This is a genomic window from Pararhizobium sp. O133 (assembly GCF_051669845.1).
Taxonomy (GTDB): Bacteria; Pseudomonadota; Alphaproteobacteria; order Rhizobiales; family Rhizobiaceae; genus Pararhizobium.
Genome location: NZ_CP196426.1, coordinates 1,490,001 through 1,602,558 on the forward strand (window position 1 = coordinate 1,490,001; position 112,558 = coordinate 1,602,558).

The following is a 112,558-nucleotide window of genomic DNA, read 5'->3' on the forward strand; positions in this document are numbered from 1 at the left end:
TAGTGACGGATTGCGTAACTTGTTCAGACTTATTGGATTGTCTGGGCGGGGAAGCGGTTCCAGGAAATAGCTCCACCGTATAGACCGTACCCGAAACCGACACAGGTGGTCAGGTAGAGTATACCAAGGCGCTTGAGAGAACTATGCTGAAGGAACTCGGCAAATTGCACGCGTAACTTCGGAAGAAGCGTGACCTCATCGTACGCAAGTATGGTGGGGTGGCACAGACCAGGGGGTAGCGACTGTTTATCAAAAACACAGGGCTCTGCGAAGTTGCAAAACGACGTATAGGGCCTGACGCCTGCCCGGTGCTGGAAGGTTAAAGGGAGAGGTGCAAGCTTTGAACTGAAGCCCCAGTAAACGGCGGCCGTAACTATAACGGTCCTAAGGTAGCGAAATTCCTTGTCGGGTAAGTTCCGACCTGCACGAATGGCGTAACGACTTCCCCGCTGTCTCCAGCATAGACTCAGTGAAATTGAATTCCCCGTGAAGATGCGGGGTTCCTGCGGTCAGACGGAAAGACCCCGTGCACCTTTACTATAGCTTTACACTGGCATTCGTGTCGGCATGTGTAGGATAGGTGGTAGGCTTTGAAGCGGGGACGCCAGTTCTCGTGGAGCCATCCTTGAAATACCACCCTTATCGTCATGGATGTCTAACCGCGGTCCGTTATCCGGATCCGGGACAGTGTATGGTGGGTAGTTTGACTGGGGCGGTCGCCTCCGAAAGAGTAACGGAGGCGCGCGATGGTGGGCTCAGACCGGTCGGAAATCGGTCGTCGAGTGCAATGGCATAAGCCCGCCTGACTGCGAGACTGACAAGTCGAGCAGAGACGAAAGTCGGTCATAGTGATCCGGTGGTCCCGTGTGGAAGGGCCATCGCTCAACGGATAAAAGGTACGCCGGGGATAACAGGCTGATGACCCCCAAGAGTCCATATCGACGGGGTTGTTTGGCACCTCGATGTCGGCTCATCGCATCCTGGGGCTGGAGCAGGTCCCAAGGGTTTGGCTGTTCGCCAATTAAAGCGGTACGTGAGCTGGGTTCAGAACGTCGTGAGACAGTTCGGTCCCTATCTGCCGTGGGTGTAGGAATATTGACAGGATCTGTCCCTAGTACGAGAGGACCGGGATGGACATATCTCTGGTGGACCTGTTGTGGCGCCAGCCGCATAGCAGGGTAGCTATATATGGAATGGATAACCGCTGAAGGCATCTAAGCGGGAAACCAACCTGAAAACGAGTATTCCCTTGAGAACCGTGGAAGACGACCACGTTGATAGGCCGGGTGTGGAAGTGCGGCAACGCATGAAGCTTACCGGTACTAATCGTTCGATTGGCTTGATTGTTCTCATTGCTCGTGCTCATCGAAGCGCCAAGGGCGCTTCAATGATCCTTTCTTCTGTCCTGACGCGCAATGCGCTCCGGACGGGCCGCGCTAACTAAGCGCGACGGCCGCTTGGCCTTGCGGAGCTCTGCTCCGATAAGTGCCTCAAGCAGCTTAGAAAAAGACGTGTTCAAATGACTAGTCACTAACGACTAATCCCTAATCACTCTCACGAGTGAACCAGCTTCTCATTTGGTTTGTCACCGTCGCCGGTGACATTCTTGCCCTTACTTGACCTGGTGGTTATTGCGGGGTGGCTGCACCCGTTCCCATTCCGAACACGGCCGTGAAACGCCCCTGCGCCAATGGTACTCCGTCTTAAGACGCGGGAGAGTAGGTCGCTGCCAGGTCTAGTAATGGCAAGAAATACCAAATCATGCGCCCGAAGCCGAAAGGCGAAGGAAAGCTGCATGATCAAACAAAATCTATCTTCTCTAAACACCTCCGGCCTAGCCGAAAACAACGGGCCGCCCTCAAGCGGCTTTTTTGCTTCGGTACAATCAAGCCGGAAAATAAACACAAATGGCTGCATTCTCGCTCGAAAGCAGCCAAATCCGCTAAAGGGCCCTGCCTGATACGGTACATCAAGGCGACAAATTCTGCGAATTTGCGCTGATGACGCGACATTTAGCGGCGCTAAATGCACGGTCGCGACAAATCCGGAGGGATTTGCACGGATGCGACAAGTCCATAGGACTTGCACAGACGCGATATTCGGCTTCGCCGAATACGCTGGTAACGCGGGGTGGAGCAGCCCGGTAGCTCGTCAGGCTCATAACCTGAAGGCCGCAGGTTCAAATCCTGCCCCCGCAACCACCGAAACTTGCAAATTTACCCATCCCAACTTCTTCTTATCAAGCTCCTCAGCATAATCGCTGAGGAGCTTTTTGCGTTTGGCCTCCGTGTCCAGTTCGCCAGCCTTCAGGCGCTGCTGGAAGTCATACTCGTGCTGAAGCTTCAAGCGTTGCTCCAGGATGGTCGCGGCTTCCATTGCGGCGAGGATCGATGCAATACGGCCGTGAACGGAAAGCTCCGCCGGCTGATGGCCGGGTGTCTTGGTGATCACGACCTTCTGAATAAACTTGCGGGTCATGTCCACGAAGGGCTGTTTCGTTGTGGTATCGACGTCGTCTCGTACGAAATATAGCAGGAGCGCCATGATCTTTTGCACGGCTTCCGGATTGATTTGCCTGCGCAGTTCGGCAAGTCGTTCCGACATATCTGGCTCGACATGTGCCGTGTTTGTGAGCTCATTTGAAACCGTTCCTCGCTGAAGCTCAAGCCGGTCGAGCAAATCATCCAATGCCGTCAGGCGAGGGCGGGCTTCCGCCGCACGATCACTGATCTGCTGGATAATGCTTGCCTGCTGCTGTTCGATCTTCGCCAACTCGGCGGTCAATTGTTGGCTCTGGGACGGACTTGACTTGAGCTTTGCCTGCTGCCTTTGCAGGACGTCGGCCGACACCTTGTCGAAAATACCCAGTTGGAGAAATGCTGCTGGAAGGCAGGCGATAACCCGGCTTTCGAGATCGGACCTGAGAATCGTCTTCTGGTTTTGGCAGCACGCGCCATCAAGGTCGTCGACTGGAATCTGCTTTTTATGATTGGTGCAGCTGTAGCGGTCTTTACCTGAAATCGCATAGGGGCCGCCGCATTCGGCACATTCGAGTATACCGCTCAGCAGATAACTGGGCCGGTGGGTCGCATTCAGGGCGTTTGTCTTAGTGTGCGTGAAAAGCTCTCCAACTTCTGCCTGGCGCGCCTTGACCCGTGCCCACAGCGCGTCATCGACAATCCGTAGTTTGGCATCTTCGTTCACGACCCACTTGTCATCCGTATTTGGTCTTGCGACGCGACGCTCGGTATCCGGGTTCTTGCGGTACTGCCTGCGGTTCCAGACAACACGGCCGATATAAGTCTCGTTGTTGAGGATACCGGTCCCGCGGGTCACGTGTCCGCGGATGGCGGTATCACGCCAACTCTTGCCCCGAGGTCCGGGAACGCCCTGATTGTTCAGCGCGATGGCGATATCGCGCGGTGACACTCCCTCGGCATACTGCTGAAAAATCCAGCGAACGGTGTCTGCGTGGTCGGGCACAATATCGCGCAGGCCAGGAATGCGGTCGCCATTGCCGTCGTATTCCAGCCTCACCTTATAGCCGTATGCTAGGCAGGTCGTGGCTTTGCCTTTGCGCACGGCGGTCTTCATGCCTTCACGCGTGCGATACCTGATCTGCTCGATGAGTTCCTGGCTGAGGGTGACGCGCAGCGACATCTCGATATCGGTGACAGCCGTACCACCATGGACGGTCCAGAGCTCAATATCCTGAAACCTCAAGCGCTTGAGGAAGCCGTTGCCATGTTCTGAGTCGCGCGAGACGCGATCGACGGTGACACAGAGAACGACGTCGATATCCCGCTTGCCGGCGCGCGCCAGCAAAGCCTGGATGCCGGGGCGCGTGGTGTAGGAGGTGCCACTCACCGCATGGTCAGTAAACACATCGACCAGCGTCCAGCCCTTATCCTCGATGAACTCGCGGCCGAGGTCGATCTGGGTCTCGATCGAGACTTCATTCTGGCGCTCGGTGGAGTAGCGGGCGTAAAAGAGAACGTTCTTGGCCATCAGGTGTCCTTCGGAAATGCGGTAAGCTCAGACGTGGGCAACATCAGCCGTTCCCAGCCGGCTGGAACTCTAGGTTCCGACCGGCATGGACATCTACGATGCCGGCCGAGTAAGCGTGCCATGCGGCAGGCCCGGAAGGCTTGGCTTCCAGAGCGTGGCCTTGAACGCCGCGCTGTTTGCGAACAGGCTTTTTTGGAGCACGACGCTGGGGAGAATTCCGAAAAGCCCCGTCTCCTTCATCGCCTGATAGACGAATGCGTCGCTGAAGGTCACGCCGAAATAGACGGCGTTCTTCGTGTCCGTCCAGGTGAGATCGATCGCGCGGCCGTTCAGATCGACGAGCCACGCGTGCTCAAAGGGAATGCCTAACTCGGAATCCAGCGCGTAGCCCTCCGCGTAATGAAACGGGACTAGATCGTCAGCCAGATATGGATAACGCGCTCGCGTACAGTTACAGTAGCACAGGCCCATCGGCCCCATGCGCAATCCCTTTGGACGCTCGTTGACGTGCGGGAAAAACCGCCCGTACTTCAACAGGGCACCGGCGCGCCCAAATTCCCCCTCATGCGCCGCGTAAAAGCGGAGCACCTCCAGAAGACCTTCACTTCGATCGGGGGCCTTGGCCACCGGGGACTTTACAAGCGATACAGCAGACATAGGTTCTCCTTTGCGATTCTGCACATCGTTTCGTTCATCAGATTTTGGAAAACGATGGCAGGACCGTGAGAGCCGGTTTGTCCGCCGCTGGCTGCTTTGACGAATTGCCAAAGGTCCGTTTGCACTCTCACATGCGCCGGGACAGCAATGTCGTAAGGCACAAATAGTCCGGATTGCTGAAAACACAAGGTGCTTTCGGCCCTCCACGGCTGTGGCATGGTTGGATTCGGTCGCTATGGTTAACGGTGTGCTAAAGCGTGTCGCATCTATTCTGCCTCATATCCTGCAGCCTTAAAGAAGTTTCTGCATTCAGTGATGGAGAAGAGATCGACAATTTTTCCCAGCGCATCAGAGATTGCATCGAAGCTGCGGGCTGCGTATTTCCGCAACAGGGCTTTGAGTTTGGAAAAGGCCATCTCGATCGGATTGAGATCGGGTGAATAGGCGGGGAGAAACAGCAGCCATGCGCCTTTGGTTCGGACCAACTGTTCTGCGCGCTCGCTCTTGTGGAAACCGACATTGTCGAGGATGACGACATCGCCTTTCGACAGGGTCGGCACGAGCTGCGTTTCGATCCAGGTCTCGAAGCTACGTTGGTTCATCGGTGCGTTGACGATCCATGGAGCAACCAGACCATGACATCTGAGCCCTGCGATGAAGGTTTGCGTCTTCCAGTGGCCAAACGGCGCGTAGGCATGGTAGCGCTGGCCTTTCGCGGACCAGCCGGTGCGTTTGGTCAGTTTGGTGTTGGTCGATGTTTCATCGATAAAGATCAGATGTGACAATGCCTTGCGCAAGAAAGGCATGCGGCGGTCGATCCAGAGATCACGTGCTTTGGCGATTTCGGGCCGTAGCCGCTCGCGGGCCATGAGGCTTTTTTTTATTGCTCAGTCCAAGCTGATGGAGAAACCGGCCGACCGTGGCGCGGTGAACCATCACCCCTCTTTCGGCCAGTTCGACACAGAGTTCATCGAGCGTGAGATCGCCGTTCTGTGCCAGGCGCTCTGCGATCCATGCGCTGTGCGCGGTTAGCTTGCTGCCGGGCGGATGGCCCTGTTTGGGTGGCATCAGCGAGCCGGACGATCGTTCCAGAATGATCATGTTGTTGACGAAACGCGGCGACACCCGGAAATGCCGAGACGCTTCGCGATGACTGTTGCCATCCTTCACAAACGCCACCACACGCACACGCAATTCAATCGGATGCGGCTTGCCCATGACACTTCTCCTTCCACCAAAGAAGTGAATCATAATTCAAGCCTCAAAGGAATCCCCGAATCCGGAAAGCCGCGACACGCTTTAGCAAGCAGCAATGCCTTGCTCACGGCAGTTTTAGCCAACGAATTTGTGTATGCCGAGGGAAACGGAATCCGCCTCTCGATCGGGTTGAATGCGGAAATAATTGCCGCATGCTCATTCTGAAATGCTCTCTATGATTGAAGTTTAAGAGTTCCCGGTGGCGAGGTTTAAGGTGCGTCAGAATGTCGCACTTTTGGATATTTAGGGGTAAATGCGAGCAACAGAAAACCCAATGAAATCAGTATAAACAAAATAATATCAATGTGTTGACAATGGAGGCCGAGTTGACAGCACGTCTTTCTCCGGTGACCATATGTGTACAGCGTTGAGCTGGACAACGAAGAAAGGTCACACATGAAGAAGGTCATTGATATGAATCAGGACAACCATAAGGACGCTCGCGGCAAGCCGGTTTCCAACGCGCCGATCGGCGCCGTGACGGAGCCGGAGGCAAAAAGCGCTCTCCAGCGCGCGGCAGACAAGATCATCGCGCTCAACAAGAGGTCGGGCGCCCACGCCTACGATCTCGGATGCACGTTCGCCGAGGCCAAGCCGCTCGTGCCGGAGAAGGCATTCGGAAAGTGGCTCGCGACATTCTCCGACTATACCGTGCGCTCGGCGTGGAACTACATCTCGATCCACGAGCGCCTGTCCGCTTATCGTGAGCAGCTTCTCGCTCACACCGTAATGCCGACGGTCATGTTCGAGCTGGCCAAAGGCGAGCCGGCGCAGATCGAAGCCGTGATCGCCAGGCTGGCGGATGGCGAGCGTATCCGGGTGAAAGACGTCCGCGAGATGCTCGGCAGGAAGCCGAAGTCTAAGGGCGACGCGACGTTCGATACAGCAGGCGTGGCTGGACTTCGCAAAGTCGCCGCGGCAAAAACCGACGCGGACGTTGCACAGCTTCAGAAAATGCTGGAGATCGTTCTCACTCAGGTAGAGCTCGCTCTCGAGCCGCTGGCAAACAAGAAGCCTGTCGTCAAGAAGCCGCTGCAGGATAAAGTCGTGCTCCCTTGTCGGCATGCCCACGACGTCCTCAACAGCATTGGGGCTCCGTTGCAGCCCGATGCCACGTCTTACATGAACTGGCGGGCCGCTAAGCTTCCCGAGGGCACCGTCTGGCGCAAAGTTCAGGACCTGCTGTACCAGATGGGCGGCGCCGATGACTGGGCAAAGGGCAGGGCGTTCGTGCCGTGGCTTCAGAACGAGGTCGTTCCGTTGCTACGCTTTGTGGTTCACGGTGAAGCGTTCGTCGAAATCGAGGCCCACCTCATCGCCGAGCCAGATGTCGATGAGACGGATACGAGCGAGATCGAGGGTCTGATCCCAGTCGGGCAGTTGCCGCCATCGGTCGAGGAGGCTTCGGAGGGCGTCAAGTCAACAAGTTGGTATGACCGCAGGAAACGGATGAACTCTGATCAGCAGACTGCCGAGCGTCACGCCGCATAGCAGGTGCCCCTGCTTAATTCCAAGAGCCCCGCCACTGAGCGGGGCTTTTTACGTTCGGCGCATTGGAATGACGCGTGCGCCGTTAACCATACCGGAGCTCTTTGTTCCGGATGCGTTCTGGCTTGCTTGCCGGATGACAATCTCCGGGCTATGTCGACAGTATGCAGAAACCCCTGGTTCTGCAGATACTTAGCAGCCCCCGCCGATGCGCTAACATCGAGCGAGGGCCTGACCCGTAACCTTCCTTGAAAGGCCACTGGCTATGTCGACCCATATCTGCTTCGCTTCCGGATCGGAAGTATCTTCTCCCCGCTCTCCTGTTGAAACCCGTCCATTCGCCGTCGTGCCGATGCTCGTCGTTCGGAAGTCCTAACCGGACGTCAGATCGCCGAGGCTGGCATCGAATGCGGAAATTGTTTCCGCATACGCGGACATTTGTCCGCGGATTTGCCGCGTCTGGCGATCCAGTTTCCAATCAACAGGAGAATTCCATGACCCCTACCAAACAGAACACAACGGCCCCTACCTATGCGACCGTCGCTGACATCGAAACCTTACGGTCCCGCCTGGATACGCTGATCGACGAGACCGTCGCACCGGCACTGTCCACTGATTTGCTTCGCCGGGCTCTCGTCGCCGGCATGACCGAAATCACCACCATCCTTCGTGCCGTGCCGGTCGCCGAAGGACGGCTGCTGGAACGTGGCATCGCCTTGATCGCCAGTCTGAATACGGACCTCGTCGTTCTCACTGGCAACCTGCGTCTTCCGGTGACAAAGGCGGCAACGGAGCTGGTTGAGATGAACGACCCTTCTCTCTACCGGTCGCTCAGCCTTGATGCCGACAGTGGTGGACGCAAGAGCTACACGCCCGATCTGCTCATCCTCAATCTCCGAACGTCCGTCGCGCATCTGGTCGACGTGAAGCGAAGCCTCGGCTCCTACGAAATCTCGCGGATCGCCGAGCTGAAAAACCGCATGCTGGCCGCAGCCCTTGTGGTTCCCGATCTGCTCTATAAAGAGTACCGCCGGCTCCAGGCGAAGGAGGTTCGGGTCGTCATCCTGAACGCCGAAAACCAGCGCAGTGATCTCGAGGGCGGTGTCTGGCCGCTGTCTCATCTCGATCATCTTCTCGAAGTCGAGGGTGCAGGATTGGTCATGGCCACATTGCGCCAGCTGTTCCAGGCCCGGATCGAGCGAAACTGGAACGAGGCCCTCCAGAGCCACGGCGGTAAGAAGGCAGCCGATGTGGCAGACGCAGAGCGTTTCCGATTGCGCGATGAGGCGTCGGAGAATGCGCAGACGCCTGAGCCGCCGGGGACGCTGAGTCCTGTCGCACTGCGGCCGCCGATCCAGATCGGCTTTGCGCAAGCGCCACGCGCCGTTCCGCATTAGCGGTCGAGCTCTGCCATCACCCCACCCTGCCTATTCAACGCCTGTCCGACGGACACGCGATCAGGAGACGTCTGCCATGACGAACCTTCCCTCCAATATTCTGCCCTTTCCGATCCACCACGCTTCGCCGACCACTGTGTCGCAGTTGCCATCTGCCCAGCCGAAGGTGCCCCGTCTGCCGATCATCGGCGGCAAGGGTCCCACCGCCAGTGAAGAGTACCGCGAACACGTCGCAACCATCGTCGGTACCGTCATCCGGTGCGGCCGCCGAAAGGGACGCAGCCTTTCCAGCCTGCAGCCACAGCTGCGCAAGTGGCTGATCGATCTCTGCGACCGCGATGACCCAACCGCGATCATGGTGCACGACTGGCTGACCGGCAATCGCCGTTATCTTGCGCATGTCATCGATCGCGGAGAGCCCGACGGGCGGCGCACATCCGCGCACAGCGTCGACAACGGGGAGGGTGCATGATGGAAACCGTCACCGATCGCATCACCCGATATCTGCTCGCCCGCATCCGCCGTCAGGCTGTTCTTGATCTCTATAACAGTGCCGCCGTTTCTGGACTGCTGGATGAACGTTTTATCGGCCACGACGAGGAGCGCGGTACCGTCTGGACTGTTTCCGACGAAGCCCGGCATCTCCTGACAGGCCACCAGATGAACGATCGCCAACTGGTCGCGCGGCGGCTGCGCAAGTCGATGATGTCTGGGTCCGGTCCCGCCCTCGAATTCTTCGACGTCGAGACTGACCGCGACACCGTGCTTCAGGTTCGACCGCATACGGGGTCAACGATTGCGAGCGGAGATGTGTCGGACGCTGACAACGGCGCCGATCACAATGCGGGTGGTCTCACGACCGCCGTGCCAGGCCGAGCAACGCCAGCAAAGGCGCGACACGTACTCGCCCTGGTACGTCAGCATATGCCGGCACCGAGTGTTGCCCCTGTCGCCGTTGCATTGCTAGTCGCGCGCGCGATCGGATCATGTCTCTCTGATATCGCCGCTCTTCGAAGGCTGATGTCTCGGCCCGACGTCTTCGCGTTGATCAAAGCGCCTGTTCCCCGTTTCGAACGACGCTTTACCCAGATGCTGGAGGATGGCCTGTTGCTCCCGTATCGGGTGAAAGTTGGCGATGTCTACCACGGTGCCTCTCTCAGGGAACAGCAGAGCAGTGATCGGAGGACAAGGCCGCGCCGCCCCGTCAAACTGGTGAGCGGCAGGGGCGCGTGCCATTTCGAACACGCGGTCCTGTCGCAGCATCTAGGCGATGCGCTGCTCGATCGGGCAATCCCGATCATCGTAGTCGACGAAACATCGATCGCACCGTCACCCTCTCTGGCACTGACGGCCGACATCGTCTTCGAATGTGGCGGATTGGACCATTCGCTACTCGCCGAACTGCTGCATATCACCCTCGGCATTGCCCCGACGCGCTCGTTGAAACGCATGGAAGCCTTGGCAATCGACCTTGAAGGCCTTTCCATTGACGATCTGACGTTGTCGATCCGGCCGTCACACGATCTGGAGACAATTCTCACCACCCTTGCCGTGCTCGGTGACCGGGCGCGAAATCGTGACGAGGATGATCGAGACGAGGACAGCGATGGTCGTCACGGTCGCAGCGGCAGGGAGAGCAAGCTGAAAAGCAGGAATGCTGCCTCCAAAGATGCGGGCAAAGCGTCCTCCTCTCTCGAGGGCGTGGACATCATTCGACCACTTGAGCCGACTGCTGAAAAGACGCGCGCCGATACAGATGTCGATGGAATGGCTCTGAGCGAACCGTCGGTCGATCGCCACATGCACCAATTGCGGATCGAAACATCGTCCGGCTACGGTGAAGCTCGGCAATGGGCGCTTGACCTGAAGGACGATCTCCAGGTCTGGCGCGAGGGCGGTATTGGCTGGAGCGAAATGAACACGAAGCTCCTGCTCTCGGGGCCGCCCGGAACCGGCAAGACCACCTATGCCCGCGCTCTTTGCAACACGCTGCAGGTGCCGCTGCTGGTCACCTCAGTTGCCTCATGGCTGGAGCCCGGCTATCTCGGCGATGTGCTGAAGCGGATGTCGCAGGCTTTTGCGGCGGCGCGCGCGCATGCGCCGTCCATTCTCTTTGTCGACGAGATCGACAATATCGGCAGTCGCAGTGGTGGCCGGCGCGAGCAACACGACGACTACTGGCGCTCCCTCATCAACCGGTTGCTCGAACTGCTCGATGGTGCCTCAAAGACCGACGGCGTGATCGTCGTGGCGGCGACAAATTTGCCGGATCGGATCGATCCCGCCCTGCTTCGGTCGGGCCGGCTGGAAAAGCATGTCGCGATCCCGATGCCCGACACCGATGCGCTGAGCGGCATCCTCGCACATCATCTTGCCGCCGATCTCGCCAGTGTTCTGTCGACAGCGCCGCTCCGAAAATCCATTCGTCACCTGCGTCCACCGACGGCGAGAGATCGTGATCCGCAGCATCTCCGGAACACAATCGGACCCCAAAATCCCGACTATGGAAAGGGCGCGCCACAATGAAAGACATCCAGCACCAACCACATGATGTTCTCCGACCCCTGGCCCTACTGGCGACAGGTCGAACAGGCGCCGACATCGAACGTCTTGTCCGCGAGGTTCGACTAAAGGCGAGGCGTGAACAACGCGTCCTGACTTGGGGTGATCTTGAACAGGCTCTGCTGGCCGGCCAGATGCGCATGTCCGATGACCTGCGTTGGCGCACAGCGGTCCATGAAGCCGGCCACGCAATCGCCTTCACGCTCACGGGCATCGCCGAAGTCGTCACGGCCACGGTCGGCATCGACGGCGTCGGTCAGGTAGCGAGCCGCCAGAACAGTCATCTGCCGCAGACCGAGGCCTGGCTCCAGCACTTCATTCTATGCATGCTTGCCGGTCGCACTGCCGAGCTCCTGGTGTTTGGGGAACCCGTCGCGGGCGCTGGCGGTGGCGACGACAGCGATCTGGCGCGGGCTACGAACCATGCCTTGGCGGCCGAGACACGCCTTGGCTTCTCGAAACATCAGCCTCTGATCTATCGGTCTGAAGGCGGCAGCGTCAGCGAGCTGAACCTCGACCGGCATCTGACCGAGCGCGTCAATGTACGGCTGGTGGCGGCCGAGCAGGCAGCGCGAGACATGCTGGACGCGCGGCGCGACGACCTGATGGCCATCGCCACCCGCCTCAACGAGGTCAGGGTTATGACCGGCGACGAGGTGCGGAAAATGCTGGATGTCCGCGACGGGTAACAGGTCAAGGGCGGCGGCAGACCGATCGGCGTGATCCAGAAAATCGATTCCTGTTGGTGCCCGTCCGATTCCGATCTCTCCGATCTCGATTCCAACTTCAGAATTACCGATTCTTAGTTCCTAAACCGCGTTGCCTGAGGCGGTCGGGCGCTGGACGGTCACAGCAACGTGCGTCGTATCAGGTCTTCTTAGATCGTCATGAACTGCCGGCACCTCATGCCGACGTAGTCTGAATTGCGAGGATGCGTATAGAGGTGCTCGCACATCATCACGCATCATCTCAATTTACCCTGCCGCGATTCCGATCTCCACATCCGCGTTGCCAAGCTCCGGATTTGCGATTCTGCGGCAAATGCCGTTTGCGGGCAACACACTACTGGACAGCAGCTTCGGGATTATTTTTGGCAACCGGTGTTTGTCGCTTGCATAGCCTACGGTCAGGCTAAGGCTCCACCAACAGGGAGTTATGTTATGCCCAGAGAAACCAAGCGACAGAGGAATGCCAAGCAAATGATCCGTCAGCAGAGAGTGCGCGAAAAAGCCAGGCTGCGCCGTCGACCAGACAGAGATGATCTGGCGAGGGTGCTGCTCTGGAGAATGATTGAGGTTGCCCGCAAAAAAGATGACTCTTACCAAGCGCTCGGTAAAGTTCGGGACGTCATCGTTGAACTGCTGGAACGCCAAGGGTTCAATGTCTTTGAAAGCGAAGACGTCTTCCATGAGTTGGCCGATAGCTATGCGGATGGCCTGTTTCCGTTCCGTCCAAAGCGCCATCTGGAAACAAACTAGCTGGCCCTCAACCAAACCCCTTCTGCAAACGCCGTACGGTACTAATGGTCGTCTTCCCCCCATTACTTCGCATCACGGCGTTTGCACAGGAATCGCGTTTTGGTGCTGAAACGTTGGTGGAAACCGAGTGCCCTCATCTTATGTGAGGCGGCGCGTAATTAGTGGTTCACCGCTCCAAAGGACAAGGTGAGATGCAGTATTGTATATACTGCAAAATTCTATTGACCGCAGCGATGCGCTGTCCTATATATCTGTATATGGAATATAGAGGATTATTTGGTGCGCGTCACTTTGGCTGATATCTGCAATGTCTCGTCTGGCTTCACGGCTCGAAGTCGCCTGGACGAAGTTGAATCCGGTGTACCTGTTCTTCAAACGCGCGACGTTGCCGATGCTCCGAGGATCGACGCGTCAAGTCTGATGCGTACTGTGATTGAAGGTGCAGTGGATCGTTACCTGGTCGGGCGCGGGGATGTAGTGTTCAGGTCAAAAGGTGAGCGCAGTGTTGCTGCATACCTTGGCGATGATTTCGTCGTGCCGGCGGTCGCGGTTTTGCCCGTCATGATCCTTCGGGTGAAGGCGGAGGTTCTGCCGGAGTTTCTGGTTTGGTCGATCAACCAGCCTGAGTCTCAGCGGCACTTTGATGGTGATGCGCGCAGTGGAACAATCAGAGCTGTGCCGAAGGCCAGCATTGAGTCGCTGCCGATTAGCCTCCCGGATTTGGATACCCAGAAGAGAATTGTCGAGGTCGATCGGTTGACGCGGAAGGAGGCTGAGCTGTCTGCCCAATTGATCTCGCTTCGTCAGCGTCTGGTGGCCGAAAAGTTGAAGGCGCTTGCTAATGGCGCGCTCGCATATGGTTTGCAGGAAAGGTTTTAAGGATGTCGGATCAGATCACACAGCAGCAGGTCAATCAGACGGCATGGGCCGCGTGCGACACATTCCGTGGCGTCGTCGATGCTGGTCAGTACAAAGACTACATCCTTGTGATGCTGTTCCTGAAGTACATTTCCGATCTCTGGAACGATCACGTTGACACCTACAAGAAGCAGTTCGGCGGTGACAACGATCGTATCCGCCGTCGGCTCGAGCGGGAACGCTTCATTCTTCCGGCAGGGGCCAGTTTTTACGACCTCCATGAAAAGCGGAATGAATCTAATATTGGTGAACTGATCAACGTCGCCCTTGAGGCGATTGAAGAGAATAACCGCACCAAGCTTGAAGGTGTCTTCCGGAACATCGATTTCAATTCGGAAGCTAACCTCGGTAAGGTCAAGGATCGAAACCGCCGCCTCAAAAATCTGCTCGAAGACTTCGCGAAACCGGCCATGGACCTACGTCCTTCGAGGGTCACCGAGGACATTATTGGTGAGTGCTACATCTATCTGATCTCCCGTTTTGCTTCGGATGCAGGAAAGAAGGCCGGTGAGTTCTACACACCGACACCTGTGTCCCGTCTGCTCGCAAAGCTGGCCGCGCCGAAACCGGGCGATACGATTTTCGATCCCGCCTGTGGCTCCGGATCGTTGCTCATCCAGGCCGCTCAGGAGGTGGGTTCGGACAACTATGCGCTCTTCGGGCAGGAATCGAACGGAGCGACCTGGGCGTTGGCGCGGATGAACATGTTCCTCCATTCCAAAGACGCCGCTCGGATCGAGTGGTGCGACACGCTAAACAGTCCGGCGCTGATCGAAGGTGATCACCTGATGCGCTTCGATGTTGTAGTCGCTAATCCGCCGTTCTCGCTCGACAAATGGGGCGCGGATCATGCCGGCTCCGACCACTACAAGCGTTTTTGGCGGGGCATCCCGCCCAAGTCCAAGGGGGACTACGCCTTCATCACGCATATGATCGAAACGGCCAAAAGGCAGAGTGGGCGTGTTGCTGTCATTGTTCCGCATGGCGTGCTTTTCCGTGGTGGGGCGGAAGGAGTGATCCGCAAGGCACTGATTGAGGAAAATCTGCTCGACGCCGTCATTGGTCTGCCGGTCAACCTGTTCACCAGCACTGGCATCCCTGTCGCCATTCTTGTTTTCGACCGGTCTCGTGAAGAAGGGGGTGCGAATGAAGCGCGGAAGGATGTCCTCTTCATTGATGCCAGCAAGGATTTCACGCCCAGCAAAACCCAGAATGTCATGGACGAAAACCATGTCGCCCGTGTGCTGGAAACCTACCGCGAGCGAACGGACGTCGCGAAATACTCCCACAAGGCGAGCTTTGATGAGATAGCCGGCAATGACTTCAATCTGAACATTCCCCGCTACGTGGATACGTTCGAGGCGGAAGAGGAAGTCGATGTTGCGGCAATCCAGAAGGATATCGAGCGACTTGAGGCTGAGCTGGTCGAGGTTCGCGGACGCATGGCCAGCTACCTGAAGGAGCTTGGCGTCGATGTCTGAAGGTGAGCTGATCCTCTACAACACCGATGATGGCCTCGCGACGATCGGATTGCGCGCTGTCGGGGGAACCGTCTGGCTGACGCAGTTAGAAATGGCAGGCCTGTTCGATACCTCGAAACAGAATGTCAGTCTGCATCTCAACAATCTCCTCTCAGAGGGGGAGTTGGTCGAAGAGTCAGTTGTCAAGGAATCCTTGACAACTGCTGCTGACGGAAAGTCGTACCTCACCAAGGTCTATAATCTGGATGCTATTCTCGCCGTTGGTTACCGGGTCCGATCACCGCGAGGCACCCAGTTCCGTCGCTGGGCGACAACTGTTCTGCGCGAGTACCTGGTGAAGGGTTTCGCCATGGATGATGCTCGGCTGAAGCAGGCCGAGCAGTGGGATTACTTCGACGAGTGGCTTGCCCGTATCCGGGATATCCGTGCGTCCGAAAAGCGGTTCTATCAGAAGGTCAAGGACCTCTACACGACGGCCGTGGACTACGACAAGAATTCGGATCAGGCGCAGGCCTTCTTCAAGAAGGTGCAGAACAAGATGCTCTGGGCGGTCACGGGCAAGACGGCGGCGGAGTTGATCAAGAGCCGCAGCGATCCAGACGCACCGAATATGGGCCTGACAAGTTGGAAAGGCTCTGTCGTGCGTAAGGGTGATGTGGGCACCGCCAAGAATTATTTGACGGCTGAAGAGGTTGAAGAGCTGAACCGCATCGTCGTGATGTATCTCGACTATGCGGAAGATCAGGCCAAACGCCGCCGCGCCGTCACTATGGCCGAATGGGCCGATAAACTCGATGCATTTCTGTCCTTCAATGAACGTGACGTACTGACCCATGCCGGTCACCTGAGGATGGATGTGGCCCAGAGGTTGGCCACTGAGCGCTTTGAGGCGTACGACGCCAACCGGCGCACAGCCGAGGCTGTGGCGGCGGATGAGGACGATATCGCGCAATTAGAGGAAATCGCCAAGGTTGTGAAGGGAAGCAGGAAGGGAGGCGAGGATGCATGAGGGATGGAAGCAGGTTTGCATGGGAGATGTAGCAAAGGTGCTTCGTGGTGCGAGTCCGCGGCCTAAAAGTGATCCTCGGTACTACGGAGGGAATGTGCCACGCTTAATGGTTGCTGATGTAACCAGGGATGGTCGATATGTTACCCCAAAGATCGATTTTTTGACGGAGGAGGGGGCGAGCTTGAGCCGACCAATGCCAGCTGGGACATTGACTATTGTTTGTTCTGGAGATGTTGGAACTCCATCGTTTCTCGCGGTCGATGCTTGCATTCATGATGGTTTTCTTGCTGTCTCTGAAATTAGCGACGGGTGCTTACCAGATTATATTTACGAGGTATTCCAGCACCTGAAGTCAAGCATCGAGAGATCGGCCACCCATGGAGGGGTATTTACAAATCTGACAACAGAAATTCTACGGAATTTTACTTTTCTACTCCCTCCGATCCAAGAACAACTCAAGATCGCCAAAATCCTCCAGATTTGGGATGATGCCGACGACAAGTTGAAGACTTTGCAGTTGGCGAAGGAGCGCAGACTTCAATCACTTCGATACAATCTTTTAATGGGCGCTATTCGGGCTAACGGACCCGGGAAGAATTGGCAATCACGCAAGCTGGCGGAGGTAACGCGTGAGCTGACAGCCAGGAATGGCGGGCTCGTGCTTGACCGTGAAAAGGTCATGGGCGTGAGTAACACCAAGGGTCTTGTACCCATGCGGGAGCAGACAGTCGCCGAGGATATCACGCGCTACAAACGCCTTCCGCCACGCGCATTCGCCTACAATCCGATGCGTATCAATGTCGGTTCAATTGCCATGAACAACCTTGGTGAGGAGGTTTTGGTAAGTCCGGACTATGTTGTCTTTGCCTGTGAGCCGAATGGTCTTGAACCGGACTATCTCGATCATCTGACAGAAACACGTTGGTGGATGCACCACATCAACAGCGGCGGTTCGGGCAGCGTTCGACAGAGGACGTATTATGCCGATCTGGCGGCGCTTCAGTTGCCGCTGCCTGATATCGATGAGCAACGGAAGATCGTGGAGTTGCTGAATTTAGCTCGCCACGATCTCGCCGAGACCAAGCGCCTGAAAGCAGCGATCGAACGACAGAAGCGCGGCCTGATGCAGAAGCTGCTGACGGGCGAGTGGAGAGTGGAAGTAGGGGGGGAGCATGCCAAAAGCCAAGTCAGTTAGAACTTTAAACATTCGCCTTCTTCGCAAGGGACGCAAGCCTGACCACGCATTTTCTCCGAGTTTTGCTCCCGGCGAGCCGCGAGCGTTGCCGCAAAGGCCTTGGGACGGGATCGAAGGGGCGTTGCTGTACATTGGCCAGGTCTACTCAAATCCGCCAGGCTGGGCGGAATTCTTGGGGCATGGCAGTGCCGATCTGCCGGCCGATATGCTGACAAGCGGCGCTGGAGCTGTGTTGTTCGTACCAGTCGGAGACCGGCTGGCCGCACTATGTTTCGGGCACGTGCATATTGCCCTGAACGATGATGCTTTCGAGCGGCAGTTCGGATTGAAAGTAACGCTGAATACCGTACCGCGGAATCAACTCCGCACTTTAGACCTTGCAACGCCTGATGCGGTTACATTCCAGAAACGTGTGCAGGCCAGCAAAGACAGCGACGTACAAGCGTTCGGCGTCGATATGGTTCGGGACTTGGCTAGGGTCGCCGGGGGCACTCCCAGAAATCCAGCGTTCGCTCGCTTCGTTGCCGGAAAGGACGCACTATCCATCACATGCGCCGTGAAGCCGGGCGATGTTCAAGCCAAGTGCGCAGAAGTGCTCAAAGCATACGGGAAGGTGGACTACCGCAAGGAGTTCGCGTGGGTAGACAACATGCGGCTCGTCCTGGAGAAAGACACCATTTCTCAATTGGACGCCAAGCTGTTCGCCGCAATCAAGGACCTTCTGGCAGGGGGAAATTCAGAACTCCATATGGCCCCGCCGGAAGTAGTAAACTACGTTGAAGGCAATCAGCTTCATTATAATGGATTTGGCAGCCACGGGGTCAATTTTCATAGCCTATCGATTCAAGACTACATCGCCGAACTCGATCGTTGCGGTTTTGCTGGGGACATTGCTGAACTCAAGGAGAAACACCGAATCAAGGCGAAGGCTGATGGCGAGGACGAATTCGTCGAGAAGTGGCGCGTCTACGATTGCTTCGTCTACGAGACTTCGCTGGGGGCCGGTGCTGATGAGCAGTACTACGTTTTGTTCGCCGGCGATTGGTATTGCGTGGAGAAGAAGTTCAAGAAAACCATTGAAGACTTCTACGACGCTATCGAGAAAGTGGTTATCATCGGCCCCACCACCTGCAAGAACGAACGGGAATTGATCGCCGATATCGAAAAGAACCGTCTGGACCTCTTGAAGCTGGATCAGCAGAAGATCAACCCTGCTGGCGTAAGATATGCGAATCTCGAGCCGTGCGATTTTTTTTCGAAGACCAAGCAATTCATACATCTGAAGGATGGCAATTCATCAGGCTCTATCAGCCATCTGTGGTCTCAAGGTGTAGTGAGCGCAGAGGCCTTCGTCAGCGACGATGATTTTCGCAAGAAGCTTCGTAAAATTGTAAAGGACCTTGGCGGGGGATTCGAGGTTGCCTTGCCTAAAGCTGGACAGAAGGTTGTTCGCGACGATTTTAAGGTCGTGTATGGGATCATGAGACAACCCTACGCGGACGGCTCACTCGGACTGCCGTTTTTCAGCAAAGTCAGCCTCCAGACGGCGGCTTCTAGAATCGGGCAGTTTGGTATCCCGGTCGCCCTCGAACTCATCCAGAAACCAGCGTCAGAGAAAGCTGCAGAGGAATGACCTTCGACGCTGCCGAGAAACACCAGTCGCAATTGCCCGCTCTCATGCTGCTCGTTGCGATGGGGTTTACGCCACTGTCCCAAACGCAGGCAATAGCCTTGCGTGGCGGCAAGCTGCGCAACGTTGTTCTGGACGATATTCTCGCCGAGCAGCTTCTCCGCATCAATCGTTATACCTACCGTGGCAAGGATTATGCCTTCGATCTTGAAGACGCGCACGAGGCCATGCGCCGGCTGAAGCCGACGCCGGATCGACTTAAAGGCCTGAAGGTCACCAATCAGGAAATTTATGACACGCTGGTTCTCGGCACCACGATTACCAAAACGATCGACGGTGATTCAAAAAGTTATTCCTTCCGCTTCATTGACTGGAAAAATCCGGAAAATAACGCCTTCAACGTGACTGCGGAATTTGCAGTCGAGCGGACCGGTTCAACGGAAACGAAGCGATGCGACATTGTTGCATTCGTCAATGGCATTCCCTTCATTGTCATTGAGAATAAGCGGCCGACGGAGAGTCTCGCCAAGGCGGACAGCCAACTGATTGGCTATCAGCAGGAAGACCGAATTCCTCAGCTTTTCCACTTTGCCCAGTTGCTGATGGTGATGAACCGCCTAGACGCGCGCTATGCGACCGTGGGCACGCCGAAGAAGTTTTGGCATGCCTGGCGCGACGAGGAGGTGGCTGAAGAGGATGTGCTCGCCGCGATCAACTCCGAGCGTCTCAAGGGCGAGATCGACCAGATCGACGATATGCTGAGCGGGTGTGACGAAAGCGTCGACGATCACGATGTCAACCGGCCGCTGGGTTTTGCGGAAGAGCAGGCAATTTTCGCAGGCGACTTCGCAAACGCCCGAGAATATTTCAATGCTCTGCGTGACGAGGGCGGGCGTGTCGTCACTGCGCAAGATCGCATGATCATGGCGCTTTGCCGACCAGACCGATTGCTGGACCTGGTGAGGCGTTTCACGGTGTTCGACGGCGGCGTGCGGAAGATCGCGCGCCACCAGCAATTTTTTGGCGTTCGCAAGGCGGTGGAGCGGATCAAGCAGTTCGACGTCACAGGCACGCGGAAAGGCGGCGTCATCTGGCATACTCAAGGTTCAGGCAAATCACTGACCATGGTGATGCTGGGACGTGCGCTCGCACTCGATCCAGGCATCGTCAATCCGAGGCTGATTATCGTCACCGACCGAGACGATCTCGACAAACAGATCAAGGACACGTTCAAGTCTTGCGACATGGAGCCGAAGCGCGCCACTAGCGGCGCTGACCTTCTGCAGCTCATTCGCGGCAAGGCCCCTCTGATCACCACCATCATCAACAAGTTCGATACAGCGCTTCGGAATGGTGATCTCGTGGATGACGACGCGAACGTTTTCGTACTTGTCGACGAGAGCCATCGAAGCCAGACCGGCAAGTTCGGCGGTCACGGCCAGTTCGCCATGAAGATGCGCCGCTTGCTGCCGAAGGCCTGCTATCTTGGCTTCACCGGCACGCCGTTGCTCAAGAAGGACAAGAATACCCTTTCCACCTTCGGCGGCCTCATCCACAAATACGCGATCGACGAAGCCGTTGCAGACGGCGCTGTGGTGCCACTGCTTTATGAAGGCCGGATGGTCGAGCAGCAGGTGAGTGGCGAGGTTATTGACAAATGGTTCGAGAAGATCAGCGGAGGTCTTACCGATCAGCAGAAGGCCGATCTGAAAAGGAAATTCTCTAGGCTTGATGCGTTGAACAAGACTACGCAGGCGATACGCGCTAAGGCCTTCGATATCTCCGAGCACTACCGGCAACACTGGCAGGAAACAGGTTTCAAAGCCCAACTCGTCGCTCCATCAAAGTCCGCCGCGATCCGCTTCAAGGAAGTGCTGGACGAAATCGGACATGTATCGAGCGCGGTAATCATTTCGCCGCCCGACGACAATGAGGACAATGAAGAGACAGACCACGAATCAAAAGACGTCGTCCGTCTTTTCTGGGACAAGATGATGGCCCACTACAAGACAGAAGACGAATACAATCGTCAGCTGATAGATGACTTCAAGGGGACAGGCGATCCCGAAATTCTGATCGTCGTGTCGAAGTTGCTAACGGGATTCGATGCGCCACGAAACACCGTGCTCTACATATGCAAGCCGCTGAAGGAGCATAACCTTCTGCAGGCGATTGCGCGCGTAAACCGCCTGTTCGAAACAGAGGACGGTGGGGAGAAGGAATTCGGTGTCATCATCGACTATGAAGGGCTGCTTGGAGAGCTCGATAAGGCGCTGACGACATACAGTGCCTTCGAGGGCTACGAAAATGCCGATCTGGCTGAAACCGTCCATGACGTCCGAGAGAAAATCAGGCGGCTGCCGCAACTGCATGATCAGCTCTGGGACCTTTTCAAACCGGTCAGAAACAAGAAGGATATGGAGCAGTTCGAGCAGCTGCTTGGCGATGAGGCCATCCGCCATGATTTCTATGAGCGGCTCAAGGCTTTCAGCCGCTGCCTGCATATATCGATGTCATCTGACAAGCTTCTCGACGTGTTTGATGAAAATAAGATCGATCAGTTCAAGCGCGACTGGAAGCAGTTCGCGGAGCTGAAGCGCGCGGTCCAGATTCGGTATCAGGAGATCGTCGATGTTAAAGAATTCGAACCGAAAATCCGAAAACTCCTCGACGACCATGTTGTCGCGATGCCGGCAGAAACGGTCATAGAGCTCATCAACATCAATGATCCTGATGCGCTGAATGCGGCGATCGAAGATTTGGGGGTTAGCGCCGCGTCGAAGGCGGACCGCATTGCAAGTGCCACCCGGCGCGCCATTACCGAAAAGATGGATCAGGACCCCACTCTTTACCTGGCCTTTTCCGAACTCCTGACGCAGACTATAAGCGACTACCGCGCCAAGAGACTTTCAGAGCGCGAGTATCTCCGGTCTGTTGTCGATCTGGCTTCGAAAGTTGCCTCTAAAGATCGTGGGGCGAACGTACCGGATGCGATCAAGTCCAATGAGGATGGCCAGGCCTTCTTTGGTATCCTCAACGGGAAGTTGGCGACGACAAGCGGTCAATTGAGCGCGGACGAGGTTGCGGATATCGGCCTGAGGATCATAACCGTCGTCAAAGCCCACCTGATCGTTGGAGTCTGGGCCAATGAAGTCGCTCAAAACAATATGCGGAATGCGATCGATGACTACTTCTTCGATGAAGTCCGCGATGTGAAGGGAATAAAGCTGCCGGTTGAGGTGCTGGATGATCTCGAGCAACAGATCATGGACCTTGCGCGTGCGAGATTTCCGGCATGATCTCCTCAAGTCATTCCGTAAGCTTCGGTAGTCATCTGATCGAATTTACCATCCGTCGTCGTGAGCGGAAAACGCTCGAAATTGCTGTCGAGCCCGATGCATCGATCGTGGTGACCGCGCCGATTAACGCGTCGATCGATGCTATTGAAGGAAAGGTTAAAAAGCGGGCTGGTTGGATTCTTCGGCAGCAGCGCTATTTCGGGAGATATCTGCCGAGGACGCCAGAAAAGCGCTTCGTCGCGGGTGAAACGCATCTTTATCTTGGTAGACAATACCGGCTAAAGATCAGTGGCGATCTTAAAGACAGCGTGAAGCTCGCCCGAGGCTATATCAATATCACGAGCGTTCGGCCGAACAACGTTGAAGCCATTCGCGAACTGGTGGAAAACTGGTTCCTCGACCGCGCGCGCCAAAAGTTTCGTGAGCGTCTCGAGGCCTCGATGTTGCGTTTCCCCGAACCGGAGGCCTTCCGGCCGGCTGGGCTTGTTGTCCGCCATCTGGAAATGCGGTGGGGGTCCATGTCGCCAGCGCATCGGCTAATGCTGAATAGGCGGCTGATCCATGCTCCGACAGATGCGATTGACTACGTGATCACGCACGAGCTTTGCCACATCGAGGAGCCCAATCACAGTGCGTCCTTCTTCTCCCTGCTAAGCCGCGTGATGCCAGATTGGGAAAGGCGGAAGTATCGTTTAGAGACCGCGATGGCCTGAACGCGGAAATAATTTCCGCTTCCGGCCCTAAGCGGACGAATTTCACCATCACTCGTGGAGCGTGTCCGCGACAAGGGCATTGGCGTGACCGTGGCCCAAGCCGTGCTCTTGCTTGAGCCATGCGACCAGCTCCATGTGCTTCTTGCCACTCTGACCACGGATGAGGTCTTTCCACTCCGCTATCGGGCGGCCATATTTGGCTTCAATAGAGGGAAAGTAGGACGCGGGACCCTTCACGGAATTTGTCGTCATAGTGCCCCTCTTGTTGCAACCAGTTCGCGCCCAAGGTGTAGCATAAGATTACGCGAGGCGACAATCAAAGTCCCCTATTGACGCATAGCTGCACCTCGTCATCGGCTACTGATGACCGCTTCGGGCCGGTAGGAGACAAGCCGCCTCGGCTGGAATGCGCCAACAGCGGTCATTGGTATTTGCGGTCGCATAATACCCGAGCATGCAGAACTTCAGCCGACGAGCCTTGAGTACCTACTGCGCGACCGAAACCGTCTCACGAACCTGCCTGACAGCATTGAAGACCTCTCCAGGCATGCCGAACCCTGGAGCGCCATAGATTAAACGGAGCTCTTCCCTATGACGGTCGGGGTCGAGCAGGACCTCCGCCAAATGATCGAAGCGTCGCAGTTCCTCGGTGCTGATCTCCGCGTCTGGGGATGGCATCGCCCCCCAGTCGTCCCACGGCAGCATCTCGACCTTGTTCAGGCTGGCGAGGTCACGGATCATATTTGAGGCGATGAACCAGAAGCCGCCTTCATCGAAGATACCAAAGCGATTGGGGTCGTCCTCGCCACGCCGGCAGAGTTGCCAGGCCTGGGCGGCCAGCAGGAACTCACCCGATGGCAAGTCGAGAGTGTCGAAGACCAGCCCCAGTTCTGCACGCTGAAAGTCATCGATCTGAAAATCGACCATCCGCCAGCGATCACCATTCCAGACCTCCACCACCCAGTGGTCGATCGCCTTGTCGGTAGCGAAGTAAGTGCCGAAACCGCACCGCGACCTGGCCGCACGGCCATTCGCTCGCAAGGCCGACACCGCGAGCAGCGAGAAATGGCTGCAGACACCAACCGCGCGACCCGCAGCAGGACGTGGTGAATTGCCCCCCGCAAGGAGGCCGTCCAGCACGGCGTCCACCGATCTCCTTTGCGAGAGTTCACGGCGCTCCGGGGTCAGCTCTTCGCCATATCTCGACGCCCAGTGTTCGTGAAGCATTCTTCCCTGAATCCAGGTGGCTAGGTCGGCGATGTCCGTTGGAGCGCCTGCCAGCCCGACTTTATTCTTCTTTGCCGTGGAATGCGGGCCAGGCTCTCGGAAGTAGTCCAGCGTAACCATGTCCATGAGTATCCTCCAAGGCCGGATGATCCAGCGAGGGCGCATTGGTGTCAAGCGCACGGCGAACGCCCGCTTTGGGCCGCTGCGCGCCAAAAGCAGTCATCGCAGTGACGTGAAGTGATGCTCGGAACGGTTTCGAGAGACGAAAGAAAGTTCGTAAGGCTATCCAGCCGTCGCTAGATCGGGCAGACGTAACTGGTAGGTATGTGAGGATTAAAGATGGCCGAAGATGCCGGCGTAATAGCTGTGGACCACACGGGATTCTCGGTCGCCTCGTTGGAGGAGGCGATCCAGTTCTGGACTGAGGCGATGGGTTTCGACCTTGCTCGCCGAGGAGAGATGGGTGGGGAGTTTCTACGGGAGGCTACGGGGGTTGACGACCTCCGTTGCCGAATGGCGCTGGTGACGGCTCCAAATGGCTACCCTATCGAGCTTCTCGAGTATTCGACAGGCCGTATGCTGGGCCAGACACCTCGTAGCGCGGGTGCGATCGGCGCCGCTCATATCGCCTTCACGGTTAAGGATATCCGCATGGCGATCGCGCGGGTTGAGACGGCGGGGTGGGCAGTGAACGGTTCGCCGCAGCCGATACCAGCCGGCCCCCGATGCGGAACAATGGTCGCGTACATCTCAGGCCCGGACGGTATTACCATAGAGCTGATGCAGCCGCCTGCTTAGTGAAGGATTGCTGATACTTTACTCCAGCGGCTGGGGCTCAAGGCTATTCGCATCAGCACCACCTATGCAAACCTGCCGCCTGCAAGCGTATATCGCATCATGAGGACGACAGTCGCCGCATGAACCGGACAGCTTGCACACCCTGGCTTGTCCGCTTTGGGCCGAAACGAGCTAAGAAATGAGGTCTCCGATGCACCAATTACGGTCATTGCGGCTGCCGCAAAACTCCCTATTCTGCCACGTCGCAGAAGTCAGGAAAATAAGTGTCGTTATAACTAGGATATTTGCGAGGCTGTGTTCCACGTTCGTGGCGGCAGCCAACCTTATGAAGGACTAGGGCATGAAGGACTAGGGCGGAGAGACCTATGACGCAAGGCTTCCGTAAAAGCATATTATTTCCGATCACTCTCATGTTTGCTGGTGTCGCCGCGTTTTTTCTTTTCCTTTTTGTGACAGGGCATGATCCTGACGAAAAGCCGCTGACAATGATCCATTGGATTATCGGCGGAGCGCTGATCGGTCCAGGTTTTGGCTACCTCATCCAATGGAGGCGGGACAGGGACCGATCCAAGTTATGAGCAACTCTTAGCTTTGGCGGCCGTCACAAATTTCCTGTCAACCTCCTGACATCCTTGATCGGGTTTAGGTACGCTGCTCTTCTCGGCGGTCTCTGCGTAGGGCCGACAGGCGGCATGACGCAGAAGCGCCAACAGCGGACGTCCTCGGCCATCGGCAACACCAACGACGCGGATATCCCTGCCAAATTTTATGAACGTTCCAACGCAGGAGAGAAAGGTGAAATGCCCTCGGAAGGTTGTTAATACGAAAGGCAGGAACACCGGAGGCAAGAGCAATGACCAGAGAAGAAATTCTTAGCTATTCCCAAGCGGTTTGCGATGGTCTTCGTGAGGACGACGATGGGGTGAGACGCGAGGTTCTCACCCACGCGGGAAGCAGGTGGTCGCTCGGCGTCATACACACCCTCGGTGTCTATGGTAGGCTTCGGCACGCAGATATCGGAAAACGTATGCACGGCGTAACGCAGCGGATGCTCACTCGCACGCTACGCCAACTCGAAAGAGATGGTCTCGTCACGCGTCACGATCTCGTTGAGATGCCGCCTCGGGTGGAATACGAACTGACAGAACGGGGAATGGGTCTTCTCATTCGTATGATCCCGTTGTGGACGTGGGTCGTGGAGAATTCCGAGCAGTTTCGAAAGTCGCGCGAGGATTTTGATTCGCGTCCCCCAGAAAAGCCCTCCTGGCAGACGTTTTAACAATCGAGACATGTCGCCGCTCCACTGATGTCGGCACTGTGTTCGACCGCGTAATGAATTGCTGCGGATCAACTCTTATCGTGAGCGCGGGTATACCGCGCTCACCGTTTATTATCGTCTATCGATTTGGCATCTCAGAGGCCATGTTACTTCCCGCTCAGGTTCGCGTTGATCCAATCGGACACATCCGTCACCTTGATGCCTTCGCGCGTGTTGAACGTGCCTGCCTTGTCCCATGCCATTCCTCGCCCAATACCAAAGGCTGCGCGGTACTTGCGCATCATGTTTTGGGGGTCATCTCTCAGTTCCTCCATAAGGACGGGAACAGTCCATTCGGACCGGTTGAAGGGCCGGTTCAAACCCGCCTCCAGCTTGTCGGCAAGCTCGCCATAGGTGACGGTGTCGCCCGCCAGGAAGACGATCTCGTTGCTGATGGTCGGCTCGTAGAAAACGATTTCAGCGGTGAGCACGCCGATGTCGTCGGGCGTCGTCAGCGTGACAGCGGTATCGGAGCTCCCAAGAGCGTGAACTGCGTTCTTTTCCAGATCAACGACGCCGAATTCTGGTTCGAAAAGATAACTCATGAACATCCCGGTGGAGATGATGACCCATTCCGTCTTGCTCTGGGAGCGAAGGAGTTCACGCACATCGAGTTGAGCGTCGAAGATGTCCTGCGGACCGCCTCGGCCAATCGCCTCGAAATCGACACCAAACTGCCAGGGGAAATAGCGCGGAATACCGGACTGCAACGCCGCCTTGGCCAACTTCATCGGTGTATTAATCCCCGCCGCGTAGCCAGCGCAGCCAATCACGGTATCGTACTGTGAAAACAGAGATGCGAGTTCATCGATTGAGCTATTGACCAGATCACCTGTGACGATCTCGATATCCAAGTCGCGTATTTCGGTGGCGTCGCGCTGTTTGGCTATCGAGTCTGATTTCATCGCACTGGCGCGAAGCAGAACGCTTATCTTTGCGTCTTCAATGCCCTTGGCGCGACGGGCCAGATTGCGAAGGACGGGCATGCCGAGTTCCCCGGCCCCGAGCACGAGAATGTTTCGTGACTTCACATTGGAAACTGTCTGGTTCATCGATTTCAATCCTTCAAAACGCTACGTCACCGCTACTTGGCAAGGCGGGACGACGAAGGAAAGAAGGTACACGGATGATACTGCAGCAAAAAATAGAAGGACGATAATCCCGTTGTATTACCCTTGCGCACATACCGTCTGTCCGCTTAGGGCCGAGTAGCGACGAACTATGATATCTTGGACGGCGTGCCTATCGCGGGCGACGAGGAGGGAGGTGTGGCGGAGACTTGGTCATGGACACCGCCGTACAGCGCACCCGCTACCCGTGGAATAAAGGCATTCTGGTCGGTCAAAAGCGTCCGCTTCAGCCGAAGAACGTCTGGTCGATCCGCGTCAGACTTGAAATGAGTGGGGCGGTTCGAGAGTTGGCGCTTTTCAACCTCGCCATCGATAGCAAGCTCCGTGCTTGCGATCTAGTCAGGCTGAGGGTCGAGGATTTGTGGTCTGGTAGTTCGATCCGGGACCGAGCAACTATCATTCAGAAGAAGACGAAGCGGCCTGTGCAATTTGAGGTTACCGAACAAACGAAGAGCGCAATCGCGGCGTGGTTTCCATTCGTGCGAAGGAAGGGCAGCAGCTATCTGTTCCCGAGCCGCCGGAAAACCTCACAGCATTTGTCGACAAGGCAGTACGCCCGAATAGTTCATCGATGGGTCGCTTCTATCGGCTTGGAAACCAATGCCTATGGAACGCACTCCATGAGAAGAACCAAAGCGGCGCAGATTTACAAGAAAACAGGCAATCTCCGTGCGGTGCAAATCTTGCTCGGTCACACCAAGCTCGAAAGCACCGTGCGATACCTCGGCGTCGAGGTGGATGACGCGCTAAGGATTGCAGAGCAGATCGAATTGTAGAATCCAGACCACCTGCGAGAGCCGGTGGTCGCCACTGCGCCAAAACCGCACGTAGTCCCCCGCGTTGATGAAGGAACTGTTTCGACCCCTTCTCGGTCATTCGATGATGGAATCGCGTCGCTTGAAAGCCGTCGCTGCTTTAAGCGGAAATGGAGGCCTCATATGCCGCCTGCATCTTCGCTAGAGCGGAGACAACAGGTGCAGGCGAACCCAGATGGATGTGCCGCAACTCGTCCATGAACTCGTCCCAAAGCTGCGGCCCACCATCCTCGAGAACCTGTGCCCGCTCTGAGAGCTCGAATGAAGGCAGGGCGTGCCTGATCCCCCAGCTTCCCATGAAGGCCATCAGGGGCACCAGTTCGATGGCGCTTTCCGTCAGGCTGTAAAAAATTCTCTGCTTGTGGCCGGGATCGGCAGCGCGTGTGAGCAGTCCGCTGGCAGTAAGCCGCTGCAGACGGTCGGACAGGATGTTGGATGCTATGCCTTCCGTGCTCTCGCTCAGGAATGATCGGAAGCTACGGCGGCGACCGCCGAACATTGCGTCACGCAGGATGATCAGGCTCCAGCGATCTCCAAAGGTCTCGAGGGTAAGATTGATCGGACATCCTGAGCGTCGAGATTTCATTGTGTGGCCCGAACTGCTTGCAAAATAGAGGTGGTTGTCGCACAGCACCCACTGCTACCACAGTTTTGGAGAAATTAAACTTGGTGAGACGTCGTGTCTGCCAACATCGAGGAGGCGCATGTTGGCCAAGCTTTTCTTTGGCATGAACCAGTCGCTGGACGGCTATGTCGACCATGATCGGATGACACCGCCCAGCCCCAAGCTGTTTCGCCATTTTGTCGAACAGACCGACCGCCTTGCCGGTAGCCTTTATGGCCGCAATCTCTACGGCCTGATGAGCTATTGGGACCAAGATCAACCCGGCTGGGACGCGGACCACCATGCCTTTGCCGTGGCATGGCGCAAGGCGCCCAAGTGGGTGGTGTCCAGCACACTGAAGGACGTCGGGCCCAATACCACGATCCTCGGCCCCGACCTAGAGGCAGAAGTGCGCCGGCTCAAGGCAGAGGTGCATGGCGAGATCGAAGTCGGTGGGCCCAAGCTTGCGCAACGCCTCACCGAACTGGGGCTAGTCGATGAGTATCGCATCTACCTGCACCCAGAGGTCCTCGGCCACGGCACCCCCTTCTTCGCCGCCGCACGACCGCCCTTGCGTCTGGCCAGCAGTGAGCAGATTGATGATCAGGTGATCCGGCTTAGCTACATCCCCTGATGTCCGGTTTCGTGCCTAAATCGCCATAAGCCGCCGGTCCTCTTCTACCTCATTTCAGACATGAGCAGATCGACCCGTTAATGACCGCTTCGGGCCGCTACGCGCCGATTTCGTTGAAAAACTCGCCGGACTGTCTGCTCATCCGCCCTTTTCTGCCTTTGGGAGAGTGGGTTTGCAGGCCCGCCACGCGCCGAAGCGCGAGATATCGATTTTTGCCGCTCTCAAGCGGCAATGACGCCGTGTCGTGGCCTGAGTTTGGCCAGCCTCCTGAGGTTTTGTGCGGTTGCTGCAAGGAGGAATTCGTCTCGGGCACCGCGCGGTCCTCGAAGTCTCAAACGTGCCATCCGTAGGATGCGCTTGAGGTGTGCAAAGAGCATCTCGACCTTCTTTCGGCGATGGCGCGATTGTACGTATCCAGGTGTCGTAGCAATTGCTCGTGCAACGTCTCGGGCATCTTCGTTGAGATCGCGCGGCACCTTACGCATCGGCGTGTTCGGGCAGCAGCGAGGCTTCAGTTCACAGCGATCACAGTCCTTTTTGCTGGCACGGTAAAGCCGCGTCCCTTCGGCAGTGATGCCCGACCTGGGTGTTGCATAGGTTCGGTGGAATTGCTTCAGCTCCTTACCCGCCGGGCAGATGTAGCGATCATTCTCGGCCTCCCATGAGAAGTCTGAACGAGAGAGAGTGCCATCCGTCCTGTTGGACTTGTCGAAGACAGGAATGTGCGGCGCGATCTTCTTCTCCTTGACTAGCCACGCAAGGTTGTCTGCAGAACCATAGGCACTGTCAGCGGCGAGATAACCAGGACGCAAGCCGAAGCGGCTCTCCGTTCGGTCGAGCATCATGCGGGATGCTCCGACCTCCGCCTGGCGAATTGCCCGTGTCGCCTCCACATCCAGGATAACGCCGTGATCTGTGTCGATCAGATAGTTCGTGGAATAGGCGAAGAAGGCATGGCCTTTGTGAGCGCCCGTCCATTGAGCGGCCGGGTCTGACGTGGAGATAAACTTCGGCGTCACTGGCGACGCCGCACCGAAAGCCGCATCATCGAGAACCGCCAGATATTCCTGCACCGAGCGGCCAGCGTCTTCTTTGGCTTCCCACTCCGCGCCCGGTACCGAGCGCTGCTTGTTGGCATCCGCTGCGATCAGGCTGGCATCGACGGCAAACCCTTCCGCACCGACCAGCCCTTGCGAAAGGCAGCGCTCCACCACCGTCTCAAACATAAGTCGCAGTATGTCGCTCTGCCGGAACCGGCCATGTCGGTTCTTTGAGAAGCTGGAGTGATCGGGCACCTTGCCATCCAGGCCGAGGCGGCAGAACCAGCGATAGGCAAGATTAAGGTGGACTTCTTCGCAGAGCCGCCGCTCTGACCGGATACCCATGGAATAGCCGATGATCAGCATCCGCATCATCAGTTCGGGATCAATCGAGGGGCGACCAGTGGTACTGTAGAAAGGCCTCAACTGTGCCCGTACGCCGTCGAGCTCGAGATGGCGGTCGATCCCCCGCAGCAGGTGATCTGAGGGGACGTGATCATCAAGGCAGAAGTCGTAGAAGAGCTGCGCCGGAGCCGTCTGACATCCCATCATCGCTCAATCCTCCGCAAATCAATACGACGATTGAATCACGACAACCCAGTGCCGACAACGCCTAGTTTTTCAACAGTATCCGCCAACACCGGACATTGCGGCTGCCGCAAAACCCCCTATTCTGCAAGGTCGCACAAGTCAGGAAAACAAGTCTCGCTTTAATCGGGAGTTTCGCGACAAAGGTGAAAGTCACCTTTCGGCCCTAAGCGGACATGATCAAAGAGCACCTTTCGGCTTCCGCTTTATTGACCTGCCAAGCCGACAGCCGGTTCGCGAATCTTCGTGTCGCCGAAATTCTCAAAACGGGAATCTCCGATGAAGTGTTGCGTGAGATCGAGAAAGCCAAAATTGGTGTGCCGACCTCAAGGACACCGTGAAGCTCGCACGCGGCTATATCAATGTCGCGAGCGTTCGGCCGAATAACGCGGAAGCCACGCGAGAACTGGTGGAACGCTGGTTCCTCGACTGCGCACGCCAAAAACTTCGGGAGCGGCTTGAGGAGTCTATGATGCGTTTCCCTGAACCGGAAGCCTTTCGCCCAACCGGATTGACAATCCGTCAACTTGAAATGCGTTGGGGTTCGATGTCGCCAGCAGGTCGACTTCTTCTTAACCGGCGGCTTATCCACGCTCCGATTGATGCCATCGACTATGTGATCACCCACGAACTGTGCCACATTGAGGTGCCCAATCACGGGAACGCGTTCTTCTCGCTTCTGGGACGCGTAATGCCTGATTGGGAGAAACGGAAACGGCGGCTGGAAACAATGATGGTGTAAAGTGGAAATCATTTCCGCTTTTGGCCCCAGCATAGGGTACGTACCGCGAAAGCAGGTACCGCAGTAAAAGCTGCGTACTGCAGATCGATTGTTTCTCGTGGGAGGTTTTCCAGTTCGCATAATGCGTGCACAATCAACTGACCTCTCGCAATCTAACCGCCAAAAGCCTATGCATTGGTGGTCGAACATTCGGGGGCAACCGTTGGCAAGAAAGGCGGATTTAGATACCGACCTCAAAGGGCGGGTAGGGGTCTCACTGGTAGAGACCTTTTTCCTTGAGCATGGGTTGATTTTCCGTCGTCAGCCAGAGTCGGACAAGGGCGTTGATGCCACCGTTGAAATCCACGAAAAGGGTGAAATCAAGCTTATCGCGCTCCAGATAAAGACTGGAAAATCCTATTTTGAGAAACACGGTAGCGATTACATCTATCGTGGTTCGCACAAGCATTATTCATACTGGACCGGCTACCCGATTCCGGTGTTCCTAGTTCTCGTTGACCCCGAAACTCGACTTATGATTTTTCAGAGGGTTGAAGAGCATCTATGCACATGGACCAAGGCCGGCTTCACCTTAATCATCCCTTCCGCAAACAAGCTTGATGACCACAGTGTGAGTATATTTTCGAATGTCCGACCGACCGATGAGGAGTCACGGTTGCGCCAGGCCTTTGCAGCCGACGAATATCTGATGTGCGATATCGCTGAAAACACCGTGTTCTTCAAATGGGAGGAATGGATCAATAAGCACGTCAATTTTCGGAGGCTGGACATATACTTCGATGATCATCACGGCGAGCCTTACGATACCGCCGAGTTTCGATATCGGTCGCCGGACATCTACGAGGCCATGAATGACATTTTCCCATGGGCAATGTTCACGATGATCTCTCAGGAAGACAAATGCGGCGAGATCATCGAGCATCTGATGGAGGTATCGTTGCGGCCGGAAGCGAAAGCTTATTTGGAAAGCGAGCAGTTCTTCAAATCAGCAAGTGCGTTCTCTTGGCGGGTTCCTATGCCGGCTTACTCGGGAGAAACCGGTAACGACGATGATGACGGCGACGAAGAAGAAGAAGAAGATATGGCGTGGGAAAGAACAGTGCGTGGGGATGACTGAGGGGGCAGAATGAATGCAGAGACTTTGAAAGCCTGGTGCCTTGCTGGCTGGAAGTGGACGAAAGCTGCGTTGACACCAATCTATTGGTGGCTGCGGAAGCGCTTTGAGGTCTTCCTTGAACCCGCAAATGAGAATTCGAAGGCCAACCTTTATCACCTTTTTCTGATCGCCGGTGCGTTCTGCGTAATTATACTGCTCGCCGCCATCATCGTCGCCTTGGTGGGCGTCGGTCAGGGTGGTGGTACGTTCGGGGATTTCATCGGCGGCACACTGAATCCTATCCTGACCTTCCTCACCTTCATGGCGCTGCTTATCACAATCGTGCTGCAACAGAAGGAGTTGGCCGAAACGCGGAAAGAGCTGGCGGCTTCAGCGAGAGCATTGGAAGACCAGCATAGGTCGCTGGATCGACAGAATTTCGAGACTACGTTTTTTCAGATGCTCACTCTACACAATACCATTGTGAACTCGATTGACCTTTTCTACAGCGGCCGCGAGAGCAACTTAGGCATCATTTCGGAGAAGGCGCAGCCAAGAGAAACAAAAGGGCGCGACTGTTTCAAACAGTTCTACACCAACTACACTGATGCCTATAATTCCGCGACTGGTCAGAATGAGAGAAAGCGCCTTCAGGCGGCCTATGATGAGTTTTGGGAGAAGAGGCAACAAGACCTCGCTCATTACTATCGGTACCTCTACAACGTCTTGCGCTTTGTCTACGATTATCAGGGAATTGACGACAAGCTCCGATACGTAAAGCTCCTTCGTGCTCAGCTTTCTGATTATGAGTTGGTGATGCTGTTCTACACGGCGCTCAATAAGAATGGTATGAATTACTGGATTTACATCCACGAATACGAACTTTTCGACAATCTTCCGCCCGAAATGCTACTCGAACCCGTGGGTCACAAAGCGCTGTACTCCCGGCATTCATTCGGTGAACCAAAGAAGCCGAAAACGCTCGATTGGCCTCCATATGTCGTTGCTGAAAAGTACGAGACGGAAAAGGCTGCCAAAGCGGCTGAGGAAGCTGCTAAGGCTGCCGCTCAAGCAGAAGCAGACAACCGAATGGGCGAGGCTTCGTGACGCAGTAACGGCGATTTTGCCGGACTCGGCCTCGCTCATTGAGCCGCCGGAATTGGCGTTCCCTACTATGGTTTCGCCATCTGGAAAGACCGGTCAGGCCTCACACCGGATATCCGGGGAAACCAGCTGGAGCAGGTCCCAGGCGAGTTTGAGCGGCTAGTTCTAGCTTGGTGATTGTCGATTTTGAGGATTGAAGTCGTGATGGAAGAGAGTTTGGCTCCGACTTTCAAGTCGCACCGTGATTACCATCATTTCCGACGTGAGGTGGTGAAGTCACGTCGTTTCATTCGGTCGCCGGAGACGGATGCATTTCTGCAAGCCGTCGCTGCGACGTGTTATACCCGAGAGAGTATTGTCAACGTGGGCAGGCAGCTGAGGCGCGCCCAAGTGGCACATGGCCTGAGGCCGATTTATCAAACCGGCGAGGACGATCAAGAAATCTACATCGACGATATCGAGTGTGCGGCCGACAATGCCCGCATGATGCCTTTACGTGATCGGGCCGGCGACGGGCGCGTAAACCCCCGCGGGATACCTTGTCTCTATATGGCGACAAACGACGCCACGGCAGTATCGGAAGTCAGGCCTGCGATCGGCGCTTACGTGACAGTTGCCGCTCTGAAATGCTTGCGCGAATTGAAACTGATCGATTGCAGCGTTCTCGTCAAAAACCACTTCATATACTTCAAAGAGCCAGATCGCGCGGAGATGGAGAGGGCCGTCTGGTCGGATATCGACAGGGCATTTTCAGCGCCGGCAGATCGGTCCGACGACGCAGCGGAGTACGCTCCCACACAGATTCTCGCGGAATTGTTCCGCTCCCTCGGTTACGACGGCGTGGCGTACAAAAGCGCGTTCGGCGAAGACGGCTACAATGTCGCGATTTTCAACATCGATGATTTCGAAGTAGAGTGGTGCCGGCTGTTTCAAGTGGAAGACATCACGCACAAGATCAAGCTGCAACCCGACTGATCTGCGCGACGGGGCGCAGCTTGCACCTCTACGGGACAATGAATGGCAGCTTTCAGGGATACACACATCAGCTTTGGAGCACCTAATTTGTGTCGAGACACTTCCTTCGTCAACGCGTGGAGGCCAGTGTCGTAACAGCGCGAAGCGGGCTTCGATGTTAAAAAGCGGAAATGATTTCTGGCAATCTGGCTGTAAACTGGCTGAATTTACAAGTCTCTGTGCGTTCAGGCCCCCGCAACCAATCCTTCCAAAAAGCCCCACTGTGGGGCTTTTTGCGTTTCCGCGCCGTCAAACGCGTCACTCGCGGCCCGCCATGAGATCGTGTTGGGCTGCGGCGAACCGCCCGTTCCAGAAGATCAAGCACCCCATCGATGAGAGACTGCGCATAACCAACAACCCTTATGAGACCTGTGCGCGGTAGCTCCATTGCCTTGGTTCTCCTTGATCTATTCGGCTTCACGGGAGAAGATGTGAAGATATCGGCGCGGCGTTATCGGCTTTGGCCCTGGCGGCTCTCGTGTGAGCGCCGGTGGTGTTTTTTGAGTGCTATGCGGCCATAGCGATGATCTTCAAACTCCGTTTCATATTATAGGCGATGGCGGTGAGGCGATTTGAACGCCTGCCTTGGCAAGCCCTCGCCCTCGCATCCGGCGAAGGCCGTAGCTTCGTTTCCAAGTCCCAAAGATCTTTTCGATCCGCCCACGAATGCGGTGGATCGGTTGATTGTAGACTTCAAGACGTGCCTGTGTTTCTGCTTCGTCCCGTCCCCACATGCCGGTGGCAACGATGCGTGGGGTTCCACCTTTGGCGCGCACCGCGTCACCGAAATGATTGCCGCGATAGGCGCTGTCGGCAAACACCTCGCCAGGATTGTCGGGCAGGGCATCGGGGCCAGCCTTGCCATCGTTTACGTTGGCTGGAGTTACGGCGATCTCCTCGACAAGGGCTGTATCCGCATCAGCACCGACATGGGCCTTGAAGCCATCAACTGCCGGGCGCCCCTTATGCTTGACCCAATGTCCCTCTTCGTCATCCTTATTGAACGAAGCGATGATGGTCGCATCGACAAGCGTGCCGGTTTTCACCTGGATTGCCTTGGCCTTGAGCTGGTGGGTGATCTCATCGAACAGGGACTTGTCCAAGCCATCAGCCACAAGGGCTTTGCGAAACCGCACGAAAGCCGTTCGCTCTGGCGTTGCCTCGGAGATCGAGAACCCGCAGAACCGCCGGAACGACCCTCGGTCATCCAGCGCATCGGCAAGCTTGACGTCGGACAAATCGTACCAGATCGACAGCAGCATCGCCTTGAACAAGGCCAGAGGCGGCCAGGCCGGCTCGCCCTTGGCAGAGCAGGAAACCACGCCAAGCGCACGATCGACAGATCCCCAATCAATCAGCTTGCTAAGCTCATCCAACGAAGACTGCCGCCGCGATCAACGGCAAAACCGAACTTTTCCTGACCAATGCCCCGACCTGACATCCAAGACCTCAATCCATTGTTAAATTGAGGGAATCATAAATCATCGCGCCAGTAAAGGCACCCGCGCACAGGTCTCATAATTTCCGTTTATCTGAGCATTCCCTCCACCAAGATTGAACGTTCATTCGCGACTGACTTTCGATACGGCCGGCATGCCGTCCGGTCTGATCTGTCGCTTTTGGGCCGCGATGCGAAAGATCGCGTTGGCGGCGCCATAGCCACGGTAGCCGCGCCGTTCGACGATCTCGAAGAAAAAACCCTCTCCATAAACGGCGCTGTAGAGCTGGAAATATTCTCCATGCTCGTCCCGGTCATACAGGATGTCGGCTGCTTGAAGACTGTCGGTGAATTCGGCGTCGAGACCGAAGCGGGCCTCGATATCGTCATAATAGTTGCGGCTGATTTTCAGGGTTCTAAAGCCGTTCCTGGCCAGCGCAGCGGCCGTTGCGAAGATGTCCTCCGTCTGGAAGGCGATATGCTGGATGGCGGGGCCGAAATTCTCGGCAATGAAGTGACCGGCGAGCGTGCGGCGGTTCTCCGCGCCGTTCAACGTCATGCGCAAGCCGCCTGCGGGGGCGGCTACGACCTGGCTGCGCACCATCCCGGCCGGGTCGATCACGTCGAAGACCGGGGTTTTCTCGATGGCGAGGAGGGACGTGTAGAACAGCACGGCCGTCGGCAATTCTCCATATTCGACGGTCTGGGCGATGTGGTCGATGCTGTGGAGCCCGGCCGGGGTGACAGGATGGACGGGATCGACGGGTTCGAACTCGGTCTCCCAAATCCGCGATAGCGAAGGACTGGCATCGAGAAAATAAAGGAGGCTGCCGCCGGGACCATAAATTGCCGGCATCGCCGTTTCGCCCGGACCGGGAGGCTGGGTAAAGGCGCCTGCGCCGAGACCGAGTGCACGCGAAACCGCGCCACACGCATCCGATACCTGAAGCCCGACGGCATAGGCTGTCGTGCCATGGAAATTATAGGACGCGCCGGCATAGCCAGCCGTCTCGGTATTGACGACGATGCGGATCTCGCCTTGCTGGTACACCGTCACGGACTTGCTGCGATGACGGCCGGCGGGAATGAAGCCCATGGTTTCGAGAAGCCCGGTGATCTCGTTTGTCTCCGGGCCATCCGTGGCAAACTCGATGAAAGCGACCTTGTCCACGGCGATGCGATCCGGCATGTCGGGGAGCGCGATACGGGCATCCGGCTCACGGCGGCGAACCTGGTCGCCGAGATGGATCAGTGAACGATAGCCATCCTGCGCGATCTGGCGTGGCGAGCCCGCGCGGAACTGGTCGTTGAAGATCTCCAACGAGAAATATCCGTCATAGCCGGTCGCGGCCACCGCGCGGGTGAAGTCCGTGACGGGAAGGTCGCCTTCGCCCGGCATGTTGCGATAATGCCGGCTCCAATAGAGCAGGTCCATGTCGATCAGCGGCGCGTCGGCAAGCTGGACGAAGAAAATCTTGTCGCTGGGGATAGCACGGATCGACCCGACATCGATCTTGCGGGCCAAGGTGTGGAAACTGTCGAGGATCAGGCCGACATTGGCGTGGTCGGCGCGGCGAACCACCTCCCAGGCATCTCGATGGTCATTGACGCATCGCCCCCAGGCCAGCGCTTCATAACCGATGCGCAGCCCGCGTTTGGCAGCCCGTTCCCCAAGCTCGTGGAAATCCGCCGCCGCACGATCAATGCCGCCCAGGGATGCCGGGGAAACGTTCGAACAGACAAGAACTAGCTCGGCGCCGAGTTCCTGCATGACATCGAATTTTCGTTCGGCTCGTTCGAAAGCACGGCTGCGTTGTGCCTCGGGCATGCCCTCGAAATCACGGAATGGCTGGAAGAGGGTGACTTCCAACCCCTGGTCACGCACCATCTGACCAACCTCGCGCGGACTTGCGTCATAGACCAGCAAATCGTTTTCGAAAATCTCGACGCCATCGAAACCCGCCGCGGCGATGGCCGCGAGCTTTTCGTCCAGTTCGCCGCTGATCGACACGGTTGCAATCGACGTCTTCATCGGGACCTCCTTCGAAGATTCTATGGCACCTTTGCCCCGAGCGTCGCGCGGAGCGTGGCAAGCATGCGCTCGGCGTCCGGCTCGCGACCGGTGAACAGCCGGAAAGCCCCGGCCGCCTGGAACACCGCCATGCCGCCGCCGTCGAGCACGCGGCAACCGCGCGATCGCGCCAGCGAGAGCAGGGCGGTTTCGATCGGGAAATAGACGATGTCCGCGACCCAGTGGTGCTGAGCCAACAGCGTGGGATCGAGCGGAAGACCGGGATGCGCGTCCATGCCGATCGGCGTCGCGTTGATCAGGCCGTGTGCCGCGCCCATTGCCTTGGCAAGATCCGTCGTCGCCATGGCGAAATCCCGGCCCGCGCGGCGATTGAGGGATTGCATCAGCGCTTCGGCCTGGGGGACGTTGACGTCACTGATCAGCAGCCGGTCGACACCCATGCGGAGTGCGGCATGCGCCACGGCAGCGCCCGCGCCACCTGCGCCGAGTTGCAACACGGTGTCGATGGCTGCGTCGGGCAGGCCCCGACGAAAGCTCTCCATGAAGCCGGACCAATCGGTGTTGTGGCCGATCCGTCGCCCCCCAGTGAAGACAACTGTATTGACCGCGCCGAGTTGGCGGGCGTCCTCGGAAAGATCGTCAAGCAGGGGAACGACCTGCCGCTTGCAGGGATGGGTGATGTTGACCCCATTGAAACCCGCGGCTTCCGCCTCTGCAAGAAGCGCTGGAAGTGCGGATGGCTCCAGCCCACGTGCATCGAGGTCAATCAGGTCGTAGGAGAGTTCAAACCCCTGTGCCGTGGCTTCCGTTTCGTGCAGCATCGGCGATTTCGACTGCCCGATCCCGGCGCCGATCAACCCGACCCTTATCTTGCGCGGCTGCGACATTGGCCGGTCACCCCTCATTCACCATGTCGAGCATGGCTCGCACGGCGACGGGATAGCCACGGGCGCCGAGGCCGGCAATGACGGCGGTCGCTGCCCGCGACATCAGGGATTTCTGATAGATATCCTCGCGACGGTGAATATTGGAGATGTGAAGCTCTATGATCGGGCGCGGAAACATTTTCAGTGCGTCAAGGATCGGGATCGAGATAAAGCTGAGACCGGCCGGATTGATGATGATGCCCGCAGCCGGGGCATCGATCGCCTCGTGGATCCAGTCGACAAGCTGATACTCGGCATTGGACTGGCGGAATTCGACCGGATGGCCGCTGGCGGCCTGCCGGCTCCAGGTCTCGATCTCGGCGAGCGTTGTCGCGCCATAGATCTCCGGCTCGCGCTTGCCGAGGCGGTTCAGGTTCGGGCCGTTGAGGATGTAGATGGTCATGAGTACGTCCGTTTCCGTCAGCCGCCATAGCCGGCCAGGCGCGGCAGCCACAGCACGAGTTCGGGGAAGAAGGTGATCAGTGCGAGACACAGCACCATCCATGCGAGGAAGGGCATGCAATCCCGGATGATGCTGCGCATCGGCGAGCCGGAAATGTTGGTCATGATGAAGAGCAGCAGGCCATAGGGCGGCGTCACCAGCCCGAGCATGATGTTGACCACGACCACCACGCCGAAATGGACGAGGTCGATGCCGAGTGCCTGCGCCGTCGGGATGAAGACCGGCACGATGATCAGGAGCACCGCCGTCCCTTCCAGCACGCAGCCGAGCAGCAGCAGGATGGCATTGACCAGCAGCAGGAATTGCCACCAGTTGAGATCCCAACCGGTCAGGATCGCGCGTAGTGATTCCGGCAGGTTCTCGATCGTGACGACATAGTTGAACACAAGCGCACCACCGATCATCATGCCGATCGAGGCCGAGGTCTTGGCGCTGATGAGCAGCGCGCCGTAGCCCTCGCGCCAGCCGAGGCTGCGGTAGAAGACGGTCGAGACGATCACGGCATAGGCGGCGGCAAGGGCCGCGGCTTCGGTCGGTGTGGTCACGCCGGTATAGATACAGCCGAGCAGGATGACCGGCATCAAAAGCGTCGGAATGGCCCGCCAGGTGATGAGCGGGATATCCTTGAGCGGCACCGGCTCCTCGACGGGGAAATTCTTGCGGCGCGCATCCCAGCCGACCTGGAGCATCTGCATGGCCGTCATGATCAGGCCCGGCACGACGCCGCCGAGGAAGAGATAGCCGATCGAGGCATCCGAGACGAGCGCGTAGATCACCATTGGGATCGATGGCGGCAGGATCGGACCGATGACCGACGTCACGGCCGTCAGTGCCGCGGCGTAACTCGGTGTGTATCGGTTCTCATGCGTCATCATGGTCTGCATCATGCGGCCGGAGCCCGCCGCATCGGCGATTGCAGAACCGGACATGCCGGCAAAGATCAGGCTTTGCAGCACGTTGACCTGTGCCAAGCCGCCGCGAAAGCGGCCGACCAGCACATTGCAGAAGCGTAGCAAGCGCTCGGTCATGGAACCGGAATTCATGATCTCGGCGGCGAAGATGAAGAGCGGTACCGCCAGGATGATGTAGTTGGAATACATGCCGTTGAGAAACTGCTCGGCGACCGTCCCCATGTCCATGCCGGCCATCCAGAGGTAGAGGATGGAGCCACAGATCATCGAAAGACCGATCGGCATTCCCAGCAGCGCAAGCGCGGTGATCACCACGATGGCGATCGAAAATGGACTGGTGAGATTCATACGCCCGAACTCGCCTTGGTGGGATCATAGGCCTCCGGCGCACGCCCGAAGATCGCGGTCCAGCCGATCCAGAGATGGCGGGCGATCATGGCGATGGCGAAGACGATGTAGATGGCATAGAGCCAGTCGAAACGGATGCCGAGATAGGCCGTCTTTTCGACCTTCATGAAGGTGACATAATCATAGGCCGCCGGCAGGCCGAGCGCGAAGAGAATGACGAGGACCGCCGCAGTCATCAACGCCATCACCCTTCGCGCCCGGTCTCCGACCGAGGCATAGATCAGGTCGAACCGCATTTCCTCGGAATCGCGGACGATGAAAGATGCACCGAACAACACGAGCCAGATCCACAGCACGACGCTGATCTCATGCGTCCAGCCGATCGGAAGGTTGAAAACGTAACGCGACACGATCTGGATCATGAAGACGATGAACATGGCCAGCAGCAACAGCACCGACACGTCTTCCGCGCGCCGCCTCAGCCAACCGAGAAGTCTGAAATTCGTCATGGGCTTTCCCGAGGCAGCCGGACAGGAATGCGGCCCGCGGAATGCGCGGGCCGCAGGATGGATCAGAGAGCCGCGATACGCTCGGCCATGCCGGCCGGCCAATCCTTGGCCAGCGCGGATTCGGCATAGGCTTTCTGAACATGGGCGCGGAAGGCTTCGAGGTCGGGTGCATAGACGTCGAGGCCCTTTTCCTTGAAGCCGGCAGCCAGGGTCTCTTCCTGCTTGACGTGCTCGGCGGTACTCCACTCGATCGCGGCGTCGGCGGCGGCCTGCACCGTCTTCTGCTGCTCGGGCGAGAGGCCGTCCCAGACCTTCTTCGACAGGGTGAGCAGGTCGAACGCGACGAGATGCGACGTGAGCACGATCTGCTTCATCACCTCGAAGAACTTCATGTTCTGGACGTTGGGCAGCGGGTTATCCTGACCGTCGATCGCGCCAGTCTGCAGGCCGGTATAGACTTCGGCATAGGCCATCGGAGTCGGGTTGGCACCGAGCGCCGTGCCGAGGAACTGCCAGGCTTCGCCGCCCGGCATGCGCAGCTTGACGCCGGCCAGATCGGCGGGAACGCTAACCTTCTTCGTCGTATTGAGGCCGACCTGGCGAGTGCCATAGAAGGTCGGCCCAAGGATCTTGATGCTGAGCTGGTCCTCGGCCAATTTCTTCATCTGGGCACCCGCGTCGCTCGCGAAGAACTTGGTCATGTGGGCCGAGTCACGGAACAGATAGCCCGAGGTCAGGATCGACCAGGCCGGAACCTGCTTGGAAACATCCTGCGGGGCGATATTGCTCATCTCGAGATTGCCGCGCTGAAGCGCGACGAGTTCGGTGCCCTGCTTGAACAGAACGCCACCGTAGAAGCCTTCATATCGGAAGCCTGCACCGATGCCCTCGACGAATTTCTTCATCATCTCGGCGCGTATGTCCTGTTCCGAAAAGACGGCCGAGAACCGGATATGCAAAGGCTCCTGAGCCTGCGCGGTGCGCAGCAGGAATGGTGCGGCCAATGCGGCGGAACCGAGGGCGACGACACTGCGCCGGGTAAGTCTGGCAGCCATAATTTCTCCTCCCGTTGATGATGACGACATTCCTCCTTGCCGCCTCTCCAACAGCGAGACTGACATCTGGCAAACTCAAAATCAACATCGGATTACATATTCATATGATATTTTTTGTTTTAACATATGATTTGCGTTTGACCAGACGGCTTGCGCGTGACCGGCGGTTCGGTTCAAATGCGTTCCAGGAGAGGCTTTTATGACTGTCGCATTGCAACTGCCCGACACGATCGGGGACCAGATCTATCACCGGCTTCGGAGCGACATCATCTTCGGCCGGCTGGAACCTGGGCGTAAACTGCGCCTGGAACAATTGCGCGGCCTCTATGCCGTGAGCGTCGCCACCCTGCGAGAAGTGCTGTTGCGGCTCGTCTCAGAGGGACTGATCCGTTTCGAAACGCAGAAGGGTTTCGAGGTCGCACCGATCTCGGCCCGCGATCTTCGTGAAATCTCGGACATGCGCATCCTGCTCGAATGCCATGCCGTCGAAGCCTCCTTCACATCCGGAGACATCGAATGGGAGGCAGGCGTCGTTGCTGCGCATCACAAGCTGTCCCGGATGGAAGAGAAGATGCTGGCCGGCGACCGTTCGGTCTCGGAAATCTGGAAGCGTTACGATCGCGAGTTCCATGTCGCGCTGATCGCTGCCTGCGGTTCGCAGGAACTGCTGGCCACGCATGACCGGATTTTCGATCGCTTCCTCAGATACCAGGTGCTGCTGGTCATGTTCCGGGGGTCGGTCGCGGCCGGAGAGCATCACGAACTGCTTGACTGTGCCCTCCGGCGCGACATTCCACGCGCCCAGACGCTGCTCGCGCGCCATATCGGCGCGTGCATTGATTATACCGTCGAACACGGGCTGTTGGCGGAGGGAAGTCGATGAACGAGATGACGGACGTTGGACAGCCCTTCGGCGAGACTGTGTACCAAAGCCTCCGGGCCGATATCATCATGGGGCGGCTGAAGCCGGGGCAAAAGCTGAAGCTTGAGGGCTTGCGCGATGGCTACAGCGCGGGCACGAGCACGTTGCGCGAGGCGCTGAGCCGGCTCGCCGCCGATGGTTTCGTGCGTGCCGAAGGACAGCGTGGTTTCGAAGTTGCTCCCATCTCGGAAGCTGGCCTGCGCGAGATCGCCGCATTAAGATTGCTGCTCGAGGAACACGCCCTTGCCCGCTCTTTTGAAGCGGGAACGCTCGACTGGGAGGCGGCGGTCATCGCCGCGCATCACAAGCTCGACAGCCATGAGGAACGGCTGGAGGCGGGGGACACTTCTGATATCAACGCATGGCGCCGCAGCGACTGGTCTTTCCACCAGATGCTGATCTCGGCCTGCGGGTCACGCGTGCTGATGCAGACCCACGCCGACGTTTTCGACAAGTATCTGCGTTATCAGATGATCGCGCTGGCCTTCCGCCCCTCGGCCTCGCGCCCTGAGCATCGGGCGTTGAAAGAGGCTGCGCTGGGCCGTGATATCGCAACCGCGATACTGCTGCTGCGCCACCATATCCATGCCGGGGTCGAGCATGCGCTGTCAGTCGGCACGTTGCGCAACTCGATATGAAATCGGATTTCGGGCTGTAGCTGCAAGTCCTCCCGTCAGTGCAGGCCGCCAACGCCGAGCAGGGTTTCCACTGCATCCCGATCCGCTGACAGCGCGGCGGGCGTGCCGCTCCAGGCGATACGTCCACGCTCGAGGATGATGACCTCTTCGGCGAAATCGAGCGCGCTCTGGATGCGCTGCTCGACGAGCAGGATTGTCATCGCGCCGGAAGCTGCAAGCGTGCCGAAGGCCGCCATCAGTTCCTCGCAGATGACGGGTGCAAGCCCTTCCAGCGGCTCGTCGAGCAGCAGCACGGAAGGCCGGCCGAGAATGGTGCGCGCCGTCGTCAGCATCTGCTGCTCGCCACCGGACAGTTGCGAGCCGAGATTTTTTCGCCGCTCCTTGAGACGGGGAAACATCGCATAGGCCTCCTCGATGGCCGCGCGCGGCCGTGCCTTCAGGCCGACAAAGAGGTTTTCCTCCACCGTCAGGGTCGGGAAGACATCGCGTGACTGCGGCACATAGCCGAGCCCCTTCAGCGCGCGCGACGAACTGTCGATGCTTTCGATCGGCTGACCGCCGAGACGGATCTCGCCGCCATAGCGCTTCGTCTGGCCGGCGAGCGTTGCAAACAGCGTCGACTTGCCCATGCCGTTGCGGCCGAGCACCGCAAGGCGCCGGCCGGCGAGAGCCGAGAACGATATGTCCTCCAGGACGCGTGTGGGGCCATAGCCTGCGGACAGGCCTGAAATTTCAAGCGACGCTGCGGGCATCGGCATAGCTCCCGAGATAGGCCTGGCGGACGCGGGCGTCCCTGGTGACGGCATCCGGCGATCCGTCAAAGATGATTTCGCCCGCAGCGAGCACGACGACACGCCTTGCAAAGCGGAAGACGAGGTCCATGTCGTGCTCGATCATCAGCACCGCGAGATCGGCCGGCAGGTCGGCGATCGCCTGTTCGATGCGCGCCGTGTCGCTCTGCGGCACGCCGGCGGCGGGCTCGTCGAGCAACAACACCTTCGGTTTCAGGGCGAGCGCCATGGCCAGTTCGAGCAGGCGCTGCTGGCCGTAAGCGATCTCGCTGATCAAGTGGCCGGCAAGATGCGCGATACCGAGCTTGGCCAGCAAGGCGTGCACTTCGTCCGTGACATCCGGCATCGCGCGATGGCTCGCGAACATGCGTCCCGACCGGCCTTCGCGCTGCAGGATGGCGAGCGCCACATGCTCCTCTGGCGTCATCTCGGAAAACAGCCGCGTAACCTGGAAGGAGCGCACGAGGCCGCGACGCACGCGCTCGGTCGGGCCAAGTCGTGTCACGTCCTGGCCGCCGAGTATAACACTTCCGGAATCCGGCAGGATATTGCCGGTGACGAGGTTGACGAAGGTGGTCTTGCCGGCGCCGTTCGGGCCGATAAGCGCGACACGGTCGCCCGGTGCCATGGACAGCGAAACATCGCTGGTGACGACAAGGCCGCCGAACGTTTTCCTCAGATTCCGGACGTCGAAGATTGCGGTCATGGGGCCTTCCTTCCGCGACGTTCAAAATAGGCCGCCAGTGAGCCGTACAGTCCCTTCGGCGCGAAGAGCACGACGGCGACCAGCAGCGCGCCGACGATGGTGAGCCAGTGGAACGGGTTGGCCGCCGAGACGACATCCTCGAACCACATGAACGAGATCGTGCCGATCAGCGCGCCGTAGAGCGAACCGGTGCCGCCGAGGACCAGCATGACGAGCGCTTCGGCCGACATCGTGAAGGACAGGCTGTCGAGGCCGACAACCTGGGTCGAGATGGCATTGAGCGCGCCACCCGCGCCGGCGACGGCGCCCGATATCACATACATCCGGATCAGCGTGCCGTGCACCGAACCGCCCATGGCGCGCACGCGCACCGCATCCTGCTTGATGCCGCGGCACAGCATGCCGAAGGGCGAGCGCACGATCTGGCGCAGGATGACGAAGGCGACGGCGAGCAGCACGATGCCGAAAACATAGGCCGTGCGGCCCCACAGATCGAATTGCCAGAGGCCAAAGACCGCATCGGGCGTGATGCCGGAGAGGCCGTCGCTGCCGCCGGTCCAGCCGGACGCCTTGTTGGCGGCTTCGTGCGCGAGGTGCACGATGGCGATGGACAGCACGAGCTGCGGCAGGCCGTGGGCGCGAAGCACGACGGCACCGGTCACGAGGCCGGCAAGCGCGCCCGCGACGATGCCGACAGAGAGCATGGCGATCGGATCGGTAATACCGAAATGCGCAGCCGCGATGCCCGCGCCATAGGCGCCGGCACCGAACAGTGCCGCATGGCCAAGGGTCGCGACGCCGCAATAGCCGGTGACGAGATCGAGCGAGAGCACCAGCAGCGCGATCGCGATGATGCGGGTGAGAAGTGCTAGATTGTTCGGAAAGAGGAAGTAGCCAATGACGGCCAAGGCGAGGATGACCAGCACGCCGATGGCGTCGCGTGTCAGCCGGGCGCGACGGTCGCCGGTGGTGGAAAGGGACGTCGTCAGCAGCGCCATCAATTCGCCCTCCCTGCAAGGCCGCGCGGGAAAATCCAGACGATGGCGATGACTGCGAGATAGAAGAAGAACTCGCCGAATTCCGGCATGAGATAACGTCCAGTCGTGTCGATGGCGCCGAGCAGCAGGCAGGCGGCAAGCGCGCCGGGAATGGATCCCGCGCCGCCGACCGAAACGACGACGAGGAATGTCACCATATAGCGAAGCGCATAATAGGGCTCGATCGGCAGCAGTTCGGCACCGACCACGCCGCCGAACGCGGCAAGGCCGACAGCGACGGCGAAGCTCACGGCATAGACCACCTCGGTCTTCACGCCAAGCGCGGCGGCCATCGCGGCATTGTCGACGCTGGCGCGCAGCTTCACACCGAAGGCGGTGCGCTCGATGAAATACCACAGGCCGAGGGCCACGGTCGCCCCGCAGCCGATGACGAAGAGCCGGTGCGCCGAGACGGTGCGGAAGCCGAGGCTGACGGGTTCGCGCAATGCCTCCGGTGTCGGGATGGTTTTCAGCGTCGGGCCGAAGACATAGTTGGCGATGCCGATGATGCAGAAGGTGATGCCGATGGTCATCAGAACCTGCGTCAGCTCCGGCTGGCCGTAGATGCGGCGATAGAGCAGGCGCTCGATGGGAATGGCGATGAGGATCGTGCCGGCGACCGCGAGCATGACGGCGACGGCATAGGCAAGCCCAAGGTCACGGGCCGCATAGGAGGCGATATAACCTCCGATCATCGCGAAGGCGCCGTGGGCAAGGTTGACGACCCGCATCAGCCCCATTGTAACCGAAAGACCGATGGAGATGACGAACAGCACCATGCCGTAAGCAAGCGCATCGACACCGATGCTGAAGACCGTTTGCATGTCGTTATCCCGATGTTGCCGCTATTGCCACGCCGCGTCGCATTTGCCCCTCATCCGGCCTGCCGGCCACCTTCTCCCCGCAAGCGGGGCGAAGGAGATGCTTGGCACGCGTCTTGCCAAACCCTGTATCCATTTGTGCGGGGCACGTCCCCTCTCCCCGCTTGCGGGGAGAGGGCCAGGGTGAGGGGCAACGCTCCGAATGCAAGCGACCTTACTTCCCAGCTGCCAACCCCGGGTCGCCCTGCTTTTCAAACGTCTGGATTTCCTTGTTGTAGTAGGTCCCGTCCTCCGCTTTTGCGACTTCGCGCAGATAGATGTTCTGCGTGATATGGCGGCTTTCGGGATCGATGGTCACCGGCCCGCGCGGGCTTTCCCAGGACAGGCCCTTCACGGCCTCGACGGCCTTGGCGGCATCCTGCTCGCCGCCCGTCGCCTCGATCATCTTGTAGATGACATGCATGCCGTCATAGGCGCCGACCGCAGGGAAGGAGAGTTCGGCCGGATTGCCGATCGCCTTGGCGGCAGCCTCGACAAATTTCTTGTTCTCGGCGCTGTCGTGCGAGACGGCATAGTGGAAGGTGGTGGTCAGGCCAAGTGCTGCGCCGCCCAGCGCCGGCAAGTCGGATTCCTGGGTGAGGTCGCCGGGAGCGAAAAATTTGATGCCGCCGTCCTTAAGGCCGTTCTCGTTGAAGGCCTTGACGAAACCGAGCGTCGTCGGGCCGGACGGCAGAAAGGCAAAGACGCCTTCGGCGCCGGAATCCTTGATGCGCTGCATGATCGGCGAGAAGTCGTTGGTCTGCAGCGGAATGCGGATCGCCTCGACCACTGCACCGCCCGCCTTCTCGAAGCCGGTCTTGAAGGCGGCTTCGGCATCGACGCCGGGACCGTAGTCGCTGACCACGGAAATGACCTTCTTGGTGCCGCCGTCGAAGGCAACCTTGGCAATTGGCGTCGACGTCTGCCATGTCGTGAACGATGTGCGCACCACATAGGGGCTCTTGGTGACGATGGCCGAGGTGGCGGCGTTCATCACCACCATGGGCACATTCGCTTGTTCGAGCAGAGGCGTGGCGGCCATTGCATCCGGGGTGAAGTAGAAGCCGGCGAGATATTGCACGCCTTCCTTGACGACCAGTTCCTGCGACAGCGCCTTCGACTGCGCTGGATCGGCTGTCGGGATGTCGCGGTAGATGATCTCGATCGTGTCGTCGCCGACCGTATTGCCGTTCAGCGCCATATAGGCGTCGATACCGGCCTTGAAATTCTTGCCCTGCAGCGCGAAGGGACCGGAGAACGGCCCGACGACGCCGACCTTGATGGTATCGGCATGGGCAACGCCGCCCAGAAGCGCAGCCGCGAATGCGGCGATCGCAAGTTTCTTCATGATTTCCTCCCTGAAGACCGGTCGCGCGACCAGCCAGACACTTTGCGAATGGCAAATAGACCTTTGTCAGATTGGCAGATAGAAAAGTGATGTAAAATGAAAATGTAAGCTCATATCATAACCACGAGGTTATTGGATTTCGTCGGTGGTCAAGCCAAGCTGACGGATCGACGCCAGGAGATCGCCGGCAAGGCGCAAAGAGGCACCCGTCGCGACCACCATCTGCGGCAGGATGAGCCATTCGAGTGTCCAGGCCGCGCCGGAACGCTCCTGTTCATGCACAGCGGCCTGGGCGATCCCGCCAAGCTGCGCGGCATTGAAGCGGGCAAGCGAGACCAGCACTTCTGCGGCGACGGGGTTCTGCTTGTGCGGCATCGCGGACGAGGCGCCGCCGCCGGCAAGGACGATCTCCTCGCCGCGATCGGCCATCAGCGCGATATCCTGCCCGATCTTGCCAAGACTGCCGGTGATGCCGGCCAGCAGGCCGGAGAACTCTCCGATACGTGCACGCTGGCTGTGCCATTGCGGCGTGTCGGCAAGGCCAAGTTCGCGGGCGAGGACGGCGCGCACGGCGGTTGCCTTGTCGCCAAGTTTTTCCAGTGTTCCGGCCGCGCCGCCAAACTGCACAGCCAGTCCCTCCTGCGCAAAGGCATCCAGGCGGTCGGCATGATGTATCAGGGGGGCCTGCCAGGAGGCGAGACGGTCGGCGACGGTGATCGGTATTGCCGCCTGCATGCGCGTGCGGCCCATCATCACCCGATTGCCGAATGTGACGGCGAGGGAATCGAAGGTCGTCGCCAGTGCGCGAAGCCGCCCGCGCAGAACGGGCGCCATGCGCGCAAGCCGCAGCATCAGGCCGGTGTCGATGACGTCCTGACTGGTCGCGCCGACATGTACATGTCGGCCATGCGGCTCGCCGACGGCGGCTCGCAACTGGCGAACGAGGTCCGGTACGACGACGCCGTCGCGCGCGGCGGCCGCCCGCAGGCTCGTCATGTCCGGCGAGAAGCGATGGGCGGCCTTTGCGATTTCCGCTGCGGCATCGGCCGGGATGACGCCCACTGTCGCCTCCGCCTTGGCCAGCGCCACTTCGAAAGCGAGCATGGCTTCCAGCTCCGCAGCGGCGGAGAACAGCGAGGCCACTTCCTCGTCGCCGAGAAGGCCGGAGAGGTAGGGATGGTCGAAGGGGGATACCGTCATGGGGTCCTCGGATGGGTACGGCGAACGACGGTGGATTCTCAACGCGAGCCTGAGAAACCATGCCGGGCAGAGCACCCATTATAGGCCATTGCCATGCGTCGCGTCTAAATATCGAAGAATACGGTTTCCTTGTCACCCTGGAGGTGAATGTCGAAACGGTAATTGTCGCCGTCGGCAGCCGCGATCAGCGTCGGCATGCGGATGCGGTGTTCGATGCGGGCAAGCACCGGGTCTTCCGTATTGGCGGCCTCTTCATCGCCGAAATACATGCGCGTATTGAGGCCGAGATTGATGCCGCGGGCGACGATCCAGAACGAGATATGCGGCGCCATCAATCGACCGTCCCTGAACGGTACGCGACCGGGCTTGACGGTCTCGAAGCGGTATTCTCCGGTTTCACTGTCGGTGGGACAGCGACCCCAGCCGGCAAAGTTAGGGTCAGCGCTGCCGCGCAGTTCCGACGGGCTGTTGTAGAAGCCGGCGGCATCCGCCTGCCAGATTTCGAGCAGTGCATCCTTCAGCGGCGTGCCGGTGCCGTCGAGCACACGGCCGGTGATGGCGATGCGCCGGCCGAGGGTTTTCTCGGTGACCATGGTGGCGCCGAGATCGATCTCGTAAACGCCGCCGATCCCGCAGAAATTTGGTGTCAGGCCGATATGGACATAAGGGCCCGCCGTCTGCGAGGCGCTTTCCTTGAGATATCCGAGCGACTGAACCATCAATTGCCCTCCATGCGGTTTTCGAACAGCGTCGAGCGGCGGCCGCGCAGCACGATGTCGAACTTGTAGGCGCGCGCATCCATCGGGATCGTGTTGCCCCAGTCGAGGGCCGCGACCAACTGCTCGATCGCCGCCTTGTCCGGGATTGTCTGAACGATGGGACATTTCCAGATCATCGGGTCACCCTCGAAATACATCTGCGTAATCAGCCGCTGGGCAAAGCCGTGGCCGAAAACGGAGAAATGGATATGCGCCGGGCGCCAGTCGTTGACGCCGTTCGGCCAAGGGTAGGGGCCGGGCTTGACGGTGCGGAACGCGTAATGTCCGTCCGCATCGGTGATGGTGCGCCCGCAGCCGCCGAAATTCGGATCGAGCGGCGCAAGATAGGTCTCCTTCTTGTGGCGATAACGCCCGCCGGCATTGGCCTGCCAGAATTCCAGAAGCGCGCCGGGTACGGGCTGCCCCCGTTCGTCCAGCAGCCGTCCATGCACGATGATGCGCTCGCCGATGGCGCTTTCGCCGGATTTCGCGAAATTGTGGATCAGGTCGTTGTCCAGTTCGCCGAGGATCGAATGGCCAAAGACCGGGCCGGTGATTTCCGATACCGTGCCATCGAGCGACAGCAGGGCCTTATGCGGAGAGCGCAGCACGGAGGTCTTGTAACCGGGTGTAAGCCCAGGCGGGTGCCACCGGTGATCGCGGGCGAAGAAGGCGCTGGTCTCGGGCTTGCGGTTGAAAATGTCTGTCATATCTGCCTCAGGCCGCCTTTCCGGCGTCCATATCCTCGAAGACGTGCTTGGCGATCTTGAACGCACGATTGGCTGCGGGAACGCCGGCGTAGATCGCCACATGCAGCAGCGCCTCGGAAATGTCCTCGCGGCTTGCACCAGTATTGAGGGTCGCACGCACATGCATCGCTACCTCCTCATCGTGGCCGAGTGCTGCCAGCAGCGCGATCGTCACCATGGAGCGCTCGCGCTTCGTCCAGCCGGGCCGCGACCACACCGTACCCCATGCCCCTTCGGTGATCAGTTCCTGAAAGGGCTGATCGAAGGTGGTCACCGACGATGAGGCACGGTCGACATGGTTGTCTCCCAGCACCGCGCGGCGGGTCGTCATGCCCTGGCGATAGCGGTCGGAAAAGGTTTGGGAATCAGCCATGTGGCTTGTCTCCGGCAGGTAGGGTGGCAAAGAAGGCGCGGATCATCTCGGTCAGGATTTCCGGTTGCTCCACGCAGGGAATGTGCCCGGCATCCTTGATGACCTCGTAACGGGCGCCGGGAATGAGTTTTGCCATGGACAGCACCAGATCGGGCGGCGTCGAACCGTCCTGGTCGCCGACGACGCAGAGCGTCGGCACGGAAATGCGCTTCGTCGTCTCCGTCAGGTCGGCATCGCGCACCGCTGCGCAGGTCGCGGCATAGGCGGTGGCGGACTGGCGCGTCAGCATGTTGCGGTAGCCGTGATAGGCGGCATTCTCCGGCCGGCGGAAGGCGGGGGTGAACCAGCGTTCGAGGATGGCGTCCGCCAGGCTTTCGATGCCCTTCGTCTCTATGCTTTGGATGCGGGCGTTCCACATGTCGTCCGTGCCGATCTTGTGCGCGGTGTCGCACAGGATAAGCGCCCTGACGAGATCCGGACGCTTGGCGACCAGTCCCTGCGCGATCATTCCGCCAATGGAGAGGCCGCAGATGACGGCGTCCTTCACATCGAGCCGGTCGAGCAGGGCGGCCAGATCCAGCACGTGATCGTCGATGGAGTAAGGCAATTGGCCGAGGTCCGAGAGGCCGTGGCCGCGCTTGTCGTAGGTGATGATCGGGAAGTCCCCGGCGAGACGCACGACGACATCGCGCCAGATGCGGAAATCCGTTCCAAGCGAATTGGCGAACACGATCACCGGCCGACCGGCGGGGCCGCCTATCAACTGGTGATGCAGTATAACGTCATTGACGGTTGCGAATTGCACGTCGATCTCCTCCCGTGCTCCCAGATTGAACCCTTGATCTGGTTAGGTAAAATGATATTTCATGCCGTTCTATTAACTTGAGGGTTATGAAACAGTGGTCGACAGCCGTATCAAGTTCCGCCATCTGCAAACCTTTGTCGAGGTGGCGCGCCAGAAGAGCGTGATGAAGGCAGCTGGTCTGCTGCATGTCAGCCAGCCTGCCGTGACGAAGACGATCCGCGAATTGGAGGAGGTTCTGGGCGTGGCCGTCTTCGAGCGTGACGGGCGCGGTATCAAGATCACCCGCTACGGCGAGGTTTTCCTCAAACACGCCGGGGCAGCGCTGACGGCACTGCGGCAAGGCTTCGATTCGGTATCTCAGGCACGGTCCGGCGACGCGCCACCGATCCGGATCGGCGCGCTGCCGACGGTCTCGACCCGGATCATGCCGAGAGCGATGAAACTCTTTCTCGCCGAGGGCACCGGGGCGACGATCAAGATCGTCACCGGCGAGAACGCGGTGTTGCTGGAACAGTTGCGTGTCGGCGATCTCGACCTTGTCGTGGGGCGGCTCGCAGCGCCGGAGAAGATGACGGGGTTTTCATTCGAGCACCTCTATTCGGAAAAGGTGGTGTTCTGCGTACGCACCGGTCATCCGCTGCTGTCCCGGGGGGCAATCTTTTCCGGACTCAATGCTTTTACGGTGCTGATGCCGACCCGTGCGTCCATCATTCGCCCTTTCGTGGAGAGCTTCCTTATCGCCAACGGCATTGCCGGGGTGGCCAATCAGATCGAGACCGTGTCGGATGCCTTCGGCCGAGCCTTCGTACGGGAAAGCGATGCGGTCTGGATTATCTCTGAAGGGGTCGTGGCGGCCGACATCGCCGAAGGCAAGCTGGCGGCGCTGCCGGTCGATACCAGCGCCACCAAGGGTCCGGTGGGCCTCACCATGCGCACCGACGCCGTGCCCTCCATGCCGCAGGCCATCCTCATGCAGACGATCCGTGAAGTGGCCGGCGAAGTGTCGCCCGCAGCTTGAGCCGTTGGCATCACAGATATTGTAATTTCAAACAGTTTTTGGTGGAGCAGTATTAGCCTGCGCAAGTGCTTCGCGATAAATATCCAGTTGGCCTTCAAAGTGCAGGATCACGTCATCATAGGTCATAAAGAGGACTCTCGTATCCGTGATTTTGCAATGATCGCTTAGCCAATTCAAACGCGACTTCTCCGTCTCGTCCATGGCGCTTTCCAAACCGCAGATGACGACATATGTCCGGCTGAACTCGGCGTATCCGATAGCATTTATAAGAACGATGCTTTTCTGGTTGTCGTTGATCGCCCAGGACCAATCGACGATCTGGCCAAGAGCATGCTGCACTTGACTTCCCCAGTCCCGCATCTGATTGGTTTGCTTAGGTCCGAACAGGCTATTTTCTTGCCCACCCTCGAATTCCACTAAGGTGAAATGTCGTGACGAGGAACTTCCAACGATATAATCAGCCCGGAATACGCCTTGAATCTCGAATTCATGCTTGAACAGATCTGGCTGCCCACTTGTGCCGAGAAATGAAAGCAGGAGGCAAAGATTGTCTAATGTCTTCAGTTCCTGAATAACCTCGCGTTCAGTGAAGCGTTTGTGATCCGCCAACCATGATTTGAAATGCTGTAGTTCCGCCTCAGCCTTTGCGTAGCTCAGCGCAGATTTTTTAAGAATAGAAGGCACTCAGCGTGTCTCTTCCGACGTCGCAAACGTGATGACGGTAACATGTTCACTGGGGTCACGTTTTGCCACGACGCGATACGGCCCCATACGGTAAACGAAATTGCCAGACTTCGTGTCTTTTCTAACGGACGCGGTCGGCGCTGTAATGTTTTTATAGACGTCGTATTCAGAAATACCACGCTGCTTCATCTGAAATAACGCCGGACGGGCGAAGTCCACGTCGGGTATTCCAGCCAGCGGATTTTTTTTGGTATTTTGGTTCGTCAATGTCAACCACCGAATATGCCGCGATTATCGCACCAAAGTAACAGATTAAGGGCGGCTCGGATAGTGCACGCCTATTCTCTTCAATAAGGCAACCCGACGTAATTTTCCGCCAGCACGGTCTCGGCGGCGCGGGAATGGGTGAGGTAATCGAGTTCGGCTTCCTGGATCTTCTGGTCGAAATCGCCGGCCTCGGGGAAGCGATGCAGCATTGTTGTCATCCACCAGGAGAAGCGCACCGCCTTCCAGACGCGCCCGAGCGTCTTGGCCGAATAGGCGTCGATCCCCGCATTCGTGCGGTCCTGATAATGTTCGAGCAGGGCGGTGAAGAGGTAGTGCACGTCGCTGGCTGCAAGGTTCAGCCCCTTGGCGCCGGTCGGTGGCACGATATGGGCGGCATCGCCGACGAGGAAAAGGCGCCCGAAGCGCATTGGCTCGGCGACGAAGGAACGCAGCGGCGCGATGGATTTCTCGAAGCTTGGACCGACGATCATCGCCTCGGCGTGATGGGTGGGAAGGCGTCGGCGCAACTCGTCCCAGAAGCGCGCATCGGACCAATCCTCGATCTTCTCGTCGAGCGCGCACTGGATGTAATAACGGCTACGGCTATGCGAACGCATGGAGCAGAGCGCGAAGCCTCGTGGATGGTTGGCATAGACCAACTCCTCGCTGACCGGCGGGACTTCAGCGAGAACGCCGAGCCAGCCGAACGGATAGACCTTCTCGAATGTGCGGATGGCCTTCTGAGGTACCGCCTTGCGGCTCGCCCCATGGAAGCCGTCGCAGCCGGCGATGAAATCACAGTCGATCCGGTGCGTCACACCGTCCTTGTCGTAAGTGAGGAAGGGGGCAGCGCCGTTGAAGTCATGCGGCGCGACGTTGGACGCCTCATAGATGGTCGGATGGCCATCGGTTTCGCGCTGCTCGATGAGGTCACGTGTCAGTTCCGTCTGCCCATAGACCATGACGCGCTTGCCCTCGGTCAGGCCATGGAGGTCGATGCGATGGTCCCGTCCGTCGAAGGCGAGCGAAAATCCGTCGTGCGACAGGCCTTCCGCCTGCATGCGGGCTCCGACGCCGGCTTGGTTCATCAGGTTAACCGTGCCTTCCTCCAGCACGCCGGCGCGCACGCGGCCGAGAATGTGCTCCCGGCTCGACCGGTCGACAATGACCGTCTCGATGCCAGCCTTGCCGAGCAGTTGGCCGAGCAGAAGCCCCGACGGACCCGAGCCGATGATGGCGACCTGAACGCGCATGATATCCTCCCGTATTTTGATACCGAGCTGGCATCTCGCAAATTGTCGGGCAGGGTGGCTGGCTGTGGCAATGGACGGATCAGCCCGATAATTGTACAAACCGAACACATTGTTTGCGCGGTGCCGAGATGACGAAACCCGTACCGACCTTTGATCTCTATGGCGAAAAGGCCCGGAAAGAGCCGGATTTCTGGTTGCATTGTGAAACGATTCCGTCTCGCAGCAGCCTATATCGTTATGAGATAGGCCTGCATCGGCACGACAGCTTTTTCCAGATCCTGTACATTTCCGCCGGATCAGGCGATGCCCTGTTCGGTGGCGGGCGCTGGCCGTTGACGCCGCACGCCATCGTCACGATACCGTCTGCGGTGGATCACGGCTTCCGGTTCTCCCGGGATATCGACGGCCATGTCTTCACCCTGCTCGCCTCCCATATGCGGCTTTCCGGCGAGGTCGTGCGCTTTGCGTCGGAGCCGCGGGTAACATTGCTTGAGGCGGGGGAGCCGGACAGCGCGTTCATGATCGCGACACTGGAGCGGCTGGCCGGGGAGTGGATAAACCGGAGCAGCGGTCGCACGGACATGATGGAGGCGTACCTGGTCTCGGCGTTGACGCTGGCGGCGCGACAGTGGGCTCGGGACAATCCGGAGCGCGGGGCCGGCGAGACGGTGCGGCGCAAGGAGCACCTCGACAGCCTCATCCAGCAGCACTTCCGCGGGCAAAAGCCGGCACAGTTCTATGCGCGGGAACTGGGCATTTCGCCCACGCACCTCAACCGTATCGTCAAGGCGGCAACAGGGCTGACGGCCCATGCCTATATTGGTCGCAAGCTGATCGATGAGGCGCGGCGCGATCTCGTCTTCACGCAGATGACGGCGCAGGAAATCGGGTTGCGGCTGGGTTTTGCCGATCCGGCCTATTTCTCGCGCTATTTCCTGCGCGAGACCGGCGAGACGCCGCGCACCTTCCGTGTGGCAGAGCGAGCGCGTCTGGCCGCTCAATCGTCGCAGTAAATCTCGTCATCAGTGGCACTGTAGGGGCGCTTATCAGACGCGCTCGAGAGCGATGGCGATCCCTTGGCCTACACCGATGCACATTGTCGCGAGCGCATATCGTCCGCCTCTCGACGCCAGTTCGAGGGCTGCCGTACCGGAGATGCGGGCACCCGACATCCCGAGAGGATGACCGAGCGCGATCGCGCCTCCGTTGGGGTTGATATGCTCCGCGTCCTCGGGCAATCCCAAGTCGCGGAGCACGGCGATGCCTTGTGAAGCGAAGGCTTCGTTCAATTCGAGAACCGAGAAATCGGACGGCGACAGGCCGAGGAGCGCGCAGAGCTTCTTCGTCGCCGGCGCCGGGCCGAAACCCATGATCCTCGGCGCAACGCCTGCAGTTGCTCCGCCCATGACGCGAGCGATCGGTGTCAGGCCGTATTTCTTCGCCGCTGCTTCCGAGGCGATGATGAGCCCCGCGGCACCATCGTTCACACCGGACGCGTTCCCGGCGGTCACTGTCGCGCCTTCGCGCTTGTTGACCGGGTGCAGCTTCGCCAGCGCCTCCATGCTTGTTTCCCGCGGATGCTCGTCCTGCGAAACGATGATGGGGTCGCCCTTGCGCTGCTTGATGGTGACGGGCGTGATTTCCTGGTCAAGACGCCCGTTGCGCTGGGCAGCGGCGGCCTTCTCCTGCGACCGCACTGCGAACGCATCCTGATCCTGCCGCGAGACGTTGAAGTCGATCGCGACGTTGTCGCCCGTCTCAGGCATCGAATCCACGCCGTACTGCTGCTTCATCAACGGGTTCACGAAGCGCCAGCCGATGGTCGTGTCGTAGATTTCAGCGGATCGGGAGAAAGCGCTTTCGGCTTTCGGAACAATGAAAGGGGCGCGGCTCATGCTCTCGACGCCCCCGGCAATCATCAGTTCGGCTTCGCCCGCCTTGATTGCTCGAGCAGCCGTGATCACCGCGTCCATGCCGGAGCCGCAGAGACGGTTCATCGTCGTGCCCGGCACGGATTCAGGAAGACCCGCGAGAAGGGAGGACATGCGTGCAACGTTGCGATTGTCTTCGCCAGCCTGGTTCGCGCAGCCGAAGATGACGTCGCCGACGGCTTCCCAGTCGACCCCGGCGTTACGCTCCATCAGTGCCTTGAGCGGAATTGCACCAAGGTCGTCCGGGCGCACCGAAGAGAGCGCGCCGCCATAGCGCCCGATGGGCGTGCGGATGTAGTCGCAGATGAAGGCGTCAGTCATGGTGGCTCTCACAATTCGGGGACGATGAGATCGGCGACGGGACCGTCGATCTTCAATGGCGCGCCAGTCATGGCCTGAAGCTCTTCCATCGTCATGCCGGGTAGCTTCTCACGAAGGACGAAACCTCCGTCGACAACGTCGATGACGGCATGGCTGGTGTAGATGCGCGTGATGCAGCCGACGCCCGTAAGCGGGAACGTGCACTTCTCGACCAGCTTCGGCTCACCGTTCTTCGTCATGTGTTCGGTGATGACGAAGACCTGCTTCGCACCATGAACCAGATCCATCGCACCGCCGACGGCAGGCACGCCCTTGCTACCGACGCGCCAGTTCGCGAGATCTCCGTTCTGGGCGACCTGATAGGCACCGAGAATGGCGACGTCGAGATGGCCGCCGCGGACCATGGCGAAGCTGTCGGCGTGATGGAAGAAGGCGGACCCGGGCTTGAGCGTCACGGCCTTCTTGCCCGCGTTGATCAGGTCCCAGTCTTCCTCGCCAGCCGCAGGCGCTTCGCCGAAGTCGAGGATGCCGTTCTCAGTATGGAAGACGGCCTGGCGACCGGGCGGCTGGTACTTCGCGACCATTTCGGGGAAGCCGATGCCAAGGTTCACATACGCGCCGTCATTGATGTCCTGCGCAGCGCGCCAGGCGATCTGAGAGTTGCTCAGCTTGATGTCTTCACGAGTATCGACGGTCATACGTAGGCCACTCCTGCGCGAATGAGATCTTCTTCCTGCTTCGGGTCGCTGATCTCGACGACCTTGTCGACGAAGATGCCCGGTGTGACGACGTGTTCGGGATCGACGCCGCCCAAGGGCACGATCTTCGACGCCTGCACGATGGTCGAGGTGGCCGCCATGCACATCAGTGGGTTAAAATTGCGGGCCGCCTTGTTGTAGACGAGGTTCCCATGGATGTCGGCGACATGCGCCTTGATGATCGCAAAGTCGGCCTTCAGCCAACGTTCCTGCACATATTGGCGGCCGTCGAACTCCGCAATCGGCTTGCCGTTGGCAAGCTCGGTGCCGAAGCTGGTCGGTGTGTAGAAAGCCGGGATACCCGCCCCGCCGGCACGGATGCGTTCGGCTAAGGTGCCTTGAGGAACGAGTTCAAGTTCGATTTCGCCTGCGAGATATTTATCGGTGAAGGCGCGCGGATCCGACGAGCGCGGGAATGAGCAGATCATCTTCCTGACCATGCCCGCATCGATCATCGCGGCGATGCCGATGCGACCGTTTCCGGCATTGTTGTTGATTACCGTGAGGTTCTTCGGGCCGTGGTCGATCAGAGCATGAATCAGCTCGATCGGCGCTCCTGAGCCGCCAAACCCGCCGATCATTACCGTCGCGCCGTCGCCGATTGCGGAGACGGCTTCCGCCGCACTCCCAATTGTCTTGTCCATTGATGTCTCCTTGACGATGCACGCGCTGCAATCCGGCCCCGCCTCGGGGACCTAAATAAATTCAGAAGACTGTGGCAGCAACAGAAAATGTGCGTTAATTGATGTTTGTTCATATGGCGCACAATTGGAGCTTAACGATAATGGCCCGAGGTGATTTCAAGGAAACCGATTTTGTCAGCGGTTTCGCCAGGGGATTGAGCGTGATCGAGGCGTTTGGCGACCATGATCGACGCATGTCGATTGCCGATGTCGCCAAAAATACCAACCTGGATAGGGCGGCGGTCCGGAGATCGCTTCTCACACTCGTGGAGCTTGGGTATGCGGATTATGACGGCAAATTCTTCACGCTGACCCCACGGATTTTGCGGCTTGGCCACTCGTATCTCTCCGCGACCACGCTCCCCGTTCTGTTGCAGCCCTACTTGGACGCGCTTGCGGAAACGACCGGTCAGAGCTCATCCGCTTCCGTTCTCGACGACACCCAAATCGTCTACATCGCCCGAGCGTCGCAGAAGCGTGTGATGTCCATCAATCTTAATCCGGGAAGCCGCTTGCCCGCATACTGCTCGTCGATGGGTAGGGTCATGCTGGCGGCTCTTCGCGAAAGTGATGCTCGGGAAATTCTGGAGAGAACGGATCTGAGAGCGAACACGGAGAAGACGATCGTCGGCGTCGAACAACTCGTTGCCGCGCTTAACAGGGTTCGAGAGCAGGGATATGCGGTTATCGACCAGGAGCTCGAGCTCGGGCTGTGCTCGATTGCCGTGCCTTTGCGAAACCGGAGAGGAGAAGTGGTTGCAGCCTTGAACATAGGCGCCCCCGCGGCACACGTTGCGCCGAGGCAATTGGTCGACCAGTTTCTGCCAGCGCTTGTGGATGCAGCGGACCGAATTCGACTTAACCTGGTCTAGCAGCGGTTGACCACGCTGGCGGCATCCAGACGACAAGGAGGCTGCGCGTTTCGTGGTTCGCGCCGAGGCTGAAGGTGGCCCTGGAACGGAGCGACGCGGCGTCCTCAGGCGCCCATGTGCTTGTCGTAGCGCACGATCCAGGAGCGTTCGAAGATGCCGAGCTTTGTGAAGGGGTCGTCTTCGTGGTAACGCATGACTTCTTCGCGGGAGTCTGCCTCGATCTTCATGAAAGTGCCTATATAGGTCTCGTTGCTGTCTCCGGCGCACAGAGGTCCGCCCTCCAGAATTTTGACCGTGCCGTTGTAGAGATAGGCGCGGCGTTCGTCGCGATGCTTCATTCTCAGGTCGTAGGATCCCGGCGCATCGATGCAAAACCGAAGATAGATCATGGACATTCCTTTCGTGAGCAGACCTAGGCAACAATGGGATAACTGGAGGAGAAGATCTTTTCGACGGGCGGATGGCCGCGCGTGCGCTTCGGATAGAGCGACTTCAGCTTATCAAACTGGCGTTGAGCACGAGCATTGTCGGCGGCTTCGTCAATGCCGGGGATGACGCGGTCGCGCATGACGAAGCGCCCGTCGATGATGACACTGCGCACGTCCCGGCCATGACCGGCGACCAGCAGCGTCTGGATGGGGTCGATGACCTGTCCGTGGTGGGGAAGGCCGAGGTCGATCACGATCATGTCGGCTGCGGCGCCTGGTTGAAGTCGTCCGAGATCCGGTCGGCCGAGGGCGTCCGCGCCGCCGATCGTGGCCGCGTCGAAGAAGTCCTCGCTGCGACAGGCGTCCGGCCGGGCTTCCAGGACGCGGTTCAGGATCAGGCCGATTTGCATGTTGGCGATCATATCGGGGGGCGAAGTGTCAGTGCCCATGCCGATGCGAATACCGAGTTCGCGATAGCGTGAAAAACTGTCGATTGCCCCGGACATGCGCCCGAAAACCAGTGGGCAATGGACGATGACCGCGCCCGCGTCGTGGATGATTTCCAGATCGTGGCCCGGTCGCGCGATGTGGCGGCTACCGGATACGAAGACGCCGTGGGGCAGCAGCGTTTTTTCGCCCAAGAAATTCAGATGTTGCAACCATTCCGGAGGACTCATGCCGTGCCGGGCGAGAACGAGGTCATATTCCATCTTCGACTGGCAGCAATGCAGCCGCGTGGGAACATCCAGCGCGCGCGCGGCGTCGGCCGTCCGGCGCAGCAGCGCCGCCGCGGAAGTCTCGATGCGGTCCGGGGCAAACATCGTGCGGATCAAACCGCCCGCCGCCCCTTCGTAGCGGTGGCAGAAGTCTATGGCGCGGTCGAGTTCGGCGAGGCCTCGCGCTTCGTCGTAGTGGGTGGTAATGCTGCCGTCCTCCTCCACGACGAGATTGCCGGTGCGGAAGGCCGGGCCGAGATAAACACGCAGTCCAAGTTCTGCTGCGGCGCGCGCGGCGTCGGAAAATTCCTCCGCAGTCTCGCCCCAGGCGCGATAGAACAGCGAGGCGACCGGCAGGGCGGTGGTAATGCCGTTGCGGATCAGCGTGGCGAAGGCATGGCGCTTCTGGAAGGCCAACTCCTCGGCATCGTACATTTCGAACGGACCGGCTTCCATGTAGCTGCGCGGCCAGACCCGGCCCTTGTCGACGCCCGGATGATTGTCGAGCGCAAGGATCGTCGTATCGAGATCGGCCAGCGCGTCGAGATCGACGAAGCCCGGTGCGACAATGGCGCTTCCCTGGTCATGGCGTTCGGCCACTTCGCCATCGAAACCATGACCGACGAAAATGACCATACCGTCCTCGAAGACGATTTCACCATTCTGCAAGAGGCAGTGGCGCCCGTCGCGGTGGCCGACCACCCAGCGGGCGGTCATGAGAACCCGGCCCTTCGGCCGACGCGTGGCTGAGATGTTTACGGTTGAGGAGGTCATGATCGATCAGGCTTCCAGGGGCAGATTGTCGCGAAGGCAGATCGCCCGCAGATGGTCGGCGCACGAGCGGATGAAAGCCACCGTTTCGGTGTAACCGGGGCGCCGCTCGGCGTGACGTGCGATCGGCTCGACCTCGCCGCGGGCAATCCGGGCGTCGCCTTCGGCCACCAGGCCGCGGAATGCGGCGAACTCCTCGTCACTGAGGTCAGGATGGCTGCGGCGCCAGTCCGGATCATCGATTTCGATGCGGATCGGCACCGGGTTGCGCGGTAGGTCATCATAGGGCTGATCGTTCTCGATCGAGAGGTTCAAGCCGGAATTCGCCTTGGCGAGGATAGACAGTATGGCCGCGAAATCGACGACGCCGTCCCCACAGACTCGCTTCTGGTAATCGACGCCCACCCGCCCGGTACCCAGAAGCGCGTCCTTGATGTGGGTCTGGCGGACGTAGGGCGAAACCCGCCGCGCCGCGTAGACCGGGTGCTCGCTGCGCTGAAGCGGATTGGACGTATCGAACACGATGCCGATGACATCCGGCCCGACACTCTCCACCAGCCGCACCACCTCGAAGCTCGTGGCTTCCTCGTGGGTTTCGATATTCAAGTGGAGACCGAGATCGCGGGCAATTGGATAGAGGCTCTTGAGCAACCGTTCCGAGGCGGCGAGTTGCTCGCTCCAGGCGACGTCGGTGCGGAAGCGGTCGCAGGCGAACTTGCCCAGAAAATCCTTCTTGTAGTTGGCCAGCGCGACCCAGAGTTCGGTGCACCCGATATTGGCGCAAGCTTCCATCATGCGCCGGAAACCCAGCAGCGTGTCGCCGTCGCCGGCCCGGCGCACCTCGGGGGTTTCGGCCAGGGCGTAAGGATTGACCTTGGCGAGCCCCGTCTCGAGATACATTCCCAGGCTGTCGGCTTTCTCGCGCACGGCGCGCAGGAGGCCATGGTCCAGATTGGGACTCATTTCGAGGACCGTGCGGAAGAACAGGCCGGAAAGTCCCATTTCCCGCGCATGGTCGAAACTCGCAATCGGACCGCGCAGCGTCGCCTGCGGGATCTTCTTGCCATCTACGCCAATTCTCATGCTTGTTTTCCTTTTTCGGCCTGGCGGCGGAGCATTCTTCGCGCCGCGCGTCGTTCCTGCGCGATGACGGGGTCGGCGATCGGAACAGCCGCCAGAAGACTCCGGGTGTATTCAGATTGCGGTGCGTCAAACACCGCGTCGCTGGTGCCGGCTTCGACGATCCTGCCCTGGCAGATGACCGAGATGCGGCTGCAGAGGTGACGGACGACCGGGAGATCATGGGCGACGAACAGGATCGAGAGCCCGAGGTCCTGCCGCAGGTCCTGAAGCAGGTTAATGACCTGCGCCTGCACTGAGACATCGAGGGCCGCGACCGGCTCGTCGCAGACGAGAAGCTTTGGGCGGGTGATCAGGGCGCGGGCAATCGCGATGCGTTGCCGCTGGCCACCTGAAAAAGACCCAGGATAACGATCGAGGTCGCTGGCTCCAAGCCCCACCATTCCCAGCATTTCCACCGTCTTGTCGCGGCGGCGGGTTCTGTCGGGCTCGATGCCATGGACGAGGAGACCCTCGCCGACAAGCTCCTCGACCGTCATCCGCGGATTGAGACTGGAATAGGGATCCTGAAAGACAAGTTGTACTTCGCGGCGAAACCGCTGCTTTTCCCGCCTTGCAAGCCGCGTAACGTCCAGCCCGTCATAGACGATGCGGCCCTCGCTTATGCCGGTGAGGCCCAGGCAACACCGGATCAATGTCGTCTTTCCGGAGCCGGATTCACCGACGAGCCCGACAGCCTCGCCAGCGCCGATCGTCAGGCTGACATCCGATAGCCCGAGCGTGCCATTCGCGAAGCGCTTGCTGACTTTTTCCAATTTAAACATCATGTCACGCCTCCCTTCCCGTATCGGCATGGTGGCAGGCGACGCGACGGCTGTCGGCCAGCGTGCGTAGCGCAGGAACGATATCTCGACAGATATCCGTCGCCAGCGCGCAGCGCGGGTGGAAGGCGCAGCCCGCCGGACGCAAAATGGGTGGAAGCGGTGTTCCCGGCACAGCCGGCAAGCGATCGACAACGTGATCGATGCGCGGCACGGCTTCGAGAAGGCTGCGGGAGTAGGGGTGCAGCGGCGCGGAGAAGAGGCGCCCGACCGGTGCATCCTCGACGATCCGACCGGAATACATCACCAGCACGCGGTCGGCGAAGGATGCAACCACACCCATGTCGTGGGTGATGAGCATGACAGAAAGCCGGCGGCGTTCGCTGATGTCATCGAGAAGGTCGAGCACTTGCATCTGCACGCGCGTGTCGAGCGCCGTGGTGGGCTCGTCGGCGATCAGGAGCGCGGGATCGGCGATGAGAGCCATGGCAATCACCACGCGCTGGCGCATGCCGCCGGAAAATTCGTGTACTGCCGCGTTCATGCGCTGAGCCGCGTCGCGAACCCCGAGCTCCTTCAGAACGGCGATGGCGCGTTCGCGGGCCTGGCGCTTGGGCGTGCCGTGGATGATCAGCGTTTCCATGACTTGTTTACCGATCGGCTGGATCGGGTCGAGCGCGGTCATGGCGTCCTGGAACACCATGCCGATCCGCCGGCCGCGAACACGACGCATATGCGCTTCGCTTTTCGCGGTCAGGTCTTCTTCCTCCAGGAGAATTCGGCCGTTGATCCGGTAGCTGTCGTTCAGCCGCATGATGGCGCGTGCCAGAACGGACTTGCCGGAACCGGATTCCCCGACCAGTGCCACCCGCTCGGCCTTCTTGAGGTCAAAGCTGACATGATCGACGATCAGCACGTTGCCGGCGGCCACGGGCACGCTGACGCTGAGGTCGCGAACGCTGAGCAGTCCGCCGGAATCGGCGCCGGCTTCGGCCACGACGTTCGGTTTGAATGTGGCGTTCATATCTTCCGCCTCAGGTTCGGGTCGCGGTGGGCCTGAAGGATGTCGCCGAGCAGGCCGAAGGCGATGGAGGTGAGCGCGATTGCGAGGCCGGGCGCGGCCACGACCCACCAGGCACTGGAAACGTATCCCTTGGCCGCCGCGATCATCGCACCCCATTCGGCGCTCGGCGGCTGCGCTCCGACGCCGATAAAGGACATGCCGGCCAAGATCAGAAGCGTGGTGCCGACGTCGCCGGCCCATTTCACGATCAGCATGTCGAGGGAGTTCGGCAGGACATGTCGCGTCATCAGCCGGTAGCGCGATACGCCGAGGACGGTCGCGCCGGTGACGTAGGGCGCGGTCATCGTTTCGCGCATCAGGGCACGCAGCAACCGTGCCGTCAAAGGCCAGCCGGTCAGAACTTTCGCGATGATCGCTGATTGAAGACTGGGGCCGAGCGCCGCGGCGAAGCCGAGGGCGACAACCAGACCGGGAAGGGACAGTCCAATATCGCACAGGCGCATCAACAGCCCGTCAAGCCAGCGAGGGCCCATGGTGGCAATCGTTGCGACGATGATGCCGACGAGAGAAAAGCCCGTGACGATCAGTACCGACGAAATCAGGCTTGCCTGGGAGCCGGCAACGACGCGCCAGAAGACGTCGCGGCCCTGGTCGTCGGTGCCGAACCAGTGTTCGGCGCTCGGGGGGTGCAGCGCGTTCAAGATGTCCCCGCCGTAGACGCTGTCCGCGGGGGCGATCGAGGGCCCGATCGCTGCCATGATCAGGAGGAGGGCGATCAGCGTGAAGACCGCCATATCCGCGATGGGCGCTCGCATGGCGTTGCGCAATGTTGAGACAGCCGTCTTCATGCCTGTGCTCCGCTGAACTGGGCGGCGCCAACCCGAGGGTCAACGACGAGATGGGCGAGATCGGCGATGAGATTGATGACGCAGACGGCGGTCCCGACGAAAAAGACCGTGGCAACCACGGCGTGGGTGTCCTTCTGGGCGACGGCGTTGGTAAGATAGGAACCGATGCCTGGACGGGCAAAGATACCCTCCACCAGAACCGCCGATCCGAGCATGAGGCCGAATTGGGTGCCGACGAGCGTGACCATCGGGCCGAACGTATTGGGCAGGGCGTGTTTCAGCATGATGCGGAAGGGGGATGCACCCTTGGCGCGCACTGCGGAGATGAAATCGGTATCGAGAATACCGAGAAGTGCGGCCCGCAACATGCGGAAAGTCTGTGAAATGAACAGGGCCGAAAGCGCCACCGCAGGCAGAATGATATAGCTCAGCGCGTCGCCAAAGGCACCTTCGAAGCCGGAGAGCAGGCTGTCGATCACCGGCATTCCGGTGATGGGGTCCGTAACGAACTGAAAGCTTTGCTGTCCGGAAATCGGCAGCCAGCGTAACCGGGTAGCAACGACGTATTGCAGCATCAAAGCCAGCCAGAATGTCGGCAAGCCACCGATGGTTACCGCGAAAATGCGCGTCGCAAGATCCGTTGTCTTATGGTGGCGGGCAGCGGCGACCGCCGCGGCAGGAACGGACACGATAAGACAAAGGCTCATGGCCGCGACGACGAGCTCCATGGTGCTCGGGAGCACCTTGAGCAGGTCGCTCAGAACTGGCTGCAATGTGCTTATCGAGGTGCCGAGATCACCGCGGGCATAGTGTCCAGCGAAGGCCAGGAATTGAACCGGGAGCGGCTTGTCGAGGCCGAGCCGCTGCCTCACCACCTCGATCTGCGCTTCGGTTGCCTCTGGGCCTGCGGCGACGCGAGCCTCGTCTCCAGGGATGGCCTTCGTCATCAGGAAGACCAGGGCCATCAGGCCGATCAGGGTGAGGACGGTGACGAAAAGCCGCCGCCCCACATATAACCCATATGTCCGGAAGCCGTTCATCTCAGTCCTTCAGCCGCAGGTCGGCGGGTGCGAGGGGAAACGTGACGTAGCTCACCGAGATCGGCTGAAGATGCTGATGGTGAAACGGCACTGGCCGCCCGACGCTGTACATCGGCATGATCGGCGAGTCGGCGTCGATCACGCGCTGAGCCTCCTTGTAGAGATCGCAGCGCTTGCCTTCGTCGCTCGTCGCGATGGCCTGGTCGAGAAGGCTGTCGACGTCCTTATTGCCATAACCGGACCGGTTCGTACCGACCGCCGTCGAACGGAAGCCCTTGAACAGCATTGCGCCCGGATCGGGGAACTGGGCGAAATCGTCGAGCATCATCATCTGCGGGATGGTGTCGAACTTGGCGAGCTTGCCCATATAGGCAGCGAAGGTAACAGGCTCCAGGTTCAGCTCGACGCCGATCTCCCGCAGGTTCGACTGCAGAAGCGTTGCCTCCTGTCGCTGCACCTCGATGGTCGGTTGATAGTTCATCGTCAGGCTCAACGTGTCGTGGCCCGCTTCCTTGAGGAGCTTGCGCGCCTCGTCCAGATCGCGGTTGGCAACCGGCAACTCCGGCCGGCAGGGCATGCCCGTCGGCAACACCCCATTGGCAATTTCACCGTTGCCCATGCGGATCGCCTTAAGTCCACCGGCATAGTCGTAGGCGAGCCGGATCGCGCGACGAACCTTCGCATCGGCGGTCGGACCGACCCGCGTGTTGAACACGACATTGGTCTGGAGCACCGGACGCAGGCGCGCATCGGTGGCGGCACCGGAATCGTCGAGTGTCTTTGCATCGCGGTAACCCATGCCGAGCACGGCGAGGTCGACATTGCCGGCGATGATCTCGTCGCGCTGCGTGGCACTCTCGTCGATGCGGCGGAAGACGATCGATTGCGGGCGCCCCTCGACCGGATCCCAGTATTTATCGACCAGCGAAACAATGACGTTGTCGCCGCGGCTCATCGTGACGTCGTAAGGGCCGGTGCCTGCCGTGTTGGATTGCAGCCATGCTTGGCCGTGGTCGACGCCTTCATTCGCCTGCACAAGCTTCGAATTCAGGATGTAGATTTTCGACAGCGCGCCGAGGAAAATCGAGGACGGCCGCGACAGGTGGATCGTCAGGGTCGTGTCGTTCTCGATCTCCGTGCGCTCGTATTCCGGCACCTGGGAGGAGACGCCGATACCGAGCGCCTTGAGGCGGTCAAGCGTATAGGCTACGTCGGCGGCTGTCAGTCTGGCGCCGTCGTGAAACGTGACGTCATCGCGCAGGGTGAGCTTGATTGATTTCACATCGTCGGAAACGGCGAAGCCCTTTGCCAGACGGCCGACAACGCGAGCCTTGGCGTCGTAGGTGACGAGCGTGTCATAAATGGTGCTGGCCACGAGGCTCGTCTGCGCATAATCGACGCGAAGGGGATCGAGCGTAGCAACGACGCCGCCATTGGCGAAGATCACGCTCTTTTCCCGGTCGAACTGCTGGGCCAAAACAGCACTTGGGACGGTGGATGCAAGCAGGGCCGATGCGATTGCGACCGCAGCGCACCCCATGCGCAGGCCGTCCAGATGATATTTTTCGGTAGGGATCATTATGGAAATCCTCTAATCGGGCCACGCCTTCCCGGGCATACCCATCGCGCTGATGATGAAATGGGGAGATGGCCGGGCCTACGCCGGGACTCTCGCTTTTTGCTGTTCCCACATAAGGGATAGCAGACGATCACAATTCGAGAATTGCCAATTAAGGCATTCTTCTATCGGTTTTAGTTATATCAGGCGGACGAGGATCGATTGGCTATCCGCCTGGCATCGTTCGCGCCACGTCGTTTAGAGACTTTAGAAAGGCAGCGGCTGTTGGCGACAGGCTCTCCTCGGTGCGGAACGTGGCACCGACAGGACCTGAGCCAAAAGGAAGTCGGATGCTCAGGCGTGATAGCGTGCCGTGAGCGAAGCCTTCCAATGCGATCTGTTCCGACATCACCGCGATTAGGTCGGTGCTTCGCAGGAGGGCGACGTTGGTCAGATAGCAGAGTGACTCGATCTGCGGCGTGGGCGAGAAGGTCTGATCGTTCTTGACGAAATATTGATCGACATAGCGGCGCAAAGTGATGTGCGACGGCGGCAGGATCCAACCGAATTCCTTCAAGTCGTCGAAGTTTAACTCCTCGCGGCCCGCGAGCGGATGTTGGCTGCCGACGACCAGAGCAACCTCCTCCTCGTACAGGCGGACCTGGTGAAGTTCCGAGCGGAGCCGATGCACCGGAAGACGGCCAACCAACATGTCGAGTTCGCCGGACCGCAGCATCGGCATCAGGTCCTCATTCGTGCCTTCGACAACCTCGATCGCGATGTTCGGGCGGGTTCTGAGCATCATTGTTATAGCCATCGGCAAGAGATGCGACGATGCGGCAAGCAGCGTACCGACCACAACGCGGCCGCTGTTGCCTTCGTTGAGATCCACGATTTCCTGTGCAGCGTTGGAAACCTGGGCAAACATCAGCTTGCCGTGACGGATCAACGCCTCGCCGTAGACGGTCGGCACGACGCCGCGATTGCTGCGATCGAAAAGGCGGACCTCGAAATCGATTTCCAGTTCCTGGATCATTTTCGTGGCTGCGGGTTGGGACAGACCCAGTTCCCGTGCCGCATGCAGGATGCTTCGATGCCGGCCGACCGCGACGAGAAGCTGCAACTGCTTAAGCTTAAGGCGCGTCAAGGCGCGGTTGACGATCCGGGTATGGCTCGTGATCACAGTCTATTCCTCTTGCGATGCGACGCCCGCGCTGCGATTCCTGGATCTGTAGCATCGGTCCGATAGGCGGTCATGCCCCCGACCGTTCGCAAAGCTCGGCAAGCCCCACGAACCATCAACAGGATTTCAGGTCATTCGTGGACCGCGTCCGCCCATCACCTGTCTCGCTGGAACGGGCTTGCGCGAGTTTTCGCGTGCAGCCAGGCTCCAACAGTGAGTATTCTTATAAATTCAAAGGTAAAGCTAGGCCTCCTTTCCCCGCATGGAATGGAAAGGCTGAATTTTCCGGCTGATTGATGCCGTGGCAAGGCACGCGTCAGAGAATTTCCGGCACCATGTCGCGCAAGATCTTTCGCAAAAGCGGTCGCACGGCCATGGTTGCCGGCGAAGCCGTGCGCTCGCGCGCGGTGATGATGCTCACCGGCCGGGTGATCGCTGGGTCGGTCAACGGGCGCGCCACAATGCGTCGACCGTTCAGCGCCGCGAAGGCATAGGTCGGCAGCACCGCGACCCCCGCTCCGCTTTCGACCAGCGAAAGCGCGGTGTGGATCTGGTGGACTTCGAGATGGGGGCGAAGCGGCAGGCCAGCGGTTTCGAAGCCGATTTCCGTCAGCAGGCGGATGTTGCTTTCCCGCGTCAGGGTGATGACACGCTGGTCATGAAGTGTATTCCAGCTGACTTCCTCGAGCGATTTGAAAGAATGATCCGGTTCCATGAATAACATGAGGCGGTCACTCAGTACCTGTTGTCGTTCAATGCCTTCCTCGTCTGCGTTAAATGTACCGATGCCGAGCTCGTAAAGTCCGTTGCGCACGCGCGATACGATCAGATCGGTGGCAACGTCCTCGATACGCAGTTTGAGGTCGGGATGGAGTTTGGCAACCTCTTGCACGAGCCGTGGAAGCACAGTCGCTCCCAAGAGCGGCGGGGCAGCGACGCGCACCAATCCCATGCGCAGTTGGCTGAGGTCTCGCACCGATTCGACCCCGCGCTCGATTTCGGCAAGCCCCGGCAAGGCGATGGTAGCGAAAATCTGGCCCGCTTCCGTGAGTTCGACCCGTCGCGTCGTGCGGTCGAAAAGCCGCGTACCCAGCAGCGCCTCGAGGTCATGAATCGCATGGGAAACACCAGCCTGGCTGGTCCGTAGCCGTTCGGCCGCACGCGAAAAATTACCGAGTTCGACGACGGCCTGGAAGCTTTTGATCTGACGGAGATTGGGCATAGGCTTATCCATGCTGAGATTCGCATGAATATATGCTCAATCGACAGGTTCTTGAATAAAAAAATCTGCTGCTTAATACCTCCTACGACAAAATGTTCGCGGGCAGGCTGCAGATGTTTCGGCGACCGCAATGATTGCAACAACAGGAAAAACGCTCCGAAGTCGGGACGCGAGCCGCAGTTTGGCGGCTATTTGCCACGCGATTTCTTCGTTTTACACGCGCATCCGGGCGGCAAACCGGGTTATTGAGGTTTACGCATGAAATACGACCGCAAGAATGCCAAGGCCCATTCCCGCGCCACGATGCGCGGCATCTGGGCTGCCGCCAATACACCGTTTCGCGCCGACGGTGCGATCGACGAAGATGGGTTTCGTAGCAATATGGAGCACTGGATCGGCGATCTCGGGATTGACGGCCTGTTCATTGCCGGAAAGCAAGGCGAGTTTTTCTCCATGTCGGTAGACGAGCGCAAGCGCCTGTTCGACCTCTCGGTCGATGCGGCAGCGGGGCGAGCGCAGACCATCATGTCTTGCTCCGACCAGAATATGGACGTGGTGATCGATCTGGCCAAACATGCCCAAGCCTGCGGCGCCGACTATATCGTCGTCCATGCGCCGATACTGAATTTCTTTAAAGCGCAGGACGAGACCCTGACCCGCTACTATGAAACGATCGCCTCGAAGGTCGATATCGGTATCGCCTTGTGGTCGCATCCCGACAGTGGCTACCTGATGAGCCCGGAACTCTGCAGCCGGCTGGCTGACATCGAGACCGTGGTGGCGATCAAATATTCCGTGCCGCGCGAGATGTACAAGACACTGACCAAGCTGGCCGGCGACCGTATTCTCGTTTCCACGGCCTCGGAAGAGGAATGGCTCGACAATGTGCTGGAGCTCGGCTGGCAGCTTTATCTCTGCTCTTCGCCGCCTTACACGCACCAGACCAAGGCAGACCAGCGCATGCGGGAATATACCGATCTGGCCTTTGCCGGAAAGGCAGCGGAGGCGAAGGCCGTCAGCGCCAGCCTGCAGCCGATACGCGATGCCTTCCGCCGCTCCAAGCCGGCCGAGAAGCCGCATGCACACCAGAAATACTGGCAGGAATTGCTTGGCCAGGTGGGCGGCCCCGTTCGCGCGCCGCTTCTCAACCTGACCAACGAGGAAAAGCGGGAGGTCCGCGAAGCTTTAGAGACCTGTGGTCTGAAGCTGGCCTGAAATCGACAAGAGGAGGAACGGCATTGGCAAAACTCAGCGCATTCAATCTGCAAAAATGGATCGACGAACACCGACATTTACTGCAGCCGCCGGTCGGTAATCAGCAGATATGGAAGGACGCCGACCTGATGGTAACGATCGTCGGCGGCCCCAACCGACGGACCGACTATCACGATGATCCGGTTGAGGAATTCTTCTATCAGCTGAAAGGCGACATGCTGCTGAAGCTGCACGATACGAAAACCGGCGATTTTTACGACGTGCCGATCCGCGAAGGCGAAATCTTTCTGTTGCCGCCGCATATGCGTCATTCGCCGCAGCGTCCGCAGGAAGGCTCGATCGGCCTGGTCATCGAGCCGGCCCGCCCCGAAGGCCTGCTGGACGCTGTCGAATGGTACTGCTTCGAATGCACGACGCTGGTGCATCGCGCCGAGGTCGATCTGGAATCAATCGTCGACGACCTGCCGCCGATCTACGCCAAATTCTACGCCGATGAAAAACTGCGCACCTGCCCGAAATGCGGAACGCTCCATCCCGGAAAGGTGCCGCCGGAGGGCTGGGTACAGCTTTGAGGCTTTACTCCGTTCTCAAAGAGAGAGCGGAGCGTTCAACACAAAAATAGGGGAACTCCATGAAGTTCGGAAAATCGATTTTCGCAGTTACGCTTGCCGTGATGGGCGCAACCGCAACCTATGCCCAGGAGCCGGTAAAGATCGGGGTCATCACCACGCTGTCCGGGCCGGGCGGCTATCTCGGCCAGGATGTCCGCGACGGCATGAAGTTGGCCATCGACATGGAAGGCGGCAAGCTCGGCGGCGTGCCGGTGGAACTCGTCGTTGAAGACGACGCCAACAAGCCCGGAAACGGCCGCCAGATCGCCGAAAAATTCATGGGCGACGAGAATATCAAGATCCTGACCGGTATCATCTTCTCGAACATCGCCGGCGCGGTCGTGCCCGATGTCGTCGACAATGACGGGATCTATATCAGCGCCAACGCAGCGCCTTCGAACCTCGCCGGCGCCGAATGCAATGCCAACTATTTCGTCATTCCATGGCAGAACGATTCGCTGCACGAAGCTTCCGGCATTGCCGCCAAGGAACTGGGTTACAAGCGCGCCTTCATCCTTGCTCCCAACTACCAGGCAGGCAAGGACGCGCTGAACGGCTTCAAGCGCAAGTTCGGCGGCGAGATCGTCGGCGAAACCTATACCCAGCTCGACCAGACCGACTACTCGGCCGAAATGGCGCAAATCCGCGCTGCAAAGCCGGATGTCGTGTTCCAGTTTCATCCGGGCGGCCTCGGCATCGCCTTCCTGCGCCAGTACCAACAGTCCGGCCTGCTCGGCCAGATTCCGATGGTTCTTTCCGAGCCGTCGAGCGATGCTGTCGCGCTGAAGAGCCTCGGCGACGCAGCTGTCGGCTTGCAGGTCACCTCGCATTGGAGCCCCGACTTCGACAATGCTGCCAGCAAGGAGCTGGTTGCAAAGTGGAAGGAAACCTATCCGGATCGGCCGCTGACCTACTATGGCACGCAAGGTTATGACGTCGCTCGGCTGATCGCTTCGGCGCTCAAGAAGACCGGCGGCATCGACGATCTCACCGCCTTCCGCGCCGAGATAGCCAAGGCCGACTTCCAGTCCGTTCGTGGTAATTTCAGCTTCGGTCCGAACCAGCATCCGGTTCAGGACTGGTTCCTGCTCGAAGTCGTAAAGGGCGCTGACGGCGTGCCGACAACCAAGACCGTGCGCAAGCTGGTCGAGAACTACGGCGACATCTACTCCAAGGATTGCAAGCTCTGATCAACGCGATCCTGCCCGGGTGCGACTTCCGTCAGCCCGGGCCTTTCCTTTTCGATCTCCGCCAACCGGTGGAAAAGCGACGGGACCGGGGTGAATGACACTTATATTCGAACAACTGCTGAACGGCCTGCTCTACGGCGTGATGTTGTTCCTGATGGCGGCGGGGCTGACGCTCATCTTCGGCATCATGGGCGTCATCAATCTGGCGCATGGCTCGCTCTACATGGTGGGTGCCTTCATTGGCACCTGGGTGGCAAGCGCCACCGGAAACTTCTGGCTTGGATTGCCGGCTGCCCTATTGGCGGCGACAGCGACGGGTGTCGCGGTGGAACTGGGCGTGATGCGGCGGCTCTATAACCGCAGCCATCTCGATCAGGTTCTGGCGACTTTCGCGCTGATCCTGATTTTCAACGAAACGACTGTGTTGCTGTTCGGCCGCCAGCCGATCTTCATCCAGCTTCCCGAAGCGCTCGCCCAGCCGATCGAGTTGCTGCCCGGTTTGCTCTATCCGCCGTTTCGCCTGCTGATCATTCTTGCGGGATTGCTGGTGGCGCTCGGCCTCTACCTGCTGATCAACCGCACGCGGATCGGCATGCTGGTGCGGGCCGGATCGACCAATCGCGATATGGTTCGCGCACTGGGCGTCAACATCAATCTGCTCTACACGGCGATCTTCGGTCTCGGTTCGCTATTGGCGGGGCTTGCCGGTTTCATGATGACCCCGGTGGTGGCGGTGCAAGTCGGCATGGGCGAGCAGATTCTGCTGGCAACCTTCGTGGTCGTCGTCATCGGTGGCGTCGGTTCGGTCAAGGGCGCTTTCGTCGCGGGTATCGCGCTCGGCGTGCTCGATACAAGCCTTCGCGCATTTGTCCCGGGAATGCTGTGGCAGGTCATGGCCGCCGCGGACGCTGATGCACTTGGCGGTGGTATCGCCGCCATGGGAATCTATCTGCTGATGGCCTTGGTTCTGCTTGCCCGCCCCAGGGGCCTGTTTCCGATGAAGGGTTGAGAGATGCGCCGACCGATCCTCTATCTCATTCTGATCGCCTGTCTGGCATCTGTGCCATATCTGGCTCCGGCGCTGCAGCAGCCTGCGCTGCCAAGCCTCATCGCCCGTGTCATGATCTATGCCATCGCCGCTGCGAGCCTCAATCTCGCCCTGGGTTTCGGCGGCATGGTGTCCTTCGGCCACGCGGCCTTCTTCGGCATTGGCAATTACGTCGTCGGCATCCTGTATTTCCACAAGGCGGAAGGTGTGCCCTTGCTGGGCTTCATCCCGGGAACCGACCAGTTGTTGCTGACGCTTCCTGCCGCTTTGCTCGTGTCAGGCCTGCTGGCGCTGGTGATCGGCGCGCTGGCGCTGAGAACCGGCGGGGTGCAGTTCATCATGATCACCTTGGCATTCGCGCAGATGCTGTTCTCCTTCTTCGTCTCGCTGAACGGCTATGGCGGAGAAGACGGTATCATCGTGCGCAATGCCAATATGCTGTTCGGATTGAGCCTGCGCGACAAGACGGCGATGTATTACGTGATCCTCGTCGTGGCCGTGCTCTACTTCGCCTGGCTCAGCCGCGTCATCGGCTCTTCGTTCGGATCGATGCTGGCCGGTATCCGCCAGAACGAGAAGCGCATGAGCTCGCTTGGGGTCGAGCCGTTCCGCTACAAGCTTTTCGCCTTCGTGCTGTCCGGCATGGGGGCCGGATTGGCAGGCGCGCTGATGGCGGTGTTCATGCGGTTTGTCAGCCCCGATACACTGGCCTGGACGAAGTCCGGCGAACTGATGATCATGGTCATCCTCGGTGGCGTTGCCACGTTCATCGGCCCGATCTGGGGCGCGGCAGCGCTCATTATCCTGCAGACCTATCTGGCCAGTTGGACGGAGCATTGGCAGCTGCTGCTCGGCATCCTTTTGCTGCTCGTCGTGCTTGGCAGCAAGGGCGGCATCGCAGGGGTTCTGTCCCGTTTCAACAAGGGGGCAGCATGACAACGATCCTCGAAACAGTACGGCTGGTAAAGCGTTTCGCCGGTCTGACAGCGACCGACGACGTGACGTTCCAACTGGAGGAAGGACATATCCATGCCCTGATCGGCCCAAACGGCGCGGGAAAATCGACGCTGATCAATCAGCTATGCGGCAACCTGCTGCCGGACGGCGGAAAGATCATGCTCGGCGGTCATGATATCACCCGTCTCGGCCCTGCCGCCCGCGTGGCGCTCGGCCTCGGGCGCACTTTCCAGGTCACAAGCCTGCTCGGTGAATTCACCGTGCGCCAGAACCTGGGCGTCGCCGTTCAGGCACGCCGCGGCCACAACATGCGCATTCTTGACCGGCTATCGGCCAGGAGCGATGTATGGCAGGAGACGGACGAACTGCTTGCGGCAAGCCCGCTCGGCAGGCGCAGCGAGATCGTCGTCGACGACCTTTCCCATGGCGAGCGCAAGCAGTTGGAACTGCTGGTATCGCTGGCCGGGCGGCCCAAGGTCATGCTGCTCGACGAGCCGATGGCCGGGCTGGGCCATGCCGAAAGCCAGGAAATGGTGGAGGTTCTCAAGACGCTGCGCGGCAAGGTGACGATCCTGCTCGTGGAGCACGACATGGATGCCGTCTTCGCATTGGCCGACCGCATTTCCGTCCTCGTCTATGGTCGCATCATCATGACCGGAAATGCCCAGGAGGTATCGTCCAGCGCCGAGGTGCGCGAGGCCTATCTCGGAACCGAGGGTGAACCATGCTGAGTGTGCAGGGACTTCAAGCCGGCTATGGGCACAGCCAGGTGCTGTTCGATATCTCGTTTGAGGTTGGACAAGGCGAATGCGTGACCCTGATGGGACGGAACGGCATGGGCAAGACCACGTCGATCAAGACGATCATGGGCCTTGTCGGCGCCCGCGGCGGACGCGTGACCATCGGTGGCCGGGAGATGACCGGCCAGGCGCCCGAAAGGGTCGCACGGCTTGGCGTCGGCCTTGTGCCTGAGGGACGACAGGTATTCCCCACACTCACTGTGCGGGAAAATCTCGTTGCCACCGCGGCCAATCGCCAGATGCGAGATGACAATTGGACATTGGAGCGGATCTATGAGCTGTTTCCACGCATGCGCGAACGGGCGGGGCAGGCGGCGGGAACGCTTTCCGGCGGCGAACAGCAGATGTTGGCCATCGGCCGCGCGCTGATGACCAATCCATGGCTGCTGATCCTCGATGAAGCGACCGAGGGGCTCGCGCCGGTGATCCGGACGGAGATCTGGGACGTCATCGGCAAGCTGCGCGCCGCCGGCCAGTCGATCCTGCTGATCGACAAGAACCTCGCCGTGTTGAAGCGGCTGGCCGACCGGCACTATATCATCGAAAAGGGACGCACCGTCTGGTCTGGCGGTGGTGACGATCTCGACCGCGACTACGAACAGGTGCAGGGCTATGTCGGAGTCTGAAGCGATCTGTCTCGTCGGCTGGGGCGCGATCGGCCAACGCGTGACCGCTCTTCTTGCCGAACGCAAAGCCCGCGCGCGCATCGTTGCCGTCGCCGTACGCGATGCCGGACAGCACCGTGAGGGCTTGCCGGGCGGGGCACAGCTGATCTGTCGCCCGGCCGACCTTGCCGGCACCGGCGCCGGCATCGCCGTCGAAGTTGCCGGACGGGAAAGCGTTCTTCCTTTCGGCCGAGCCGCCTTGGCCGCGGGGATGGATTTTGCCGTGTCCTCGACATCCGCATTCGTCGATGAAGCGGGTCTTGGCGAGCTCATCAGCCTCGCAAGGCAGCGCGGTTGCCGACTGCTCGTTCCACCGGGTGCGCTCGGCGGTATCGATGCGCTTTCAGCCGCTTCCCGGCTGGGGCTTGCGCATGTGGAGCACCGTATCGTAAAGCCCGCCAAAGCCTGGCGTGGCACGCCGGCAGAAAAGCTGTGCAATCTGGATGACCTTGCGGCGCCATTCCTCTTCTTCGAAGGGACTGCGCGGGAGGCGGCGGACCATTTTCCGCAGAATGCCAATGTTGCCGTGATAACCTCTCTCGCCGGATTGGGGCTCGACCGGACCCGGATCACGCTGGTCGCCGATCCTCTGGCGACACTCAATGCCCATGAGATCCGCGCGGAGGGCGATTTCGGCACCCTTGAAATCCGCTTGCAAAATCGTCCGCTGGCAAGCAATCCGAAATCCTCGGAAATGACGGCGCTCAACATCGTCAGGTTGATCGAAAATCGGTCAGCAGGCTTGGTGCTCTGAGTTCGAGTATGAGACCGAAATGAAACCACTACGAAACGCTGCTACGGGTTGGAGCCTGATATGAGTGTGTTGGCTCGAATGCTCGCCGAAGAAGGCTCGTGGCCGCGCGAGAGGCTGGACGCAGACTACAATGCTCGTGCCACGGTAGGCGACCGGTTTCCCGACGAAATGCGCGCCTATCGCCAGACCTCGGACGAGGTGCGCGATCCGTGGCTGACCCATGCCGATATCGTCTACGATAGCGACAGCGGCCAGTCGCTGGATATTTTCGGTACCGATGTTTCCGGTACGCCGCGTCCGGTATTCGTATTCGTCCATGGAGGGTACTGGCGCGCGCTTTCCAAATATGATTCCGCCATGATGGCCGGCATGCTGGCGAAGGAAGGCATTGCCACCGCCGTGATCGACTACCGTCTGACACCGGACGTGTCGCTTGGCGAAATCGTGCGCGAGGTGCGCGCTTCACTGGCGTTTCTTTGGAACAATGGCCGCACATACGGCATCGATCCTGATCGTATGCATATCGGCGGCAGTTCGGCCGGCGCCCACCTCGTTGGCACCGTGCTTGCCAACGGTTGGCACGAAGCCTTCGGAGTGCCGGAAACGCTGGTGAAATCGGCGCTGCCGATGAGCGGGCTGTTCGATCTCGCCCCGATCGCCGCGAGCTTTGCACAGGAATGGCTGTCGCTCGACGAAGAGGCCGTTTCGGTTTTGAGCCCGATCCGGCATCTGCCGCGTGCCGGTTGCCCGGTCGTCGTCGCCTGGGCCGAAGGGGAAGCACCAGGCTTCAAGCGCCAGTCGGTCGCATTCGCCGAGGCGTGGTCCGGCGCCGGATATAGGACCCAGATGCTGGAAGTGCCGGGTCGAAATCACTTCGATCTCTTGATGGAGCTTCGCGACAGGGACACCGCCCTGTCACAGGCTCTTCTGGCGCTGGTAAATCAAACCGCCGGCTGACGTCGCATACGATCGTCCGGCAGGGTGAAGCGGCGGCTCCGAATTCGAGCCGCCGAGACCGTCTCACTCCACGACATGCGAAATATTCTTGACGACCATGTAGTGATAGAGCCCCTCGGCGCCACCTTCGCGCCCGAGGCCACTTTCCTTGACGCCTCCGAAGGGCGTCTCCGCACGGGACGCTTCCAAAGTGTTGATCGAGACATTGCCGGCTTCGATGCCGCGTGCCAGCCGATCGACATTGGCGGCGGAACGCGCAAAACCATAGGCGGCGAGACCGAACGGAAGCGAGTTTGCCTTCTCGATCGCCTCGTCGATGGAGCGGACCGGATTGATCAGGGCCAGCGGACCGAATGGTTCCTCGCGCATGGCGCGGGCGTCGTCCGGCAGTTCGGCAAGCGCGGTGGGAGCGAAGAAATAGCCCCGCCTCTGCAGGCGACCGCCGCCGCAGAGCAGCTTTGCGCCCCTTGCCTTGCCATCATCCACCAATGCCTGCAGGGCTTCGATGCGGCGATCATTGGCGACAGGGCCCATCTCGGTCGCGCCGTCCAGACCGTCGCCGACCGTGATGGATTGAACCTTTTCGACAAAGGCCTTGGTGAAGCGCTCATAGATGCTTTCATGGACGAAGAAGCGTGTCGGCGACGTGCAGACCTGACCGGAATTGCGATACTTGCGGCTTGCCGAAGCAATGCCGGCCGCAATGGGGTCGGCGTCGTCGCAAACGATGACCGGAGCATGGCCGCCGAGTTCCATCAATGCCGGCTTCATGTGACGGGCGGCGATCTCTGTCAGATGCTTGCCGACGATGGTCGAGCCGGTGAAGGCGATCATGCGGATCTGTTCGCGCGGGATCAGGAATTCGGAGATATGCGCGGGGATGCCGAAAACCAGGTTCAGCACGCCTGGCGGTAGGCCGGCATCCTCGAACGCCCGAGCAATGTGCACGACGCCGGTCGGGGTTTCCTCGGAGGCTTTCATGATGATCGAACAGCCCGAGGCAATGGCTCCGGCGATCTTGCGAGCCGGCTGGCTCATCGGGAAGTTCCAGGGCGAAAACGCCGCCACGGTGCCGATCGGCTCGTGCACGACGACGTAGCGGACACCGGGCTCGCTGGGAATTACCCGGCCATAGAGCCGAACGCATTCGCCGGCATCCCATTCGAAAAACTCGCAACCGCGGATCACCTCTGCCCGCGATTCGCTTATGGGTTTGCCGTTTTCCAACGTGATGGATCGGGCGATCTCTTCGCTTCGTTCGCGAAGCAGGGCGGCAGCCTTCAAAATGACTTCAGCCCGCCGCCACGGCGATGTCCGGCTCCAGACGCGAAATCCGTCCGCAGAGGCGGTCAACGCGTCCTCAAGGTCGGCGGAGCCCGCAACCGCAACCGTTCCGATGACGTCCTCATTGGCCGGGTTTACGACGGGAAGGGTATCTTTGGTCTTCCTCCAGGCGCCACCAATATAAAGCTGGACATCGGTATTTGTTGTCATCGGGAAACCTCTCCGCGCATGAAAGGAAATTGAAGTTCTGGAAGCCAAGCAACCTCTTGCCCAATGGATGCAACTCATTCGCTCATATGACAACGCACATAAATTAAATGAATTCATATCGAATTTATATATATCCGCTTCGCCGGCGATTGCTGGCTAACCGAGCACGTTGAGGCAATGGTTTCACGCATCTGTCCGGTCGATCACACGACCCGCTTGAGCACCCGAAAGGAGTCGGTCTGCTGTCGATAAGGCAATGGTTTCTCGTCGAAGAAATCCGCAAATCCGTAAACACCCCATCCTTTCGACGGCTTCGGCCCGCGCGACGTCGAACTTGCCTCTGGCCGAGGACGTCGCAGCCATCATGGTCGGCTAATCACCACAGGTCATTGTGGTCATCTGGAAAGTCCGGTCAGCATGAAGGCGGTCGCAAGCTCACTACGTTCGCGTCCTGTGACAGCTTGCTTTACATGTGGAAAAGCCTATCTCCAGCCGACTTGAGGCAATTGGGAGTCCTGAGGAATTTGCATGAAAGCCAGCGCCATTACACTCCAGACCGCAACCGCGGAGGGGCGCTACCGCCTTCTCGTGGACGCCATCACTGACTACGCCATCTATCTTCTCGACGCCGATGGGCACGTCAGTAGCTGGAATTCCGGCGCGCAGAGGTTCAAAGGCTATACCGAGCAGGAAATCCTTGGTGAGCATTTCTCCCGCTTCTATACGGCTGAGGACAAGGCCGCCGGTATTCCAGCAAAGGCCCTTGCCACCGCCGAGAGCGAGGGCCGGTTCGAAGCCGAGGGCTGGCGTGTGCGCAAAGATGGAGAGCGCTTCTGGGCGCATGTCGTCATCGACGCGATCCGCAACCATGAGGGCCAGTTCGTTGGCTTCGCCAAGATCACCCGGGACCTGTCCGAAAGAAAGATCGCGGAAGAGGTGCTCAAGCGGAGCGAGGAGCAGTTCCGGCTCCTGGTTCAGGGCGTCACGGATTATGCCATCTACATGCTCGATCCGGACGGTAACATCGCCAGTTGGAATCCGGGTGCCCAGCGCATCAAGGGATATGATCCCGAGGAGATCATTGGCCAGCACTTTTCGCGGTTCTACACCGAAGAGGACCGTGCGGCCGAACGGCCGAAGAAGGCTCTCATGATCGCCGCAGAGGAGGGACGCTTCGAGAAAGAGGGTTGGCGCGTTCGCAAGGACGGCACCCGCTTCTGGGCAACCGTCATTATCGACGCGATCCGCGACGACGAGGGCAAGTTGATCGGTTTCGCCAAGGTGACGCGCGACATCACGGAGAAGCGAGAAGTCCAGGAGGCCCTCCAGCGTGCGCAAGAGGAACTCTTCCAGGCTCAGAAGATGGAAGCCGTCGGCCAACTCACTGGAGGTGTGGCGCACGACTTCAACAATCTTTTGATGGCAATCCTTGGCAGCCTGGAAATCGCGAGGAAGAAGGCCGCCGCACTTCCGGAAATCCTCGGTCTGATCGACAACGCAATCAACGGCGCGAAACGAGGCGCCTCATTGACCCAGAGGCTGCTTGCTTTCTCTCGTAGACAGGACCTTAAGCTGGAACCGGTCGAAGTTCCGGCGTTGGTTTCGGAGATGGCGGAGTTGCTGCAACGCTCCATCGGGCCAAGGATAGAGATCAGCACGACGTTCCCACTGAAGCTTCCAAAGGTGCAATCCGACCCGAACCAGCTCGCGAACGCTCTACTGAATCTGGTGGTCAACGCCCGCGATGCGATGCCGGACGGCGGCTTGATAACGATCTCCGCCCGGAAGCAGACGCTTATCGCGAGACAGATGAAGGACTTGAGTGCCGGCGATTATGTCTGTCTATCGGTCAAGGACGAGGGGGAGGGCATGGATTCCGAAACCCTTGGAAAGGCGACCACTCCATTCTTTACAACCAAGGGTGTCGGCAAGGGGACGGGCCTCGGCCTGCCAATGGTCCAAGGCCTGATGGCGCAATCTGGAGGACGCCTTGTCGTCAAGTCGCGGCAGGGGATGGGTACAACCGCAGAACTGTGGCTTCCGGTCGCGGATGTCGTCGATGAATCCTCGCTGATCCCTGTCGAGCAACCCGAAATCGCGCCAGCCAGGCCATTGACTGTGCTTGCTGTCGATGACGACGGTCTCGTGCTGATGAACACAGTGCTAATGCTGGAGGACCTTGGACACCGACCGATCGAAGCACATTCGGGCGAGAAAGCTCTTGAGATATTGAAAGCCGGGCCGCTTCCGGATGTCGTGATCACCGATCACGCGATGCCGCATATGACCGGGGCCGAACTTGCAACAAGGATCGGTGACCTTTATCCCGACCTGAAAGTCATCCTCGCCACCGGATACGCCGAGCTGCCAGACGGCATCAACATCGACCTGCCGAGACTTGCGAAACCGTTTACGCAGAGGCAGTTGAACGAAATTCTAGCGAGCGCAGGGGGCTCGGCGGCATCAAGGATTCCGGTCACGGCACGGAAGGTGGAGTAGAGGCGCTCCAAGCCAATCTCGATACGAGGCTCGTGACCCGCAAGGGCTAAGAGCGAGTTGCTCGCCGCACATCCAGCGGGCAACTCGCCGCTGCCGTGGCCTATCAAGTGCACGGCAGCCGTCGTCTTAGGAACAGAATTATCTGCCAAGCACCGCTTTGATGGCATCTGCCGCCGCATTGACGACCGTGTCGGCCTCTTCGCGGGTCAGGCAGAGCGGCGGGGCGAAACCGAGAATATCGCCCTGCGGCATGGCCCGGCCGATGACGCCGCGTTCTAAGAGGGCGGCCGAAACCTGCGGGCCGATCTTGCGGGACGGATCGAAGAAGACGCGGTCATCCTTGTCCTCGACGAATTCCACCGCCGCCATCAGCCCGTCGCCGCGCACGTCGCCAACGTTTTTGTGGTCCGCCACGGCCTTTGCCAGTTCGGAACGGAAATAGGCGCCGGTGGAGCCGGCATTCTCGACAAGCCCGAGCTCATCCACCAGTTCAAGGTTCGCCACGCCGGCGGCGGCGCAGATCGGATGGGCGGAATAGGTCCAGCCGTGGCCAATGGCGCCCATCTTGTCGGACCCTTCCACCAGCACCCGCCACATTTTGTCGGAGACGATCGAGCCGGAGAGCGGCGCATAGGCCGAGGTCAGGCCCTTGGCGATGGTGATGAGGTCCGGCTTCATGCCGTAATGATCGGAGCCGAACATAGAGCCCAGGCGGCCGAAGCCGGTGACCACTTCGTCGGCGACGAGCAGGATGTCGTATTTGTCGAGCACGGCCTGGATCTTCTGCCAATAGCCCTGCGGCGGCGGCACGATGCCACCTGTGCCGAGGATCGGCTCGCCGATGAAGGCGGCGATCGTATCGGGACCCTCGGCGAGGATCATCTCTTCCAGCTTGTCAGCGCAATGCTGCGAGAACTGCTCCTCGCTTTGTCCGCGATCGGCGCGGCGGTAATAATAGGGCGCCTCGGTATGGAGGATCGGCGCGCGTGGCAGGTCGAACAGATTGTGGAAGAGCTCGAGCCCGGTGAGCGATCCGGTCATGACGCCGGAGCCGTGATAGCCGCGCCAGCGGGAGATGATCTTCTTCTTCTCCGGGCGGCCGAGGATATTGTTGTAGTACCAGATCAGCTTGATATTGGTCTCGTTGGCATCCGAGCCGGAGAGGCCGAAATAGACCCTGGACATGCCTTCCGGCGCCCGGTCGATGATCATCTTCGAGAGCGTGATCGAGGCTTCCGTGCCATGGCCGACATAGGCGTGGTAATAGGCGAGGTTCTTTGCCTGGTTGGCGATCGCATCGGAAATCTTCTGGCGGCCATAGCCGACATTGACGCAATAGAGTCCGGCAAAGGCATCGAGGCTGGTGCGGCCGTTGGTATCGGTGATGTAGACGCCTTCGCCGCCGCCGATGATCCGCGTCGGTGTCTCGCCGCGCGCATGCGTGCCCATATGGGTGGAGGGATGGAAGAAGTGGTCGCGGTCCCAGGCGTTCATTTCGTTGCTGTGTTCGGACATGATCTATTTCCTTGTCTGAGTGTTTTCCAAAATGCAGTTGGACGGCGTCAGGCGGCCGTGTCGATGCAGAGATATTTGAGTTCGGTGAAGGCTTCGAGGCCGTGGCGGGAACCCTCGCGGCCAATGCCGGATTGTTTCCAGCCGCCGAAGGGAATGGGGCCGCCGGTGATCTTCACCCGGTTGATCGCCACCATGCCGTATTCGAGCGCGCGGCCAAGCCGCATCTGTCGGGCGCCGTTCTCGGTGACGACATAGGCGACCAGGCCATATTCGGTGTCGTTGGCGCGGGCGATGATCTCCTCTTCCGTATCGAAGGCGGTGACGGCGGCAACCGGCGCGAAGGTTTCCTCGTGCATGATCAGGGCTTCGGCCGGCACGTCGGTCAAAAGCGTCGGGGCGTAGAACAGCGGTCCGGCCGCGTGGCGCTTGCCGCCCGTCAGGCATTTTGCGCCGCGCCTGACGGCATCCGTCACATGCTCCTCGGCCTTTTCCACCGCGCGTTCGTGCATCAGCGGGCCGATCTCGACATCGGGCTCAAGGCCGGTGCCGACTTTCAGCGCCTCGATGCGGGCCTTGAAGGCCGTGTTGAAGGCATCGAGGATCGGCCGCTGGACGAAGATGCGATTGGCGGCGAGGCAATCCTGGCCGGAGGTCGCGAATTTGGCGTTGATGGCGACATCGACGGCCTTGCCGATATCGGCATCATCGAAGACGATCAGCGGCGCATGGCCGCCAAGCTCCATCACCAGCCGTTTCATGGTGGGCGCGCATTGCCCGGCAATCAGCCTGCCGATTTCAGTTGAGCCGGTGAAGCTCATGGCGCGGATGCGCGTGTCCTCGCACATGCGGCCAACGATGGTCGCGGCATTGCCGGTGAGCACATTGAAGACGCCGGCCGGAATGCCGGCCCGTTCGCCGAGTTCCGCCAGCGCCAGCGCCGAAAGCGGCGTTTCGGACGAGGGATGGGCAACGACGGTACAGCCTGCGGCAAGGGCGGCGGCGGCCTTTCGGGTGACCATGGCGGAGGGGAAATTCCATGGCGTGACGATGCCGACGACGCCGAGCGCTTCGCGGCGCACGATCATCTCTGCGCCGGGAAGGTGGCTGGTCACGCTCTCGGCGTTCAGCCGCTTTCCTTCCTCGGCGTACCATTCGATGAAAGAGGCGGCATAGGCGATCTCGCCCAGCGATTCGGCCAGCGGCTTTCCCTGCTCCAATGTCATGATCAGCGCCAGATCGTCTTTGGCGGCAAGCATCAGCTCGTACCATTTGCGCAGGATGGCGGCACGCTCCTGCGGCAGCAGGGCGCGCCATTTGGGGAAGGCGTCCGCGGCGGCCTCGATCGCCTTGCCGGTCTCGTCCGCATCGAGTGCCGCCACCCAGGCGACCGGTACGGAAGACGCGGGATCCTTGACCTCGAAGGTGCGGTTGGCGCTGTTTGCCACCCAGCGGCCGCCGACATAGGCGAGCGATTTCAACAGATGCTTGTCCTTCAGCCGTTCAAGGGCGTCGTGACAGGCGGGGCGTGCGAATACGGCGTTCATCCGGTCTCCTCTCGTCCATTTGCAAGGTCTCGCTGATGCGCCCGGTCTCAATTCTCTCCGTCATCCTCGCCCTTGTGGCGGGAATCCAGCAGCGGCGCGTCCGCGCAAGGCTCTTTCACGCGATGGACATCGCGTGGCTGGATTCCTGTGACAAGCACAGGAATGACGGGAGGTAAGTGATGCGACACCCACAGGAGCATCCCGGCACATCAATCGAAACAATTCGATCTGTGCGAAGTCTGACAGCTTCGATGCGAGAGATTGTCTGTTGAGCGGGAGGATGAAAGAGGATTGGTCCAAAAGGACGGACCGCCGCAGAGGAATCCACTAGCCGGCGTCCGGCGCATCTCCGTCGGAAAGCAGCACCGAGAGCGGCAGGGCGGTCTCCTCCTTCACCGTCTTGGTGACGATGTAGGTGAAGTAGCGGGCGATGCCGAGTTCGCGATCGAGCAATCCATCGACCAGCCGCTGATAGGCGTCGATATCGGCGGCCATGATCTTCAGGATGTAATCGACGCCGCCGCCGACTGACCAGCAGGCGGTGATTTCGGGGATGCCGGCAATGGCGCGCTCGAAACGGTCGAAATCCGCCTGGCGATGATTGCCGAGCGTCACCTCCATCATGACGCTGGCGACGGGTGCGACGCGCCGTACCGCGATACGGGCGTGATAGCCGGAGACGATGCCGGCCTTTTCCAGCTTCCTCAGCCGCATCCAGCACGGCGTCGGCGACAGGCCGACCTCCTCGGCCAGGGCCACCTTGGTGATCCGGCCATCGCGCTGGACAGCCTCAAGGATACGCAGGTCGATAGCGTCGAGCTTCATGCGGGCAGGTGTCCCAAGGTGGAAATCAAGGCAAGACTATGAAAAAGACCAGTGGAATGCAATTTCCGGATTGTCAATTGACATGAATTTTATCACTGTCAAATCATGACAAACTGGCGCCCCGATCCATTACAACTTCGCCGACCGGCCTATCTGTCGCTTGCCGAGCAGATTGCCCGGGCGATTCAGGAGGGCAAGCTTCTGGCCGGCGCCCAGCTTCCGACGCACCGCAAGCTGGCCGACGATCTCAAATTGTCGATCCAGACGGTCAGCCGCGCCTATGACGAATTGATCCGTCGTGGCCTGGTGACGGGCGAGATCGGGCGCGGCAGCTTCGTCCAGACCCGCGCCAAGGAGCCGGAGCCGCCTTATCTCCCGGAACGGCTGGGCGAACTGATCGACCTGTCGATCCTCAAGCCCGTCTGCGAGCAGCTTCATCTGGAGCGGATGCGGGAAGCCTTCGGCTGGCTTTCGGAAAACCTGCCGTCAAGCTCTGCCCTTTCCTTCCGGCCGAATATGGTCTTTCCCCGGCACCGGGCCGTGGCAACCGAATGGCTGGCTCAGTGCGGCCTCGATGTCTCGCCGCTTAATGTCAATCTGACAAACGGCGCGACTTCCGGCATGACGGTGGCATTGATGAGCGTCGCACCGCCCGGATCGACGGTGGCGGCCGAAGCGATCAGCCACCACACGCTGGTGCCGCTCTCCACCTATCTCGGCATTCACCTCGAAGGCTTGCCGATCGATGAGAACGGCATGATCCCGGAGGCGCTCGACGACGCCTGTCGCAAGGGGCCGATCCGCGCCGTCTTCCTGCAGCCATCGGTGGTCAATCCGCGAGCGGCGCTGATGAGCGCGGAACGCAGGCAGGCGCTGGCGGCGGTCGCTGCAAAGCACGATATCGCCATCATCGAAAACGATATCCTCGGCCCCCTGGTCGAAGACCGGCCGCCGCCTGTGGCGGCCTTTGCGCCCGAGCGCACGCTCTATGTCACGAGTTTCACCAAGATCACCGTGCCCGGCCTGCGCATCGGTTATCTGGTCGCCCCCGACCGCTATGTCGCCGCCGTTGCCAACCGTCACCTCGTCTCCAACTGGATGGCAACGCCGGCAATCGCCGAAATCGCTACGCGCTGGGTGAGCAACGGCACGGCGATGGAACTGGTCGATTGGCAGCGCCGGGCGCTTTCGCTGCGCCATGAGATCGCAGCCGAAATGCTGGGCGGGCTTACCTACCACGCCCATCCGCAGAGCCTGCATGTCTGGCTGCCGCTGACCTGCCATCATACGGAGGAAGGTTTCGTGGCGCAGGCGCGCCTGCGGGGGGTGGCGATTGCGCCGGGCACCTCGTTTCGCACTGCCGACCAGGGGTGGGCGCCGGCCGTGCGCATTTCGCTCGGCTCCACATCGGAAGCCGAACTGCGCGCCGGACTCGGCATCGTCGCCTCGCTGGCGCAGGGAAATCCTGAAGCTCTGCTGCTGGCGATCTGATGGAATGATCAATTTTTCGGCACAGCCAGAATAATTGTCATGATATTATTTAGGCAATTGACATGATTTACATGAGTGGTCATCGTTAGGCATCACCGGTCTCAACACGGAGAGACGTGCATGCCTTCGCCTATCATCCGGATCGATACCATTACCAAGGCCTACGGACCGCTGACGGTGCTCGACGGATTGTCGATGGAGGTCATGCCGGGCGAGAAGCTGGCGCTGATCGGCCCTTCCGGCTCAGGCAAGACGACGATCCTGCGCATTCTGATGACGCTGGAAAAGATCAATGGCGGCCATATCGAGGTCGAGGGCCAGCAACTCTACCATATGGAGAAGGCCGGCGGCCTGGTTGACGCCGACGAGCGGCATCTGCAGAAGATGCGCGAGAAGATCGGCATGGTCTTCCAGCATTTCAATCTCTTCCCGCACAAATGCGTGCTCGACAATATCACGCTCGCGCCGATGCTGACCAAGGGTGTCGCCCGGGCCATCGCCGAGAAGCGGGCCATGGAGCTTCTCGACATGGTCGGCATGGCCGACAAGGCCAAGAGCATGCCCGCGCAATTGTCCGGCGGGCAGAAGCAGCGCGTCGCGATTGCCCGTGCGCTGGCGCTTTCACCGAAGATCATGCTGTTCGACGAGGTCACCTCGGCGCTCGATCCGGAGCTGGTCGAGGAAGTGCTGAACGTCATGCGCAAGCTGGCGGCGGAAACCGACATGACCATGCTGCTCGTCACTCATGAAATGGGCTTCGCGCATGATTTCGCCGACCGGGTGCTGTTCTTCGATCGGGGCAAGATCGTCGAGCAGGGCAAGCCGGACGATATTTTCCGCAATCCCAAGCAGGAGCGCACGCAGGCCTTCCTGCGCAAGATCATTGCGGCAGGGCACCGCGTCTGATCGCCCCGGCGAGCGGACAATGCCTCCCATAAAAACGGAAAAATCCAGAGGAGATGGAACGATGAAACTGAAGCATTTGATGATGATGACCGCAGCCGCCTCGGCATTGATGGCGCTTTCGACGGCAGCGCCGGCTTTCGCCGACGATGCGAAGCTGGAAGAATTGAAGGCGCAGGGCTTTGCCCGTATCGCCATTGCCAACGAACCGCCCTTCACCGCCGTCGGTGCCGACGGCAAGGTTTCGGGTGCGGCGCCGGATGTAGCCCGCGAAGTCTTCAAGCGCCTCGGCGTTCCGGATGTCGTTGCCTCGATCTCCGAATATGGCGCGATGATCCCGGGCCTGCAGGCCGGTCGCCATGACGCCGTCACCGCCGGCCTGTTCATGAAGCCGGAGCGCTGCGCCACGGTTGCCTATTCCGAGCCGGTCCTTTGCGATGCCGAAGCGATGCTGGTCAAGAAGGGCAATCCGAAGGGCTTCAAGAGCTATGCAGACGTTGCCAAGGACCAGTCCGCCACGATCGGCGCGCCGGGCGGCGGCACGGAAGAGAAGCTGGCGCTCGAAGCCGGCGTACCGCGCGAGCGTGTCATCGTCGTGCCGGACGGCCAGAGCGGCCTGAAGATGCTGCAGGATGGTCGCATCGACGCCTATTCGCTGCCGGTGCTGTCCATCAACGACCTGGTCAAGAAGGCCAATGACCCGAATCTCGAGGTCATCGCGCCGGTCCAGGGTGCTCCGGTCTATTGCGACGGAGCCGCCTTCAAGAAGGGCGACGAGGCGCTGCGCGATGCCTTCGACGTGGAACTGGCCAAGCTGAAGGAATCGGGTGAATTCGCCAAGATCATCGAGCCCTACGGCTTCTCGGCCGCCGCCGCCATGTCGACGAGCCGCGAGAAGCTCTGCGCGGCCGCGCAGTAAAACGAGATGCGGGCGGAGGGTTTGCCTTCTGCCCGCGTTCGATTGACGGAGATCCATCATTCTTCTCCGTCATTCCTGTGCTTGTCACAGGAATCCAGCCACGCGGCGTCCGCCGCGTGAAAAGAGTTCTTTCGCGCCGCAGACGCGGCGCTGCTGGATCCCCGCCACAAGGGCGAGGATGACGGAGAAGAAGTTGGGCTTGAACAGTCAAAAAACTGCGAACTTTGAGGCTGAACCGGCAAGGATAGAGAAGGCACGATGATCGACTGGTCCGGCTATATAGCGCTCATCCTCGATGGCGCATGGGTGACGATCAAGCTCACCATCATGGGCTCGGTGCTGGCACTGGTCGTCGCCTTCGCCGCCGGTCTCGGCCGCATGTCGCGCTTTTTCGCGGTGCGGACGCTGGCGACCGTCTATATCGAGTTCTTCCGCGGCACATCGATCTTCGTCCAGTTGTTCTGGGTCTATTTCGTGCTGCCCTTTGCCGGCATCACGCTGACGCCGTTGCAGGCCGGGGTGCTGGCGCTCGGGCTGAATGTCGGTGCCTATGGTGCCGAGGTGGTGCGCGGCGCGGTGCGGGCCATCGGCCGCGAGCAGCACGAGGCCTGCGTCGCGCTCAATCTCGGCCGCTATCACCGGATGCGGTACATCATCCTGCCGCAGGCGCTGCCGTTGATGCTGCCGACCTTCGGCAACAATGCGATCGAGCTTTTGAAAGGCACGGCCGTGGTCTCGCTGATCTCGCTCTCCGACATGACCTTCCAGGCGCAGGTCGTGCGGGCCCAGACCGGCAATACGCTGGTTCCCTTCGCCACCATCCTGGTTCTCTATTTCGCCATGGCCTGGGCGATATCCGCTGGCGTGCGCTGGCTCGAGCGGCGTGCGACGCGTGGACTTGACGGGGTGAGGGTCTGACAATGGAATGGGATTGGGCTTTCGTCTGGCAAATCATGCCGACCCTTCTCGAAGGGCTGAAGATCACGATCATCGCCACGGTTCTCGGCGCGATCGTTGCCGCCATCTTCGGCATGGTGCTGGCCATCGCCAAGCGTTCTTCCAACCGGCTTGTTTCGCGCAGCGTGGGTTTCGCGGCCGATTTCATCCGTGGCACGCCGCTGCTGGTGCAGCTTTATTTCATCTTCTACGTGCTGCCCGATATCGGCATCCGCCTGTCGCCGCTGACCGCCGGCGTGATCGGGCTCGGCATCCATTACGGCACCTATGCGGCGGAGGTCTATCGCGCCGGCATCGACAATGTCCCGCGCGGACAATGGGAAGCCGCGCGCGCCGCCAATCTCAGCACGCGGCAATCCTGGATCCATGTGGTCCTGCCGCAGGCCATCCCGCCGATGATCCCGGCGCTCGCCAATTATTTCATCGCCATGTTCAAGGAAACGCCGCTGCTTTCGGCAATCACCGTGCTGGAACTGATGAACCAGGCGAAAAGCATTGCAAACAGCAATTACCGCTATATCGAGCCGATCACCATGGTCGGCGTGTTCTTCCTCGTCATCAGCCTGATTTCCGTGGTGGCGCTCCGCTGGCTGGAAGAACGCTATGCCCGGGTGGACGAGCGATGACCGTGACAATCGACACCGCCTCCCGCGCGCCGCGCCTCGACGACCGGCCGCTTGAAAAGCGCATCGGCCTCATCATTCTGGCGACCGATCACACGACCGAAGTCGATTTCCAGCGCATGGTGGCAAGCGAGCGGATCGGCGTCTATGTCACCCGCATCCCCTATGCCAATCCGGTGACGCCGGAGAACCTGAGGAAGATGCAGCCATCGCTGACGGCCGCGGCGGCGCTCATCCTGCCCGACGAGCCGCTCGATGTGGTGATGTATTCCTGCACCTCGGCATCGGTGGTCATCGGCGACCAGCAGATCGAGGCGGCGGTTCAGACTGCAAAACCGGGCGTACCGGTCGTCACGCCGACGGCTGCGGCGGTCAAGGGCTTGCGCGCACTCGGCGCGAAGCGGATTTCGGTGCTGACCCCCTACACAGTGGAGACAAGCCGGCCGATGGCCGAATATTTCGAGCAGCTCGGCTTTACGATCGACCGCTTCACCTGCCTCGGCCTCACCGACGACCGCGAAATGGCGCGGATCTCGCATGATGAGATCGTCGGTTTTGCGGGCCAAGCCATGGCGCCGGAATCGGATGCGCTGTTCATATCCTGCACGGCCGTGCGGGCCGCCGAGGTGGTCGCGCGGATCGAGCAGGCAATCGGCAAGCCTGTGGTGAGCAGCAATCTGGCCACCGCCTGGGCCTGCCTCAGGCTCTGCGGCGAGACGGCGGCGCGTCCTGAACTGGGCATGCTGATGACCCGGCCCTATCCGGAAGGCTGATGGCATGGGCAGGCAATCGGTACATATTTCCCTTGATGATATTCGCGCCGCGTCGGCCCGCATTGCCGGGCGTGTCCTGAAGACGCCGATGGTGCAATCGCCCGTGCTCAGCCAGTTGGCTGGCGTTCCGGTTTACCTGAAGCTCGAACATCACCAGACGACCGGCAGCTTCAAGCTGCGCGGTGCCACCAATGCCGTCCTGTCCCTGAGCCCGCAGGAGCGGGCGCGCGGTGTCGTCGCGGCCTCCACGGGCAATCACGGCCGGGCCTTGGCGCATGCGGCCAAAGCGGAAGGCGCTCTTGCCACCATCTGCATGTCGCGGTTGGTACCGGACAACAAGATCTCGGAAATCCGCCGGCTCGGTGCCGATGTGCGGATCGTCGGGCGCTCGCAGGACGAGGCGCAGGAAGAGGTCGACCGGCTGGTGGTTAAAAAGGGCATGGCCATGGTGCCGCCCTTCGATCACCCCGCCGTCATTGCCGGGCAGGGTACGCTCGGGCTGGAACTCATGGAGCAATTGCCGGAAGCCGCAACCGTGCTCGTGCCCCTGTCGGGCGGCGGCCTGGCAGCCGGCGTGGCTGCCGCCGTCAAGGGGATGAACCCCGGCACGAAAGTGATCGGCCTGACGATGGAGCGGGGGGCGGCCATGAAGGTGAGCCTCGATGCCGGCCGTCCGGTGCAGGTCGAAGAACTGCCGAGCCTTGCCGATTCGCTCGGCGGCGGCATCGGGCTCGATAACCGGCTGACCTTTTCCATGTGCCGCGGCCTGCTCGACGAGGTCGTCCTGCTCTCCGAGGAAGAGATTGCCGCCGGCATGCGCCATGCCTATGCGGCGGAGCGCGAGATCGTCGAGGGTGCCGGTGCCGTGGGTATGGCCGCTCTGCTTTTCGATCGCATCCGACTGCCAGGACCGGTTGTCGTCATCCTGTCCGGCCGCAATGTCGATATGGAGTTGCATCGCCGGATCATCAACGGCGCCGTGTCCCTCGCCACGGAGGAGGCCGCATGAGCCGGATGATCATTCTCACAGAAGCCGAGTTGAGAGCCATCGTAACGCTGGACCGCGAGATCGTTACCTGTATCGAGGACGCTTTTCATGCATTGGCGACGAAGGCCGTCGCCATGCCGCCGATCCTGCGGCTTGATATTCCAGAACATCGCGGCGAAGTCGATGTGAAGACCGCCTATGTGCCGGGGCTCGACGGTTTCGCCATCAAGATCAGTCCCGGCTTCTTCGACAATCCGAAGATCGGCCTGCCCAGCACCAATGGCATGATGGTGCTGCTTTCGGCAAAAACCGGCCTCGTCCAGGCGCTGCTGCTCGACAATGGCTACCTCACCGATATCCGCACCGCCGCCGCCGGCGCGGTGGCCGCCAAACACCTGTCGCGGGAAGATTCGGGCGTGGCGGCGATCTTCGGCGGGGGCATGCAGGCGCGGCTGCAGCTGCAGGCGCTGATGCTGGTGCGGCCGATCCGCGAAGCGCGGATCTGGGCGCGCGATGCAGCAAAGGCGCGGCTGGTCGCGGCCGAGCTTGCGGCAGCGCTCGGTATTCCGGTCGTCGCCCATGCGGATGCGAAACAGGCCGTCACCGGCGCCGATATCATCGTCACCACCACGCCTTCGGACATACCGATCCTGAAGGACGAGTGGCTGCAGCCCGGCCAGCACATCACGGCCATGGGTTCGGATGCCGAGCACAAGAACGAGATCGAGCCGGCCATTGTCGTCAACGGCTATTACGTCGCCGACAGCGTCGGGCAGACCCGGCGTCTCGGCGAATTGCACCATGCCATCGCCGCCGGCCTCGCCGAAGCCGAGGTGGATTTCCCGGAACTCGGGCAGATCGTCGCCGGGCAAAAACCCGGGCGGACGGCCGCCGACCAGATCACCATCGCGGACCTCACCGGAACCGGTATCCAGGACACCGCCATCGCAACGCTTGCCTTTGCGCGTGCCGGTTCGGCAGGCGCTGGCACCGCATTTGAAAGTTGAGACCGGCATCTGCCGGAGAATGAGGGAGTGACATGACCCAACCGAATCTCAAATTCTCCTTGGGGGAATATGAAGCGCGCCTGAAAAAGACGCGGCAAGCCATGGAGAAGAAAGGCGTCGATCTTCTGATCGTCAGCGACCCCTCCAACATGGCCTGGCTCACCGGCTATGACGGCTGGTCCTTCTATGTGCACCAAGCGGTCATCGTACCGCCGACCGGCGAGCCGATCTGGTACGGTCGCGGGCAGGACGCCAACGGCGCAAAACTCACCGCCTATCTGAAGCACGAGAACATCATCGGCTATCCGGATCACTATGTTCAGTCGACCGAGCGGCATCCGATGGATTATCTCGCTGCCAAGCTTGCCGAGCGTGGTCTCGACAAGCTGACGATCGGCGTCGAGATGGACAATTACTGGTTTTCCGCCGCCGCCTTCGCCTCGCTGATGAAACATCTGCCGAATGCGCGCTTCGTGGATGTGACGGCGCTGGTCAACTGGCAGCGCGCGGTGAAAAGCGCGACCGAGATCAAATATATGCGCAATGCCGCCCGCATCGTCGAGGGCATGCACCAATGCATCTTCGACACGATCGAAGTGGGCATGCGCAAATGCGATCTGGTCGCGGAAATCTACGACGCGGGCATTCGCGGCACGGACGGGCCGGATGGCAAGATCGGCGGTGATTATCCGGCGATCGTTCCGCTCCTGCCTTCGGGCGTCGATGCCTCGGCACCGCATCTCACCTGGGACGACCGGCCGATGAAGCGCGGCGAAGGCACGTTCTTCGAGATCGCGGGCTGCTACAACCGCTATCACGTGCCCTTGTCGCGCACCGTCTTTCTCGGCAAGCCGACCCAGGAATTCCTCGATGCCGAAAAGGCGACGCTGGAAGGCATGGATGCCGGCCTTGCCGCCGCCAAGCCCGGCAATACCTGCGAGGATATCGCCAACGGCTTCTTCGGCGTCTTGAAGAAATACGGCATCGTCAAGGACAACCGCACCGGCTACGGCATCGGTATCTCCTATCCGCCGGACTGGGGCGAGCGCACGATGAGCCTGCGTCCCGGCGATCGGACCGAGCTGAAGCCCGGCATGACCTTCCATTTCATGACTGGCCTCTGGCTCGAGACCATGGGCCTGGAGATCACCGAAAGCATCCTGATCACCGAGACCGGGGTCGAATGCCTGGCCAATGTGCCGCGCAAGCTGTTCGTCAAGGATTGATACCCAGATGAGCGACACCGCCTTGCGCCCTTCACCTATCTCGCCCACGGTCGATTTTTCGGCCGAGGGCATCCAGCATGGTTTTCTCCGGTTGCCCTATAGCCGTGACGATTCCGCCTGGGGCTCGGTGATGATCCCGATCACCGTCGTCAAAAACGGGGAGGGGCCGACGGCCCTTCTCACCGGCGGCAATCACGGCGACGAATACGAGGGGCCGATCGCCCTGTTCGACCTCGCTCGAACCTTGAAGACTGAGGATGTTTCCGGCCGGGTCATCATTATCCCCGCCATGAACTATCCTGCTTTCGTCGCCGGTACCCGCACGTCACCGATCGACAAGGGCAACATGAACCGCAGCTTTCCGGGCAGGCCGGACGGCACGGTGACGCCGAAGATCGCGGATTATTTCCAGCGCGTTCTGCTGCCGCTTGCCGATATCGTCCTCGACTTCCACTCGGGCGGCAAGACGCTCGATTTCCTGCCCTTCTGCGCCGCCCACATCCTGCCCAACAAGGCGCAGGAGCAGAAGAGCTTCGATCTGGTCGAGGCTTTTTCGGCGCCCTATTCGATGAAGATGCTCGAGATCGACGCGGTCGGCATGTACGACACGGCGGCGGAAGAGATGGGCAAGGTGTTCATCACCACCGAGCTCGGCGGCGGCGGCACGGCGACAGCCAAGACAGCAGGGATCGCCAAGCGGGGCGTGATCAACGTGCTGCGCCAGGCGGGCATCGTCAAAGGCAAGGCCGCCGTGTCGTCAACGCAATGGCTGGATATGCCGGACGGCGACTGTTTTGTCTTTGCGGAAGAGGGCGGATTGATCGAGCCGCTTGTCGATTTGGGAGACACTGTCGTCGACGGCCAGATGATTGCGCGCATCTATCCGGTCGGGCGCACCGGTGTCGCGTCCTGCGAGGTTCATGCGAAAATGGACGGCATGCTCTGCGCCCGGCATTTCTCCGGGCTCGTCAAAGCCGGAGATTGCATCGCGGTCCTGGCGGTAGCGGTTTAACGCTTCATAGAGCATCGTTCCCTTAATACGACCCATTCTGCTGGAAGGAATTTTGGCCAGAACCAAGGCGGCTGGCGAAAAGCGCAGCAAAAGCTGCGGTTGAGACGGCCACCGCCGATAGTGGCCAAAATTCATCCAGCCCTTCGGGTTGGCTGAAAACGGCCGCCCACTGCGGCGGATGGCTGGACCGATGGATGTCGCATCGCTCTGCGCCATCCTTCTTGTGGATCGGCCGTTTTGAGCCAACAGAATGGATCGTATTAAGGGAACGATGCTCTAGCCCCCGCAACCAACAATCCCTACACGCTCTCACACTCGGGAAACTCCGCAGAAAGCTCCTCGGCATAAGCCTCGAGGAGCTTTTTAAGTTTCTGCTTCGTGTCGATCTCGCAAGACTCGATCTTGGTCCGGAAATTGATCCGTGCCACGGCAGCGTACTGCCCTTCCGGAAGCTCGTGCAAATCCACCGATGCCACGATATTGGTGATAGGGCCATGCATTTCCCGGATGGCCGGCTGGTGAGCAGGGTGTCTTGCCGATCACGACGCTCTGGATCAGATCGCGGGCGATCCGAATCAGCCAGCGTTTTGCATGTTCGCGCTTGCCCGCCGCGCTTATAGGTCAAAACGGCGCGCTAAAAATCTTTGGCCTCGTGTGATGCAGCCGGCATAAACGCCAAAAGCCGCCCCGAAGGGCAGCTTGAGTTTTTCTCAGCGATATTGAACAGAAGGTCTCAGCCCTTGCGGGCGGGCTTCTTGGCGGACGAGACGCCGCTTTCGCGCTCGAGCTTCTTGCGGGCGAGCTTGCGAACCCGGCGGATGCCTTCGGCCTTTTCGCGGGCGCGCTTCTCGGACGGCTTTTCGAAATGTTCGCGTAGACGCATTTCGCGGAAGACGCCTTCGCGCTGCAATTTTTTCTTCAGAAAACGGAGCGCTTGCTCAACGTTGTTGTCACGGACCAGAACCTGCAATGTAAACTCCTTGGATCACTGACGCTCTCATAAAGCGATGTTCGCCATCGATCAAGGCTTGGAAGCCGTGTTGAGTGGTTCAATCTGCCGATTGTTGGCGTTTATTTTGTCCTCAGGCACATGGGACGGGCGAATTCCGTGGTTGAGCGCGGCTGCGTAGGCAAATCGCCGGGGCGGCCATCTGAAAAAAGCGGGTGTGGGAGGCGTTATCGAATGGGAGGTCGCGCGTCGTGATTTCTGTCCTTCTATATAAGTGCCGCTGTCGATCTCGACGGAAGTGACGATGGCGCGATGCCGGCTTCCGAAAGGGCATTCGCTTCCGTCGAGGCTTGGTGGCAGGGAAAGGCGCCGGCCTTGATCGATCTTCGGGGGGGGGGGGCGTCTGACGCGCGTCAATTCTGGCCTGCCCGTGTTCGGCTATGCGAACGGTGTCGGCCCACATGCATGCGGATCGACCAAAGACGATCGTCAGGATGCAGCATGCCAAAAACCATTCACTCTCCATCCTGGCGAGTCCTCTGCGACCGTCTTTAGGCATAGCTGATTCATCCGGTTGCGGCCTGAAACCGCGGCATCTTGTCTGGATCGCCGGCTTGCCGCGTGGCACAACTGCGCAGGATGGCAAATTGCCACGCTGCGGCAGTTGAAACCGGCTTATCAATGTCGCCCTCGGGGATGATATTTTATGAAACATTCGAAATATCTGATATGATTTTCAAAAACATAGAGAAAATCCGTCTTAATCGGAGGCTGCGACGGCCGTCCTTTCGTGTGCCTCATGCCGTCCCACGAAAATTGAACGTTTCAGTTGCAGGAAATCAGCGGTATTTGGAAAAATCACTAATCCTCGTATCTTGACTACCAAGGCGTTTACGAATCCAATCGGGAGGTCTCGGGCGATACCTGTCCCTCACGCATCGTGCCGAGCATCAGTCGGTCCCACGGGGGTGGGCAGCAGATTGTGCTGTGCCGGATCGTGTAAGGAAACGTTCAGTGTGTCACCAGAGAAGAGTATTTTCCTGTTCCATCAAGCATCGCGTTGCTTGTCGAGCGGACGGCATCTGTCAATTCGGTTGGCCGATCGGTAGCCTAGCGGGGCGGATTTGACATGGTCGCACAATTGACATCCGGCGAGCGGCAAATCGCGCTCGTTATTCTCATCGCCCTTGCTCTTGTCGGACTGGCCATGGGGGTTGCCGGCCGCACCGATGCACTCGGGGTGCACGGCCTGATCGTGCTGACGTTGAGCGTCGGCTTCATCTTCCTGGTCCTGTCCTCCTTCTATGCGCCGGAACCGAGCCCGGAGCGGCTGACCCAATATTATGACGACCCCAGCAAGGTCGGTATCATCCTGACGATCATCTGGGGCATTATCGGCATGGCCGTCGGGGTCTGGGTGGCCAGCCTTCTGGCATGGCCGGACCTGACCTTCGATGCCGGATGGGCAAGCTTCGGGCGCCTGCGTCCGGTCCATACGAGCGGCGTCATCTTCGGCTTCGGCGGCAATGCCCTGATCGCTACGTCCTTCCATGTGCTGCAGCGTACCTCGCGGGCTCGCCTTGCCGGTCAGTTCAGTCCCTGGTTTGTGCTGCTCGGCTACAATCTGTTCTGCATCATCGCAGCCGCCGGCTATTTCATGGGCGTTACGCAATCGAAGGAATATGCGGAGCCCGAATGGTATGCGGATATCTGGCTGGTCATCGTCTGGGTGGTCTATTTCATTCTCTACATTCGGACGCTTGCACGCCGCAAGGAACCTCATATCTATGTGGCCAACTGGTACTACATGGCGTTCATCCTCGTCGTGGCGGTGCTGCATATCGTCAACAACCTCGCCGTTCCGGTCTCGTTCGGCCATGCGAAGAGCTATTCCGCCTTCTCCGGCGTCCAGGATGCGATGACGCAGTGGTGGTACGGCCACAATGCCGTCGCCTTCTTCCTGACCGCCGGCTTTCTCGGCATGATGTATTACTACCTGCCGAAGCGGGCAGGCCGGCCGATCTTTTCCTATCGCCTTTCGATCATCAGCTTCTGGGGCATCACCTTCATGTATATGTGGGCGGGCTCGCACCACCTGCACTACACGGCGCTGCCGGAATGGGTGCAGACACTCGGCATGACATTCTCGCTCGTGCTTCTCGTTCCGTCCTGGGCTTCGGCCGGCAATGCGCTGGCAACGCTCAATGGCGCCTGGCACAAGGTGCGTGACGATGCGACGTTGCGCTTCATGATGGCGGCGGCGGTGTTCTACGGCCTCTCCACCTTCGAAGGCTCGTTCCTCGCCATCCGGCAGGTGAATTCGTTGTCGCACTATACCGACTGGACCGTCGGCCACGTCCATGCCGGCGCGCTCGGCTGGGTCGCGCTCATCACCTTCGGTTCGATCTACAGTGTCGTGCCCTGGCTGTGGAAGCGCGAGCGGATGTATTCGGCCGCCCTGGTCGAAGTGCACTTCTGGTTGGCGCTGGCCGGCACTGTCGTCTACGTCTTTGCGATGTGGAACTCCGGCATCATTCAGGGCCTGATGTGGCGCACCTACAATGAAAGCGGAACGCTGACCTATTCGTTCATCGATTCCGTCGTTGCCATGCATCCCTATTATATCGCCCGGGCTTTCGGTGGCTTCCTGTTCCTGCTCGGAGCCGTCGTTTGTGCCTATAATATCTGGATGACGATCCGCATGGCGCCGGACGCCTTGTCCAAATCGACTGCGGACGCTCCAGAGCCGAGGCAGGCCGCTGTCTCGCCCGTGCCTGCGGAGTAAACGACATGCCCGAGTTTCACAGAAAAATCGAACGCAGCGCCATGGGTTTCGTGCTTGCCATCGTCGTGGTGTCCAGCATCGGCGGCTTCATCGAGATCGCGCCGCTGTTCACGATCGACCAGACGGTCGAGGAGGCGCCGGACATGCGCGTCTACACGCCGCTCGAGCTTGCCGGACGCAATATCTACCTTCGGGAAGGCTGTTACGCGTGCCATTCGCAGATGATCCGCACGCTGCGCGATGAGGTCGAGCGCTACGGCCCCTATTCGCTGGCGGTGGAATCCAAATACGACCACCCGATGCTGTGGGGATCCAAGCGCACCGGGCCGGATCTCGCTCGCGTCGGCGGTAAATATTCCGACGCTTGGCATGTGGCGCATCTGCACAATCCGCGCGATGTCGTGCCGGAATCGGTCATGCCGAAATATGGCTGGCTGGGGCGCAATGCGCTCCGGATCGACGATCTCGGCGAGCATCTGGCGGCGATGCGCGCGGTCGGCGTTCCCTATACGGACGACATGATCGCCAATGCGGGCAACGACGCCTTCGGCCAGGCATCGCCCGACAGCAACTTTGCCGCCGGCGTTTCCGAGCGTTATGGCGAGGCGACGCAGGTGCGACTGTTTGATGGCAACCCCGATCAAATCACGGAAATGGACGCGCTTGTCGCCTATCTCCAGATCATCGGCCGCCTGACCGACGTTGCGCATAAACAGGCCTCCATCGCAACGGAGGCGGCGAAATGAACCTCGATCACGAAACTCTGGTGGCCTTTTCCAAGAGTTGGGGCCTCTTCTACCTGGTCGCATTGGCGATCGGCGTGGTGATCTACGCGCTCTGGCCGGCCAACCTGCGCAAATTTCACGTTGCCAAGCAAAGTATTCTCGATGAGGACGACAAGCCATGGACATAGGCGAACGCGACCCCGTCACTGGCCGGATGACCACCGGCCATGAATGGAACGGCATTACCGAACTCACCACGCCCATCCCGCGGGTGGTGATCTTCTTCCTCGTGGTCACGACGCTGTTTGCCATTGTCTACTGGATCCTAATGCCGGCGATCCCGCTTGGCCGGACCTATACCAAGGGACTGCTCGGACTCGACCAGAAGACCCAGGTGGAGCAGCAGTTGCAAGCCGCCAACACCGAACGCAGCGTCTGGTCCTCGAAGATCGAGACCATGGACTTTGCCGCGATCAAGGCCGATCCGGCCCTGATGACGATCGTCAACGAGGCGGGCGGCACCCTATTCGGGGACAATTGCGCCGTCTGTCATGGGACCAGGGGTGCTGGAAGCAAGGGCTTTCCCAATTTGACCACGGGAACGTGGCTGTGGGGCGGCGATCCCGACACGGTGTTTGAAACCGTCCGGGTCGGCATCAATTCGACGCATCCCGACACCCGCGTTTCGCAGATGCTGGCCTTCGGTCGCGACAGCATGCTCGATCGCGCGCAGGTCAGCGATGTCGTCTCCTATGTCCGATCTCTCGGTGGTGTCGAAAGCGCGGAGTCGGCATCCCCTGAAAGCATCGCGCGCGGCAAGGACGTGTTTGCGGCCAATTGCGTCGCCTGTCATGGGGAAGACGCCAAGGGCAAGGTGGATGTCGGTGCGCCGAACCTGACCGATGCCTGGTGGATCTATGGCAGCAATCGCCAAGCGATCCATGATACGATCTTCAACGGCCACGAGGGGCATATGCCGCATTGGGAAGACCGCCTTTCGGTCACCGACCGGAAGATCCTGACACTCTACGTCCTGTCTCTTTCGGAGACGAAGACATGACGAGCATGACGGTAAAATCATCGAAAGGCCTCAGGTCGCGGGGCGGGCTGGTCATGATCACGCTGCTCGGGGCCGCAATGGTGATTTTCTTCGTGGCCAATGCGCACCTCCTTTATGTCGCGATGCAATCGCAGCCGGATTGCGTGCCGCATGCCAAGCCATCGGGAGAGGCTGCTCCCGGTATCGAATACGGCGCGGCGAAATCGGCCTGCTAGAGCCTTGAAGAAGGATGGATCGACATGAGCAATTCCCACACTGCGCCCATCGCCGGCCTGACCGCAGCGCAGGCGCGTCAACGCGGGCTTCCGGCGAGCGCCGCGCTGGGCTGGCTCGGCGCCGGCTGGCGCGACCTGATGACGTCACCGGCATCCAGCTTTTTCTACGGCCTCGTGGTCTTTGCGATTTCCGTGGCGATCGTCGCCGGGCTGCTTTTCGTGGGACGGGACTATATCCTGTTTCCGGCCATCGCTGCCTTCATGGTGGTCGGGCCGCTGGTGGCGATCGGCCTCTATGAGAAGAGCCGCCTGATCGGCGCCAACAGGCCGTCGAGCCTCGGGCGCATGCTGTTCGTCAGACCCGCGTCGGGAGCGCAGGTTCTGTTCACCGGCGTGATCCTGCTGGGGCTGGCGCTCCTGTGGATGCGCTCCGCCGTGATCGTCTACGCGCTGTTCTTCGGCCTGCGCCCGTTTCCGGGCATGGATCATATCGTGCCCATGCTGTTTACCACCGGCATCGGCTGGGCGATGCTTGCGACCGGCACGATCATCGGCGGCATTTTCGCCGCTTTTTCCTTCGCGATCAGTGTCTTTTCCATCCCGATGCTGCTTGATGAGCGGACCGACGCGTTCACCGCCATGGGCACGAGCATCTCGATTGTCTGGAACAATCGACGCGTGATGATCGCCTGGGGCGCGATCGTGCTCGGTCTGACGGTGGTCGGGCTGCTGACGGGTTTCGTCGGCTTGATCGTCATCTTTCCGCTGCTCGGGCACGCCACCTGGCATGCCTACAGGGCGATGAAGTGAGGAGGTCGGCGGCAAGATCATGAGCTGTTGCGCGCCCAATGCGTCGGCATCGCTGGTCATCGGGGGCATCGAGCCGGTATCGCTCGGCCTGGATGAACTCGTCCTGTCGAGCCGTGATCTCGGAGATGGCTCGCGCCAGAGCGATCTTTCCGTGCCTGGTATCCATTGCGCCGCCTGCATCGCATCGGTCGAGCGGAGCCTGTCGGCGCTGCCCGGTGTCGAACACGCCCGGGTCAACCTTTCGATGAAGCGCGCATCGATACGCTGGCGCGCGGTCGATGGCAGGGTGCCAGACCTGATTGGCGGTCTGCAGTCCATTGGTTATGATGCCCATCTCTTCACGAGTGGAACGGAAACCGCCGATCCGCACTATACCCGGCTCGTGCGGGCGCTGGCCGTGGCCGGCTTCTGTTCCATGAACATCATGCTGCTGTCCGTTTCCATCTGGTCCGGTGCCGATGGCGGGATACGGCAGGCTTTTCACTGGATTTCTGCCGCGCTCGCGCTGCCCGCGATCGTCTATTCCGGGCGGATTTTCTTTGTCTCGGCCTGGGGCGCGCTTCGTCATGGCCGCACCAATATGGATGTGCCGATTTCCATCGGCGTCCTGCTCGCCTTCGGACTCAGCCTCTACGATACGATCCAGGGCGGCGATCATGCCTATTTCGATGCGGCGACGTCGCTGCTCTTCTTCCTGCTGATCGGCCGCACACTCGATCATGTGATGCGGGAAAAGGCTCGTTCCGCCGTTGCCGGTCTGGCGCGGCTCATTCCACAGGGAGCAACGGTGCTCGACGCGGATGGCACGCGCCGTCATGTGCCGGTGTCGCAGATCGTGCCGGGAACATTGTTGTTCGTAGCGGCCGGCGATCGCATTCCGATCGACGGAACGATCGCTCAGGGATCGTCGGACCTGGATTATTCGCTGGTCTCCGGCGAGGCGGCGCCGAAATATGCCGGCCCTGGCACGCTGCTGCAGGCGGGCCTGATGAACCTGACCGGACCGCTGACGATCCGCACGACCGCAAACGTCGAAAATTCCTTCCTTGCGGACATGGTGCGCATGATGGAAGCGGCGGAAGGGGGGCGGGCGACCTATCGCCGGCTGGCGGACCGGGCGTCGGCGCTCTATGCGCCGGTGGTGCATTGCGTCGCCTTCCTCTCCTTCGTCGGCTGGATGCTGGCGACGGGCGACTGGCACCGGTCGATCACGATCGCGATTGCCGTGCTGATCGTCACATGCCCCTGCGCGCTCGGCCTTGCGGTGCCCATCGTCCAGGTCGTTGCCGCCCGGCGGCTGTTCGAAAATGGCATCATGGTCAAGGATGGCTCTGCCCTTGAGCGACTGACCGAGGTGGATGTGGTCCTGTTCGACAAGACAGGCACCCTGACGCTTGGCAAGCCGCGCCTGATCAATGCGGGGGAGGTCAAGCCTGAAGCCATGGCCGTTGCCAAGGCGATCGCGCTGCATTCGCGCCATCCCGCCTCGCTGGCCATCGCCGCCGAAATGGGACAGGAACTCTCAGGCCCGCTCGTGTTCGACAGCGTCAGTGAGCAGCCCGGCCTGGGCATCGAGGCGCGGTCGGGAGAGACGGTCTACCGGCTTGGCCGTTCCAAATGGGCGCTCGGCCGTGAGACCGATCAAAGTGACGAAACGCATTCGGTGTCGCTGCTGGTGCGCAATGGCGAGTTGCTCGGCCAATTCCTGTTTGCAGATCGTGTTCGTCGCGATGCGTTTCAAACAATCTCGGCTCTCCAGAAGGCGGGCCTTCCGACGGAAATCATCTCCGGCGACCGGGCGTCCGCAGTGGAAGCGCTTGCCGCCACCCTGCGGATCGATACCTATGGCGCAGGCCTGTTGCCGGTCGACAAGACGCAGCGGATTGACAGTCTGCGCGCCGAGGGTCGCAAGGTGCTGATGGTGGGCGACGGTCTGAACGATGCGCCGGCGCTTGCCAGCGCCCATGTCTCGATGGCGCCGGCCTCGGCCGCCGATATCGGGCGTTCCGCCGCCGACATCGTCTTCCTGCACGAAAGCCTTTCGGCGGTGACGCGGGCGATCGCCATCGCTCGCAATGCCGGGCGGCTGATCCGCGAGAATTTCGCCATTGCCATCGCCTATAACGCCATCGCCGTGCCGTTTGCCGTCCTCGGCGCCGTCACGCCGTTACTTGCGGCGATCGCCATGTCGCTCTCGTCGATCATGGTCGTGGCCAACGCCCTGCGGCTTCGAAACAGCACGCTCGGCGAAAGGTCCGATCCATCGCAAACCCGTCTTTCGGGGCAGGAGCCGGTGGAGATGGCGGCATGAGCCTGAACTATCTCTCCTTCCTGGTGCCGATCGCCATCCTCCTCGGAATTGCCGGACTCGGCGCCTTTCTTTGGAGCCTGCGGTCCGGGCAATATGACGATCTTGAAGGAGCAGCCGCACGTATCCTGCTGGATGATGACGAACAATGAGCCTCGCCTGAATTTGAATCAAAATGCCGGGCCTGACAGGGAGGACGATGCGTGGATCGCGGCGAAGGTGGCATCGCGCTCCAGCGGCTTGATCAGGTAATCCGACGCGCCCGCGCTGAGGCAGCGGTCCCGCATCTTCGGCTCGTCACCGCCGGTGATGATGATGGCGGGCAGTCTGTGGCCCGCCATGCGCAACCTGGCGAGCACTTCGATGCCGTTCAATTCCGGCATATGCAGGTCGAGAAGCACGCAGGCGTACTGTTCCTTTTGCAACTCGTCGAGGAAGGCTTGTCCGGACGGGAAATCTGCGACGCGATAGGAGAGCGACGAAACCATGCGGCACAACGCGCGGCGAACGGCCTCGTCATCGTCAACGATCGCAACTGTAAGTTTCGCCTCGTCCATGCGACCGTTCTATAGCAATGCCGGCAGGCACCGGTATTGGCCTTGGGTCCAATGCCACTTTCTACCCGGCGGCGACGGCCGCCAGGCGAACCAGATCGGCAACCGTCCGCACGCACATTTTTTCCATCATGCGGCCGCGATGAACCTTGACGGTCTTCTCGACGGTGCCGAGTTCGGCGGCGATCTGCTTGTTCAACTGACCGGCAACGACGCAGCCGAAGACTTCGCGCTCCCTGGGCGTGAGGGACGCGAGGCGCTGCTCGACCAGCCGGCGCTGCAGGGCCTTTTGCCGGCTTTTTTCATCCAACTGGAGAGCCTGGTCGATTGCTGCCAGCAGCGAGGCAGCATCGACGGGCTTGGTCAGAAAGTCGATGGCGCCCGCCTTCATCGCCCGCACGGTGGTCGGGATGTCGCCGCAGCCGGTGAGGAAAATCAGCGGACGCGCATGATTCCTGGACCAGAGTTCGTTCTGGATGCCGAAACCATCCATGCCAGGAAGATCGACGTCGAGCACGACGCAGCCCGGCGCATCGGGATCGTGCATCGTGAGGAAATCCTCAGCCGTACGGTATGTCTGCGCGTTGTATCCGGAGCAGATCAGCAGTCGCTTCAACGCAACCAGGATTCGTTCGTCATCATCGACCAGATAGACAATTGGATATGTGTTGCTCATCACGCACCCCCTATGCCGACGGCAGCGTAAAAATCGCCCGCGCGCCTTCGTCAAAGTTTTCATCGAAGACCAAGGTCCCGCCATGGGCCTGTGCGATCGATCTGCAGATAGCCAGTCCGAGCCCCAAGCTCGCCTTCTTCGTGCTGACAAAGGGTTTGAAGACCTCGGCTCGCCTGTCCGGCGATACGCCCATACCGCGGTCCGCAACCGTCAGTTCACACACCCCATTGTCGCGTTTTCTCGTCCTGATGGCAATCTCGCGCATCGCCGGCGGCAGATGCGCCATCGCGTCGGCAGCGTTGAGCAGCAGGTTGAGAATGACCTGTTGCAATTGCGGCAGGTTGGCGCGCACCGGAACGTCCGGCATGTCGAGCATGACGTCGACGCCGGTCTGGCGGGCCAGCAATTCGCTGCGTGCGAGGCCCAGTGTCGTCGTCACGGCCTGATTGAGATCCATGGGTTCGAGACTGGTTTCGCCCCGCAGCATCAGACGTCGCAACTGGCTGATCACCGTTGCCGCACGCCTGTTGTCCAGGATGATATCGTCCATGATGTCGCGCAGTTCGCGCAGATCCATCGGCTCGATATCGAGCAGCCGGCGTCCGGCTTCCGCATTGGCGAGGATCGAGGTCAGCGGCTGGTTCAATTCGTGGGCTAGGGCTCCAGAAAGGGCGCCCATCTGCGCGGTCCGCGAGAGATAAGCAAGTTCCAGCCGCTCCAGCGCAAGCTCCGCCTGCAGCCGCCGACGCCGCTGCTCCTGCAGCACAAGCGCAACAATAGTGGCCGTCTGGAGCACCACGACGATCAGAGTCAGGGTGATTTCCAGCCAATATTCCTGCCAGATGGTCACGGCGCGACTGACCGGTTCGGGCGCCGTGTGGGCAAAGACGACCGTCGGAGGGATGCTGGCAAGAAAAAGCAGCAGCCATGCGATGTGGCCTGCGGGTTGTTTTTCCAGCCTTCTGTCGAGAGTTCGGCAATCATTTCACCCAATAAGCGTTCACGAATTTCGAAAAAATCGCCCCTATACAGGTTAGAGCACCATGCCGGCCAGTCTGCGCGCAAGTACGTAACGGTTACAAGACGTAACAGCGGCTTGCTTTCCACTGTTTCAGATGCGACCAAATGCGGGTTGTCGTGGTTTGCGGAATTTCTTCGGCGCGAGGCTTGCCAAGGGTGAACAATCGGGGAAAGTTTGGCGCCCCAGGCAAGAGACGGTGCCGCACAGACGGCAGCCATTTCCTAGCGCGCCGGAACCCATTTTAAAGGATAAGTGTATGAAACTCCAGCTGATCCGCAACGCGACCCTGAAGCTCGATTACGCCGGTCGCACGCTGCTGATCGATCCCTATCTGGCGCCGAAGCACAGTCTCCCGTCGTTTACAGGCCGCTCCCCGAACCCGATGGTGGAATTACCGGTCGACATCGAGAAAATTCTGGATGGGGTCGAACTCGTCATCGTGTCGCATTTGCACGAAGACCATTTCGATAGCGTTGCGAAGGAACGGCTGCGGAAAGACGTACCGATCTTCTGCCAGCCGGGTGATGAAGGTGAAATTCGGGGCGCGGGCTTCAGCGATGTCACACCGCTTGAGGATCATGCGACCTGGAACGGCATCACCCTGACGCGCCAGGAGGGCAGCCACGGACTGGGTCCAGTGGTCGATCTGATGGGGTCCGTCATGGGTGTCAGCATCGAGGCGCAGGGTGAGCCTTCGATCTACTGGGCCGGCGATACCGTGCTCTATCCGCCGGTGGCGGAAACGATCCGCCGGACGGGACCGGATATCATCATCACCCATTCCTGCGGCGCGCGCTGGGATGGAGACCTCATCGTGATGGATGCTGAAGAGACGGTCGCAGTCTGCGAGGCATCGACACCGGCCGCCATCGTCATTGCCACCCATATGGAGGCGCTCGATCACGCGACGGTCACTCGGCAGGACCTGCGCCAGGCTGCGGATGCCCACGGGGTTTCGACGGAAAAACTTCTGATCCCGGCCGGTGGCGACGTTCTGGTGCTGAATCGAAAATAAGATGAGGCAAGGCGGCATGGTGACATGCCGCCGCCGATGCGATCAGGTCGTAGCGTATTCGTTTGCGTCGAAGACGTGATGATGAACGCGGCCTGTAAACATGTCGAGCAGCCCGCCGGTAACGGCGCGGCTTTCGAAGCGCACGTCCGATTGCAGCGCCTTGTTGCAGGTGTCCATGTCGGGATAACGGATGGCCAGCGCCATGGCATAGACCGGCGCGCCATCGTCGCGCTCGGTGCCATCCAGCACGCGGACTTCCTGCGCGCCTGGAAACCGCGTCCAGAGCGGCACGAGTTTTTCCTTCACGTAGGCCCGGAATTCCGTTTCCCTGCCCGCGTGGATTTCGCCCTCGAAGAGGGCATAGCGAATGATCATGATGCTGCTTTCATCCGAGGGGATTTTGCGTCTGTGAGGAACGGGGCATCATCGGCGATGCCCCGTTCCGGTTGCTGCTACATCTTGCCCCAGAGTTTCTTGTATTCGTCGCGGTAGCCGTTGTCGGGATCGAAGCTGTTCTTCGGACCACCGTCGAACTCGACATTGTCGGAGGTGACGACATGGAGCGGCGAGAGATAGCCGGACCAGGCTTCCCCGGCAAAAGCGCGGTTGAGTTCGTCGACCAGTTGCCAGCCCTGCAGGTTCAGCGGTTCGGCAACAGTGACCTTCTGGAACTGGCCGGCGCGGATGCGCTGATAGGCCGATTCCGAGCCGTCACCGGCCGCGACATTGATTGGTGCATCCGTACCGCTCTTGCCGGCGGCTGCCAGTGACGGTCCCATGAAGTCGAAATAGAGGTCGTTGATGGCAAGCGAGTGAGTCCACTGATCACCATATTTCTGCAGCAGCGAGGTGGTCAGCTGCGGCATGCGCTGCGAGGTCTCGGCGATCGGCGTGTCGACATATTCGAGTACCGTGCCGCCAAGGGCTTCGATCTCGGCCTTCATCCTGTCGGCCTTGGCGATTGCGATCGTATAGGTCGAGTCGGTGAAGATGATCACGCCTGGCTTGCCCTTCGCATCGACATAGGCGTAGTCGGCAGCGGCCTTGGACACTTCCATGGCATCGGTGCTGACATTGGCAAAGAGGCCGGTCTTTTCATCCGGACCGATCACCGGGCCGGCATGCCAGGCAACGAGCGGAATGCCGGCGGCCTTCACCTGTTCGAGGGCCGGAGCCTGTTCGATGGCATCGAAGCCGTTGATAATGATGCCGGACGGCTTCAGCGCCATGGCCTGTCCGAAGGCTGCGGTGCGGCCACCGATCGAGCCCGCGCCATCGAGAACCTTGACCTCCCAGCCGATGGCGGCGGCAGCTTCCTCCACGCCGGTCGTCACGCCGAGGATGCCACCGTTCTTCAGGTCACCGGCCAGCACGACGATGGTCTTGCCTTCCTGCGCCTTGGGGCTGGTCTTCGGTCCGTCCCAGCCGGTGACCTTGGTGGCGTATTTGTCGACGACCGCCTTGGCGTCCGCCATGGCATCGGCGAGCGCCGGGCCGGCCAGCGTCAGCGCCAGCATGGCGACCGAGGCCTTTATCAATGTTCTGCGTTTCATGGTTCTTCCTCCCTTTGAAAATGTCCGATGTAAATGGATTGGTTCGTCAGTTTTGCTGTGTACCGGTGGGCAGCGGACCGGGGGTTGCGGCCTTGCCGGCGGCGCCGCGCTTGCGCTGGGCATAACCGGCGATGCCGATCGCCACGAGCAGGGTGACGCCGTTGAAGAGGGGTTCGACGAAGAAGGATCCGCCGATCTGCTGGATGCCGGAAATGCCGACCGCGAGGATGATGACGCCGGTCATCGTGCCCCAGACATTGACGCGGCCGGGCTTGATGGTGGTCGATCCCAGAAAGGCGCCGACCAGTGCGGGCAGCAGATATTCCAGCCCGACGCTTGCCTGGCCGATGCGAAGCTTCGAGGCGAGCAGCACACCGGCGAGTGCCGCCAGAACTCCTGAGGAAACAAAGGCACCGATGACGAAGCGACGCACCGGGATGCCATTCAGCGCGGCGGCCTTCGGGTTGGCGCCGATGGCATAGACGTAACGGCCGATCGGCAGGTATTCGAGGATCACCCAGAGCGCGACGGCGATGGCGATCACATAGAAGCCGGTGATCGGCAGGCCGAGAACCATGGTGCCGTTCAGCGCGTAGAAGCCGTCCGGCAGCACGCCGACCACCTGCCGTCCGCCGGTGTGCCAGAGCGCCAGTGCATAGAGAATGGTGCCGGTGCCGAGCGTGGCGATGAAGCTGTCGATGCGCGCCACCTCGACCAAGAGGCCGTTGAGGAAGCCGGTGAGAGCCCCGAGCGCCAGCACGATCACGACCGCGATCGGCCATGGCACGCCGAACATGGTTTGCAGGCTGATGGCGAGGATATGCCAGAGCACGATGCCGTAGCCGACCGTCAGGTCGATGCGGCCGGACGCCATCGGGATCATCGCGGCAAGCGACAGAAGCGCGATGATCGCCTTGTCGGAGATGATCGAGCGCAGGTTGAGCAGCGTCGGGAACGTGCCGGGGAGCAGCAGCGAGAACAGCAGGATCAACAGGACCGTCAGGATGACGAGACCATAGACCGGGATATAGCGGGCGATCTTCTGGCCGCTGGTCAGGCCGGCCAGCTCGCTGCGCGTCGGCTCAAGGGCGGTGGATTCGATCGATTGCATGGTTCAGTCTCCCTTGGTCTTGTCAGCTTTTCAGGCTCAGGCGGCTTCCGAGGCCGAAGCGGCGGAAATGACGGCGGATGTGGTCAGCGCTTCGCCTTCCAATTCGGCGACGATGCGGCCGCGTGAAAACACCAGCGCGCGATGGCAGATATGGGCGATTTCCTCGAAATCGGTGGAAACGACCACGACCGCGAGGCCGGCTTCGAGCGCCCGGGCGATCAGCTTGTAGATCTCGGCCTTGGCGCCGACATCGA

At 59.9% G+C, this 112,558-nt stretch carries 111 protein-coding genes, 1 tRNA gene, 2 rRNA genes and 1 pseudogene (2 of these 115 only partly in view); 61 read left to right on the forward strand and 54 right to left on the reverse strand.

All coding sequences use genetic code 11. The features are described from left to right. From ACST81_RS07160 to ACST81_RS07170, 3 genes are all read left to right on the forward strand, one after another. Positions 1–1,347, forward strand: a 23S ribosomal RNA gene (locus tag ACST81_RS07160) (it extends 1,538 nt beyond the left edge of the window). A gap of 273 nt (positions 1,348–1,620) precedes the next feature. Beyond that, a 5S ribosomal RNA gene (gene rrf / locus ACST81_RS07165) occupies positions 1,621–1,735 on the forward strand. A gap of 389 nt (positions 1,736–2,124) precedes the next feature. Next, positions 2,125–2,201: transfer RNA gene (locus tag ACST81_RS07170), tRNA-Met, on the forward strand. Here the strand turns inward: ACST81_RS07170 and ACST81_RS07175 are convergent. The 4 genes from ACST81_RS07175 to ACST81_RS07190 all read right to left on the reverse strand — a co-directional run bounded on the left by ACST81_RS07175 (position 2,158) and on the right by ACST81_RS07190 (position 5,883). Beyond that, positions 2,158–4,008, reverse strand: coding sequence for a recombinase family protein (locus ACST81_RS07175; protein WP_438753419.1), 1,851 nt, complete (start codon positions 4,006–4,008; stop codon positions 2,158–2,160). The genes ACST81_RS07170 and ACST81_RS07175 overlap by 44 nt on opposite strands. Positions 4,009–4,101: 93 nt before the next feature. Then, a complete protein-coding gene (locus ACST81_RS07180; protein ID WP_438752162.1) occupies positions 4,102–4,665 on the reverse strand; it encodes a hypothetical protein in 564 nt (187 codons plus the stop codon). Between the two features lie 266 nt (positions 4,666–4,931). Continuing rightward, on the reverse strand, positions 4,932–5,534 hold the full coding sequence (locus ACST81_RS07185; protein ID WP_438752163.1) for an IS630 family transposase: 603 nt from the start codon (positions 5,532–5,534) through the stop codon (positions 4,932–4,934). After that, positions 5,491–5,883 carry a helix-turn-helix domain-containing protein gene (locus ACST81_RS07190; RefSeq protein ID WP_438752165.1) on the reverse strand — a complete coding sequence of 131 codons (393 nt, stop codon included), beginning with the start codon at positions 5,881–5,883 and terminating at the stop codon, positions 5,491–5,493. Before ACST81_RS07190 ends, ACST81_RS07185 begins: the two co-directional genes overlap by 44 nt. A 435-nt stretch (positions 5,884–6,318) precedes the next feature. Between ACST81_RS07190 and ACST81_RS07195 the strand changes: the two genes are divergently transcribed. The 13 genes from ACST81_RS07195 to ACST81_RS07255 all read left to right on the forward strand — a co-directional run bounded on the left by ACST81_RS07195 (position 6,319) and on the right by ACST81_RS07255 (position 23,092). Continuing rightward, positions 6,319–7,413, forward strand: a complete 1,095-nt coding sequence (locus ACST81_RS07195) for a hypothetical protein (protein WP_438752167.1) — start codon at positions 6,319–6,321, stop codon at positions 7,411–7,413. A gap of 491 nt (positions 7,414–7,904) precedes the next feature. Continuing rightward, positions 7,905–8,807 (forward strand): hypothetical protein, encoded by a 903-nt coding sequence (locus ACST81_RS07200; RefSeq protein WP_438752168.1) that lies wholly within the window; start codon positions 7,905–7,907, stop codon positions 8,805–8,807. 76 nt (positions 8,808–8,883) lie between these two features. Then, entirely contained in the window at positions 8,884–9,279 is a 396-nt protein-coding gene (locus ACST81_RS07205) for a hypothetical protein (RefSeq protein ID WP_438752170.1), read from the forward strand. Continuing rightward, positions 9,276–11,333, forward strand: a complete 2,058-nt coding sequence (locus ACST81_RS07210; RefSeq protein WP_438752171.1) for an AAA family ATPase — start codon at positions 9,276–9,278, stop codon at positions 11,331–11,333. Before ACST81_RS07205 ends, ACST81_RS07210 begins: the two co-directional genes overlap by 4 nt. Further along, positions 11,330–12,058: a hypothetical protein gene (locus ACST81_RS07215; RefSeq protein ID WP_438752173.1), complete on the forward strand. Its 729-nt coding sequence runs from the start codon at positions 11,330–11,332 to the stop codon at positions 12,056–12,058. Before ACST81_RS07210 ends, ACST81_RS07215 begins: the two co-directional genes overlap by 4 nt. Positions 12,059–12,529: 471 nt before the next feature. Continuing rightward, complete coding sequence (locus ACST81_RS07220; RefSeq protein ID WP_438752175.1) at positions 12,530–12,847, forward strand: hypothetical protein; 318 nt, start codon at positions 12,530–12,532, stop codon at positions 12,845–12,847. A gap of 279 nt (positions 12,848–13,126) precedes the next feature. After that, positions 13,127–13,726: a restriction endonuclease subunit S gene (locus ACST81_RS07225; RefSeq protein WP_438752176.1), complete on the forward strand. Its 600-nt coding sequence runs from the start codon at positions 13,127–13,129 to the stop codon at positions 13,724–13,726. Positions 13,727–13,728: 2 nt separating this feature from the next. After that, the gene (locus tag ACST81_RS07230; protein ID WP_438752178.1) at positions 13,729–15,246 is read left to right on the forward strand and encodes a type I restriction-modification system subunit M; all 1,518 of its coding nucleotides are present in this window, start codon (positions 13,729–13,731) and stop codon (positions 15,244–15,246) included. Continuing rightward, a complete protein-coding gene (locus ACST81_RS07235; protein WP_438752180.1) occupies positions 15,239–16,255 on the forward strand; it encodes a virulence RhuM family protein in 1,017 nt (338 codons plus the stop codon). Before ACST81_RS07230 ends, ACST81_RS07235 begins: the two co-directional genes overlap by 8 nt. A 19-nt stretch (positions 16,256–16,274) precedes the next feature. Further along, positions 16,275–17,450 carry a restriction endonuclease subunit S gene (locus ACST81_RS07240; protein ID WP_438752182.1) on the forward strand — a complete coding sequence of 392 codons (1,176 nt, stop codon included), beginning with the start codon at positions 16,275–16,277 and terminating at the stop codon, positions 17,448–17,450. Next, positions 17,428–19,083, forward strand: coding sequence for a DUF6119 family protein (locus ACST81_RS07245; RefSeq protein WP_438752183.1), 1,656 nt, complete (start codon positions 17,428–17,430; stop codon positions 19,081–19,083). The genes ACST81_RS07240 and ACST81_RS07245 overlap by 23 nt, the downstream gene beginning before the upstream one ends. After that, the gene (locus ACST81_RS07250; RefSeq protein WP_438752185.1) at positions 19,080–22,379 is read left to right on the forward strand and encodes a type I restriction endonuclease subunit R; all 3,300 of its coding nucleotides are present in this window, start codon (positions 19,080–19,082) and stop codon (positions 22,377–22,379) included. Before ACST81_RS07245 ends, ACST81_RS07250 begins: the two co-directional genes overlap by 4 nt. Continuing rightward, positions 22,376–23,092 carry a M48 family metallopeptidase gene (locus tag ACST81_RS07255; protein ID WP_438752187.1) on the forward strand — a complete coding sequence of 239 codons (717 nt, stop codon included), beginning with the start codon at positions 22,376–22,378 and terminating at the stop codon, positions 23,090–23,092. The genes ACST81_RS07250 and ACST81_RS07255 overlap by 4 nt, the downstream gene beginning before the upstream one ends. Before the next feature lie 48 nt (positions 23,093–23,140). Here the strand turns inward: ACST81_RS07255 and ACST81_RS07260 are convergent, their stop codons facing one another. Both ACST81_RS07260 and ACST81_RS07265 read right to left on the reverse strand, forming a co-directional pair. Next, on the reverse strand, positions 23,141–23,344 hold the full coding sequence (locus ACST81_RS07260; protein WP_438752189.1) for a DUF4287 domain-containing protein: 204 nt from the start codon (positions 23,342–23,344) through the stop codon (positions 23,141–23,143). A 234-nt stretch (positions 23,345–23,578) separates the two neighbouring features. Then, the gene (locus ACST81_RS07265) at positions 23,579–24,445 is read right to left on the reverse strand and encodes a transglutaminase-like domain-containing protein (RefSeq protein WP_438752191.1); all 867 of its coding nucleotides are present in this window, start codon (positions 24,443–24,445) and stop codon (positions 23,579–23,581) included. Between the two features lie 213 nt (positions 24,446–24,658). Here ACST81_RS07265 and ACST81_RS07270 point away from each other — a divergent pair, with 213 nt between their 5' ends. The 4 genes and pseudogenes from ACST81_RS07270 (at position 24,659) to ACST81_RS07285 (ending at position 26,396) form a co-directional block, all read left to right on the forward strand. Continuing rightward, positions 24,659–25,117: a VOC family protein gene (locus ACST81_RS07270; protein ID WP_438752192.1), complete on the forward strand. Its 459-nt coding sequence runs from the start codon at positions 24,659–24,661 to the stop codon at positions 25,115–25,117. Between the two features lie 18 nt (positions 25,118–25,135). Next, positions 25,136–25,240, forward strand: a pseudogene (locus ACST81_RS07275) (phospholipid methyltransferase); the annotation flags it as partial. A gap of 242 nt (positions 25,241–25,482) precedes the next feature. Next, positions 25,483–25,695 (forward strand): hypothetical protein, encoded by a 213-nt coding sequence (locus ACST81_RS07280; protein ID WP_062576813.1) that lies wholly within the window; start codon positions 25,483–25,485, stop codon positions 25,693–25,695. Positions 25,696–25,970: 275 nt separating this feature from the next. Then, positions 25,971–26,396 (forward strand): winged helix-turn-helix transcriptional regulator, encoded by a 426-nt coding sequence (locus tag ACST81_RS07285; RefSeq protein ID WP_438752194.1) that lies wholly within the window; start codon positions 25,971–25,973, stop codon positions 26,394–26,396. 146 nt (positions 26,397–26,542) lie between these two features. Here ACST81_RS07285 and ACST81_RS07290 read toward each other — a convergent pair whose 3' ends face one another. Continuing rightward, positions 26,543–27,487 carry an aromatic alcohol reductase gene (locus tag ACST81_RS07290; protein ID WP_438752196.1) on the reverse strand — a complete coding sequence of 315 codons (945 nt, stop codon included), beginning with the start codon at positions 27,485–27,487 and terminating at the stop codon, positions 26,543–26,545. Between the two features lie 233 nt (positions 27,488–27,720). Here ACST81_RS07290 and ACST81_RS07295 point away from each other — a divergent pair, with 233 nt between their 5' ends. Beyond that, entirely contained in the window at positions 27,721–28,341 is a 621-nt protein-coding gene (locus tag ACST81_RS07295) for a tyrosine-type recombinase/integrase (protein WP_438752198.1), read from the forward strand. A gap of 139 nt (positions 28,342–28,480) precedes the next feature. Here the strand turns inward: ACST81_RS07295 and ACST81_RS07300 are convergent, their stop codons facing one another. Then, positions 28,481–28,966 carry a winged helix-turn-helix transcriptional regulator gene (locus tag ACST81_RS07300; RefSeq protein WP_438752200.1) on the reverse strand — a complete coding sequence of 162 codons (486 nt, stop codon included), beginning with the start codon at positions 28,964–28,966 and terminating at the stop codon, positions 28,481–28,483. A 121-nt stretch (positions 28,967–29,087) separates the two neighbouring features. On the opposite strand from ACST81_RS07300, the gene ACST81_RS07305 reads away from it, so the two are divergent. Continuing rightward, positions 29,088–29,618, forward strand: a complete 531-nt coding sequence (locus ACST81_RS07305; protein WP_438753420.1) for a dihydrofolate reductase family protein — start codon at positions 29,088–29,090, stop codon at positions 29,616–29,618. Between the two features lie 221 nt (positions 29,619–29,839). On the opposite strand, the gene ACST81_RS07310 is transcribed toward ACST81_RS07305, so the two are convergent. Continuing rightward, positions 29,840–31,210 (reverse strand): transposase, encoded by a 1,371-nt coding sequence (locus ACST81_RS07310; protein WP_438752202.1) that lies wholly within the window; start codon positions 31,208–31,210, stop codon positions 29,840–29,842. Between the two features lie 212 nt (positions 31,211–31,422). Between ACST81_RS07310 and ACST81_RS07315 the strand changes: the two genes are divergently transcribed. The 5 genes from ACST81_RS07315 to ACST81_RS07335 all read left to right on the forward strand — a co-directional run bounded on the left by ACST81_RS07315 (position 31,423) and on the right by ACST81_RS07335 (position 35,163). Continuing rightward, complete coding sequence (locus ACST81_RS07315; RefSeq protein ID WP_438752204.1) at positions 31,423–31,587, forward strand: hypothetical protein; 165 nt, start codon at positions 31,423–31,425, stop codon at positions 31,585–31,587. Continuing rightward, positions 31,584–31,988, forward strand: coding sequence for a M48 family metallopeptidase (locus ACST81_RS07320; protein ID WP_438752206.1), 405 nt, complete (start codon positions 31,584–31,586; stop codon positions 31,986–31,988). The genes ACST81_RS07315 and ACST81_RS07320 overlap by 4 nt, the downstream gene beginning before the upstream one ends. Positions 31,989–32,190: 202 nt before the next feature. Next, on the forward strand, positions 32,191–33,105 hold the full coding sequence (locus tag ACST81_RS07325) for a DUF4365 domain-containing protein (RefSeq protein WP_438752208.1): 915 nt from the start codon (positions 32,191–32,193) through the stop codon (positions 33,103–33,105). Between the two features lie 9 nt (positions 33,106–33,114). Continuing rightward, on the forward strand, positions 33,115–34,191 hold the full coding sequence (locus ACST81_RS07330; protein ID WP_438752209.1) for a putative phage abortive infection protein: 1,077 nt from the start codon (positions 33,115–33,117) through the stop codon (positions 34,189–34,191). A 201-nt stretch (positions 34,192–34,392) separates the two neighbouring features. Beyond that, positions 34,393–35,163 carry an RES family NAD+ phosphorylase gene (locus tag ACST81_RS07335; protein WP_438752210.1) on the forward strand — a complete coding sequence of 257 codons (771 nt, stop codon included), beginning with the start codon at positions 34,393–34,395 and terminating at the stop codon, positions 35,161–35,163. Positions 35,164–35,744: 581 nt separating this feature from the next. On the opposite strand, the gene ACST81_RS07340 is transcribed toward ACST81_RS07335, so the two are convergent. The 7 genes from ACST81_RS07340 to dctP all read right to left on the reverse strand — a co-directional run bounded on the left by ACST81_RS07340 (position 35,745) and on the right by dctP (position 42,884). Beyond that, complete coding sequence (locus tag ACST81_RS07340; protein ID WP_438752211.1) at positions 35,745–36,578, reverse strand: IS5 family transposase; 834 nt, start codon at positions 36,576–36,578, stop codon at positions 35,745–35,747. 186 nt (positions 36,579–36,764) lie between these two features. Beyond that, entirely contained in the window at positions 36,765–38,672 is a 1,908-nt protein-coding gene (locus tag ACST81_RS07345) for a bifunctional sugar phosphate isomerase/epimerase/4-hydroxyphenylpyruvate dioxygenase family protein (RefSeq protein ID WP_438752212.1), read from the reverse strand. Between the two features lie 20 nt (positions 38,673–38,692). Beyond that, complete coding sequence (locus tag ACST81_RS07350; protein ID WP_438752213.1) at positions 38,693–39,559, reverse strand: shikimate dehydrogenase; 867 nt, start codon at positions 39,557–39,559, stop codon at positions 38,693–38,695. Between the two features lie 7 nt (positions 39,560–39,566). Next, a complete protein-coding gene (locus ACST81_RS07355; RefSeq protein ID WP_438752214.1) occupies positions 39,567–40,001 on the reverse strand; it encodes a type II 3-dehydroquinate dehydratase in 435 nt (144 codons plus the stop codon). A 17-nt stretch (positions 40,002–40,018) separates the two neighbouring features. Further along, complete coding sequence (locus tag ACST81_RS07360; RefSeq protein WP_438752215.1) at positions 40,019–41,320, reverse strand: TRAP transporter large permease; 1,302 nt, start codon at positions 41,318–41,320, stop codon at positions 40,019–40,021. After that, positions 41,317–41,829 (reverse strand): TRAP transporter small permease, encoded by a 513-nt coding sequence (locus ACST81_RS07365; RefSeq protein ID WP_438752216.1) that lies wholly within the window; start codon positions 41,827–41,829, stop codon positions 41,317–41,319. The genes ACST81_RS07360 and ACST81_RS07365 overlap by 4 nt, the downstream gene beginning before the upstream one ends. A gap of 62 nt (positions 41,830–41,891) precedes the next feature. Then, the gene (gene dctP / locus ACST81_RS07370; RefSeq protein WP_438752217.1) at positions 41,892–42,884 is read right to left on the reverse strand and encodes a TRAP transporter substrate-binding protein DctP; all 993 of its coding nucleotides are present in this window, start codon (positions 42,882–42,884) and stop codon (positions 41,892–41,894) included. Between the two features lie 199 nt (positions 42,885–43,083). Here dctP and ACST81_RS07375 point away from each other — a divergent pair, with 199 nt between their 5' ends. Both ACST81_RS07375 and ACST81_RS07380 read left to right on the forward strand, forming a co-directional pair. Beyond that, positions 43,084–43,767, forward strand: coding sequence for a GntR family transcriptional regulator (locus ACST81_RS07375; protein ID WP_438752218.1), 684 nt, complete (start codon positions 43,084–43,086; stop codon positions 43,765–43,767). Beyond that, complete coding sequence (locus tag ACST81_RS07380; RefSeq protein ID WP_438752220.1) at positions 43,764–44,444, forward strand: GntR family transcriptional regulator; 681 nt, start codon at positions 43,764–43,766, stop codon at positions 44,442–44,444. Before ACST81_RS07375 ends, ACST81_RS07380 begins: the two co-directional genes overlap by 4 nt. Positions 44,445–44,479: 35 nt before the next feature. Here the strand turns inward: ACST81_RS07380 and ACST81_RS07385 are convergent, their stop codons facing one another. The 10 genes from ACST81_RS07385 to pcaD form a co-directional block, all read right to left on the reverse strand. After that, on the reverse strand, positions 44,480–45,196 hold the full coding sequence (locus ACST81_RS07385) for an ABC transporter ATP-binding protein (protein ID WP_438752221.1): 717 nt from the start codon (positions 45,194–45,196) through the stop codon (positions 44,480–44,482). Further along, complete coding sequence (locus ACST81_RS07390) at positions 45,177–45,941, reverse strand: ABC transporter ATP-binding protein (RefSeq protein ID WP_438752223.1); 765 nt, start codon at positions 45,939–45,941, stop codon at positions 45,177–45,179. The genes ACST81_RS07385 and ACST81_RS07390 overlap by 20 nt, the downstream gene beginning before the upstream one ends. Continuing rightward, positions 45,938–46,939 carry a branched-chain amino acid ABC transporter permease gene (locus ACST81_RS07395; protein ID WP_438752224.1) on the reverse strand — a complete coding sequence of 334 codons (1,002 nt, stop codon included), beginning with the start codon at positions 46,937–46,939 and terminating at the stop codon, positions 45,938–45,940. Before ACST81_RS07395 ends, ACST81_RS07390 begins: the two co-directional genes overlap by 4 nt. Beyond that, entirely contained in the window at positions 46,939–47,802 is an 864-nt protein-coding gene (locus ACST81_RS07400; RefSeq protein WP_438752225.1) for a branched-chain amino acid ABC transporter permease, read from the reverse strand. Before ACST81_RS07400 ends, ACST81_RS07395 begins: the two co-directional genes overlap by 1 nt. Before the next feature lie 211 nt (positions 47,803–48,013). Then, positions 48,014–49,186 (reverse strand): ABC transporter substrate-binding protein, encoded by a 1,173-nt coding sequence (locus tag ACST81_RS07405; protein WP_438752227.1) that lies wholly within the window; start codon positions 49,184–49,186, stop codon positions 48,014–48,016. 129 nt (positions 49,187–49,315) lie between these two features. After that, the gene (locus ACST81_RS07410; protein ID WP_438752229.1) at positions 49,316–50,386 is read right to left on the reverse strand and encodes a 3-carboxy-cis,cis-muconate cycloisomerase; all 1,071 of its coding nucleotides are present in this window, start codon (positions 50,384–50,386) and stop codon (positions 49,316–49,318) included. Positions 50,387–50,490: 104 nt separating this feature from the next. Beyond that, complete coding sequence (pcaG, locus tag ACST81_RS07415) at positions 50,491–51,105, reverse strand: protocatechuate 3,4-dioxygenase subunit alpha (RefSeq protein ID WP_438752230.1); 615 nt, start codon at positions 51,103–51,105, stop codon at positions 50,491–50,493. Next, on the reverse strand, positions 51,105–51,854 hold the full coding sequence (gene pcaH / locus ACST81_RS07420; RefSeq protein ID WP_438752231.1) for a protocatechuate 3,4-dioxygenase subunit beta: 750 nt from the start codon (positions 51,852–51,854) through the stop codon (positions 51,105–51,107). The genes pcaG and pcaH overlap by 1 nt, the downstream gene beginning before the upstream one ends. A gap of 7 nt (positions 51,855–51,861) precedes the next feature. Next, on the reverse strand, positions 51,862–52,266 hold the full coding sequence (gene pcaC / locus ACST81_RS07425; protein ID WP_438752232.1) for a 4-carboxymuconolactone decarboxylase: 405 nt from the start codon (positions 52,264–52,266) through the stop codon (positions 51,862–51,864). Continuing rightward, positions 52,259–53,071, reverse strand: a complete 813-nt coding sequence (gene pcaD, locus ACST81_RS07430; RefSeq protein ID WP_438752233.1) for a 3-oxoadipate enol-lactonase — start codon at positions 53,069–53,071, stop codon at positions 52,259–52,261. The genes pcaC and pcaD overlap by 8 nt, the downstream gene beginning before the upstream one ends. A gap of 94 nt (positions 53,072–53,165) precedes the next feature. Between pcaD and pcaQ the strand changes: the two genes are divergently transcribed. Beyond that, positions 53,166–54,089, forward strand: coding sequence for a pca operon transcription factor PcaQ (gene pcaQ / locus ACST81_RS07435; RefSeq protein ID WP_438752235.1), 924 nt, complete (start codon positions 53,166–53,168; stop codon positions 54,087–54,089). Positions 54,090–54,116: 27 nt separating this feature from the next. Here the strand turns inward: pcaQ and ACST81_RS07440 are convergent, their stop codons facing one another. The 3 genes from ACST81_RS07440 to pobA form a co-directional block, all read right to left on the reverse strand. After that, on the reverse strand, positions 54,117–54,773 hold the full coding sequence (locus tag ACST81_RS07440; RefSeq protein ID WP_438752237.1) for a Shedu anti-phage system protein SduA domain-containing protein: 657 nt from the start codon (positions 54,771–54,773) through the stop codon (positions 54,117–54,119). Further along, positions 54,774–55,040 (reverse strand): hypothetical protein, encoded by a 267-nt coding sequence (locus tag ACST81_RS07445; protein ID WP_438752238.1) that lies wholly within the window; start codon positions 55,038–55,040, stop codon positions 54,774–54,776. It abuts the gene before it with no gap. 80 nt (positions 55,041–55,120) lie between these two features. After that, the gene (pobA, locus tag ACST81_RS07450; RefSeq protein WP_438752240.1) at positions 55,121–56,293 is read right to left on the reverse strand and encodes a 4-hydroxybenzoate 3-monooxygenase; all 1,173 of its coding nucleotides are present in this window, start codon (positions 56,291–56,293) and stop codon (positions 55,121–55,123) included. Positions 56,294–56,421: 128 nt separating this feature from the next. Here pobA and ACST81_RS07455 point away from each other — a divergent pair, with 128 nt between their 5' ends. Continuing rightward, a complete protein-coding gene (locus ACST81_RS07455) occupies positions 56,422–57,306 on the forward strand; it encodes a helix-turn-helix domain-containing protein (protein ID WP_438753422.1) in 885 nt (294 codons plus the stop codon). 33 nt (positions 57,307–57,339) lie between these two features. Here the strand turns inward: ACST81_RS07455 and pcaF are convergent, their stop codons facing one another. The 3 genes from pcaF to ACST81_RS07470 are packed head-to-tail and all read right to left on the reverse strand — an operon-like array spanning position 57,340 to position 59,947. Continuing rightward, positions 57,340–58,545, reverse strand: coding sequence for a 3-oxoadipyl-CoA thiolase (gene pcaF / locus ACST81_RS07460; protein ID WP_438752241.1), 1,206 nt, complete (start codon positions 58,543–58,545; stop codon positions 57,340–57,342). Positions 58,546–58,553: 8 nt separating this feature from the next. Next, complete coding sequence (locus tag ACST81_RS07465; RefSeq protein ID WP_438752242.1) at positions 58,554–59,243, reverse strand: CoA transferase subunit B; 690 nt, start codon at positions 59,241–59,243, stop codon at positions 58,554–58,556. Continuing rightward, the gene (locus ACST81_RS07470) at positions 59,240–59,947 is read right to left on the reverse strand and encodes a 3-oxoacid CoA-transferase subunit A (RefSeq protein ID WP_438752244.1); all 708 of its coding nucleotides are present in this window, start codon (positions 59,945–59,947) and stop codon (positions 59,240–59,242) included. Before ACST81_RS07470 ends, ACST81_RS07465 begins: the two co-directional genes overlap by 4 nt. Positions 59,948–60,087: 140 nt before the next feature. On the opposite strand from ACST81_RS07470, the gene ACST81_RS07475 reads away from it, so the two are divergent. Further along, complete coding sequence (locus ACST81_RS07475; RefSeq protein WP_438752246.1) at positions 60,088–60,858, forward strand: IclR family transcriptional regulator domain-containing protein; 771 nt, start codon at positions 60,088–60,090, stop codon at positions 60,856–60,858. 104 nt (positions 60,859–60,962) lie between these two features. On the opposite strand, the gene ACST81_RS07480 is transcribed toward ACST81_RS07475, so the two are convergent. From ACST81_RS07480 to ACST81_RS07525, 10 genes are all read right to left on the reverse strand, one after another. Next, positions 60,963–61,247 carry a YciI family protein gene (locus ACST81_RS07480; protein ID WP_438752248.1) on the reverse strand — a complete coding sequence of 95 codons (285 nt, stop codon included), beginning with the start codon at positions 61,245–61,247 and terminating at the stop codon, positions 60,963–60,965. Positions 61,248–61,270: 23 nt separating this feature from the next. Next, positions 61,271–62,776: an amidohydrolase family protein gene (locus ACST81_RS07485; RefSeq protein ID WP_438752250.1), complete on the reverse strand. Its 1,506-nt coding sequence runs from the start codon at positions 62,774–62,776 to the stop codon at positions 61,271–61,273. A gap of 6 nt (positions 62,777–62,782) precedes the next feature. Further along, entirely contained in the window at positions 62,783–63,856 is a 1,074-nt protein-coding gene (locus tag ACST81_RS07490; protein WP_438752252.1) for a sugar phosphate isomerase/epimerase family protein, read from the reverse strand. Beyond that, on the reverse strand, positions 63,853–64,680 hold the full coding sequence (locus tag ACST81_RS07495) for an ATP-binding cassette domain-containing protein (RefSeq protein ID WP_438752254.1): 828 nt from the start codon (positions 64,678–64,680) through the stop codon (positions 63,853–63,855). Before ACST81_RS07495 ends, ACST81_RS07490 begins: the two co-directional genes overlap by 4 nt. Before the next feature lies 1 nt (position 64,681). Continuing rightward, positions 64,682–65,698 (reverse strand): ABC transporter ATP-binding protein, encoded by a 1,017-nt coding sequence (locus ACST81_RS07500; protein WP_438752256.1) that lies wholly within the window; start codon positions 65,696–65,698, stop codon positions 64,682–64,684. Then, on the reverse strand, positions 65,695–66,546 hold the full coding sequence (locus tag ACST81_RS07505) for an ABC transporter permease (RefSeq protein ID WP_438752258.1): 852 nt from the start codon (positions 66,544–66,546) through the stop codon (positions 65,695–65,697). The genes ACST81_RS07500 and ACST81_RS07505 overlap by 4 nt, the downstream gene beginning before the upstream one ends. Then, complete coding sequence (locus ACST81_RS07510; RefSeq protein ID WP_438752260.1) at positions 66,543–67,556, reverse strand: ABC transporter permease; 1,014 nt, start codon at positions 67,554–67,556, stop codon at positions 66,543–66,545. Before ACST81_RS07510 ends, ACST81_RS07505 begins: the two co-directional genes overlap by 4 nt. A 31-nt stretch (positions 67,557–67,587) precedes the next feature. Continuing rightward, complete coding sequence (locus ACST81_RS07515; protein WP_438752262.1) at positions 67,588–69,165, reverse strand: ABC transporter substrate-binding protein; 1,578 nt, start codon at positions 69,163–69,165, stop codon at positions 67,588–67,590. Between the two features lie 205 nt (positions 69,166–69,370). Beyond that, positions 69,371–70,327, reverse strand: a complete 957-nt coding sequence (locus ACST81_RS07520; RefSeq protein ID WP_438752263.1) for a LysR family transcriptional regulator — start codon at positions 70,325–70,327, stop codon at positions 69,371–69,373. Between the two features lie 316 nt (positions 70,328–70,643). Further along, positions 70,644–71,549: a LysR family transcriptional regulator gene (locus ACST81_RS07525; protein WP_438752265.1), complete on the reverse strand. Its 906-nt coding sequence runs from the start codon at positions 71,547–71,549 to the stop codon at positions 70,644–70,646. Between the two features lie 258 nt (positions 71,550–71,807). Here ACST81_RS07525 and ACST81_RS07530 point away from each other — a divergent pair, with 258 nt between their 5' ends. The 9 genes from ACST81_RS07530 (at position 71,808) to ACST81_RS07570 (ending at position 79,746) form a co-directional block, all read left to right on the forward strand. After that, complete coding sequence (locus ACST81_RS07530; RefSeq protein ID WP_438752267.1) at positions 71,808–72,764, forward strand: dihydrodipicolinate synthase family protein; 957 nt, start codon at positions 71,808–71,810, stop codon at positions 72,762–72,764. A gap of 23 nt (positions 72,765–72,787) precedes the next feature. Then, the gene (locus ACST81_RS07535; RefSeq protein ID WP_438752269.1) at positions 72,788–73,336 is read left to right on the forward strand and encodes a 3-hydroxyanthranilate 3,4-dioxygenase; all 549 of its coding nucleotides are present in this window, start codon (positions 72,788–72,790) and stop codon (positions 73,334–73,336) included. Positions 73,337–73,395: 59 nt separating this feature from the next. Next, positions 73,396–74,565, forward strand: coding sequence for an ABC transporter substrate-binding protein (locus ACST81_RS07540; protein ID WP_438752270.1), 1,170 nt, complete (start codon positions 73,396–73,398; stop codon positions 74,563–74,565). Between the two features lie 94 nt (positions 74,566–74,659). After that, positions 74,660–75,574 carry a branched-chain amino acid ABC transporter permease gene (locus tag ACST81_RS07545; RefSeq protein WP_438752272.1) on the forward strand — a complete coding sequence of 305 codons (915 nt, stop codon included), beginning with the start codon at positions 74,660–74,662 and terminating at the stop codon, positions 75,572–75,574. A gap of 3 nt (positions 75,575–75,577) precedes the next feature. After that, positions 75,578–76,549, forward strand: a complete 972-nt coding sequence (locus ACST81_RS07550) for a branched-chain amino acid ABC transporter permease (protein ID WP_438752274.1) — start codon at positions 75,578–75,580, stop codon at positions 76,547–76,549. After that, the gene (locus tag ACST81_RS07555) at positions 76,546–77,301 is read left to right on the forward strand and encodes an ABC transporter ATP-binding protein (protein WP_438752276.1); all 756 of its coding nucleotides are present in this window, start codon (positions 76,546–76,548) and stop codon (positions 77,299–77,301) included. The genes ACST81_RS07550 and ACST81_RS07555 overlap by 4 nt, the downstream gene beginning before the upstream one ends. Then, positions 77,295–77,996: an ABC transporter ATP-binding protein gene (locus tag ACST81_RS07560; RefSeq protein ID WP_438752278.1), complete on the forward strand. Its 702-nt coding sequence runs from the start codon at positions 77,295–77,297 to the stop codon at positions 77,994–77,996. Before ACST81_RS07555 ends, ACST81_RS07560 begins: the two co-directional genes overlap by 7 nt. Next, entirely contained in the window at positions 77,983–78,789 is an 807-nt protein-coding gene (locus ACST81_RS07565) for an aspartate dehydrogenase (RefSeq protein ID WP_438752280.1), read from the forward strand. The genes ACST81_RS07560 and ACST81_RS07565 overlap by 14 nt, the downstream gene beginning before the upstream one ends. A 60-nt stretch (positions 78,790–78,849) precedes the next feature. Next, the gene (locus ACST81_RS07570) at positions 78,850–79,746 is read left to right on the forward strand and encodes an alpha/beta hydrolase (protein ID WP_438752282.1); all 897 of its coding nucleotides are present in this window, start codon (positions 78,850–78,852) and stop codon (positions 79,744–79,746) included. 63 nt (positions 79,747–79,809) lie between these two features. On the opposite strand, the gene ACST81_RS07575 is transcribed toward ACST81_RS07570, so the two are convergent. Next, positions 79,810–81,240, reverse strand: coding sequence for an NAD-dependent succinate-semialdehyde dehydrogenase (locus ACST81_RS07575; RefSeq protein WP_438752283.1), 1,431 nt, complete (start codon positions 81,238–81,240; stop codon positions 79,810–79,812). Between the two features lie 528 nt (positions 81,241–81,768). Here ACST81_RS07575 and ACST81_RS07580 point away from each other — a divergent pair. Next, the gene (locus tag ACST81_RS07580) at positions 81,769–83,739 is read left to right on the forward strand and encodes a PAS domain S-box protein (RefSeq protein ID WP_438752284.1); all 1,971 of its coding nucleotides are present in this window, start codon (positions 81,769–81,771) and stop codon (positions 83,737–83,739) included. A 138-nt stretch (positions 83,740–83,877) separates the two neighbouring features. Here ACST81_RS07580 and ACST81_RS07585 read toward each other — a convergent pair whose 3' ends face one another. The 3 genes from ACST81_RS07585 to ACST81_RS07595 form a co-directional block, all read right to left on the reverse strand. Then, the gene (locus ACST81_RS07585) at positions 83,878–85,254 is read right to left on the reverse strand and encodes an aspartate aminotransferase family protein (RefSeq protein ID WP_438752286.1); all 1,377 of its coding nucleotides are present in this window, start codon (positions 85,252–85,254) and stop codon (positions 83,878–83,880) included. A 47-nt stretch (positions 85,255–85,301) separates the two neighbouring features. Then, on the reverse strand, positions 85,302–86,798 hold the full coding sequence (locus ACST81_RS07590; RefSeq protein ID WP_438752288.1) for an NAD-dependent succinate-semialdehyde dehydrogenase: 1,497 nt from the start codon (positions 86,796–86,798) through the stop codon (positions 85,302–85,304). A 327-nt stretch (positions 86,799–87,125) separates the two neighbouring features. Continuing rightward, on the reverse strand, positions 87,126–87,623 hold the full coding sequence (locus ACST81_RS07595) for an Lrp/AsnC family transcriptional regulator (RefSeq protein WP_056336155.1): 498 nt from the start codon (positions 87,621–87,623) through the stop codon (positions 87,126–87,128). A 105-nt stretch (positions 87,624–87,728) separates the two neighbouring features. Between ACST81_RS07595 and ACST81_RS07600 the strand changes: the two genes are divergently transcribed. From ACST81_RS07600 to doeB, 10 genes are all read left to right on the forward strand, one after another. After that, positions 87,729–89,114: a PLP-dependent aminotransferase family protein gene (locus ACST81_RS07600; RefSeq protein WP_438752290.1), complete on the forward strand. Its 1,386-nt coding sequence runs from the start codon at positions 87,729–87,731 to the stop codon at positions 89,112–89,114. A gap of 120 nt (positions 89,115–89,234) precedes the next feature. Continuing rightward, positions 89,235–90,020 (forward strand): ectoine/hydroxyectoine ABC transporter ATP-binding protein EhuA, encoded by a 786-nt coding sequence (gene ehuA, locus ACST81_RS07605; protein ID WP_438752291.1) that lies wholly within the window; start codon positions 89,235–89,237, stop codon positions 90,018–90,020. 61 nt (positions 90,021–90,081) lie between these two features. Continuing rightward, positions 90,082–90,936: an ectoine/hydroxyectoine ABC transporter substrate-binding protein EhuB gene (gene ehuB, locus ACST81_RS07610; protein WP_438752293.1), complete on the forward strand. Its 855-nt coding sequence runs from the start codon at positions 90,082–90,084 to the stop codon at positions 90,934–90,936. Between the two features lie 258 nt (positions 90,937–91,194). After that, positions 91,195–91,854, forward strand: coding sequence for an ectoine/hydroxyectoine ABC transporter permease subunit EhuC (ehuC, locus tag ACST81_RS07615; RefSeq protein ID WP_438752295.1), 660 nt, complete (start codon positions 91,195–91,197; stop codon positions 91,852–91,854). Between the two features lie 2 nt (positions 91,855–91,856). Continuing rightward, positions 91,857–92,519, forward strand: a complete 663-nt coding sequence (gene ehuD, locus ACST81_RS07620) for an ectoine/hydroxyectoine ABC transporter permease subunit EhuD (RefSeq protein WP_438752296.1) — start codon at positions 91,857–91,859, stop codon at positions 92,517–92,519. Continuing rightward, a complete protein-coding gene (gene eutA / locus ACST81_RS07625) occupies positions 92,516–93,289 on the forward strand; it encodes an ectoine utilization protein EutA (RefSeq protein WP_438752298.1) in 774 nt (257 codons plus the stop codon). The genes ehuD and eutA overlap by 4 nt, the downstream gene beginning before the upstream one ends. Before the next feature lie 4 nt (positions 93,290–93,293). Beyond that, the gene (gene eutB / locus ACST81_RS07630) at positions 93,294–94,298 is read left to right on the forward strand and encodes a hydroxyectoine utilization dehydratase EutB (RefSeq protein ID WP_438752300.1); all 1,005 of its coding nucleotides are present in this window, start codon (positions 93,294–93,296) and stop codon (positions 94,296–94,298) included. Continuing rightward, the gene (gene eutC / locus ACST81_RS07635; protein WP_438752301.1) at positions 94,295–95,284 is read left to right on the forward strand and encodes an ectoine utilization protein EutC; all 990 of its coding nucleotides are present in this window, start codon (positions 94,295–94,297) and stop codon (positions 95,282–95,284) included. The genes eutB and eutC overlap by 4 nt, the downstream gene beginning before the upstream one ends. 32 nt (positions 95,285–95,316) lie before the next feature. Continuing rightward, a complete protein-coding gene (gene doeA / locus ACST81_RS07640) occupies positions 95,317–96,510 on the forward strand; it encodes an ectoine hydrolase DoeA (RefSeq protein WP_438752302.1) in 1,194 nt (397 codons plus the stop codon). 7 nt (positions 96,511–96,517) lie between these two features. Then, the gene (gene doeB / locus ACST81_RS07645; RefSeq protein ID WP_438752304.1) at positions 96,518–97,522 is read left to right on the forward strand and encodes a N(2)-acetyl-L-2,4-diaminobutanoate deacetylase DoeB; all 1,005 of its coding nucleotides are present in this window, start codon (positions 96,518–96,520) and stop codon (positions 97,520–97,522) included. A 733-nt stretch (positions 97,523–98,255) separates the two neighbouring features. Here doeB and rpsU read toward each other — a convergent pair. Continuing rightward, the gene (gene rpsU / locus ACST81_RS07650; protein WP_438752306.1) at positions 98,256–98,492 is read right to left on the reverse strand and encodes a 30S ribosomal protein S21; all 237 of its coding nucleotides are present in this window, start codon (positions 98,490–98,492) and stop codon (positions 98,256–98,258) included. A 1,108-nt stretch (positions 98,493–99,600) separates the two neighbouring features. Between rpsU and ccoN the strand changes: the two genes are divergently transcribed. Genes ccoN through ccoS form a run of 8 tightly spaced genes read left to right on the forward strand, consistent with a single transcriptional unit; the run spans position 99,601 to position 106,526 of the window. Continuing rightward, on the forward strand, positions 99,601–101,256 hold the full coding sequence (ccoN, locus tag ACST81_RS07655) for a cytochrome-c oxidase, cbb3-type subunit I (RefSeq protein WP_438752307.1): 1,656 nt from the start codon (positions 99,601–99,603) through the stop codon (positions 101,254–101,256). A gap of 5 nt (positions 101,257–101,261) precedes the next feature. After that, complete coding sequence (gene ccoO, locus ACST81_RS07660) at positions 101,262–102,002, forward strand: cytochrome-c oxidase, cbb3-type subunit II (protein WP_438752309.1); 741 nt, start codon at positions 101,262–101,264, stop codon at positions 102,000–102,002. Continuing rightward, positions 101,999–102,169 (forward strand): cbb3-type cytochrome c oxidase subunit 3, encoded by a 171-nt coding sequence (locus tag ACST81_RS07665; protein ID WP_325462444.1) that lies wholly within the window; start codon positions 101,999–102,001, stop codon positions 102,167–102,169. Before ccoO ends, ACST81_RS07665 begins: the two co-directional genes overlap by 4 nt. Next, the gene (gene ccoP / locus ACST81_RS07670; protein WP_438752311.1) at positions 102,160–103,041 is read left to right on the forward strand and encodes a cytochrome-c oxidase, cbb3-type subunit III; all 882 of its coding nucleotides are present in this window, start codon (positions 102,160–102,162) and stop codon (positions 103,039–103,041) included. The genes ACST81_RS07665 and ccoP overlap by 10 nt, the downstream gene beginning before the upstream one ends. Further along, positions 103,038–103,256 carry a hypothetical protein gene (locus ACST81_RS07675; protein ID WP_438752313.1) on the forward strand — a complete coding sequence of 73 codons (219 nt, stop codon included), beginning with the start codon at positions 103,038–103,040 and terminating at the stop codon, positions 103,254–103,256. Before ccoP ends, ACST81_RS07675 begins: the two co-directional genes overlap by 4 nt. Positions 103,257–103,280: 24 nt before the next feature. Then, complete coding sequence (locus ACST81_RS07680) at positions 103,281–104,066, forward strand: DUF2189 domain-containing protein (protein WP_438752315.1); 786 nt, start codon at positions 103,281–103,283, stop codon at positions 104,064–104,066. 19 nt (positions 104,067–104,085) lie between these two features. Continuing rightward, positions 104,086–106,377: a cation-translocating P-type ATPase gene (locus ACST81_RS07685; protein ID WP_438752317.1), complete on the forward strand. Its 2,292-nt coding sequence runs from the start codon at positions 104,086–104,088 to the stop codon at positions 106,375–106,377. A 2-nt stretch (positions 106,378–106,379) separates the two neighbouring features. Further along, positions 106,380–106,526 carry a cbb3-type cytochrome oxidase assembly protein CcoS gene (gene ccoS / locus ACST81_RS07690; protein ID WP_438753425.1) on the forward strand — a complete coding sequence of 49 codons (147 nt, stop codon included), beginning with the start codon at positions 106,380–106,382 and terminating at the stop codon, positions 106,524–106,526. An 18-nt stretch (positions 106,527–106,544) separates the two neighbouring features. Here ccoS and ACST81_RS07695 read toward each other — a convergent pair whose 3' ends face one another. The 3 genes from ACST81_RS07695 to ACST81_RS07705 form a co-directional block, all read right to left on the reverse strand. Next, positions 106,545–106,931, reverse strand: a complete 387-nt coding sequence (locus tag ACST81_RS07695) for a response regulator transcription factor (RefSeq protein WP_438752319.1) — start codon at positions 106,929–106,931, stop codon at positions 106,545–106,547. A gap of 61 nt (positions 106,932–106,992) precedes the next feature. Beyond that, positions 106,993–107,604, reverse strand: coding sequence for a response regulator transcription factor (locus ACST81_RS07700; protein ID WP_438752321.1), 612 nt, complete (start codon positions 107,602–107,604; stop codon positions 106,993–106,995). A 10-nt stretch (positions 107,605–107,614) separates the two neighbouring features. After that, positions 107,615–108,454 (reverse strand): sensor histidine kinase, encoded by an 840-nt coding sequence (locus ACST81_RS07705; protein WP_438752323.1) that lies wholly within the window; start codon positions 108,452–108,454, stop codon positions 107,615–107,617. A gap of 427 nt (positions 108,455–108,881) precedes the next feature. On the opposite strand from ACST81_RS07705, the gene ACST81_RS07710 reads away from it, so the two are divergent. Continuing rightward, positions 108,882–109,640, forward strand: coding sequence for an MBL fold metallo-hydrolase (locus tag ACST81_RS07710; protein WP_438752324.1), 759 nt, complete (start codon positions 108,882–108,884; stop codon positions 109,638–109,640). A gap of 42 nt (positions 109,641–109,682) precedes the next feature. Here the strand turns inward: ACST81_RS07710 and ACST81_RS07715 are convergent, their stop codons facing one another. The 4 genes from ACST81_RS07715 to ACST81_RS07730 form a co-directional block, all read right to left on the reverse strand. Continuing rightward, positions 109,683–110,015 carry a hypothetical protein gene (locus ACST81_RS07715; RefSeq protein ID WP_438752326.1) on the reverse strand — a complete coding sequence of 111 codons (333 nt, stop codon included), beginning with the start codon at positions 110,013–110,015 and terminating at the stop codon, positions 109,683–109,685. Between the two features lie 77 nt (positions 110,016–110,092). Then, on the reverse strand, positions 110,093–111,193 hold the full coding sequence (locus ACST81_RS07720) for an ABC transporter substrate-binding protein (RefSeq protein WP_438752327.1): 1,101 nt from the start codon (positions 111,191–111,193) through the stop codon (positions 110,093–110,095). A 46-nt stretch (positions 111,194–111,239) separates the two neighbouring features. Beyond that, entirely contained in the window at positions 111,240–112,304 is a 1,065-nt protein-coding gene (locus ACST81_RS07725) for an ABC transporter permease (protein ID WP_438752328.1), read from the reverse strand. A gap of 36 nt (positions 112,305–112,340) precedes the next feature. Beyond that, positions 112,341–112,558, reverse strand: partial view of a sugar ABC transporter ATP-binding protein gene (locus tag ACST81_RS07730; RefSeq protein ID WP_438752329.1) — the end only. The gene runs 1,279 nt beyond the window's last position; 218 of the gene's 1,497 nt are visible here — the last part of the coding sequence; the start codon falls outside the window, past its right edge; it ends in the stop codon at positions 112,341–112,343.

What these genes read in the sequence shown, in the direction of transcription:
- ACST81_RS07175 (WP_438753419.1), bottom strand. Translation starts at nt 4,008, where the DNA reads ATGGCCAAGAACGTTCTCTTTTACGCCCGCTACTCCACCGAGCGCCAG.
- ACST81_RS07180 (WP_438752162.1), bottom strand. Translation starts at nt 4,665, where the DNA reads ATGTCTGCTGTATCGCTTGTAAAGTCCCCGGTGGCCAAGGCCCCCGAT.
- ACST81_RS07185 (WP_438752163.1), bottom strand. Translation starts at nt 5,534, where the DNA reads ATGGCCCGCGAGCGGCTACGGCCCGAAATCGCCAAAGCACGTGATCTC.
- ACST81_RS07190 (WP_438752165.1), bottom strand. Translation starts at nt 5,883, where the DNA reads ATGGGCAAGCCGCATCCGATTGAATTGCGTGTGCGTGTGGTGGCGTTT.
- ACST81_RS07195 (WP_438752167.1), top strand. Translation starts at nt 6,319, where the DNA reads ATGAAGAAGGTCATTGATATGAATCAGGACAACCATAAGGACGCTCGC.
- ACST81_RS07200 (WP_438752168.1), top strand. Translation starts at nt 7,905, where the DNA reads ATGACCCCTACCAAACAGAACACAACGGCCCCTACCTATGCGACCGTC.
- ACST81_RS07205 (WP_438752170.1), top strand. Translation starts at nt 8,884, where the DNA reads ATGACGAACCTTCCCTCCAATATTCTGCCCTTTCCGATCCACCACGCT.
- ACST81_RS07210 (WP_438752171.1), top strand. Translation starts at nt 9,276, where the DNA reads ATGATGGAAACCGTCACCGATCGCATCACCCGATATCTGCTCGCCCGC.
- ACST81_RS07215 (WP_438752173.1), top strand. Translation starts at nt 11,330, where the DNA reads ATGAAAGACATCCAGCACCAACCACATGATGTTCTCCGACCCCTGGCC.
- ACST81_RS07220 (WP_438752175.1), top strand. Translation starts at nt 12,530, where the DNA reads ATGCCCAGAGAAACCAAGCGACAGAGGAATGCCAAGCAAATGATCCGT.
- ACST81_RS07230 (WP_438752178.1), top strand. Translation starts at nt 13,729, where the DNA reads ATGTCGGATCAGATCACACAGCAGCAGGTCAATCAGACGGCATGGGCC.
- ACST81_RS07235 (WP_438752180.1), top strand. Translation starts at nt 15,239, where the DNA reads ATGTCTGAAGGTGAGCTGATCCTCTACAACACCGATGATGGCCTCGCG.
- ACST81_RS07240 (WP_438752182.1), top strand. Translation starts at nt 16,275, where the DNA reads ATGGGAGATGTAGCAAAGGTGCTTCGTGGTGCGAGTCCGCGGCCTAAA.
- ACST81_RS07245 (WP_438752183.1), top strand. Translation starts at nt 17,428, where the DNA reads ATGCCAAAAGCCAAGTCAGTTAGAACTTTAAACATTCGCCTTCTTCGC.
- ACST81_RS07250 (WP_438752185.1), top strand. Translation starts at nt 19,080, where the DNA reads ATGACCTTCGACGCTGCCGAGAAACACCAGTCGCAATTGCCCGCTCTC.
- ACST81_RS07255 (WP_438752187.1), top strand. Translation starts at nt 22,376, where the DNA reads ATGATCTCCTCAAGTCATTCCGTAAGCTTCGGTAGTCATCTGATCGAA.
- ACST81_RS07260 (WP_438752189.1), bottom strand. Translation starts at nt 23,344, where the DNA reads ATGACGACAAATTCCGTGAAGGGTCCCGCGTCCTACTTTCCCTCTATT.
- ACST81_RS07265 (WP_438752191.1), bottom strand. Translation starts at nt 24,445, where the DNA reads ATGGACATGGTTACGCTGGACTACTTCCGAGAGCCTGGCCCGCATTCC.
- ACST81_RS07270 (WP_438752192.1), top strand. Translation starts at nt 24,659, where the DNA reads ATGGCCGAAGATGCCGGCGTAATAGCTGTGGACCACACGGGATTCTCG.
- ACST81_RS07280 (WP_062576813.1), top strand. Translation starts at nt 25,483, where the DNA reads ATGACGCAAGGCTTCCGTAAAAGCATATTATTTCCGATCACTCTCATG.
- ACST81_RS07285 (WP_438752194.1), top strand. Translation starts at nt 25,971, where the DNA reads ATGACCAGAGAAGAAATTCTTAGCTATTCCCAAGCGGTTTGCGATGGT.
- ACST81_RS07290 (WP_438752196.1), bottom strand. Translation starts at nt 27,487, where the DNA reads ATGAACCAGACAGTTTCCAATGTGAAGTCACGAAACATTCTCGTGCTC.
- ACST81_RS07295 (WP_438752198.1), top strand. Translation starts at nt 27,721, where the DNA reads ATGGACACCGCCGTACAGCGCACCCGCTACCCGTGGAATAAAGGCATT.
- ACST81_RS07300 (WP_438752200.1), bottom strand. Translation starts at nt 28,966, where the DNA reads ATGAAATCTCGACGCTCAGGATGTCCGATCAATCTTACCCTCGAGACC.
- ACST81_RS07310 (WP_438752202.1), bottom strand. Translation starts at nt 31,210, where the DNA reads ATGATGGGATGTCAGACGGCTCCGGCGCAGCTCTTCTACGACTTCTGC.
- ACST81_RS07315 (WP_438752204.1), top strand. Translation starts at nt 31,423, where the DNA reads ATGATCAAAGAGCACCTTTCGGCTTCCGCTTTATTGACCTGCCAAGCC.
- ACST81_RS07330 (WP_438752209.1), top strand. Translation starts at nt 33,115, where the DNA reads ATGAATGCAGAGACTTTGAAAGCCTGGTGCCTTGCTGGCTGGAAGTGG.
- ACST81_RS07335 (WP_438752210.1), top strand. Translation starts at nt 34,393, where the DNA reads ATGGAAGAGAGTTTGGCTCCGACTTTCAAGTCGCACCGTGATTACCAT.
- ACST81_RS07345 (WP_438752212.1), bottom strand. Translation starts at nt 38,672, where the DNA reads ATGAAGACGTCGATTGCAACCGTGTCGATCAGCGGCGAACTGGACGAA.
- ACST81_RS07350 (WP_438752213.1), bottom strand. Translation starts at nt 39,559, where the DNA reads ATGTCGCAGCCGCGCAAGATAAGGGTCGGGTTGATCGGCGCCGGGATC.
- ACST81_RS07355 (WP_438752214.1), bottom strand. Translation starts at nt 40,001, where the DNA reads ATGACCATCTACATCCTCAACGGCCCGAACCTGAACCGCCTCGGCAAG.
- ACST81_RS07360 (WP_438752215.1), bottom strand. Translation starts at nt 41,320, where the DNA reads ATGAATCTCACCAGTCCATTTTCGATCGCCATCGTGGTGATCACCGCG.
- ACST81_RS07365 (WP_438752216.1), bottom strand. Translation starts at nt 41,829, where the DNA reads ATGACGAATTTCAGACTTCTCGGTTGGCTGAGGCGGCGCGCGGAAGAC.
- dctP (WP_438752217.1), bottom strand. Translation starts at nt 42,884, where the DNA reads ATGGCTGCCAGACTTACCCGGCGCAGTGTCGTCGCCCTCGGTTCCGCC.
- ACST81_RS07375 (WP_438752218.1), top strand. Translation starts at nt 43,084, where the DNA reads ATGACTGTCGCATTGCAACTGCCCGACACGATCGGGGACCAGATCTAT.
- ACST81_RS07380 (WP_438752220.1), top strand. Translation starts at nt 43,764, where the DNA reads ATGAACGAGATGACGGACGTTGGACAGCCCTTCGGCGAGACTGTGTAC.
- ACST81_RS07385 (WP_438752221.1), bottom strand. Translation starts at nt 45,196, where the DNA reads ATGCCCGCAGCGTCGCTTGAAATTTCAGGCCTGTCCGCAGGCTATGGC.
- ACST81_RS07390 (WP_438752223.1), bottom strand. Translation starts at nt 45,941, where the DNA reads ATGACCGCAATCTTCGACGTCCGGAATCTGAGGAAAACGTTCGGCGGC.
- ACST81_RS07395 (WP_438752224.1), bottom strand. Translation starts at nt 46,939, where the DNA reads ATGGCGCTGCTGACGACGTCCCTTTCCACCACCGGCGACCGTCGCGCC.
- ACST81_RS07400 (WP_438752225.1), bottom strand. Translation starts at nt 47,802, where the DNA reads ATGCAAACGGTCTTCAGCATCGGTGTCGATGCGCTTGCTTACGGCATG.
- ACST81_RS07405 (WP_438752227.1), bottom strand. Translation starts at nt 49,186, where the DNA reads ATGAAGAAACTTGCGATCGCCGCATTCGCGGCTGCGCTTCTGGGCGGC.
- ACST81_RS07410 (WP_438752229.1), bottom strand. Translation starts at nt 50,386, where the DNA reads ATGACGGTATCCCCCTTCGACCATCCCTACCTCTCCGGCCTTCTCGGC.
- pcaG (WP_438752230.1), bottom strand. Translation starts at nt 51,105, where the DNA reads ATGGTTCAGTCGCTCGGATATCTCAAGGAAAGCGCCTCGCAGACGGCG.
- pcaH (WP_438752231.1), bottom strand. Translation starts at nt 51,854, where the DNA reads ATGACAGACATTTTCAACCGCAAGCCCGAGACCAGCGCCTTCTTCGCC.
- pcaC (WP_438752232.1), bottom strand. Translation starts at nt 52,266, where the DNA reads ATGGCTGATTCCCAAACCTTTTCCGACCGCTATCGCCAGGGCATGACG.
- pobA (WP_438752240.1), bottom strand. Translation starts at nt 56,293, where the DNA reads ATGCGCGTTCAGGTCGCCATCATCGGCTCGGGTCCGTCGGGGCTTCTG.
- ACST81_RS07455 (WP_438753422.1), top strand. Translation starts at nt 56,422, where the DNA reads ATGACGAAACCCGTACCGACCTTTGATCTCTATGGCGAAAAGGCCCGG.
- pcaF (WP_438752241.1), bottom strand. Translation starts at nt 58,545, where the DNA reads ATGACTGACGCCTTCATCTGCGACTACATCCGCACGCCCATCGGGCGC.
- ACST81_RS07465 (WP_438752242.1), bottom strand. Translation starts at nt 59,243, where the DNA reads ATGACCGTCGATACTCGTGAAGACATCAAGCTGAGCAACTCTCAGATC.
- ACST81_RS07470 (WP_438752244.1), bottom strand. Translation starts at nt 59,947, where the DNA reads ATGGACAAGACAATTGGGAGTGCGGCGGAAGCCGTCTCCGCAATCGGC.
- ACST81_RS07475 (WP_438752246.1), top strand. Translation starts at nt 60,088, where the DNA reads ATGGCCCGAGGTGATTTCAAGGAAACCGATTTTGTCAGCGGTTTCGCC.
- ACST81_RS07480 (WP_438752248.1), bottom strand. Translation starts at nt 61,247, where the DNA reads ATGATCTATCTTCGGTTTTGCATCGATGCGCCGGGATCCTACGACCTG.
- ACST81_RS07485 (WP_438752250.1), bottom strand. Translation starts at nt 62,776, where the DNA reads ATGACCTCCTCAACCGTAAACATCTCAGCCACGCGTCGGCCGAAGGGC.
- ACST81_RS07490 (WP_438752252.1), bottom strand. Translation starts at nt 63,856, where the DNA reads ATGAGAATTGGCGTAGATGGCAAGAAGATCCCGCAGGCGACGCTGCGC.
- ACST81_RS07495 (WP_438752254.1), bottom strand. Translation starts at nt 64,680, where the DNA reads ATGATGTTTAAATTGGAAAAAGTCAGCAAGCGCTTCGCGAATGGCACG.
- ACST81_RS07500 (WP_438752256.1), bottom strand. Translation starts at nt 65,698, where the DNA reads ATGAACGCCACATTCAAACCGAACGTCGTGGCCGAAGCCGGCGCCGAT.
- ACST81_RS07505 (WP_438752258.1), bottom strand. Translation starts at nt 66,546, where the DNA reads ATGAAGACGGCTGTCTCAACATTGCGCAACGCCATGCGAGCGCCCATC.
- ACST81_RS07515 (WP_438752262.1), bottom strand. Translation starts at nt 69,165, where the DNA reads ATGATCCCTACCGAAAAATATCATCTGGACGGCCTGCGCATGGGGTGC.
- ACST81_RS07525 (WP_438752265.1), bottom strand. Translation starts at nt 71,549, where the DNA reads ATGCCCAATCTCCGTCAGATCAAAAGCTTCCAGGCCGTCGTCGAACTC.
- ACST81_RS07530 (WP_438752267.1), top strand. Translation starts at nt 71,808, where the DNA reads ATGAAATACGACCGCAAGAATGCCAAGGCCCATTCCCGCGCCACGATG.
- ACST81_RS07540 (WP_438752270.1), top strand. Translation starts at nt 73,396, where the DNA reads ATGAAGTTCGGAAAATCGATTTTCGCAGTTACGCTTGCCGTGATGGGC.
- ACST81_RS07545 (WP_438752272.1), top strand. Translation starts at nt 74,660, where the DNA reads ATGACACTTATATTCGAACAACTGCTGAACGGCCTGCTCTACGGCGTG.
- ACST81_RS07550 (WP_438752274.1), top strand. Translation starts at nt 75,578, where the DNA reads ATGCGCCGACCGATCCTCTATCTCATTCTGATCGCCTGTCTGGCATCT.
- ACST81_RS07555 (WP_438752276.1), top strand. Translation starts at nt 76,546, where the DNA reads ATGACAACGATCCTCGAAACAGTACGGCTGGTAAAGCGTTTCGCCGGT.
- ACST81_RS07560 (WP_438752278.1), top strand. Translation starts at nt 77,295, where the DNA reads ATGCTGAGTGTGCAGGGACTTCAAGCCGGCTATGGGCACAGCCAGGTG.
- ACST81_RS07565 (WP_438752280.1), top strand. Translation starts at nt 77,983, where the DNA reads ATGTCGGAGTCTGAAGCGATCTGTCTCGTCGGCTGGGGCGCGATCGGC.
- ACST81_RS07570 (WP_438752282.1), top strand. Translation starts at nt 78,850, where the DNA reads ATGAGTGTGTTGGCTCGAATGCTCGCCGAAGAAGGCTCGTGGCCGCGC.
- ACST81_RS07575 (WP_438752283.1), bottom strand. Translation starts at nt 81,240, where the DNA reads ATGACAACAAATACCGATGTCCAGCTTTATATTGGTGGCGCCTGGAGG.
- ACST81_RS07580 (WP_438752284.1), top strand. Translation starts at nt 81,769, where the DNA reads ATGAAAGCCAGCGCCATTACACTCCAGACCGCAACCGCGGAGGGGCGC.
- ACST81_RS07585 (WP_438752286.1), bottom strand. Translation starts at nt 85,254, where the DNA reads ATGTCCGAACACAGCAACGAAATGAACGCCTGGGACCGCGACCACTTC.
- ACST81_RS07590 (WP_438752288.1), bottom strand. Translation starts at nt 86,798, where the DNA reads ATGAACGCCGTATTCGCACGCCCCGCCTGTCACGACGCCCTTGAACGG.
- ACST81_RS07595 (WP_056336155.1), bottom strand. Translation starts at nt 87,623, where the DNA reads ATGAAGCTCGACGCTATCGACCTGCGTATCCTTGAGGCTGTCCAGCGC.
- ACST81_RS07600 (WP_438752290.1), top strand. Translation starts at nt 87,729, where the DNA reads ATGACAAACTGGCGCCCCGATCCATTACAACTTCGCCGACCGGCCTAT.
- ehuA (WP_438752291.1), top strand. Translation starts at nt 89,235, where the DNA reads ATGCCTTCGCCTATCATCCGGATCGATACCATTACCAAGGCCTACGGA.
- ehuB (WP_438752293.1), top strand. Translation starts at nt 90,082, where the DNA reads ATGAAACTGAAGCATTTGATGATGATGACCGCAGCCGCCTCGGCATTG.
- ehuC (WP_438752295.1), top strand. Translation starts at nt 91,195, where the DNA reads ATGATCGACTGGTCCGGCTATATAGCGCTCATCCTCGATGGCGCATGG.
- ehuD (WP_438752296.1), top strand. Translation starts at nt 91,857, where the DNA reads ATGGAATGGGATTGGGCTTTCGTCTGGCAAATCATGCCGACCCTTCTC.
- eutA (WP_438752298.1), top strand. Translation starts at nt 92,516, where the DNA reads ATGACCGTGACAATCGACACCGCCTCCCGCGCGCCGCGCCTCGACGAC.
- eutB (WP_438752300.1), top strand. Translation starts at nt 93,294, where the DNA reads ATGGGCAGGCAATCGGTACATATTTCCCTTGATGATATTCGCGCCGCG.
- eutC (WP_438752301.1), top strand. Translation starts at nt 94,295, where the DNA reads ATGAGCCGGATGATCATTCTCACAGAAGCCGAGTTGAGAGCCATCGTA.
- doeA (WP_438752302.1), top strand. Translation starts at nt 95,317, where the DNA reads ATGACCCAACCGAATCTCAAATTCTCCTTGGGGGAATATGAAGCGCGC.
- doeB (WP_438752304.1), top strand. Translation starts at nt 96,518, where the DNA reads ATGAGCGACACCGCCTTGCGCCCTTCACCTATCTCGCCCACGGTCGAT.
- ccoN (WP_438752307.1), top strand. Translation starts at nt 99,601, where the DNA reads ATGGTCGCACAATTGACATCCGGCGAGCGGCAAATCGCGCTCGTTATT.
- ccoO (WP_438752309.1), top strand. Translation starts at nt 101,262, where the DNA reads ATGCCCGAGTTTCACAGAAAAATCGAACGCAGCGCCATGGGTTTCGTG.
- ACST81_RS07665 (WP_325462444.1), top strand. Translation starts at nt 101,999, where the DNA reads ATGAACCTCGATCACGAAACTCTGGTGGCCTTTTCCAAGAGTTGGGGC.
- ccoP (WP_438752311.1), top strand. Translation starts at nt 102,160, where the DNA reads ATGGACATAGGCGAACGCGACCCCGTCACTGGCCGGATGACCACCGGC.
- ACST81_RS07675 (WP_438752313.1), top strand. Translation starts at nt 103,038, where the DNA reads ATGACGAGCATGACGGTAAAATCATCGAAAGGCCTCAGGTCGCGGGGC.
- ACST81_RS07680 (WP_438752315.1), top strand. Translation starts at nt 103,281, where the DNA reads ATGAGCAATTCCCACACTGCGCCCATCGCCGGCCTGACCGCAGCGCAG.
- ACST81_RS07685 (WP_438752317.1), top strand. Translation starts at nt 104,086, where the DNA reads ATGAGCTGTTGCGCGCCCAATGCGTCGGCATCGCTGGTCATCGGGGGC.
- ACST81_RS07695 (WP_438752319.1), bottom strand. Translation starts at nt 106,931, where the DNA reads ATGGACGAGGCGAAACTTACAGTTGCGATCGTTGACGATGACGAGGCC.
- ACST81_RS07700 (WP_438752321.1), bottom strand. Translation starts at nt 107,604, where the DNA reads ATGAGCAACACATATCCAATTGTCTATCTGGTCGATGATGACGAACGA.
- ACST81_RS07710 (WP_438752324.1), top strand. Translation starts at nt 108,882, where the DNA reads ATGAAACTCCAGCTGATCCGCAACGCGACCCTGAAGCTCGATTACGCC.
- ACST81_RS07715 (WP_438752326.1), bottom strand. Translation starts at nt 110,015, where the DNA reads ATGATCATTCGCTATGCCCTCTTCGAGGGCGAAATCCACGCGGGCAGG.
- ACST81_RS07720 (WP_438752327.1), bottom strand. Translation starts at nt 111,193, where the DNA reads ATGAAACGCAGAACATTGATAAAGGCCTCGGTCGCCATGCTGGCGCTG.
- ACST81_RS07725 (WP_438752328.1), bottom strand. Translation starts at nt 112,304, where the DNA reads ATGCAATCGATCGAATCCACCGCCCTTGAGCCGACGCGCAGCGAGCTG.